The sequence below is a fragment of the Myxococcus dinghuensis genome (assembly GCF_024198235.1).
In the GTDB taxonomy this organism is placed as follows: Bacteria; Myxococcota; Myxococcia; order Myxococcales; family Myxococcaceae; genus Myxococcus; species Myxococcus dinghuensis.
Genome location: NZ_JAKCFB010000005.1, coordinates 169792 through 281920 on the forward strand (window position 1 = coordinate 169792; position 112129 = coordinate 281920).

Sequence of the window (112129 nt, forward strand, 5' to 3'; positions counted from 1 at the left end):
CTGCAGCGCATGCTCAACGCGCGCCCGGACAAGATCGTCTTCTTCGACGCGGGCGACGACGTGCCCTACGGCGCCGCCATGGAAGTGCTGGACATCGCCCGAGGTGGAAACATCACCGTGGGCGTGCTGCCGGACAAGCTCGCGGACTGAAGCTGTCGACCGGCGGCGGGTCGTGACGCCGAGTTTTCGATCCGCCGCCTCAATCGTCACAAGCCATCCATTCCAATGCCATGTGTGTCGCGTTGTTTACGGCGCGACCCGACGGCAAGGAGAGACGTGTTGTCTCGCTCAACCTTCCCGCGCGCCTTCGTGGCTGCGCTCTCACTCATCACCGCGCCCGTGGCACTCGCGACCGCCACGACCGCCGTCGTGTCTCCTCCCTCCGTCCGGCCGACGCAGTCCGTGGCCGCTTCGCCCCGCACGCAGCTCCTCGCCCAGGTCACTCCCGCGGCGCCCGGCGCCGCGCAGACGCAGCCCTCCCCGGGCGTCGCTCCCGCGAACGCCGCGCAGATGCAGGACGCCGCGCAGCCCGCGACGGGCGCCTCGCAGATGCAGGACGCCGCGCAGCCCGCGACGGGCACCGCGCAGACGCAGGACGCCGCGCAGCCCGCGACGGGCGCCGCGCAGACGCAGGACGCCGCGCAGCCCGCGACGGGCGCCGCGCAGATGCAGGACGCCGCGCAGCCCGCGACGGGCACCGCGCAGACGCAGGACGCGCAGCCGGGCGCCGCGCAGCCCTCCGACGCGCAGCCGACCGCCGACGAGGCCGTGGCGGGTGACGCGGCGGCGGACGACGAGGCGCTGATGGCCGAGTCCGCCGCGCCGCCCCCGGGCTTCACCGGCATCTTCGGCAAGGTCGTCGACGAGACGAGCAAGGAAGGCCTCATCGAGGCCACCGTGAAGGTCGTCACCGGCGCGGACAAGCAGGTGCTCACCGACCTGGACGGCCACTACAAGGTCGCGCTGCCGCCCGGGAAGTACGACCTGCGCGTCTTCTACGACGTCTACCAGGGCCGCCGCATCACCGGCGTCGTCGTCACCCAGGGCAAGGCCACCCAGCTCGACGTCGCGCTCAGCGCGGACGTGGGCGCCGTGCAGGAGGTCGTCGTCGAGGCCCGCGCGGACCGCCGCGCCGAGGGCGCCCTCCTCCAGGAGCGCAAGAAGGCCGCCGCCGTCTCCGACGCCATCAGCGCGCAGGAGATCTCCCGCACCCCGGACTCCAGCGCCTCCGACGCCGTCAAGCGCGTGGTCAGCGCCACCGTCGTCGACGGCCGCTACGTCCTCCTGCGCGGCCTGGGCGGCCGCTACAGCACCACGCTCCTCAACGGCGCGCTGCTGCCCAGCCCGGAGCCCGACGAGCCCAGCGTCCCGCTCGACCTGTTCCCCACCTCGCTGCTCGCCAACCTCAACGTGGTGAAGAGCTACACCGCCGACCTCCCCGGCTCCTTCGGCGGCGGCACGCTCCTCATCGAGACCAACACCTACCCGAGCCAGTTCGAGTTCAAGCCGCGCATCACCTTCGGCGGCGACACGCAGACCACCGGCCAGGAGCGCAACGCGCAGCGCGGCGGCGGCGCCCTCGAGTTCCTCGGCTTCCCGGGCGGCAGCCGCAAGCTGCCGGACGCCATCCCCACCGACCACGCGCTCGGCAACGGCAGCGAGTCCCCCGCCGAGCTGGAGTCGCAGTGGGAGAGCTTCCCCAACGTGTGGAAGGCGCGGCAGAAGACGGCGCTGCCCAACATGGGCCTGAGCGCGTCGCTCGGTGACACGCTGCGCTTCGGCAACCAGCGCCTGGGCTACCTGGCCACCGTCAACTACGGCCACAAGGAGTCCGTGCAGGACACGCGCTACACCAAGGCCGCGTTCGACCTGGACGGCACCTTCACCACGTACGACGACGCCCGCGCGAAGCTGGGCGTGGAGACGGCCAACCTCAGCGGCCTGGCCAGCGTGGGCTACCAGCTGGACCGAGACAACGAGCTGACCGTCTTCAGCCTCTTCACGCGCGGCACCGACACGCGCACCACCACCAGCAGCGGCACGGACATGCTGCGCGGCGACCTCTACGAGGGCAGCCGCCTCCAGTTCATCGTCCGCCAGCTCTCCTTCAACCAGGTGCGCGGCTTCCACCGTCTGGGGCTGCTCGGCGACGCGGAGGTGGACTGGCAGGCCAACCTCTCCCGCGTGGACCGCGACGAGCCGGACACGCGCGACACCCTCTACAGCGACAGCCTGGGCTCCCCCGCCGGCGCCGTCTCCTTCCCCAACCAGGCCAACAGCGGCGAGCGCTTCTTCGCCGAGCTGGGTGAGACGTCCACGGGCGGCAGCGTCAACGTCACCGTCCCCTTCACCGACGTGCGCCTCAAGCTGGGCGGCCTGACGCAGTTCTCCTTCCGCGACTTCCGCGCCCGCCGCTTCCGCTTCGGCATCCAGCCGGGCCGCGAGGTGGACCGCTTCCTGCCCCCCGAGCAGCTGTTCAGCGCGGACCTGCTCGGCAACGGCATGCGCGTCACGGAGAGCACCCGCCCGGACTCGGACGCGTACGACGCGTCGCTCAGCGTGTACGCGGGCTACGCGACGGCGGACGTCACGCCCACCGAGCAGCTTCGCCTGGTGGGTGGCATCCGCCTGGAAGGCTCCACCCAGGACCTGACCGCCATCAACCAGTTCACCGGCACCGAGCAGGCCCGCAACAAGGTGGACTACCTGGACTGGCTGCCCACCTTCAACGCCATCTACGCGCTCACGCCGACCGTCAACCTGCGCGCGGGCTACAGCTACACGCTGGCGCGGCCCACCTTCCGCGAGCTGGCGCCCTTCACCTTCTACGACTTCGTGCGCCGCCGGAACATCTCCGGCAACCCGGACCTGAAGCAGACGCGCATCCACAACGCGGACGCCCGCGTGGAGTGGTTCGTGGGCGACAACGAGGTGCTCGCCGCCAGCGCCTTCTACAAGCGCTTCGAGAACCCCATCGAGCGCGTCATCAACTCCGCGGGCGCCGGCGACATGAACTTCGAGAACACGCCCGCCGCGAACACCTACGGCGTGGAGCTGGAGGCGCGCACGTCGCTGGGCCGCATCACCCCCGCGCTCCAGCCGGTGCGCTTGGGCGCCAACCTCACCCTCATCGAGTCCAGCATCGACCTGGGCAACGTGCAGGGCCTGCAGACCAACGCCAGCCGCCCGCTCCAGGGCCAGTCGCCCTACGTGGTCAACGTCAACGTCGGCTACGAGCGCCCGCAGAGCGGCACCGAGGTCGCGCTGCTCTACAACGTGTACGGCCGGCGCATCAGCGAGGTGGGCACCGACAACCTGCCCGACGTCTACGAGCAGCCGTTCCACCGCGTGGACATCGCCGTCACCCAGCAACTGGGCCGCGCCACGCAGCTCAAGCTCACCGCCTCCAACATCCTCGATTCGAAGGTCACCCTCCAGCAGGGCGACGTCACGCTCCTCCAGTACCGGCCGGGTATCGCGTTCTCCGCGGCGCTCGGCCTCTCCCTGTAGTCGTCAGTGCCTCTCTCGAAAGGAAGTCTCTCCATGAAGCGCCTGCTTGCCTCCCTCCTGACCCTGTCCGCCCTCTCCCTGGGGTTCGGCTGCGGCGACGATGATGACAAGCCGACCCCGGTCGATCCCGGCCCCACCGACCCGGAGGGCGAGAAGATCACCGTCAGCGAGAACATCACGGCCGACACCACCTGGAAGGCGGGGAACACGTACACGCTGACGAAGTACATCTTCGTGGAGCGCGGCACGCTCACCATCGAGGCGGGCGCCACCGTCCTGGGTGACCAGGGCAGCGCGCTCATCATCACCCGCAACGCGAAGATCAACGCCGTGGGCACCGCGCAGAAGCCCATCGTCTTCACGTCGTCGCGCGCCGTGGGCTCCCGCGAGTCCGGCAACTGGGGCGGCGTGGTGCTGCTCGGCCGGGCCCGCATCAACGTCTCCGGCGGCGAGACGACCATCGAGGGCTTCTTCGCCTCGAGCGGCAACGACCTGACCAAGTACGGCGGCAGCGACGACACCCACAACTGCGGCACGCTGAAGTACGCGCGCATCGAGTTCGCGGGCTACGAGCTGGCCCCGAACAACGAGCTGAACGGCCTGACCACGGGCGCGTGCGGCAGCACCACGAACATCGACTACGTGCAGGTGCACAAGGGCCTGGACGACGGCATCGAGATGTTCGGCGGCACCGCGCCGCTCACGCACATCCTCATCACCCAGGCGGACGACGACGGCCTGGACTACGACCAGGGCTACAGCGGCAAGGTGCAGTTCCTCATCGTGCAGCAGAGCGCGGCCGTGGGTGACCGTGGCATCGAGGCGTCCAGCCACAAGACGACCGCCACGCAGGAGCCCATCAGCATCCCTGAGATCTGGAACGCGACGTTCATCGGCTCCAACGCGAACCCGGGCGGCAACCCCTCGCAGGAGGGCCTGGTGTTCAACACGGGCGCCGGCGGCAAGCTGCGCAACATCATCGTCGCCTACTTCAAGGACCAGGCGGTGGACGTGGACGGCACCGCCTCCGCGGCGCTCTTCAACGAGCCGGGTGACTCGCGCCTGGCCATCCGCAACACCTTCTTCTGGGACAACGCGAACCTGACGGACACCATCCCCTTCGCGCCGAACCCGAAGGTGGAGAACGGCGTCACCACCGACCCGGACGTCAGCAAGTTCAACGAGGCGGAGAAGATCATCGTCGCCGCCAACGGCGTGAAGGTCGTGGACCCGCAGCTGACGGACGCGCTGAACCTGCTCGCGCCCAACTTCATGCCGAAGACGGGCTCCCCGGCGCTGAACCCGGACAACGCGGCCACGCCTCCGGCGGGCTTCGACACCACCGCCCGCTTCGTGGGCGCGGTGGGCACCACCAACTGGCTGGCCGGCTGGACGGCCTTCCCGGAGAACTAGTCCGACACGGACGTGGATGAAGAACCGGTGCTCCGCGAAGCTGCCCACGCGGAGCACCGGCACCGTGGGCCCGGTCGCGGGCCTCTTCCGGAGGGGGGCTCCGGGGAGGCCCCGCGTCCGGGCCGCGGTTTTTCCGGGGGGCCCTACCCGGACCGGGCCTCTTCGCGTGTCGTCTCGAGGCCTTGTCGCTCGAACAGGGCGAGGTAGGGCTCATGGCGATACAGGCGATTGCGCTTCTGCCCCGTGGTCTCCCGCAGCAGGCCCGCGTCGACCAGTTGCTCGATGACCGAGCTGGCCGTCACGTAGGAGCACCCGAGGAACTCCTCCGTGGCGCGGACCGAGGTCACGGGCCGCGCGAAGAGGAAGTCCAGCAGACGCACCGCCTGCGCGCCCTGCGCGAGCGCATGACGCGACTGCTCGCGCAACTTGAGGATGGCGCGCGGTCGCCGTCGCGTCATGCGCCCCCTCGAGCTTCACGGGCGGAGCGGGTGGCAGGGCGGCGGGGATGAACGCCCGGTCCCCCGAGTGCTGCTGGACATACGTGCCTGCCCGCATCGCCCGCCCCCCAGTCATGGACCACGGAAATAGGCCTCAACGTTACCGGGCACTATTTCGGGCGGAGTCTTGAAATACCGAACCGAAGCGGCGCCAGGTATTTCAGAACCCTTCAATGCCCGACACGGAGGGGTTTCACTGGGAGACAGAGTCCCCTCTCCCAGCGCCCCTCCTCACGCTACGCCGTGGGCAGCACGCCGTTGCCCTCGTGGGCGACGGCCAGGGCCTCGGGGCTGGGGCCCTCGGAGAACAGCGTCGCGCCCGGCGCCGGACGCACCTTCGGCGGACGGCCGCGGCGCTTGGGGGCGTTGTCCTCGTTGCCGTTCGCCGCGACGGGCTCCGACGACACCGCCGCCTCCACCTTCCCGCTCTTGCGCACCGCGCGCGACAGGTGGATGGCGTCCAGCTTCGCGCTCAGCTCCGGGTTCTCCTCGGAGAACACCCGCGCGTACGCCAGCGCCCGCTGGCCCTTCTGCGCCAGCGCGTCCTGGCTCTCCTGCAGCGCCTGACGCGCGGCCTCCAACGCCCCCTGCGCCTTCGCCACCGCCTCCGCCTTCGCCCGCACCTGCGCCGCCGCCTCGTCCAGCACGTCCCCGTTCATGTCCGGGAAGCGCACCTCCGCGAGGTCCGTGGTGAACAGCTCGAGCAGCGCGCGCAGCGCCGGGGAAATGGGGTCGTTCTCGTTCGAGTCGAACATGGCGGGCCTCCTGGCTCCTCGCTTGGTGCCCACCATCTGCTCACGTGTTCAGTGTCAGATCAAGAGGGTACGCTGCCAGGCCGGAAAGTCGGCCTCGCGCGCGTTTCGTGCCCCACACGGCCAGCGGCGCGCCTGTTCAGTGCCGCCCATTCCGGCCGCCGGTCAGTCCACGCGGATCAATGACACCTCGCGCAGCCCCTCGTCCGCGCTCACATCCACCGCCAGGTAGTGGCGCCCCACCCCGTCGAAGGTCTCCGGAATCGCGCCGCCCCCACCGGAGATGAAGGCGGGGATGCCCGCGTTGGTGAACGAGTAGTACGAGTGGATGTGCCCGTAGAGCGTGAGGTCCACGCCCGCGCGCGCCAGCTTCCCCACCAGCGCCGCGGACTCGCCCCGGTTCGCGAAGCCACCGCCGCGCAGGCCCACCGGGTCCTGCGGCGGGACGTGCATGGCCACCACGTGCGTGCCCTGACGCGAGGCCTCGAGCCAACCCTCGAGCTGCTCCTCCACGATGGGGTCCAGCGTGCCGTTGCTCGAGTCCACCACCGTGAAGCGCACGCCCTGGAAGACGAAGCTCTGGCTGCCCCGGCCCACCAGCGACGTGTACTCGCGCGCGTCCCCCGTGAAGGTCTCGTGGTTGCCCAGCGTGGCGTACAGCGGGATGCGCGAGCCGGCCTCCAGCCGCTCCTGGAACTCCATCAACTGCTCCCGCGTCCCGTTCTCCGTCAGGTCTCCCGCGAAGAGGATGAAGCGCAGGGAGTCGTCGCGCGTCAGGCGCGCGTAGATGTCCCCCACGCGCGGCAGCGCCTCCTGCACGTCCGCCAGCGCCGCGAAGCGGAACGGCGCCGAGGAGTCCCACCCCGGAGGCGCCACGCGCAACCGCGCCACCGCGCCCGCGCGCAGCGCCACGCGCCACATCTTCACCGTGGGCACCACCTGCGCCACCGGCTCCACCGCGAGCACCTCGCCGCCGTCCTCCAGCTCCGCCACGAGCTGCGCATCCGGCATCGCGTTGCGCACCGTCACCAGCCAGTCCGGCCGCGCGTCCGCGTCCAACGTGGCCCGCGCGGTGAACACCGGCGCGTTGCCCCACAACACCACCTCACCCGGCGCGACGCCGCGCACGGAGGCCAGCCCGCCCTCGACGACGAGCGACAACCCGCCGCCCTCGCCCAGCCCCACCTTCGCGTCGCGCACCGCGCGCTCCTCCGCCGGACGCAGACACGCCCCCAGCATCAGCCCCGCCACCAGCCCGACCACCAGGCCCACGCGCTTCATGCGTCACCATCCAGCGCGTAGATGAGCGACAGGCGCCCCACCAACGCGCCACCCGCCTGCATCTCCGCCGCCACACCCCAGCGTTCATCGAGCAGCACGCGGCCGCGCAGACCGAAGTTGCCCACCACGCCGCCGCCGAACGTGCGCAGCCCTCCGGCGAAGCCGTCCTTACGGTGGTCGTAGTAGAGCATCGCCTCGCCTCGCAGCGGCCCGCCGCGCCCCAGCCACACGCCGTAGCCGAACGTGAACAGCAACTGCTCGTGCAGGTTCCCGTCGTCCACGGGCCCCATGTAGCTGTAGCCCTGCAGCGCCATGCCGATGCTCGCCTCCGCGAACGAGCCCGCCAGCGCGGGGCTCACGCGCGCCATGGCGTAGCGGCCCCGCAGCCCCACCTCGCCACCGCCCACCGTGAAGCCCTCCGTGGGGAAGCGGTGGAACAGGCCGAACAGCTCCGCGTCCAGCGACGAGCCATCCGACCCACCGAGCCGACGCGCCGGCGCCCCGAGCAGCCGGTACGCGCCGCCCAGCCGCACCTGCGTGTTGCCCTCGTCCGGCGCGAAGCGCGCGGTCGCCTCCAGCGTCATCGTGTCGAGCCGCGCCCGCCCGCCCAGCGTCACGAAGTGGTCGTAGTCGAAGGACGTGTCGCTCACGTACTGGTAGCCCATCTCCAGCTCCAGCGGCGGCAGCGACGCGGCCGGCACGCCCGGGTCGAACGTGGGCGACACCACCGAGTAGAGGCTGGCCAGCGCGGAGACCCCGAACACGCTGAAGCCCGCGAGCGTCACCGCGTACAGCGGCGCGATGGTGCGCCGCGACGCCCCGGTGAGCACGATGGGCACGCCGCCCAGCGCGATGAGCCCCAGCCCCGTGCCCTCCATCGCGAACAGCCGCCCCGCCGTAGGCCCATCCCCCGCGACGAGCGGCGCCAGCCCGTGGAACAGCAGCCCCGGCACCACCGACACCGCCGCCGGCAGCACCCGGAACTCCTCGCGCCGCGCCAGGGGCGACAGCGGCTCCGACGACGGCCCGGGCACGGCGGGGGGCGGCACCGGCAACGACAGGGGCACGTCCGCCCCCGCCGCGGCCCCCGCCTCCCAGCCCGTCACGCGCTTCGCGGGGCCCACCGTCACCCGACCCGGCAGGTCTCTCGGGAGGTCCGTCCCGCCCAGCTCCGGCCCCCGCGACAGCAGGTCGAACGCCGACGGGCGGGTGGACTCCACCTCCTGGGCCCAGGCCCGGGGCGCCAGGGAGATCCACGCGCCCAGCAACATCCCCGAGACCACCTTCGCGCGCGGAGCCAGCCCGGACAGCATCGCCATCGCCTCGTTTCCTCCGGAATGGGCGCGATCACCCTTCCCGCCGCCGGCCTTCATAACCGGCAATCCGCGCCGCGCCGCACGAACCCCCGTGAAGAAATGTGAAGTGACCCGACAGAAGTTCCGTTCCGGGAGGGTCACACACCCGCAACCCATTGGAATCCCGAGTCGAAACGGGCGACATCCCCCGGACCCCGGACTATCCATCTCCCCTGACGAATCATTCTGAGAACCAACAGCCTTCAGTCCGAGAGGCGCTGTCCCCTGAGGTCATCCACACCCCAGTGGCTGGGATTGCGCCCTGGGGGATGGGCGGGCGCGGCGCGGGAAGGTGACCCACCACCTCCAGCGAAAACTTCGCGTGCGACGCGAGCCGGTTCCGGGACTTTCACCGGAAGAGGAGTATGCTCACTGTTTCACAACGACCTGACCTGGCCTTGTAACCGTGGCGGAATCCCCCCAGCCCCAGCAATTCGGTAAGTACGTCCTTCTTTCGAAGATTGCCGCGGGCGGCATGGCCGTTACCTACCGCGCCCGGATGACCGGAGCGGCGGGCGTCACCAAGCCGTGCGTCATCAAGCAGATCCTGCCGCACTACGTCGACGACCCGGACTTCGTCGAGATGTTCGTGGGCGAGGCGCGGCTGGTGGCCAGCATGAGCCACAGCAACATCGCCCAGGTCTTCGACTTCGGCGAGGTGGACGGCCAGTACTTCATCGCGATGGAGCTGGTGCAGGGCCAGCCGTTGTCGAAGCTGCTGCGGCGCGCGCAGAAGGCGGGCATGGGGTTGTTCCCCGAGGCGCTCGCGCTGCACATCGCCAGCAAGCTGTGTGACGGCCTGGACTACGCGCACCGCCACGTGGGCGAGGACGGCCAGGAGATGGGGCTCGTCCACCGCGACGTGTCGCCGGACAACGTCCTCATCTCCTACGAGGGCGAGGTCAAGGTCATCGACTTCGGCATCGCCAAGGCGACGAGCGCGGTGGAGGCGAAGACGTCGCCCGGCACGCTCAAGGGCAAGTACCCGTACTTCTCCCCGGAGCAGGCGCAGGGCCGGCAGGACCTGGACTCGCGCACGGACGTGTACGCGGCCGGCGTGGTCCTCTACGAGATGGTGTGCGGCAAGCGCCCGTACGAGGGCGAGTTCGTCACCGTCCTGCCGCGCATCCTCACCGGCGACTGCCTGCCGCCCTCGGCGCTCAACTCGTCGGTGACGCCGGACGTGGAGACGGTCATCTCCCACGCCATGGCGCTGGACCGCGAGGTCCGGTACCAGACGGCGAAGGAGCTGAGCGAGTCGCTGGTGGAGCTGCTCTACCGCGACAACCCGCGCTTCACGCCCGCGCTGCTGTCGCAGTTGATGGCCTACCTCTTCTCCGAGGAGCTGGCGGCCGAGGGCCGCAAGGTGGAGGTGACGCCCGCCTTCAAGGAGCAGGTGGCCCTGTGGCAGAGCAGCGCCGTGGAGTCCTCCGCCGGACGCGCGCGCCCCGTCTCCTCCGGCTCCGGGAGCATCCGCCCCTCCAGCTCCGGCCTGCGCTCGCGGCCGGGCAGTGACGGGGGCATGCCCGCCAGCGAGGGTGGCACGCGCCGGCCCGTCACGGGCAGCGCTCCGGGTGGCCGCAAGGTCACGAGCGCGGGGAGCATGCGTCGGGTGACGAACCCGAACATGGCCCGCGCGGACACCGGGTCGATGCGCCGCCCCGTCACCAGCGAACGCCCGGGCCCGCCCGTGCCGAACCTGCCGGACGAACCGGACACCGACGCGGCCCACCTCATCCAGACGATGGTCCCCACCGTCGTCCCCGCCGCCGTGGCGACGCTGGCCGCGCCGCACGACACGCCCATCGAGACCCCCGCGACCGCCGCGGCCGCCGCGGCCCAGGGTGGCGCGCCCGTCGTGGCGCGCACGTACACCGGCGCGGGCTACCGCACGACGGTGGACGAGGCGCGCGAGAAGCTGAAGCAGGAAGAAGAAGAGGCGCGCGCCAAGCAGCAGAAGGCCGTGAAGACGATGAGCCTCTACGTGTTCGGCTCGGCCATCGTCCTGCTGTTCATCGCGCTCTTCTACCACTTCGTCATCAAGTCGGACGCGCCCGGCGCGGGCGCCCACCCCACGGGCACCCTGTGGTTGACCTCCGTCCCCGCGGGCGCCGCGGTGAAGCTCAACGGCCGGGACGTCACGGGCAAGACGCCGCTGATGGTGGAGGGTGTCCTCATCGGCGAGGCCAACACGCTCGTCCTCACGCTGCCGGGCCACCTGGCGTGGACGCGCCGCTTCACGCCCGCCTCGGCGATGATGGAGCCGATGAACGCGGAGCTGCAGAAGCTCGCCACGCCTGCGGCGGAGGCCCCCCCGCCGCCCGTGCTGAAGACCGCCACGGACACGCCGCCGGCGGGCGAAGCCGTGGCCGCGGCCCCCGTCGCCGCGGACGCGGGCAGCGTGCCCCCGGACGCCGACGGCGGCGTCGCGGAGAAGGTGGCGCAGGGCGAGGCGAAGCCCCCGGAGAACGCGGAGCCGAAGTCGGACGCCTTCCGGGAGATGAACGAGGTGGACTACCCCACCCGCCTGCTGGTGCTGCGGCCCATGTTCAACGCCGCGCCCATCCCCGAGTACCCCGCGGCCACCATCGACCTGAACCCGACCGTCTCCTACTCCATCTGGACGCAGGGCAGCGCGTCGCTCGCCGAGGGCCGCAACACCGCCTCCGGCACGCTCGTGTACTTCGCGGAGGGCGACGGCCCGGTCGACGACAGCTTCGGCCTCTTGAGCAACTCGACGCGCACCGTGAAGGGCGCGCGCAAGCTGCATGTCTTCGCCATCGACGACAACGGCCCCGAGGACAACGAGGGCACCATCCAGGTCGTCGTCCGCCAGTCCGCCTACGTCCCGCCGCGCTCGCTCACCTTCGACGCGAAGGCGAACGCGTTCCAGCTCAAGCCCGAGCACAAGGTGCTGCTGCGCGGCCTCAACCCGCGCGCCACGTACCTGTTCACCGTGCGCGACGACTTCGCGGAGCTGCGCCCGGGCGCCAACGGCCGCGTCCAGCAGGTGCTGTGCGTGGAGCGCGGCACCTCGCCCGTGTCGGCGCGCGTGTCGCACCGGCTCCTCGAGACGGGCAAGCGCTACCAGGTCACCGGCGCCGAGGACGTGAGCTGCTTCTTCCCGGACACCCGCCGGGGCGACAACCAGGGCGCGCTCGAGGTGGACGTGGTGGACGTCACCACGCTGTCCCGCAAGGAGCGCACCCAGGCCCTGCGTGGCTCGCGCCGCGCGGAGCGCTGAGCCCCCCACGCACCCAGCAGCCGGGCGGACGGGCCCCACCCGCTCCGCCCGGTGTGCGGGCCTGCGTCGGAGCCTCGCGCCGGGAGCCCGGCCCCGCGCATTCCCCCACCGGGTCGCGGTGTCCAACCTTCCCGGAGCCGCGCTCCTCGCGGCGCCCCCTCCCGGGGACGTCTCCACGAGGGCGGCCAAGCTTTCCGGACGGGTTCCTCCGTAAGGGCCAGCGAGGGCCGAGGCAGGACGGTCGGCCCGGCTCGACAAGACGGGAAAGGCACGTGGGCGCGGAGCCGAAGGAGGGCACCGGGCCCACGAGTCTATCCAGGCCCCGTCACCGCTCGCGCGAGCGCATCAACCCCGCCAGCGCCAGGTCGTCCGGGCGCTGGCCACGCTCCAGGCCGTCGATGACGCCGCGCCGGTCCGCCTCCGACTTGTTCTGGCTGAGCTTGAACTTGCCCTCCAGCCGCGACACGCGCAGGTCGAACGCGACGATGCCGCCCATCAACCGCCGCACATACTCCTCCGCCTGGGCCGGCGCCCACGGCGGCGCGTTGCCCGCCTCGTAGCGCGCGGCGGTGTCGCGCAGGATGCGCAGCACCGCGTCCGGCGCGTCGAGGACCTGGACGCGGCCATAGGCATGCACGGTGGCGTAGTTCCACGTGGGCACCTGGGGCGCACTCGCATACCAGGTGGGCGACACGTAGCCGTGCGGGCCCTGGAAGATGGCGAGCACGTCGCGCTCGGCGCGGAAGCTCCGCCACTGGGGGTTCGGCAACGCCATGTGGGAGAGCAGGTGGACCTCCCCCGCCGCGTCGCGCTCCACCAGGAAGGGCAGGTGCGTGGCGAAGGGCGCGCCGTCCTCCCCCACCGGCACCAGCGTGGCGAACGCATGGGCGCGCATGAGGGGCAGGAGCTGCTCCAGGTCCTGCTCCTGGAAGTGGCGTGGGATGTACATGCCGCCATGCGTCCCCCAGGACCACACGCCGCGTCAATCCCGACCGGCCTCGCGGCGCGGACCGCTTAAGGAAGTCGCAAGGTTCGCCTCCTACCTTGGGCATGGGCGCGGGGCCGGCCATGCGCCTTTCGAAGTCCATGCATCCGGAGTCACCCATGAGACTCAAGGCAGGTTTGTCGGCCGCCGCGCTGCTCGTCGCGGGTTGTTCCCAGCAGTCGCCGGAGTCGTCCAACACCCCCGAGTCCTCCGCCACCGTCGCGGTGGCCGCGGCGATTGGCGAGGCCCAGTCCGCGGACGTCCCGCTCGGCGCCCGCTTCCTGGGTGGCTTCCCCCTGGAGGTCCGTCGCTGGGAGCACGAGGGCCAGCAGTGTGACGACGCGCCGGAGACGGCCACCGTGGAGGTGTGCGGTCAGGCGTATCCGTCCGAGCTGCACCTGTCCTGGAGCGACTGCCAGGCCCGCGTCCGAGGGCGGGGCGGCTGTGGCTGGAACCGGGGCGGCCCCGGGGCTCCGCCCCCTCCCGCGGCCGACGACGCCGGCACCCCCACGGAGGACGGCGGCATGGTGTCCGCCGGCACGGTGGACGTGGTGACGGCCATCACCCCCGAGGAGGCGTGCGGAGAGCACGCGCCGCTGCGCTTCGAGCAGCAGTCCACCCACGACATCACCCACACCGCGACGGACGGGCAGCGCGCGCGGATGACGGGCAACGTGAGCTCCACCACGGTGCGCATCCCAGGCGCGGAGACGCTCAGCCGCGCCGCGACCTTCGACACCACGCGCACGCACCTGGACGCGGAGGGCGCCGTCCTCGACAGCCTCCACCTGGCGGGCAACCTGTCCGAGGTCTTCGACCCGACGGCCACCACGCCCACGCGCACCAGCAACGGCACCCTCACCGCCACGCTCGCGGACGGCAGCGCGTCCACCGTGACGCTGACCGACATCGTCCGCGTGCCGCCGTCCACCTGCGCGTGGCCGGTGTCCGGGACGGAAGCACGCACCCTGGCGGACGGCACCGTGCACACGCTCGTCTTCGGCCCCGAGTGCGGCCAGGCCACGCTCGACGACGAGGCCATCACCCTGCCCTCGCGCCCCATGGGCCCCCGTGACGGCGGCTTCGGCGGCAGGCCCCCGGGCGGCGGTGGCCAGGGCGGCGGCGGGCCCCGTCCCGGCCACCCCTGAGCGCGGCGACGGCCCGAAACGACACGGGGCGCGGTGCCTGTGCGGCGCCGCGCCCCGTTGCTCGTCACGGGCCGCCCGAGCGGCCCGACACGCTCAGATGTCGAGGTTCTGCACGTCGAGCGCGTTGCGCTCGATGAACTCGCGGCGGGGCTCCACCGCCTCGCCCATCAGCAGCGAGAAGATTTCGTCGCTCTCCACCGCGTCCTCCACCCGCACCTGGAGGAGCGTGCGCGTGGCCGGGTTCATGGTCGTCTCCCAGAGCTGCTCCGGGTTCATCTCGCCCAGCCCCTTGTAGCGCTGCATGCCCAGGCCCTTCTGCGCGTCCTTGCGCAGGGCGGCGTGGACCTCCTGCACGGAGAACGCCGTCACGCTGCCGCCGTCCACCTTCACCACGTAGGGCGCCTTGCCCAGCGAGTCGAAGGAGGCGCGCAGCGACAGCAGGTCCTGGTACTCGGGCGACGACAGGAACGCGTGGTCGAACACCGTGTCGCGCATGGCGCCGTTCACGTCCGAGCGGAAGACCAGCTTCTTGCCCTGGTGCTCGGAGTCCACCACCGCCTCGTGCTCCACGCGGCCCAGCACGTCCGGCATGCGGCGCTTGAACTCGGCGTAGGCGCCCTGCACCGCCGCCTCCAGCGCCGCCTCGTCGTTCAGCATGTCCGCCGTGAGGCGGCCACCCTGGACCACCGCGTCCACCACGCGCGCGTCGCGGCGCTTGGCCTGCTTCTCCAGGCGCTGCTCGTAGGTGATGACCTTCTCCAGGAGCGCCTTCAGGTCGGCGCCGCCCAGCTCACCCGCGGGCGTCAGCACCCGGCCGTGCTCGGTGGCGATGCCCAGCAGGTACTCGTCCAGCGCGCGCTGGTCCTTGACGTACTTGTCCTTCTTGTTGCGCGTGACTTTGTAGAGCGGCGGCTGCGCGATGTAGAGGTAGCCCTTCTGCAGCAGCTCCGGCATCTGGCGGAAGAAGAAGGTGAGCAGCAGCGTGCGGATGTGGCTGCCGTCCACGTCCGCGTCCGTCATCAGGATGATGCGGTGGTAGCGCGCCTTCTCCGGGTCGTAGTCCTCCGCGCCGATGCCCGTGCCCAGCGCGGTGATGAGCGTGACGATTTCGGCGCTCGTCAGCATCTTCTCGAAGCGCGCCTTCTCCACGTTCAGGATCTTCCCGCGCAGCGGGAGGATGGCCTGGTTGCGCCGGTCGCGGCCCTGCTTCGCGGAGCCACCTGCGGAGTCACCCTCGACGATGTACAGCTCGCTCTCGTTGGGGTCGCGGCTCTGGCAGTCCGCGAGCTTGCCGGGGAGGCCGCCGCCGTCCAGCACGCCCTTGCGGCGCACCGTCTCGCGCGCCTTGCGCGCGGCGATGCGGGCGCGACAGGCGTCGCCGATCTTCACCACGACCTTCTTGGCGACCAGCGGCGTCTCTTCCAGGAAGGAGCCGAGCTGGTCGTTCACCATCTGCTCGACCAGGCCCTTCACCTCGCTGTTGCCCAGCTTGGTCTTCGTCTGGCCCTCGAACTGGGGGTTGGGCAGCTTCACGGAGATGACGGCGGAGAGGCCCTCGCGCGCGTCCTCGCCCGTGGGCGCCTCCTTCAGGTCCTTCCAGAGGCCGCCCTTCTCCGCGTAGCTGTTGAGCGTGCGCGTCAGCGCCGCCTTGAAGCCGGACAGGTGGCTGCCACCCTCGTGGGTGTTGATGTTGTTGGCGAAGGTGTAGATGCGCTCGTCGTAGCCGTCGTTCCACTGCATGGCCAGCTCGAGCGACACGCCGTCCTTCTCCACCTTGAAGGAGATGGGCTTGTCGTGGAGGACGGTCTTCGACTTGTTGAGGTACTCCACGAACGAGGAGATGCCTCCGTCGAACTTGAAGTCGTGCTCCTTGTTCGTGCGCTCGTCGCGGATGGAGATGTGCAGCCCCGCGTTGAGGAACGCCAGCTCGCGCAGGCGCTGGCTGAGCGTCTCGAAGTTGAAGTCCACCACCTCCATCACGGTGTTGTCCGGCTTGAACGCCACCGTGGTGCCGCGCTTGTCGGTGGTGCCCACCTCCTGCGGCGCGCTCAGCGCAACGCCGCGGGCATACGACTGCTCGTACACCTTGCCGGAGCGCTGGACGCGGACCTTGAACCACTCCGAGAGGAAGTTGACGCAGGTGACGCCGACGCCGTGCAGACCGCCGGAGACCTTGTACGCGCCGTTGCCGAACTTGCTGCCGGCGTGCAGCTCCGTGAGGACGACCTCCAGGGTGTCCTTGCCCTTGAACTTGGGGTCCGGGTGCGGCCCCACGGGGATGCCGCGGCCGTTGTCATACACGCTCAAGGAACCATCCACGTGGATGGTGACCTCGATGTCCGTGCAGAAGCCCGCGAGCGCCTCGTCCACCGCGTTGTCGACGACCTCGTAGACGAGCTTGTGGAGCCCGTAGGTCATCGTGTCGCCGATGTACATGCCGGGACGCTTGCGGACGGCCTCGAGGCCCTCCAGCTTGGTGATGCTGTCGGTCCCATAGTCCACGGGCGGCGGAGCAGCCGCGGCGCCGGTAGCGGGGGTCTTTTCCATGTGAAGCTGTCCTTGGGAAAAGGAGCCTTGCAACAAGCCTGTGCCTACCATCTCGGGGCACACTGAACAAGATTATCGAGGCCACGCAAGGCTGCGTAAATATTCGTGAAAATCGTTGCGCCGCCCCCTCGGCGGGCGCTGCCCGGAAACCGGGCGTCAGGCGTCGAATCGCGACGGCGGAAGGCGGTCCTCCAGCGCCGCGATCAGCTCTTCGAAAACAGCCTTGCGGGCGAAGAGATGCCGGGTGACGAGCACGCGGCCCTCTTCCTTCAGGAACAGACCGAGCACGTCTCCCCTCCGGCCGAGCCGGCGCACGGAATCAATCTGGCCCCAGTGCAGGTCCAGCTCGCGGGCGCTGAAGGGACGGGCCACGCGCACGCCGCGCGTGTCGAGCGTCACGCCCCACCCCGAGCGGGGCCGCAGCCGGTGGAAGGCGAGCAGGAAGGCCAGCATCAACCCCAACGAGACGCCGGCGCGGGCCATGGCGAGGGTGCCGCCGCCGGAGCGCGCGTCCGCGAGGGCCCAGGCCGTCAGGACCGCCAGGACGCACGCGCCCAGGAACAGGCCGATGCGGGTGGCACGGGGGTCGAAGGCGTAGAAGCGGGGGCTGCTCATGTGTGCGGACGCACCCTAGCCGTCCTGGAGGACGAGCGCGCGGTTTTGCTCGGGGGCTGTTCGAAGCCCGGCGCGCCCGCCCTACGCTGGGCGCGCCCCATGACCGATGCCGAACTGAACCAGCGCCTGCTCACCAACGTCATCGCCTTCAAGCACCTGCAGCGGGAGCGGGGGCTGCTGACGCACTGGGGGCGTCCGGGACTGGACGCCTTCGCCCTGCCCGGCCACCCCGCCGAGGCGCACTTCCAGCAGGCCTACTTCGCGGACGCGGGCGCGCTGGAGGCGGGCCTGCCCGCGCTGGCGGACTTCTACCAAAGCCAGGGCGTCACCGCCTGGCGCGTCGCGGTGACGCCGGGCCAGGAGGCCGGGGCCCCGGTGCTGGAGGCCGCGGGCTACCGCCCCGACAACCGTCTCCCCGGCATGGGGCTGGCCCTGGCGGACGTGCCCGACGCCCCGCCCCGCCTCGCGCTGGACACGCCGGACACCCAGGACGTGCTGGTGGACCTGAACATCCGCGTGTGGGGGAAGTGGGACGACATCCTCACCGTGTGGAAGCGCCCGCCTCGCCTGCCCGTGCACACGTTGGTGGCGCGCGAGCAGGGGGTCCCCCTCGCCTGCGGCTTCTCGCTCGACGTGGACGACACCGCGGGCGTGTACATGGTCGTCACCGCGCCGGAGGGGCGGGGACGGGGGCTCGCCTCGGAGGTGATGAAGGGGCTGCTCTGCGGCGCCCGCGCGCGGGGCATGGCGGCGTCCGTCCTCCAGGCCACCGAGGAGGGCCGCGGCGTGTACCGGCGCCTGGGCTACCGCGAGCTGGGCGACCTGGAGAACTGGGTGTTCCGCGTGCCGTGAGGGGGCCGGCCGCGGGCCCGGTCGTCAGCGCAGGGCCTCCAGCTCCTCGAGGAGGGCCAGCACCTGGGAGGGCTGCCGCGCGTCGGCGAGCCGCTCCGACAGGCCTCGCGACGCGAGCCGGGCCACGTGCGCCATGCGCACCAGCCGGGCGCGGCCACGCTCGCCGTCCACCGCCGCCACGACGAGGCGCAGGGGCTGGTCGTCCGGCGTCTCCACCTTCAGCCCTCGCGCCAGCGTCACCAGCGCCGCCACGGGCTCCGTGCCCGGCAGCGAGGCGTGGAGCACCGCCACCCCGCCCCCCACGGTGCACGAGGACTCGTCGGCGCACTGGCGCAGGGCCTTCGCCAGGGCCTTCGCGTCGGCCCCCGGCACGGCCTCCGCCAGCCTGCCCGCCACGACGTCCAGCAGGTCCGCCCGGTCCTCGTGGGAGAGCTGGAGCACGATGCGCTCCGGGGACAGGAGCGGCGCCAGCGCCGGCACCGCCGCGTCGACCGGCTCCCCGCGCGTGGGGAACTCCGCGTCGAGGAAGTCCCGCACCCGGGCCAGTTGCACACCGGAGAGCCTGCGACGCGCCATCTCCAGGAGCAGCGTGCTCGCGCCCGGTACGGCCTCCACGTAGTCCGCCACGTAGGGGTTCACCCGGTTGGCCACGTCCATCAACAGCGCGGGGGGGACGTCCAGCTCGCGGGCGATGGCCGCCAGCCGCTCCGCCGTGGGGGGCGCGTCCACGCCGTGCTCCACGCGGCTCAGGTACGCGCTCGACACGCCGATGCGCCGGGCCATGTCCCTCAGGGACACGCCCGCGTCCACCCGCAGCAACCTCAGGGTCGCGCCCAGGTGCATGACGTTCAGCTCCTCGAGGAGGCCGCCACCGGGGCCACCGGCTCCGCCTCCACCACGGCCTCCACCACCGGCTCGGGCTCGCGGACCACCAGGAGCGAGCCCGGCGCGTCCCGGACGATGCGCTCGCGCTGGATGCCGAAGAGCCGGTCCTCCAGGCCCCACTCGACGCCCACGCCCACCACCACCAGGTCGTAGCCGCCCTCGCGCGCCTCCTGCAGCGCGGCGTCCTCGGGCGACTCGTGGCGCACCACCTTCAGGCGCACGCCCACGCCCTCGGTGGCGGGGAACAGCTCCTCCACCTGCGCGCGCGCGCCCTGGCTGTCGCGCGAGGTGACGTGCAGCACGGTGACCTCCGCGCCCGAGTGCTTCTTCAGCCGCCGCGCCAGCTTGAGCGCCGCCCGGTCGTGCCGGCTGCCGATGAAGGGCACCAGCACCCGCCTCACGTCCGACAGGCCGCGGTCCACCAGCACCGCCACCGTCGAGGACGCCGCCTCCATCACCTCGTGCACCGTGCCGCCCAGCACCGTCTGGCTGAACAGCGGCTTGTGCCAGCCCAGCAGCACCAGGTCCGCGTGCTTGGCCTGCGCCGTGCGGCAGATGTCCTGCGCGGGCTCACCCGACACGAAGGACAGCGGACGCACCGCCAGGCCCAGGTTCTTCGCCCGGCCCAGCAGCGGCGCCAGGGCGCTCTCGCCGACGTCGCGCTCGCCCTCCAGCAGCGCGTCCTGGGAGGGCTCCGGCTCGCGGCGCAGCGACACCCGCTCCGGGGACACCAGGTGCAGCGCGTGGAGCTGGGCGTCCTCTCCCTCCGACAGCGCCTTGGCCAGGTGGGCCATGCCGGGGCCCGCCTGCTGGTGCGACACGCACATCAGCACCGTGTAGGGCGCCGCGCCTCCCGCGACCGGCGCGGGGGCGTCCAGCGGCACCAGCCGGTCCTTGGCGATCTCCTCCGTGGGGTAGATGAGGCGCAGCAGCGGCGTGGTCATGAACGTCGTCACCAGCGCCATCAACACCATCATCGTGAACAGCGTGGGCGAGATGACGCCCAGGTCCAGGCCCAGGTTGAGGACGATGAGCTCCATCAGCCCGCGCGTGTTCATCAGCACGCCGATGGCGCCCGCCTCGCGCCAGCGCAGGCCCGTCATCCGCGCCGCCACCGCGCTGCCGCCGAACTTGCCCACGCAGGCCAGCAGGATGATGACCCCACACGTCACCCACGACTCGGGCGTGTTGAGCAGGCCCACCTGCGTGCGCAGGCCGCTGAAGGCGAAGAAGATGGGCAGCAGCAACACCACCGCCACGTCCTCCAGCTTCTCCACCAGCGCCGCCGCCAGCCCGCCCTCCTTGGGGATGACCGCGCCGAAGAGGAACGCGCCGAACAGCGCGTGGATGCCGATGAGCTCCGTCGCCCAGGCGGACGCCATCAGGAGCAGCAGCGTGCCGGCCACCACGTTCTGGGTGAGGCCCTCGCGGCTGGCCACCCGGGCGCCCAGGCGCGCCAGGAACGGGCGCACCGCCAGGAGCATGAAGGCGATGTAGCCCATGGCGAACACCGTGGTGAGCGCCGCGTGCGCCAGGTCCGACGCGCGCACGATGGACACCACGAAGGCCAGCAGGCACCACGCCGTGACGTCATCCACCGCCGCGCAGGTGATGGCGATGGCCCCCAGGCGCGACTGCAACAGCCCCCGCTCCGTGAGGATGCGCGCCAGCACCGGGAAGGCGGTGATGCTCATCGACACGCCCATGAAGAGCACGAACGACGAGAACGGCACCGTCGGGCTCGACAGGCTCTTGTAGAGCCACAGCGCGCCCGCGACGGCGCCCAGCGCGAAGGGGACGACGATGCTCGTGTGGCTGATGGCCACCGACGCGTGCCCGCGACCCTTGAGCATCTTCGGGTCCAGCTCCAGGCCGATCAGGAACATGAACAGCACCAGGCCCACCTGGCTGAGCATCTTCAGCACGGGCAGCGAGCTGCTGGGGAACAGCGCGTTCATCACGTCCGGGGCCAGCCAGCCGAGCAGCGAGGGCCCCAGGACGATGCCCGCGACCACCTCCGCGATGACCAGCGGCTGCCCCAGCCAACGCGTACCGCGCCCTATGAGCCGGGACACGCCGATGATGACCATGAGCTGCATGAGCAGCAGCGTGAGCTCGTTGGCGTGCATCCATCCCTCCGTCGAAGACGTGCGTGTTAAGTGGGCACTTACCAGCACCTCTCGCGGAGCGTCAAACCTCGATTGCGCCCGCCTGCTTCCGCGCGCGCGGGCATGTCGGAGAGCAGGCAGACACCGTGAACGCTCAGGCCGCGCGGTGGCGGTTCACGGCGTCCAGCAGCGTGTCCACGTCGACGGGCTTGCGCAGGTGTCCACACGCGCCGATTTCATCCGCCACCTGGCGCGCGTTGGCGGACGCGGAGAAGACGAGCACGGGGATGTCGCGCCACGCGGGCACCTGGCGCATGGCGCGCGCGAAGCCCGCGCCGTCGAGCACGGGCATCATCATGTCCAACAGGACGAGGGTGGGCCGCGTCGCCGCGCCACCGAGGACCTCCAGCGCGTGGCTGCCGTTGTGGGCCCCCATCACCTCGTAGCCCGCGTCCCGCAGCACTTCCTCCAGCGCCTCGCGCAGGTCCGCGTCGTCGTCCACCACCAGCAACGGCCCACTCACTCACTCGCCTCCTTCGTCTCGCCGCCACCCCGTGCGCGCGGCCCGCGTGGGCGCGCGCCCGTGTCGGGAAGAGCCTAGCGCGTGGACCCGACGGATGGGGCGTCCCACGCGAGCAGAAGGGGGCTGTCCCCGCTCCGTCCGGCCCCACCGGAATCCAGGTGTTGAGCATCCGCCAATATCCAGCGCGGGCGCCGGTTGCATCCTCGGATTCCATGAAACGGGTTCCATGGAACAGCCCGGGCAGGCACGGGGCCGGGCGCTCCGACTCCCGACCGGGCGCGCGCCGACACGCCCTCGTGACACGCGGACGGCGACGGGGCCGCTCCCATGGACTGGAATCCGTGCCAGTCCCTTGGAGGCGTCGTCACGCGGACGGCCTCCGACCCCGGAGACCTAAGGGTCCCGGGCACCGCGCGCCGCGACTGTCCTCGGGACGAAGCGCGCCCTCGGGTCGCACGGCGCCGTCACCCGGCTTCACGTACAGCGTGCGGTGCCGGCGAGTCATCCATGGGGGACGCCGGCGCCTCTCCATCCGCCCCTCGGACGACGCACCATGACCGACGATTCCTCTCGCCGCGACGCGCTCCGGAGCCTCTCCGCCGCCGCGGGCCTCGTGCTCCCGACCGGGCGCCTGTCGCCCAAGCTCCCGCGCGGCGCCCCCGACGACCGCGCGGTGCTGCGCGCGCTGCTCACCACCGAGCGCGACACCCTCAAGACGTACGACGTCGTCCTCGCCGCCATCGACGCGGTCTCCAGCACCGACCCCCTCTTCCTCTTCCAGGGCGTGCTCAAGGCCACGGCCCTCCACTTCCGCGACCACCACCGCGAGCACGCCACCCTGGTGGTCCGCTACCTCACCCAGCAGGGCGGCACCGACGACGTGGGCGAGGGACAGGCCCACATCCCCGCGGGCTTCGTCCCCTCGCTCCAGAACGTCATCGACCTGGCGACCAACGCGGAGAAGGACGCCGCGCTCGCCCATGGCGAGGCCCAGAAGACGCTGACCGAGGGAGGCAACGCGGGGCTCGCCTCCGCCATCAGCGCCACCGAGTCCCAGCACTTCGTCCTGCTCGACCTGGTCGCCCGGGGCTTCGTGCTCCCTCCCGCCGCCACCGCCCACCAGCCCGCGGACGCGCTCGCCGCCTCCACCGCCCGGCTCGTGCCCCGCGCCTTCGTCGTCACCCAGGGCGACTCGCCCGGCCTCGAGGACGAGCGCGACCTGCCCTTCCACGACGTGAGCCGGTGAGGGGGATTCCACCATGAAGACACCGAACCGCCGTCAGCTCCTGCTGGGCCTGTCCACCCTGGCCGCCTCGTCCGCGCTCACCGCGTGCGGCGACGGCTCGCTCCGAGACCCCGACCGCCCCTTCAACAACGCCCTCGACCTCGCGCGCGAGGCCAGCATCCTCAACACGCTGCTCGCGCTCGCGCTGGAGGCCGTCGACGGCTACACCCAGGGCCTCGAGTCCCTGGCCCGCCTGCGCGACGACCCCACCCGCGCGAGCGAGGAGCGGGACGCCGCCGGCCTCGCGCACGACGTGGCCACCGCGTTCCAGCGGCACCACGCCGACCACGCCGAGCTGCTGACGAAGGTGGTGCGGGCGCTGGGCAGCACGCCCCTGCGCGCGGAGGACGCGCGCTTCAAGTCCCCCTCCGGGTTCTCCCCCTCCGTCGGAAACCTCCTGAAGCTGGGCGCCAACGAGGAGCGCCGCGCCGCCATCGGCTTCAACGTCGTGGTCCAGGGGCTGGCGCGCGCGGAGCACCGCTTCATCGCCGCCTCCATCGAAGGCAACCTGGCCCAGCACTACGTGGTGCTCGAGGCCCTCGTCGGGGCGCTCGTCGCCCCCACGCCCGGGTTCGACCCCGCGACGGCCGTCACCCAGGCCTACGTGGCCTCCACCGCCGACGTCGGCGGCGGCCCGGGGCTCCAGGAGCTGCCCGACCTGGCCGTCGACGACTGACCGCCCGCGCGGGACACGGGCCTTGCGCCCTACGCGAGCGCCTGCTGCGTCCAGGTCACGTCGAACTCGCTGTCCAGCATGGCCACCTGGCGCCCCCGCACGCGCACGTCGCGCGCGCCCACGGACTCCAGCGCGCACGCCAGCACACCCTCGTGGTACGCCACCGGCATGAAGTCGCGGCGCATGACGAAGCGCGCGCTCGACTCCGCCGTCCACAGCGGGTAGCGCTCGCCGTAGCTCACCGCCACCCGGTACGCCTCGCCCAGCGACTCCAGCAGCCGGCGCGGACTGCCCGCCGCGTCCCGCACCAGCTCCTGGCCGAACTGCGACCCCATGAAGTCCTCGGAGGCCTGCTCGCCCATGCGCCGCAGCACCCGGTCGAAGCCGTTGAGCTGCGGGCTGAGCAGCCGCGCCGCCGTGGACATCATCCGCAGGTAGCGCGCCACCGGGTACATGTGGAACGGGTGGATCTCCCACATCCCCGCCACGCCCTGGCACCGCGCCACGGAGCCCTGGCCACCCAGGCTCGACACCACGCTCAGCGCGCCCTGGAAGAACATGCCCCGGGCCTGGTCGTCGTTCGTCGCGGCGAGCCGACGCTGCTCCAGCTCCCACGCCGCGCCGCCGCAGCTCGATTCCGTGCCCATGTGCATGACCATCTCCCGGGGAGGCTTCAACGCTCGCTCACACGGGGGGACATGCCCGGCATTCGGAACTCAGTTACAGGAATCGCCGGAATCCCCCCACTTCCTGGATAGCAACCCTCTCATATTTTTTCACTCCTGTCGAATGATTCCTGGCGACCCTGGGGTTCCAAGAGGTTTCGTGCAGCACACGAACCCCTTGGATTCCGGGCGGAAATGGGTGCCGATCGACACTACCGGGCGACGAGGGCGGACTCGGCGGCGGCGACGCCCGCACCGGGCTCCACGCGGTGGCCGGCGGCGACGAGGGCCCGCTCCACGGCGCCCACGGCGGCCAGCAGGTCCGCCGGGCCCACGCGGTTCATGTGGCCCACGCGGAAGTAGCGGGACTTGAGGTCGGGGTGCAGGCCCCCGGCGACGACCACGCCCTGGGCCTTCACCTGGCCCACGAAGGCCGCGTCCACGCCGTCCGGGTAGTACAGGGCGCTCAAGAGGTGGGCGGCCACGGCGTCCGAGGTGGGCAGCATGCGCAGGCCCAGGCCCTTCCACGCGGCGCGGAAGGCGAGCGCCATGCGGCGGTGGCGGGCGAAGCGGGCCTCCAGTCCCTCCGCGAGAATCTGCCCCAGGCTCACGTCCAGCGCGTAGACGAGGTTGACGGGGGGCGTGGCGAAGTATGCGGGCTTGCCCGCCTCGTAGGCCTCCATGATGGGCAGCCACTCGGCCCAGTCCGCGTACACGCTGGCCACCGGCGCCTTGCGCTTCCGCCACGCCTCCAGCGCGCGCGGCCCCGCCGTCAGCAGCGCCAGCCCCGGCGGCACGCCCACCGCCTTCTGGCTGGCGGTGAGGTACACGTCCGCGCCCCAGTCGTCCTGGTGGAAGGCCTCGCCGCCGGTGGCGCACACGCCGTCCACCACGCTCAGCACGCCGTGCTTGCGCGCGGCCCGCACCAGCCCCTCCACGGGCGCCAGCACGCCGGTGGACGTGTCCACGTGGGTGACGGTCATCAGCTTGAAGCCGCCCGCCACCAGCGCCGTCTCCACCTCGTCCACGCTCGGCGCGTCCCCGGGCGCCGCGCGCACCTGCGTCACCTTCGCGCCGTGCCGCTCGAGGATCTTCACCATCCGGTCGCTGAAATAGCCCGTGTTCACCACCAGCGCGGTGTCGCCGGGCTCGACCAGGTTGGCCACCGCCAGCTCCATGGCCAGCGTGCCGGAGCCCGACACGACGAAGGGCTGGGCGGAGGGCGCCAGGCACACCTCGCGCAGGCGCTTCAGCGCGCGGCCGAAGATGGCGATGAAGGCCGGGTCCGTATGGCCGAGCGTGGGCAGGGCCAGCGCCTGGAGCACCTCCGGCTCGAACTCCACGGGCCCCGGAATCATCAGCAGGTCTCTCACGGTGTCACCACTCCTCGAGGGTGCCCGGACGCCCACGGGGGCCCGGGCCGTTCACGGCAGTCACACTACATAGGGAGTCCCGGCCCCGGGCGGAACCACACTTCGGGGCCGGTTGCGCTCACAGTCGCACCAACAGCTCCCGCAGGATGGCGAAGCCCTGGCGGAAGTCCTCCAGCCGGGCCTGCTCGTTGGGCGCGTGGTAGTACTTCATCTCCCCGAAGCCCGTTATCTGCACGTCACACCCCTGGCGCTGCAGGTCCCTCACCAGGGGCAGCGAGCCGGTGAGCGAGAACGGCTGCGCGTCCACCCCGCGCACCGCCTTCATCGCGTCCTTCAACGCCCGCAGGCCCGGCGAGTCCAGCTTGCAGGCGATGCCCTCCGTGCCGTTGCCCTGGAAGCGCAGGGACAGCGTGCCGCGCCGGCCGTCCTCGGTGCGCGTCCGGGGGAAGCCCGGCGGCGCGTCGCCCCGCTCCAGCCGCGCGTCCAGCTCCTGGATGAAGGCCTCCGCCGCCCGGCGCACCTCCGCCAGGTCGTGGAAGGGCGTCAGGCGGATGTCGCCGCGCACGGTGACGTCCGCGGGAATCTTCGTCTCCTTGGTGTTGGGCGCCTCCACCACCGTGGCCTTCAGGCTGGAGGAGGCCAGGAAGCCCCAGCGCTGCTCGTCGTCGGAGGCCGGGTAGCGCGCGTGGAACCAGCGCGCCAGCTCCAGCGACGCGGCCATGCCCAGCTCCAGCGCGTTGACGCAGTTCTGCGGCATGCCCGAGTGCCCGCCCACGCCCGTCACCTTCAGCGCCCACAGGTGGATGCCGCCGGTGCCCACGGTGGGGCCGAAGTTGGCGCTGTCGAGCCAGAACACCGGGTGGCCCACCAGGTCCTTCAGCCGCCCGGCCTCCGCGACGTAGCCCAGCCCCAGGCCCGGCAGGTCCGTGGACTCCTCGTTGGCGATGAGCACCACCTTCAGCGTGCGGCGCGGGCGCACGCCCTGCTCCGCCAGCTGCGCGAGCAGGTCCGTGGCCACCGCGACGTGGCCCAGGCAGTCCGTGACGCCGCGGCCGTAGAGGGTGCCGTCCGGGCCCTCCCACAGCGTGAAGGGGTCGCGCTCCCAGCCTTCCGCCTCGCGGTCCGCGGGCACCACGTCGAAGTGCGCGCCCACGAAGCCCACCGCGCCCTCGCCCGTGCCCTTCACGGTGAGCACCAGGCTGGGCCGCGACTCGCACCCCGGCGCGGCGAGCGCCTCCGCGTGGATGAAGCCGCTGGCGATGTGCGGCGCCAGCGTGTCGAGCACCACCTGCGCGGCCAACCGCTCCTCCGGCACCAGGCCACCGCCCGGGTTGTTCTGCAGCCGCGGCGTCAGCGCGATGAGGCGCCGCAGCACCTCCAGGAAACGGTCCTCACGAAGCGTCAATGCTTGCATGGCGCGGATTGGAGCCCAGGCCGCGCGCGGAAGTCACTGAAAACGACGACGCCGGAGCGTGAGGAGGCGCTCCGGCGTCGAGGGACTGCCCACGGCTGACAGCGTGCGTCAGCGGTACGTCAGCGCCTGCGAGTCCATGCGCGCCGTCTGGCCGGCGGTGAACGTGTTCATGCAGGAGTCGTCCGTGTAGTCCATGAAGTTGGTGATGGGGTCGTTGCCCGCGGAGGAGCAGGTGTTGCGGCCCGTGGGGCAGCCGTACGCGGGGGACGCCTCCGCCGGGGTGTCGCTGACGGAGTCCCCCGAGCCGGAGCAGCCGCCCTGGAACGTGTGGTACAGGCCCAGCCAGTGGCCGATTTCGTGCGTGCCGGTGTCGCCCAGGTTGTACGGGGACGCGGTGCCGCCCGGCACGCTGCTGAAGAGGATGACCACGCCGTCCTGCGTGGGGTTGCTGGCGTAGCTGGAGGGGAAGGTCGCCCAGCCCAGCAGGCCGCCGCTCAGGTTCGCGGAGTAGATGTTGAGCGCGTTCTTGCCGCCCTTGCGCAGGGTGGTCTTCATGTTGCGCTCGTTGGTGCTGCCCGACGCCAGGTTGTACCAGGACGCGTTGGTGGTGCGGTCCGTCGCCGTCAGCACGAACTTGAACGGCGTGTTCGCGTAGGCGGCGTTCAGCACGTTCATCTGCGCGGTGATCTGCGAGTCGGGGATGTCGCCGTTCGCGATGCCCGTGCCCTTGTTGATGACGTGGAAGTAGACGGGGATGGAGACCGACCCGTTGGCCCGCACCATGGCGCTCACCACGCGCTCCTGCGCGTAGCGCTCCTCCATCCGCGCCCGCTCCGCCTCGGACGGGTTCACGCCGCAGCCGCGGCCAACCGCCTGCTGCGTGGGCTGCCCCTCCTCCGCCGGCGGCGTGGTGGGCTCCGGCTGCGACGACGGAGCGTTGGAACAGCCGGACAGCGCGACGAGGCCACCCACCAGGACCGCGAAACCACCGGTGCGACGAACGAGACGAGACATTCCAGACTCCTCTGGAAAATCGGGGGAGTCGGAATTCTCATGATTGAAACCCCATACGTCAAACGGGTCCCAGAGACCCCGTCCGGGGGTCGGTGGGCGCGGCGCCTCCCGGGCCGGGCCCGTGCGGGCTCACTCGCGGGGCGTCGAGGGGGAGGCGCCGCCCACGCCCGCGGCGTCCGGGGGGACCTCCGAGGCGGGGGGCTTCTGGACGGGGGCCTTGGGCTCCACGTGCTCCACCTTGCCCATCTGTTCCAGGTCCTGGCGGTTGTCGAGGGAGAAGCGGACCAGGGCGCGGAGGATGCGGTTGCGCTTCACGTTGCCCAGCACCTCCCGCAGGTCGTCGTACACGGTGGGGTCGCTGATGAGGCCACCCACGGTGCCCTCGCCGCTGGCGATGGTGGAGGTGATCTTCTTCAGGTCCGCCGCCGCGCTGCCCAGGTCCGCGAACATGCCGCGCGCGTCGCCATACACCAGCTGGTGCACGGCGCCGTTGGGGCTCTTCTTCGCGTCCTCGATGAGGCCCGCGAGCTGCTCCGCGGCGTCGCCCAGCTCGCGCAGGGCCTTGGTGCCCTCGTCGCCGTAGATGAGCGCGTGGGCGGTGCCGTCGCCGGTGCGCACCTCGCGCAGCAGCGCCTCCACGTGCCCCACGGCGCCGTCGATGCGCTCGGCCGCGCGCGACGCGTTGGTCATCATCCCGCGCACCTCGCGGCCCGCGGACTTGTCGTAGATGAGCGCGTGCAGCACGCCGTCGCCCTTCTCCACCTCCTCCAGGATGTCGGACAGCGAGCCCAGGCCCCGGCGCAGGTCCGCCACCAGCCGGGGGTCGCCGTACGACTCCACCGTCTTGCGCAGCGAGTGGGTGATGGCCACCGAGTTCTCCATCACCTCGCTGGCGCCATCCAGCAGCGCGGACAGGTCCCCGCCCGTGGAGGACTTGAGCTCCGAGCCCGGCTCCAGCGGCGGCGCGGTGGGGCTGCCCAGGGAGATGTCCACCGCCTTGTCGCCCAGCACGCCCATGCTGCTCAGCTGCGCCACCGAGTCCTGTCGCACGCGGTCCGCGTAGCGCTCCGACACCTGGAGCTGGACCTCCAGCCGCTGGTCCGTGGGGTCCTTGGAGAAGAAGATGCCCGTCACCCGCCCCACCTTCAGGCCGCCCAGCCACACCGGGGACTTGTCGTTGAGGCCCTGCACGTTGGCGAAGTAGGCGCGGAAGTACACCTGCTGCTGGAACAGGCGCGACTCCTGGCCGATGAAGAACACCACCATCCCGGCCACCGCCATGCCCAGCGCCACGAACAGGCCGGTGCGCAGCGCCAGCCGCCGCTCGCCAGCCGCGGAGGAGAACAGGCTCATCGCGTGCCTCCGTCCGCCACCAGCTCCGCGCGGCGCGCGTCCAGGAAGGCGCGCACCTCCGGCACCGTGGAGCGGCGGAACGCGTCCGGCGTGCCCACCTGGACGATGCGACGGTCGGCGAGCATCGCCATGCGGTCCCCCACCTCGAACGCGCTCACCAGGTCGTGCGTCACGACGATGGAGGTGCAGCCGAGCTTGGTCTTCATCGAGTTGATCATCGCGTTGATGGACTGGGTCGTGACGGGGTCCAGCCCCGTGGTGGGCTCGTCCCAGAGGATGACCTCCGGGTCCGTGGCGATGGCGCGGGCCAGCCCCACGCGCTTCTTCATGCCGCCGGACAGGTCCGCGGGCATCAGGTGTTCGGTGCCCGGCAGGCTCACCAGCTCCAGCTTCTGCGCCACCCGCTGGCGCACCTCGTCCGGCGGCATGTCCGGGAAGTGCTCGAGCAGCGGGTAGGCCACGTTCTCCCCCACGCTCAGCGAGTCGAAGAGCGCCGCGCCCTGGAACACCATGGCCACGTGGCGGCGCACCTCCATGAACTGCTCCTCCGTGAAGGCCGTCACGTCCGCCCCCTGGAAGAGCACGCGCCCCGCGTCCGGCCGCTGCAACCCGATGAGGCAGCGCAGGAGCACGCTCTTGCCCGTGCCGGAGCCGCCCAGCACCACCAGCGTCTCCCCGGCGCGCACGTCCAGCTCCAGGTCGTCGTAGACGCGCTTGGCGCCGAACGCCTTGCGCAGGTGCTCGAAGTGGATGAGCTGCTCACCCGGGTAGGGTCGGTGGAACTCGAAGCCGGGCGCTCGCTTCTCGTGGTGGCGGACGAAGGACATGGCGCGTCACAGGTACAGCGTCACCTTGGTGATGAAGAAGTCCGCCAGGCACACGGCCACGGAGGTGATGGCCACCGTCTGCGTGGTGGCGCGGCCCACGCCCTCCGTGCCCCCCTCCACCGTCAGGCCCTTGTAGCAACCCACCAGTCCGATGAGCAGCCCGAACACCCCGCCCTTGAAGACGCCGGACACGAAGTCGCCCATCAGCACCGAGTCGAGCGCGCCCTGGAAGAACTGGTCGAACGAGATGGCGTATTGCACCTTCACCACCACCGCGCCGGACACCAGGCCCACCACGTCCGCGAACACCGTGAGCACCGGCATCACCACCAGGGACGCGAGCACGCGCGGCACCACCAGCTTGCGCAGCGGGTCCGCCCCCAGCGCGCGGATGGCGTCCACCTGCTCCGTCACCGTCATGGCGCCCAGCTCCGCCGCCATGCCGCTGCCCAGGCGCGCGCCCACCGTCAGCGCCGTGAGCACCGGCGACAGCTCGCGGAACAGCGTGAGGACGACCACGCGCCCCACGGTGTACTGCACGCCGAAGCGCGCCAGGAAGTAGCCGAACTGCAGCGAGATGACGAGCCCCGCGAACATCGCCGTCAGCAGGGTGATGGGCATGGAGCGCACGCCCAGCGATTCGATGTGGTAGACGAGCGCGCTGCCGTTGAAGGGCGGCCGCACCGCGCGGGAGAACACCTGCCCGGTCATCCGCGCCATCTCCCCCAGCGACGTCAGGCGCGCCTTCGCGCGGGTCACCACCCCCGGCTGCGCGTCTCCCGCCAGCGTGGTGGCGCCCGCCTCCACCTGAGGACTCATCCCCTGCGCTCCGCGTGGAAGCCCGCCAGCAGCGCGTCGAAGTCCGGCATGCGCTCGGCGGCGGTGCCCGGCGGCGCCACGTACGAGAAGTCGAACACGCAGTTGTCCTTCTTCAACACCACCAGCTCCAGCTCCACCGGCACGCCGTCCATCTTCACCCGGTAGCGGCTGCGCAGCGCCTCGCGCCCGTCCATGGCGATGAGCCACTGGCCCAGGTCCTCGCGCTCGGTGAAGCCCGTGAGCAGGTGCCGGGTGAGCACCTGGAGCGACGGGTCGTCGTGGCCCTTGCACGTGGCGTTGACGGAGAGCGCGCGGCCGGTGCCCTCCTCGGAGAACGCCAGGTCGTTGCCGTCCAACCACACGCGGCGCCAGGACCGGGGCAGCTCGCCCACGCGGTAGCGCACGTCATGCTTGGAGAGCACGGAGTCCTCGAAGCTCACGCGGCGGCAGCCCCCGAGGGATGCGAGCAGCACGAGCAGCATCATCATCCGCCGCATGGCACCGTTCTTCGTATCGTTCTCCGGCCCTGCGCGAGTGTCATGCGTCAGCGGCGGCCCTACCGCAAGCAATTCCGTCTGGAATAGTGCCCGGAAGTACGATGGCGCGCCACCTGATATGACGGGTGGATGACACTGGACCTTCCAGGTCGTGTCTCCCTCCGGAACGTTCCAGTCCCGTTGCATTCCCGTGAAGTCCGACGGCGTGGATGTCCGCTCCGCCCCCGGTCGTTCGCGCCAGCCTTCCGCCGACGGAGGAGTCCCGGGCGGCTGGGAGGATTCGCATGTTTGGTTCGGCACCGGTCCCGGTGCACCCATCCCCACCTCCCTCATTCGGGGGGCGACCAGACGAGAGGAGGACCCCATGGATGGAGGACTCGCGGTTCTCGGCTTCTGCCTCTTCCTGTTCTCGATAGCCAACCTCTACGCGCGCACCGCCTATGGGCTGGCGTTCACGCTCGTCGTGGTCGCCGTGGTGTCCATGGGCATGGCGTTCAGCGAATCACGCAAGCTGCGCGAGCTGTCGCTGGGGTTGAGCGGGGTGCTGCTGGTGGCGGCGGTGGTGTCGCTCGCCGTGGGCTCGCGGTGGTGGCTGGTGCTGGGCGCGTTCTTGTTCTCGGTGGCGTACGCCACGCTCTGGGCGGAGTTCCGCTTCCCCTACTTCGGCCACGTGCGGCAGGAGGACCTGCCGCCGCCGCACGCGCAGCACGCGCGGAGGATGAACGTGCACTGGCCCTGGCACCGCCGCCGCACGGTGTGAGCGCCGCTCACGCCTCGGGGGCCGCGTCCGGGGTGCGCGACACGACCTGTCCGGAGGACACGGCCAGCCACAGCGTGTCGTCCGCCGCCGCGCCCCTCACCAGCGAGCCATCCGTGGTGGAGAGGAACACCTGCGCGCCGCTGCGCGCCAGGTAGTCCATCAGGTAGGCGTTGCGCTCGGGGTCCAGCTCGCTCGACACGTCGTCGAGGAGCAGCAGGGGCAGGAAGCCCAGGCACGACGCGAGGTTCTCGATTTCGGCGATCTTCCAGCCGAGCACCAGCGCGCGCTGCTGGCCCTGGCTCGCGTAGGCGCGCGCGCTGCGCCCCCCCAGCGTCACCGTCACGTCGTCCGCGTGGGGCCCCACGGAGGTGAAGCCCCGGTCCAGGTCGCGGCGCATGCGCGCGGTGAGCGACTCGCGCAGCGCCTGGGCCAGCGCGGGCTCGTCCGCCGTGGCGAAGTCCCCGCCCAGGTGCGCGGGGTGGTAGCCATACGTCGCCGGGTCCGCCGTGCGGCCGATGGCTCCGAAGGTCGCCTGCGCGCGCGGCGAAAGCTCCGCCATGAGCGCGCGGCGCCGGGCGTAGATGCGCGCGCCCGCCCGGGCCAGCGTCTCGTCGTAGGCCTCCAGGTAGGCGGGGTCCACGGCGTGCCCCTCGCGCAGCAGGCGGTTGCGGTTCTTCAGGGCGCGCGCGTACTCGCGGCTCTCCCGGAGGTAGGCCGGGAAGCGGTTGAACACCGCGCGGTCCAGGAAGGCGCGCCTCGAATCCGGACCGCCCTTCACCACCTCCAGGTCGTCCGGGGTGAAGGCGACGACGGAGACGCCGCCGAAGTACTCCTCCAGGCTCGCCGCCTTCTTGCCGTCCACGAAGGACTGCCGGGTGCCTCCGCCCACCTCGACGGAGATTTCGCGCTCCGCGCCCTTGAGCAGGAAGCGGCCCGACACGCGCGCGGACGGGGTGCCCCAGCGCACCAGCTCCGACAGCCGCCCGGCCCGCAGGGGCTTGAGCGTGGAGAGGAAGTAGAGCGCCTCCAGCAGGTTCGTCTTGCCCTGTCCGTTCTGCCCCACCGCGATGGTGGCGTGGGCACTGGGCGCGAGCGACACCTGCGCGAGGTTGCGGAAGTCCTGGACGTGGAGTGCGAGAAGGCGCACGGCGCCCCTCGTATACCCTGGCCGCGCCTCCGAGCGGGGAGCATCTTCACGCCCCCGTGAGCCCCGGGCCGTGGCCTGCCTGCCCTGGGCCCGGCCGCGACGCCGGGCGGGCGCGCGCCGTCACCCATCATGGGTGCGGGGACCGGGCCCCCGGGCTTGGTGGGCCCGGGGAGGCGCCCTCACCGGGAGAGGCCCCCAGGGGGTGTGCCGGAGAGGCTGGACCGCCGCAGCGGCAGCACGTCGAAGGGGATGGAGATGCGCGTGGCGATGCCCTGGACCGCCTCCGGCACCGTGGCGAGCAGTTGCTGGAGGCTGACGCCCCGGCGGGCGACGACGAGGACCACCGGACGCGCGTCCTTGTCCTCGCCCAGCGCCACGCGCCCGATGCCGTCCTTGCCCGACAACAGCCGCTGGGCCTCGCCCACCGCGGCGCGCAGTTGCACGTGGAGGTCCGAGTCCGTCAGCGACGCGAGCGCCAGCTCCCGCACGAAGCTACCCACCGCCTTGCCGGTGGCGAGCAGCCCGTGTGCGTTGAGCGGCGCGGAGGGCCGCGCGGTCGGGACGGGCGTCGACGGCGCGCTGGCGGCACCCAGGCCGCTGGCCGGGGCCGCGCCCGAGGCGGCCTTCGCACCTCCGGTGGCGGCCACTCCCGCGCCCACGGCGCCCACGCCACCACTGGGCGTCATCCCGCCAGGGGCACTGGCCGCGCCCTTCGCGCCCACGCCACCGCTCGGAGTCATCCCGGAGCCAGGACCACCGACCGCGCCCACGCCACCGCTCGGGGTCATCCCGGCGCCAGGGCCACCGACGGCGCCCACGCCACCGCTGGGAGTCATCCCACCCGGCGACGTGGAGACGCGCGAGAGCGACTCGGAGCTCTGGGTCCGCGCCCCGAAGATGCTGCGCGAGCCCTGCCCTTGCGCCTGCTTCTGGACCTCGGCGGTGAGGTGCTGCGCGGAGATGCCCTCGCGGGCGTCGCGCTGTTCGCGGGCCTGGGCCTGACCGGAGTCGGTGTTGCCCCGCCGGCGGAACTCCTCCATGCGCTGCCACGCCTGCTCCTGCGTGTCCGGCCGCTCGCCATGGTGGTCCGAGGAGCCGACCTCCTTCTGCTCGTCGATTCCGAGCTCGTCCTCGTCCAGCTCGTCGATCTGCGACGGGGCCGTCCCCTGCGCCGCCTGACCTCGGGAGGCGCGGCGGCGCTCCGTGGGGCGCTGCTGCGCTCGCACCGAACCGGGTGACCTGGGGGGAGGTTGGGATATCTTGGTCATGGGCGCTCTATCCTGGCGGACTCCATGGGAACCAACGAAGGTGGCGTGGTGTACGACTATGGTCGCTGTCCCTGCACGGGGGCCTACGAGGGACGCTTCATCGAAGTGGAGATGGAGGTCTCCGGACGCCAGGTCGTCGTCACGAGCATTCCCCAGGGAGAATGCCCGGGCTGTGGCTCCCAGGTCTACAAGCTCCAGATCATCGAGCGGATGGAGACGCTGATGAGGCCCGAGAAGGGCTGAGGCGACGACAGGCGGCATTGTCGGATTCCTGACGTCCGCTTGCCCACATCCCTCCCACGTGGAGCGGACCCCGGGCCTCCTTGACCGTCCCGGCACGCGCCGCCAGGGTTCCACCTCCAATCACAGACATCGCCGGCCCTGGAGCGTTTCGCCAGGCCCGCTCACGACGCGAGGCCCGTGGAGGCCGCCGGGGACTCCTCCCCGGCCCGCGTCTCCACGGGCGTCAGCGGCAACTCCACGGTGAAGGTGGCGCCCGCGCCGGGCCGGCTCTCCACGTGGATGACGCCGCCCATCGCCTCCACCAGCGTGCGCGACACGTACAGCCCCAACCCGAGCCCTCCGTAGTTGCGCTCGGACACGGCGCGCTCGAACTTGTGGAAGATGCGCGCCTGGGCCTCCGGGCTGATGCCGATGCCCTCGTCGCGCACCGACAGGCGCGCCCGCTCCGCCTCCCGCCACACCTCCAGGCGCACGGGCTGGCCCGCGCCGTACTTCAGCGCGTTGGACACCAGGTTGGTGACGACCTGCTCCACGCGCATCCGGTCCCACGTCCCCACCGTGAGGACCCGGGTCTGGACCTCGAGCGTGCAACCCGCGCGCTCGGCCTCCAGTTGGTGACGCGTGGCCACGTCCTGGACCAGCTCCCCCAGGTCGACCTGCTCGTACTCCAGCTTGAGCCGGCCGGTGCCGATGCGCGACACGTCCAGGAGCCCGTTCACCAGCCCCGCCAGCCGCATCACCTGGCGCAGCATGCCCTGCACCTCGCGGCCGTGGCGCGCCATCCACGCCCCCTCCGGGTCCGCCTGCGCGGCGCGCACGAAGGCCTGCAACCGCAACCCCAGCACCGTCAACGGCGTCTTCAGCTCGTGGCTCGCGACGGAGAGGAACTCGTCGCGCACGCGCACCGCCTCCTGCAGATGGCGCTCCACCGTCTTCAGCCGGGTGATGTCCAGGAAGGGCAGCACCGTCACCGCGGGGTGGCCGTGCATCGCGGGCAACATCTCCGACGAGATGCTCACCACGTACTCGCCCGTGTGCGTCTTCCAGACGACCTCCACCCCCTCCAGCTTCTCGCCGCGCGCCGCGCGGGTGGAGGGAATCTCGTCCGCGCCCAGGCGGCGGCCCTCCATGTCCTCGAGCCGGAAGAGTCCGCCGTAGTCCGCGGCGGGCACGTGCGTGGGCAGGGGCGCGCCGTACAGCTTGTCCGCGGCGGCGTTGGAGAAGACGAGGCCATGCGTCTTCGGGTCCGCCATCACCACCGGCATGGGCATCAGGTCGAGCACCACCTCCAGCCAGCGCTGCTGGTTCTCCACCGCCTGCCGGGCGTGCACCTGCTCCGTCACCTCGAAGGCGAACGTGACCAGCCCCTCCACCTTCCCACGCTCGTCGTGCAGCGGTTCGTAGAGGAGGTTCCAGTAGCGCGTCTCGACCTCTCCCTGCCCCGCGTAGTCGAGCGTCACCGGGTACTCGTTGGCGCTCACCCGCTCACCCGTCTCCAGCACCCCCCGGTACAGGTCCACCTGCGCGGAGGACAGGTCCGGAATCGCCTCCAGCAGGGCGCGCCCCACCAGCTCGCGTCCGCCCATCAGCGTCTGGAACAGGGGGTTGGCGAACTCGAAGCGCAGCTCCGGGCCGCGCAGGACGTTGATGGCCACGGGGGCCTGGGTGAACAGCTGGAACAGGCGCCGGCGCTCCACCTGCTCCGCCTCGCGCGCCGTCAGCTCCGCCGTGACGTCCTTGTACGCGAGCGCGACGTGGCCCACCTCGCCCCCAGGCGACGCGAGCGGGAAGCAGGTGCAGGCGATGGCGATGCGGTGGGCGTCCGCCACGGAGATGTGCCGCAGCTCCTTCACGTCGTACCAGATGACCGGCGTCTGGACCGTCTCCCCCTCGAACGCGCGGCGGATGAGCGCGGCGAGCCCCAGGCGCTCCACCAGCTCGTCCTGGAAGAGGTTGTACTCGGGCGGCGGAGGCACGCCGAACATCGCCTCGTACGCCGGGTTCATGAGCCGGATGTACCCGTCCGCGCCGAAGATGGCGTACGGCACGGGCGAGTGAAGGAACAGCCCCTCCAGGAGCGCCAGCGGGTCGGACATCTCCGCGAGCCGCTCGCGCAACGGCCGTGACGCGGTGGACACGCGCGCCGTCCGGCGAGCGTCCGCGCGACGCGGCGGCGTCACCGGCGCGTTCGACTGCTTCCCACCCCGAGTTCCCTGGCCCTTGCGAGTCGCCACGGTTCGAGGACCTAGCAGAGGACTTCATGGCCACGCATCGCGGAAAGGCACGACACGTCCAGAGGTCCACGGCCCGCCGCCAGGGCATGCGAGGATGCCGCCACGATGGCGGACTCCCTCAAGACCTTCTTCGATGCCCCGCTCGTGCGCGAGCTGGGGTCGCAGCTCCACCGCGCCCTCCCCTCCTTCCCCCGCGACACGTTCGTCCGCGAGGCCATCCAGGACCTGGAGCGTCACGAGCTCATCGACCGCGCGCGCCACATCATGGGGGCGATGCGCCGCGCGCTCCCGTCCGACTACCCCCGCGCGCTGAAGGTGATGCTGCGCTCGCTCGGCCCGGCGCGGCAGGACACCGAACGCAAGGCCATGGACGTGTTCTTCTACCTGCCCCACACGCTGTTCGTGTCCGAGCACGGACTGGAGCACTTCGAGGAGTCCATGCTCGCGCTGCACACGCTCACCCAGCGCTTCACGGGTGAGTGGGCCATCCGCCCCTTCCTGGAGCGCCATCCGGAGAAGACGCTGGCGCGCCTGCGCGAATGGGCCACGGACGAGAACGTCCACGTGCGCCGCCTCGTCTCCGAGGGCACGCGCCCACGCCTGCCCTGGGGCTCGCGGCTGCGCGCGTTCCAGAAGGACCCGCGTCCGGTGCTCGCGCTGCTGGAGCTGCTGAAGGACGACCCGGAGCTGTACGTCCGCCGCTCGGTGGCCAACAACCTCAACGACATCGGCAAGGACCATCCGGAGGTGCTCGTCCAGGTGGCGAAGGCCTGGCAGCAGGGCGCCACGCCGGAGCGCCAGTGGCTCATCCGCCACGCCCTGCGCTTCGCCATCAAGCGCGGCGACGCGAGCGCGCTGGAGGCGCTGGGTGCGGGCAAGCCCACGGGCATCGAGGTCCGGGCCACGTCGCTGCCCGCGCGCGCCCGGGTGGGCGGCGCCATGGACATCCGCTTCGAGGTGGCCAACCGCTCGCGCCGCGCGCAGTCGCTCGTGGTGGACCTGGCGATCTACTTCGTCAAGGCGCGGGGAGACGCGCCCCAGCCCAAGGTCTTCAAGGTGCGCGAGCTGACGCTCGGCCCCGGAGCGACGGAAGAGGTGGGCAAGCGCGTCTCGCTCGCGCAGCTCTCCACGCGGCGCCACTACCCCGGCAGCCACCGCATCGAGGCGCGCATCAACGGGCTCGACCTGCCGCTGGGCGCGGTGGAAGTCGAAACGTGAGGCCTCCCGCTCAGCGGGGCCCGAGCATCTTCACCAGCTTGTTGTAGACGCCCATCACCAGCAGGGGGGACACCCACGAGCCGATGAAGCGCGCGGGCCGCTCGCGGCCCATCAGCTCCAGGCCGAGCGAGACGCCCATCGAGCACAGGCTGCTGAAGAGGAACACGTGCGAGGGAATCTTGGCCGCCTGCTGTTCGATCAGGCGGGTGAACGACCCCTCGGCGTGCTCCGCGCGGCGCACGGGGGGCGCCTCGTACTCCTTCTCCGAGGCCACGCTGGCCGGGTTGACGTCGATGCTCATGCTCCCTCCCCGGGCGGCCGTGCGTCGGGCGCCACCTCCCCGCCGCGAGGGCCCAGGCCCCATGCCTCCCACCGTCGCGGTCCCCATCATGTTGGGACCGGCGAGGGGAAACGGCGAGATGGCGCACGGACCCAGGCATCCAGCGGAACACGTGGCGGAGGGGCTGCTGCTCCCGGACATGGGCGCGGGGCCACTGCTGCAACGTGATTACTGGGGCGTCATCCGGCGGTGCCGCTACGCGCCCGCGGACATCATGGACTGGGTGGGCCGCCACTTCCCGGAGTTCGCGCCGGAGGAGTTGTGCGTCTTCGCGCGGGAGGACGCGTCGCGCGAGGACCAACCCCTGGAGGAGGGCGAGACGCTGCGGGTGCACATCCACGGCGCGGGCACGTTCGGGGTGCGGGTCATCCACAAGAACGCGCGCAGCCTCACGCTCGCCACCCTGCCCGGCCACCCGGAGGCCGGCCGCATCACCTTCGGCGCCTACCGGAACGTCCACCGCGACGTCATCTTCCACATCCGCAGCCGCGCGCGCTCCGGCTCGCCGGTGCACTACTGGGGGTTCGTCACCGCGGGCGAGGCCATGCAGACCAACACCTGGACGGAGTTCGTGACGCGCGTCGCGGTCTCCGCGGGGGACGGCGTCCTGGGCGTCATCCACGCGGACACCTCGCACCTGGACGCGGAGCCACGGGGAGGCGACGTGGAGGCGGGGCCGACGTTCCTCGCGCTCGGGAGTGGTGGCGATGATTAGGTGGCGCATCGGCAAGGGCTGGTCCGAGGAGTCGCTGTCCCTCCTGCTGCGGGAGGCGGAGGGGCTGCCCCGCAACTTCACCGCCGCCTCCGGGGAGATGACGTTGGAGCGCGGGTGGAACCAGGTCCACTCGGAGGCGTCGCTGGGCCACGAGCCTCCGGGCCCTCCTTGCGCGGATGGACTCTTCGCGCGGGCGCGGCGCGTGCTGGAGACGTTCGACTTCTCGGACCCGCGCATCGTGCGCTGGCACTTCCTGGCCGATGCGCCGCTGGCCGGGCGCACGGTGCTGCTGGAGCTGAAGTCCGTGCGGCAGTGGGTGCGGCACCTCGTCGGCGCGCGCGTGGGGGACGTGCGCGAGGAGCAGGGCGAGGAGTTCAGCGTGTTCGGCTTCAGCTTCGAGACGCTGGAGGGCCACATCGAGGAAGGCCGCGAGTGGTTCCTGCTCCAGAAGCGCCACGCGGATGGCGAGGTGCGCTTCCGCATCGAGGCGGCCTGGAGGCCGGGGCGCTTCCCCACTGCGTGGAGCCGGCTGGGGTTCGCGGTGGTGGGCCGGTACTACCAGCGCGCGTGGCACGAACAGACGCAGGTGCGGTTGCGGGAGCTGACGTGGCACCACCCGGAGCTCGTGGGCAGCTCGGTGCACCACGGGAAGGTGGACCACTCCACGGACCGGCTGCGGCCGAGCCACGTGCACTTCTTCTCGCGCCGCGCGCCGGGACGACTGACGACCCTGATGGAAGAGGAGGTGGAGACCGTGGAACGAGAAGACTGGTTGGCGCCGGTGGGGCTCGGAGTGCTCGCGGGGATGCGGAGCCTGAGCGCGCCCGCGTTGATGAGCCAACGACTGTCCGAGTCACCTCGCGAGGCGGAGGACCCGCTGTCCAGGGCGCTGACGAGGCCGTGGGTTCCGCAGGTGTTGAGGGTGCTCGCCGTGGGAGAGCTGGTGGCGGACAAGCTGCCGAGGACACCGGCGCGGGTGAAGTTCGTGCCGCTCACGGGGCGCATCCTGATGGGCACGGTGGCGGCGGCCTCGTCCGTCGGGGAGCAACCCCGGCACCGCGTCGCGCTCGCGGCCGCGCTGGGCGCCACGGCGGCGGTGGCGTCGAGCTGGGCGTTCTACTCGCTGCGGCGCCTGGCCACGACCCGGCTTCGCATCCCCAGCGTGGCGGCGGCGCTCGCCGAGGACGCGCTCGTCGCGGCACTCGCCACGCGCGTGCTCACGCGCCTGCGCGCCAACGCCGCTTGAGTGGCATACACGCGCGCGGTGGCCCTCACGCGCGCCGACGCCGCTTGAGTGGCATACGCGCGCGCGGTGGCCCCAACGAGGGCTCGCCACGCGCACACGCGCCGACGCCACGTGAGTGAGCGGAATACGCGCGCATGGTGCGCCCTCACGGGGGCTCGCCACGCGCACACGCGCCGACGCCACGTGAGTGAGCGGCATACGCGCGCATGGTGGCCCTCACGGGGGCTCGCCACACGTTGAGTGAGCGGCATACGCGCGCATGGTGGCCCTCACCGGGGCTCGCCACACGCGCCGACGCCACGTGAGCGGCATACGCACGCGTGGCGACACTCACGGGGAAGGAAAGGGGCGCCAGGCGTGTGCCCACGCGCCTGCGCGCCAACACCGCACGACAAGCACACGCGCGCGTAGCGGCACTCACGGAAGGAAACGGGCGACACCGCGCTCCCGCTCACCCCTCGCGGGACACGGCGTCGCGCGCGGCCTGCACGAGCGCGGCGAGGTCCCTCACCTGGGGCCCCACCTCCACCCCGCGCGGCGGAGCACTCGCCGGAGAGAACAGCCGCACCGGCGTCTGCGCCTTGCCCCGCAGCAGGACGAACAGCCTCAGCGCATCCCGCAGCCGCTCGACGTCCGCGCCCTCCTCCCCCTGGGCCCGCCGCGCCGCGCTCCAGAGCCGCGTCCACGCGGCCTCCTCGTCCCACGCCCCCACGGGGCGCTCACGCGACAGGTCCGCCACCTCCGCCGCCAGCTCGAACAACCCCGCGCGCCCCTCACCGAAGGCCTCGCCCGCCACCAGCCGCGTCTCGCGCGCCCCAGCCACCTCGCGCGCCGCGAGCCACGGCAACAAGTCCGGCACCTCCACCTCGACGGGAGACACCGGCGCCAGGCGCGACTCCATCACCCCCCGCAGCCGCGCTCGCGCCACGCCGTGCCAGAACAGCGCGTGCAGCAGCAGCTCCGGCCCGCTCCGGGGCACGTTCAGCGGCGCGCGCGACGCCCGCCGCTTCAGGAACTCCACCACCTTCCCGCTCGTGTCGAAGTGCTCCAGCCGTCGCCACACCACCGCCTGCGCGGACTCCGCCAACGGGAGCGCCCGACGAAGCGCGTCCGCCTCCGCCACGTCGAAGGGCAACGCCGCCCCCGCCATGGGGCGCTTGAAGACCCGCTCGAACACCTCCGAAGCCGCGCACACCGCGCGCAGCTCCGGCAGGTTGCGCGGCAACAGCTCCACCGCGCGCGTCCACGTGCGCCGCCCGAGCAACGGCCCCGCCTCCAGCACCACCTCCTCGAGCGTCAGCAACACCTCGCCCAGCGTCGGCGGCGGCTCGCGCCCGGAGAGCCGGTGCAGCGCGCTCGCCTGGACCGCGTCGCGCAGCCGCTCCACCTCCGTCATCAGTTGCACGGGAGCGGACCGCGCGGGCCAGCCCTCCGCCGCGGCCCGGCGCTTCAGCGAAGCCAGCGTCGCGTCCACCTCCGGCTGCGCCTGCGCCACCTCCCGCAGCAGCTCGAAGTGCGCGCGCACCCGGTCCTTCCAGAAGAACGCCTCCAACATCCGGCGCAGCGCCACGTAGCGCAGCCGCGTCGCCTCCAGGAGGTCGGCGCGGTCCTCCAGCCTCGCGCGCAGGTTGTCCGGATGCGTGGCCACCGCCCCACTATAGGGAGGCTCCCGCCTTCCAGCAGGCCCCCGGCGCTCGCGGCCAGGGCCTCGTCCAGAATGCGGCACGCCCCGGGGCGGTCTCCACGGACCTCTCCCGGGACGACGGGGCCGGACACGGCCCCGGGACGACTCAGACGCGCATCGGCATCACGACCGCGGTGAAGGTGCGGTCCCCCGGCGCGTGCAGCACGCCCGGGCTGTGCTCGTCACCCAGCTCGAAGCTCACCTCGTCCGTGTCCGTCACCGCGAGCACGTCCGTGAGGTAGCGCGCGTTGAAGCCCACGGTGATGTCGTTGCCCCGGTAGGCCAGCTCCACCACGTCGCGCGCCTCGCCCAGGTCCGGGTTGCTCGCGGTGATGACCAGCTTGTTCTCCTCCAGGCCGATGCGGACCGCGTTGCTCTTGTCCGCCGACAGCAGCGCGATGCGCTTGAGGCCCTCCAGGAAGCGCACCTTCGGCACCAGGACGACCTTCTCGCCCTCCTTGGGGATGACGCGCTGGTACTCCGGGAACTGCCCGTCGATGAGCCGCATCACCATGGTGAGGCCCGGCTTCTTGAAGAGCGCGGAGTTCTCCGCGAAGCCCAGGTGGCACTCCGCGTCCGGCGCCTCGTCCAACAGGCGCTTGAGCTCCATCAGGCCCTTGCGCGGGATGATGACGCCGCTCTTGAGCTTGAAGTCCCCCGGCAGCTCGCGCTCCACCAGCGACAGGCGGTGGCCATCCGTGGCCACCATCCGGACCTTGCCCGTGGATTGCGGCTCGAAGAAGACGCCGTTGAGGATGTAGCGGGTCTCGTCGCTGGAGATGGCGAACTGGGTCTTCTTGATCATCTCCAGCAGCGTGTTGCCCCCCACCTGCACCAACGGAGCGTTCTCCTCCTTGGGCAGCTTGGGGTACTCCTCCGCCGCCATGCCGACGATCTTGAAGTGCGCCGAGCCGCTGGCGATGTCCACGTAGTTGTTCGCCAGCTTCTTCAGCGTCACCTGCGCGTCCGGCAGGTTCTGCACGATGTCGAAGACGTACTTGGCGCTCAGCGTGACGGCGCCCGTCTTGATGACCTCGGCGGGGTGCTCGGACACGATGCCGATGTCCAGGTCGAACGCGGTGACCGTGATGCCGCTCTTGGTCGCGTTGACGAGCACGTTCGCGAGGATGGGCATCGTCGTCTTGCGCTCCACGATGCCCTGGGCGCGGTAGAGGGCCTTCTTCAGCTCGTCGGCGGCGATGCGGAATTCCATCGAGGGCGTCCTTAAAGGGTCCGGCCCCGAGAGGCCGATCAGGGGGCCGATGTAGCCCGTGACATGGGGAGCGTCAACGACGCCAGAACGCCGTCTTCAGGCCCACTTCATGAACCAACACCGAGGATTCCCACTCCCCGTGTACCTGTCTGGGCGTTCAGGTGCGCTTCCATGGATGACCGCCGGTCAGGGAGGCGAGTCGGACTGGCCCTTGGCCTCCGGGCGATGGACACTGAGGGCCTCCCCGACTTTCCGGAGCCTTCCATGAACGTCCGTCCGCTGCTGCTCGCCGCGCTCGCGCTCGGCTTCGCCGCTGGGTGCAGCAAGCCCTCCGCGTCCTCGTCCTCGCTGCCCTCGTCGGAGCCAGGCACCGCCAACCAGGCGGAGCAGCCTCCGTCCGCCGAGGTGGGCGCCCCGAGCCAGGACCAGAGCGGCACGCCGTCCCAGCCCGTCACGCCGCCGTCCAACGCGGGCGAGCCCAAGGCGGGCGAGAGCGCCGTCTACATCGTGCGCGACAGCGGCGTGCGCTGCTTCGCGCCGCCCTGCCCCACCTACAACGCGGTCCTGGCGGACAAGCCGGAGATGGACGCCATCCCCATCCACGAGCTGGACCTGCAGGCGGTGACGAAGGGCTCGGACTCCGCGCTGGAGTCGCTCATGCAGCGCACGCGCGGCGGCGGGCTGAAGGTGCGGGGCACCCTGGAGACGCGCCCCAAGGCCGGCCCCGCGGGCGACGCCACGGTGCTGCGCGCCACCGCGGTGGACTGACGCCTCAGAAGTGCAGGCCGACCTGGAGGCCGGGCCAGTGCTGCAGGCGCTGGTCCGCCTTGGGGCGGCTCTCGCTGACGGACATGCGCGTCACCGTCGCGAAGTCCGGCTGGCCCCACACGAACCACAGGTTGTAGGTGGGCCCCGCGAACACGGCCAGCCGGGGGAGGATCTGGAACCCCACCATCACCCGGGCCTGGCCGAGCACGTTGCCGCCGTCGCCCTCCAGCGGCTTCTGCACCGGCTGCACCGCGCCGCCGGTGACGTCCAGGTCCACCCAGAAGCGGTGCGACACGACGATGTGCCCGCCCAGCCCCAGGCCGAAGCTGAAGCGCGCGTCGTCGTGGCCGCCGGGCTCCAGCCCCGCGAGCAGCGTCAGGTAGAAGGGCCCGCCGCCCACCTTGACCGCGAGGTTGGCCAGCTGGATGTCGCTCGCCCACATCTCCATGTGGACGTTGCCCTTGCGCAGCCCGTACTGCTCGGGCGGCGGGTCCGTCTCACCCGCCTGTTGCGCGAGGGCGACAGTGCCCTCCTCCAGCGGCGCGAGGGGGCGCACCGCCCGGACTCCGGCGGTCGCCGCCCCGGCCCACAACGACAGTGCGAGAAGGGCGCAGGGTTTCATCACCTCTGCTTTTCCAGCGTGAAGGACACCTGCGTCAAGTCCTCGGCCAACGAGAGGGACCCGGTGTGCGCGTCCGCCGACGCCGCCAGCGTCCGCGCCGCCGCCAGGACCGGCTCCAGGGCGAAGGGGTGTTCGGCCGTGACGAGGAAGAAGCGCTCGAAGCGCGGTGCGTCGTCCAGCTCGTAGGAGCCCCCCACGCGCTGTGTGCCCGAGGGCGACAGCGCCGCCGCCTGCGTCATGCCCTCCTCCGGGACGTGGAGGGTGACGGCGCCCCGGCCGTCCACCGACACGATGACGCCGTGGGTGCGTCCGGCCGCGATGTAGGAGAGCTGGACCCGGTCACCGGCGGCGACCGGGCTGCCGTCGGCGAGCGCCTCGCCGCCCTGGCCCCGCTGCCGGTGGACCTCCAGCCGGGGCAGGAGGCCCTTGGAGCGGGTGGGCTCGAAGTCCCCCGCCACCGGGCCACCCACGCCCTCGCCGGTCGTCGTCTCCGCCGGGGGGCGCGCCAGCACGAACAGGGCGACGGTGGCGAGCACGGGCACCAGCCCCCAGGCGGGCCTCACCCAGGCGGGGCGCGCGGGGGCCCGGGCGGGGGGGCGGCGAAACCGGGCCTCCACCTCGCGGGCCACGCGCTCCGGGGGCAGCCGCTCCAGCGTGGCGCGGCCGTCCGCCTCCAGCGCGGCGAGCCGCTCCGGGCCTCCGGGCTCCTGCGCCAGGCGCTCGCGCGCGGCGGCGAGCTCCTCCGGGGGCAGCTCTCCCAGGGCGATGCGCTCCAGCATCCAGTCGGGCGTGCGGCGGGGGGATTGGGAATTCATGCGGCCTCCAGCTCCAGCTCCTGCAGCGCCGAGGTGAGCGCCCGCAGGCGCTTGCGCACACCGGACACGGACAGCCCCACCTCACGGGCCGTCTCCTCCAGCGTCATCCCGTCCACCAGGTGGAGCACGGCGATGTCGCGGCTGGACGCGGGCACCCGGCCGAACAACCGGTCCAGGAGGCCCCGCGCCGCGGTGCGCGACTCGGTGTCGTCCGCGGCGGCGATCTGGAGCACCATCTCGTCCTCCCGGTCCTCCGGCCGGCGCCGGGCGCCGCGCAGCCGGTTGAGACACACCGTGGTCGCGATGCGGTGCAGCAGGCTCGAGGGGGCGGAGTCCTTCAGCGCCCCCTGGTAGCGCAGCAACTGCACGAACACGTCGTGCATGGCATCCACGGCCTTCTCCTCGTCGCGCAGCAGGAAGCGGCAGCGCCGGAGCACCTGGGGGCCGTAGCGGCGGTAGTAGGCCTCCACATCGATAGACACCGGCGTCACGCCTCCCTCGTTCCGGCGAAGGGAACACCGGCGCGCGGAAAATCTGTCACCGCCGGCCTTCGCCCGTCGTGCCTACCCCGTTTCCCGCCCTCCGCGAAACCCCGGGCCCCCATGTCCGCTCCCTCGCCCGTCGTTGAGTCCGGGGGCGCCATTCCCTACTGTGCACGGCCTCATGAGAGCCCTGATGTGTTGCCTGGTGTGTGTCGTCGTCGCGTGCTCCAAGCCCTCGGAACCCGCCCGGCCCCCCGCCGCGGACAAGCCGGCCGAGCCCGCCAACATCTGCGGCACCATCGCGGAGCGCTACGGCGAGTTCCGCAGCGCGGTGAAGACCACCTGCGAGAAGGACGCGGACTGCGGCTGTCACCTGGTGCTCACGCTCGAGAAGACGCTGGCGGTGGCGGACCGCGCGTCGGCCGCGAAGCTGCAGGCCATGAGCATGGCGTACCGCAAGGCGCACTGCCCCACCACGCCCCCGGCATCCACCCAGCCCGAGTGCGTGGCGCGCTGTGAAGCGGGCCAGTGCCGCTGACGGCCGCGCGCTGCAATTTCTACAGGGCAGCCGACGCCACGACCGCTCGCAATCCCGAGCGGGGAGTGTCAGGTTGCAGATGAAAACAGCCAGGCTCGGCTGTAACGGTGGAGGACCCCGTCACTACTTTCCGGTACTCGACGTCCCCCTCCGAGCCCGTGATTCCCGAGACCGAAAACACCCTGCCCCACCTCCGGGCCCGGTACCTCGCCGCGCAACTCGCCGGCAACCGGACGGAAGCCCTCCGCCTGCTGGTGGATGACGGCCTGCTCAGCGGCGTCCCGCTCCAGGTGTTGCACCTGGAGGTCATCCAACCGGCCCAATACGAGATTGGCCGGCTGTGGCAGGAGAACATCATCTCCGTGGCGCAGGAGCACCAGGCCACCGCCATCGCCCAGCTCGCGCTGGCGCACCTGTACCGCCACCTGCCGCGCGACCCGCCCAACGGCAAGGTCGTCCTGGTGTCGTGCGTGGAGGGCGAGCTGCACGAGGTGGGCGCCCGCATGGCGAGCGACTTCCTGGAGATGGCGGGCTTCGACGTGCGCTTCCTGGGCGCCAACGTCCCGCACGAGCACCTGGGGCGGATGCTCCGCGACGTGCGCCCGGACCTGCTGGCCCTGTCCGTGACGATGTCGTACCACCTGCCCGCGCTGCGCCGCGCCGTGGAGCACGCCCGCGCGGTGGCGCCCGGGCTGCCCATCGCCGTGGGTGGGCTGGCCTTCCGCTGGGCGCCGGGACTGGAGGACTCGCTGGACGTGAGCTTCCACGGCAAGGACGCCCGAGAGCTGGTCGCGGCCGCGTGCCGCACCCTGGGAGTTTGAGGACGCACATGGAGACACCCGCCCACCAGGTGGACGCCCGCGCCGACGCGCTCGCCCGGGCCTCGATGGAGGCGATGTATCAGGACCCCTTCTGGGAGGCCCGCTACGGCGCCGAGCGTGCCCGCCGCTTCGGTGACGAGGACGCGCGCTTCCATGTGCGCTACCTCGTCCAGTCGCTGGAGGAGCACCAGCCGTCCGTGATGGAGGGATATGCGCGATGGCTGCGCACCTTGCTCGTCTCGCGGGGCATGTGCACCCTCCACCTCGACACGAACTTCGCCGGGCTGGCCTCCGCGCTGGAGGCCGAGGGGTGGGGGCCCGACACCGAACCACAGGCCCACGTGCGCGCCGCCCGGGAAGCCTTGCGCTACCCGGAGGGGCCCGCCCGACGCCTGCAGGACGCGGCGCGCGCGCTGGCCCAGGCCACCACCGCGCGGCTGGCGCTCTACCTCACGCCGGAGGACAAGCCCCGCCTGGAGGACGAATTGCGATTGCAGCTCTCATACCTCGCCGACGCGCTCGCCGAGCAGAAGCCGGAGCTCATGGCGGACCACGTGCGCTGGTACGTGGGCTTCTGGCCGCGCCGGGGCTTCGGGCTGCTCGCGTTCCCGTCCGTCCTCGGAATGTTGAAGGTGTCGCTCGGCGTTGGCCACCCGGAGGCGCGCGCCCTGCTCGCCACGGCCGGGGTCTCCTGGGAGGAGACGCGTTCATGAGCCCGCCTTCGTCCGTGGACCCGCGGCTGTTCGACGACCTGAGCCGCGAGGTGTCGCTCCTCTGCGACGCGGCCGGGGTGCTCACGTGGATGGACGCGCGCGCCCGCGCCCTCCTCGGGGAGAAGGTGGGCAGCCCCCTGCGCGCGCTGGCCGCGCTGGGCACCGAGGAGAAGGTGGACCGGCTCCTGGTGCAGGCCCGCGACGAGCGGGTCCGGGGCTGGGAGCTCATCCTGTGCCGCGGCGAGGTCCCCACCACCTTCGCCTTCCACGCGCGGCCCGCGGAGGGCCACGGCGTGCTGCTGGTGGGCAGCCTGGTGCCGGAGGACTACGGCGCCGCGCTCACGCAGGTGACGAGCACGCTGAGCGAGCTGGCCACGCTGCACCGCGAGGCGGAGGGGCAGCGGCGCGAGCTCAAGCGCCGCGCGGACGAGCTCACGCGGCTCAACCACGAGCTGGAGGAGTCCAACCGCGGCATGCGCAGCCTGCACGCCGCCCTGGACGAGAAGGCGGAGGGGCTGCACCGCGCAGCCGAAATCAAGAGCCGCGTGGTGGCCAACGTCAGCCACGAGTTCCGCACCCCGCTGCACTCCATCCTCGGCCTGTCCAAGGTGCTGCTCAACCCCATCAACGGGCCGCTGCAGCCGGAGCAGGAGAAGCAGGTCCAGTTCATCCGCAACTCCGCTGAGGCGCTCTTCGAGCTGGTGAACGACCTGCTGGATTTGTCCAAGGTGGAGTCGGGCAAGGCCACGCTGCGCCACAGCCGCTTCGTGGCGCACGACCTGCTCAGCGCGCTGCGCGGCATGATGCGCCCGTTGATGCCGCCGGAGCGGTCGGTGGAGCTGCGCGTCGTCGAGCCCCCGGAGCCGCTGGAGCTGGAGACGGACGAGACGCGGCTGAGCCAGGTGCTGCGCAACCTGGTCTCCAACGGCATGAAGTTCACGGAGTCCGGCAGCGTCACGGTGGGCGTGGCGCCGGGCCCGCGCGACACGGTGGTGTTCACCGTGAAGGACACGGGCATCGGCATCGCGCCGGAGGACCACGAGCGCGTGTTCGAGGAGTTCACCCAGCTGGACGGCCCGCTGCAGCGCAAGGTGAAGGGCACGGGCCTGGGCCTGCCGCTGGCGCGCCGGCTGACGGAGCTGCTCGGCGGCACGCTGACGCTCCAGAGCGCGCGCGGCGAGGGCGCCACCTTCACCGTCACCCTCCCCCGCGTCCACGCGGAGGTGTCGGAGATGACGGGCATGACGGAGCGCAGCCAGCACCTGGACCCGGGGCGCGCGCCGGTGCTGGTGCTGGAGGACGACCGGCAGACGCTCTTCCTCTACGAGAAGTACCTGGCCCGCTCGGGCTTCCAGGTGCTGCCGGTGCGCAGCACGGACGAGGCGCGCCGCGTGCTCCAGCGCGTGCGCCCCGCGGCCATGGTGCTGGACGTCATGCTGGAGGGTGAGACGAGCTGGAGCTTCCTGGCGGAGATGAAGAACGGGGAGTCCACGCGGGACATCCCCATCCTCGTCGTCACGGTGACGGACCGCGAGCAGAAGGCGCGCGCGCTCGGGGCGGACGAGTTCTGGCTCAAGCCGGTGGACGAGTCGCGGCTGCTCAAGAAGCTCCAGGAGCTGGCGCGCAGCGGTCCGGTGGAGCGCATCCTCATCATCGACGACGACGACGTGCACCGCTACCTGCTCAAGCAGCTGCTCAAGGACCTGCCCTACGCGCTGCTGGAGGCGGCGGGGGGCCTCGAGGGCCTCGCCCTGGCGCGCGAGCAGTCACCGCAGCTCATCTTCCTGGACTTCGTGCTCCCGGACATCACCGCGTTCGACGTGCTGGACGACCTCAAGGGCGACCCGCGCACGCGCGACATCCCGGTCATCCTCCACACCTCCCACGAGCTGGCGGAGGACGAGCGGGCGCGGCTCGCCAACGAGACGGCCTCCATCCTCTCCAAGCACACGCTGAGCCGCGAGGTGGCCATCAGCCGCATCCGCGACGCCCTGGCCAAGGCGGGCCTGGGCGCCTACCCATCCCAGGAGGCTCGCCGTGGGTGAACCCCGTCTGGCCACCGTCCTCAACGTCAACGACGACGACGCCAACCGCTACCTGGTCAACCGCATCCTGGAGATGGCGGGCTACCACGTGCTGGAGGCCGCCACCGGCATGTCCGCGCTGCTGCTGGCCGAGCAGCACCGCCCGGACGTCATCGTCCTCGACGTGAAGCTGCCGGACATCAGCGGCTACGAGGTCTGCGCCCGGCTGCGCGCCAACCCGGACACGGCCGCCATCGCGGTGATGCACACCTCCGCGACGTTCGTCACCTCCGACAAGAAGGCGCGCGGCCTGGACGCGGGCGCGGACGCGTACCTCACCCAGCCCTTCGAGGCGTCCGAGCTGGTCGCCACCGTGCGCTCGCTCCAGCGCCTGCGCCAGGCGGAGCAGGCCGCGCGCCGCCGCGCCGAGGAGCTGGTGGAGATGGACCGCCGCAAGGACGAGTTCCTCGCCATGCTGGCGCACGAGCTGCGCAATCCCCTGGCCGCCATCATGACGGCCATCGGCATCCTGGAGCGCAGGCCCACGGACGACTCCAAGGAAGCGCGCATGCGCGCCATCATCCACCGCCAGACGAACCACCTGGCGCGGCTGGTGGACGACCTGCTCGACGTCAGCCGCATCACCCGCGGCAAGGTGGAGCTGCGGCAGGGGCGGCTCGACCTGCGCGCGGTGCTCGTCCAGGTGCTCCAGGTCATCCGGCCCATCGCGGAGGCGCGGGGGCTGGGGCTGGAGGTGTCCCTGCCCTCCGGGCCGCTGTGGCTCAGCGGCGACGCCACGCGGCTGGAGCAGGTGTTCACCAACCTGCTCGACAACGCGGCCAAGTACACGGACAGCGGCACCCTCTCCCTGCGCGTGGAGCGCGAGGGCGTGGACGGCACGGCGCAGGCGGTGGTGCGCGTGCGCGACACCGGCATCGGCATCTCGCCGCAGGTGCTGCCCTACATCTTCGAGCTGTTCGCGCAGGCGGACACGTCGCTGGAGCGCACGCGCGGGGGGCTGGGCATCGGCCTCACCCTGGTGCGCCAGTTGGTGCAGATGCACGGCGGACACGTCTGCGCGCACAGCGACGGGCCGGGCCGGGGCAGCGAGTTCGTGGTGAAGCTGCCGCTCGCCCACGCGGTGGAGGCGCCCCTGGAGCCGGGCGCCCTGCTGGACACGCGCAGGGCGCGCCGCATCCTGCTGGTGGAGGACAACCCGGACGCGCGCCAGGCCATGCGCGAGCTTTTGGAGCTGTGGGGCCACCAGGTGGAGGTCGCGCCGGACGGGCTCCAGGGCGTGGAGCTGGCCTTGCGCAAGCCGCCGGAGCTGGCGCTGGTGGACATCGGGTTGCCGGGGCTGGACGGCTATCGCGTGGCGGCCGAGCTGCGCTCGCGCGTGGGCAACAACATCCGTCTGGTGGCGATCACGGGCTACGGAGGGCCGGAGGGTCAGGACCGCGCGCTTCGTGCGGGCTTCGACCTGCATCTGGTCAAGCCGGTGAAGCCAGACGACTTGGATCGACTCCTCTCCAACCTGTGAGGCAATGCCTGTCGGGGCGCGGGCCGGCGCCCGGGGCGTTGGGCGACGCGCGTCAGCGCCGGCCCAGGGCGTTGGCCACCAGCCCCAGCAACTTCACGTGCGAGCCTTCCAACTGGCGCACGGTGCGCAACAGACGCCGGACCTCCGGCCGCTCCGCGGGCGCCACGGGCGCGTCGCTCGCGCGCGTGGGCGCCGGTCCCTGCGCCGCGAGCCCCAGCAGCTCGTCCGCCGAGACGTGGAGCTCGTGACACAGCTTCAGCAGCGTCTGCACGCTGGGAAGCATGCCCCCGCGCTCGAGCCGCCCGTAGACTTCGGTGGCCACGTCGATGCGCTCGGCCACGTCCGCCTGGGTGAGCTCCAGCCGGCTGCGCGCGGCTCTCGCCGCTGCTCCGATGGTGGTTGCCAGTTTCTTGTCCATGCCTTACCGACCCGAAACGTTTGGCCCACGGCATAGGACGTATAGAGGCAGACAGACAGAACTTGTCGGGTCAGCCTCCAGTTGTTCACCCATAGGGTTACCGTCATAGAGGGAGACTTTCGGGGTTCGGAGGCCACCGGGAGGCGGTGGTTTTTCTCGACGGAAGACCCGTCTTCCCGGGTCACCCGGGCCCCCCGAAACGGGGGGGAATCGCCCCGGAGTCGGACGACCCATGGCGTCGGGCGGCGGCGTTCCTACGGTGCCGGAGAGTCCTGCGACCGGGGCCACCCCCAAGGGTTGTCTCGTCCCCCGGGCGCGGCGGCGCGGACCGGCGCCGCCCCCCTTCCCGGAGGCCCGGATGCGTCCTCCGGACGGGGTCCGGGAGGGCCCGAAGCGCACTCGGCGTCCTCGGTCCGCCGCCGCATCGAGGACCCGGGGTGAGAGGTGGGGTCCGGGCGACCAGGCGAGCCTACGCGGGGCGTCAAAGCCGACTAGGCTGTGCGGCCGATGGCGGCCGGACAGCGCAACCTGCTGGTGAAGCTCTGCGTGGCGATGGGCGTGGTGGCCCTGCCGCTGCTCGTCGCCATCCTCGCCGTGGTGCTGCCGGAGCTGAGGGCCCAGCTGCACGAGGATCGCATCCGCGGGCTCCGGCAGGCGGTGGAGACGGCGTACGGCGTCCTCCAGGCCTACGAGGCCCGGGAGCGCGCCGGGGAGCTGACGCGCGGCCAGGCGCAGGCGCAGGCCGCCGCGCTGCTCCAGACGCTGCGCTACGCGGAGGTGGAGTACTTCTGGGTCAACGACCTGGAGACGCGGCTGGTGATGCACCCGCACCTGCCGGCCATGGTGGGCAAGGACATGACGGGCTACCGCGACCTGCGCGGCAAGCCGGTGTTCGTGGACATCGTCACGCTGGCGCGCGCGCAGGGCCAGGGCGCGGTGGCGTACGAGGCGACGCGGCCGGGCTCGCCGGACCCCATCCCCAAGGAGAGCTACGTGAAGCTCTTCCAGCCGTGGGGCTGGGTGCTGGGCACGGGCGTGTACGTGGAGGACATCGACCGGGAGGTGGCGTCCGTGGCCCGGCGCATCCTCGTCGCGGTGGGCGGCGCGCTGGTGCTGGCGGCGCTGGCGGGGGTGTACGTGTCGCGGCAGGTGGTGCGGCCGGTGCGCTCGCTGGCGGACGCGGCGCGGCGCGTGGCGCGCGGCGACCTGTCCGTGCGGGTGGAGACGACCTCCGAGGACGAGGTGGGCCAGCTCTCCGAGGCCTTCAACGCCATGGTGGCGGAGCTGCGGGACGTGGTGGGCGCGCTGGTGGAGGCGGCGGGCGCCACGGCCGCGGACGCCGAGCGCATCCGCGCCTCCGCGGACACCCTGGCGCGCGGCACGCGCGAGCAGGCGGACGCGCTCCAGCACGCGGCGGAGGCGGTGCAGGACATGAGCGCGCGCGTGTCCCAGGGCGCGGTGGCGGCGCGGGCCGCCGTGGACGCCGCCCTCGAGCAGGGCCAGGTGGCGGACACGGGCGGGCGCGCGGTGGACGAGGCGTCGCGGAAGATGGGCGACATCGTGGAGGTGGTGGAGCGCTCGGCGGAGACGGTGACGCGGCTGCAGGAGTCCGGCCGGGTGACGGGGGAGATGCTCAAGCTCATCCAGCAGGTCGCGGACGAGACGCAGATGCTGGCGCTGAACACGGCCATCGAGGCGGTGCGCGCGGGGCAGCACGGCAAGGGCTTCTCCGTGGTGGCGGGCGAGGTGCGCAAGCTGGCGGAGCGCACGCGCGAGGCCGCCGCCCAGGTGCAGGCGCTCCAGGACCGCAGCGACGCGGACACGACGCTGGCGGCCACGCTGATGCGGCAGGGCACGGTCCAGGTCCACGAGGGGCTGACGCTGTCCTCGACGGCCGGCGAGGCGCTGGCGCGGCTGCTCGCCGGCACGAAGACGATGGGCGAGCGCGTGGGGACGCTGGCGGAGGAGAACACCCGCCAGTCCGCCTCCGGCGAGAACATCGCCGGGCGCATCCAGGTGCTGTCGCTGCGCTCGACGGAGGCGGTGGCCGGGGTGGAGCAGATCGCCCGCTCGGTGGAGGACCTGCGCGCCCGGGCCTCGCGGCTGCGCGAGCTGGCCGCCCGCTTCACCACGCCCGCCCGGGGCGGTTAACGCTTCTTCATACACGCGCAACGCCAGGGACAGGTGGAGCCGGCAGTCTCGCCATCCTCACTGGAGCGCGAAGGCGCTCCCGACCGAAGGAGCGATTCCATGGCACTGGCAACCCTGCGGGTCCCCGACCGCGAGCCCCTGGTGTTCGGCTACGCGCTGGACACCCTGCTGGCGACGGCATCGCCGCTGCCGCCCCTCACCCTCAAGGCCCTGGAGCGGCAGGGCGTCTTCGCCGGCCGCCCCCTGCACACGGCCTACCCGTGCGCGGTGTGGCCGGCCGCCATCCACCTGCTGGCGAGCGCCGCGCTGCCCCACCTGGGGCGCGACCAGGCGGAGGACGCCCTGGGCCGCGCGTTCGCGGAGCGCTTCATCCAGGCGCGCATGGGCACGGTGCTCCAGGGCTTCGCCCAGGTGGTGGGCACCGAGCAGATGCTGCTGCGGCTGTCGCGCGCGCTGCGCTCCACCAACAACTTCCTCGACGTCTCGCTCGAGCCCCACGGCGACGAGGGCGGCTGGGAGCTGCGGCTGCACCCGGTGCGCGAGTTCGAGCACCACCCGCGCCGGCTGGCGGACCCGCCCCACTTCGCGCGGGGCCTGCTCACCTACGCCTTCCAGCACGGCGGCGCGCCCACCGCGAGGCTGACCCTCGTCGACCACGACGAGGGCCGCGCGCTCACCACCTTCCACGTGGGCCTGTAGGCCCACGCGCCGCCATCCCTACTGGCAGAACTGCGGCTGCCGGACGCAGTCGCGGCACAGGCCGTCCACGCACACCGTCGTGCCGGGGCACGAGTTGTCCGGGGAGCGACACGCAATCCCCTGCTCCGTCTGGCCCAGCGACGCGTCCTCCGTCGCCTCCGGGGCGCCGCCACAGCCCGCCAGCGTCAGCACCGTCATCAAGCCCAGCAGCCCCTTGTGGATTCCTCGCATGAAAAGCTCCTCGTCCGGGTAGGTACGGCCCCCGGAGAATAGCTCAATTGCATAAATGACTGGGTTGCATCTGTGCTCGCGGGGTCGCGCGGGGCGGGCACATCGGCGCCTCGCGCCTACATCCCCGCGCGACGGTCCTCACGGCCCCACGGGAACGGGCCTGCAGAGGCCGTTCCTGCAGACGGAGCCCTCCGGGCACCAGTTGTCCGGCTGGACACACGCGAGGCCCTGCTCGGCCTCGCCCAGCGGCCCCGTGGCCGCGTCCTGGACGTCGGCCGGCCCTCCACAGGCCGCGAGCGACGAGACGACCAGCAACCCCAGGACCCACTTCACGCGGAGGCTTCCCATGGCGACGCTCCCTTCGAGTCGGGCACGGCGCCGCCATCATCATCGGGATTCATCTGCCATCCCGATACATCAACCCGGAGCGCGGGACCCGCGGGGGCGCCGTCCGGTATCGGGCGGGGACCTGCCCCGCGGGGCGAGGCCTCACGCCACCTGGGGCTGGGCCCCCAGCGCGCGGGCGAGGCTGGCGCGGGAGGTGGCCAGGTCGTAGGTGGCCTGGACGCGCTGGGCGGCGGCGCTGGTGTAGGCCACCTGCGCATCCCCCAGCTCGATGATGTTGCCCACGCCCGCGGCGTAGCGGCCCTCGGCCAGGCGCAGCCGCTCGCGCGCGTTCACCAGCGCCTCCTCGGCGGCGGACAGCGCCTCGCGCGAGGCCACCACGGCCAGCCGCGCCTGCTCCACCTCCAGGCGCACCTGCTGACGGAGCGTGTCCTGCTGGGCCCGGGCGTCGCGCACCAGGGCCTCGCGCTCCCGCACCTCCGCGCGCGTGCGCCCGCTGTCGAACAGGTTCCAGCTCAGGCTCAGCCCGCCGCTCACGCCCAGGTCGGAGTCCGCCGGGCTGCGCCCCGCGTCCTGCAGGCCCGCGGTGGCGCTGAGGCTCGGCCAGTAGCCACCCCGGGACACGCCCACCTGCGTCTCCTGCGAGCGCACCTGGAGCTCGCTGGCGACCACGTCCTGCCGCGCGGCCAGGGCGCGCTCCACCAGCACCTCCGTGCCCGCGTCCTCGCCGTCCAGGGGCGTCACCGCCACGTCCCGGACGGCGTAGTCCGTGGAGCCCTCCAGCCCCATGGCCTGGTTGAGGCGCGCCTTCGCGGTGGCGTAGGCGTTGCGCGCGCGGATGAGCGACAGCTGCGCGTTGGCCCGCGCGGTGCGCTGCTGGAGCAGGTCGATCTCCGGCCGCGAGCCCACCTCCACGGCGGCCTGCACCTGCGTCAGCCGGCGCGCCTCCGTGTCGAGCGTCTCCTGGGCCACGCCCAGCAGCGCCGCCTGCGTCAGCGTGTCGAAGTACGCGGTGCGCACGTCGAGCAGCACGTCCTCCAGCGTCTGCGCCTGGGAGGACTCCTGGGCCTGGGCGGACTGGCGCGCGGCCTTGTAGCGCCCGGACGTGCGGCCGAAGTCGTAGAGGAGCTGGCTGGCGGTGAGGCCCGCGCTGAAGCGCTTCGTCAGGTCGCCGCTCCCCGGCACCTCCGACGACGACGACAGGTTCTTGCCCACGTCGTAGCCGGCGTTGCCGTTGACCTGGGGCAGGAGGCCCGCGCGGGACTGGTCCGCGCGCGCGCGCGCCGCGTCCGTGCCGGCCTGCGCGGACTGCAACTGCGGCTGCCGCTCGCGGGCGATGGACTCCGCCTCCTCCAGCGTGAGGACGCGCGCCGGCGCCCCCACTGGCTCCGCCGCGGAGACGGAGCACAGGCCCAACATCATCACGCAGGACAACGCGCGCATCACTCGTACCTCAACGCATCGATGGGGTCCAACCGGCTCGCCTTGCGCGCCGGGTACAGCCCGAAGCCCACGCCCACCGCCGCGCTGAAGCCCAGCGCGAGCAGGACGACGTCGGGGCGCACCAGCATGGGCCACTGGAACTGCGCGGCGAGCAGCTGCGCCACGCCCGCGCCCAGCGCCGCGCCCAGCAGTCCCCCGAGCATGGACAGCGTGAGCGCCTCCACCAGGAACTGCAGCAGGATGTCGCGGGGGCGCGCGCCAATGGCCACGCGCACGCCAATCTCGCGGGTGCGCTCGGTGACGCTCACCAGCATGATGTTCATGATGCCGATGCCACCCACCACCAGGGACACCGCCGCGATGGCCGCCAGCAGCAGGCTCAGCGTGCGCGTGCTCTCCTGCTGACCGCTGGCCAGCTCCGCCAGGTTGCGCACGTCGAAGTCGTCCGCCTCGCCCTCGTCCAGCCGGTGTCGCTCGCGCAAGAGCTGGGTGATGTCCTGCTGCGCCTGCGCCGTCTGCCCGGCGGAGGCCGCCTGCACGTAGACGACGCCGGTGATGTACGCGCCCAGGCTCTGCGACTGCACGCTGCGCCGGAAGCTGGTCGTCGGGATGAACGCCGTGTTGTCGAAGTCCTGGCCCACCGGGGACTGCCCCTTGCGCGCGGCCACGGCGACGACGGTGAAGGGCGTGGACTTGATGCGCACCACCTGCCCCACCGGGTCCACGCCCTTGCCGTACAGGTTGTCCACCACCGTCTGCCCGAGGATGACCACCTTGGAGCCCAGCTCCGCGTCGGACTCGGAGAAGCGCGCGCCCAGCGCCATGGGCCAGTTGCGCACCTCGAAGAAGTCCGGCGTCGTGCCCACCACGCTGGTGGCCCAGTTCGTCTCGCCGGAGGACAACTGCGCGCTGGAGCGCAGCTCCGGGGCCGCCGCGCGCACCGACGGCAACTGCGTGCGGATGGCCTCCAGGTCGTCCCACGTCAGCGACGGCTGGCTGCCGAAGCCGCCGCGCGCGCCGCCGGAGTTGGACGAGCCGGGCAGCACGATGAGCATGTTGGTGCCCATGGAGTCGAACACGCGCTGCACGCTGGCGCGCGCCCCGTCGCCGATGGCCACCATGGCGATGACCGCGCCCACGCCGATGATGATGCCCAGCGCCGTGAGCACCGACCGCGTCTTGCTGCGCAGCAGCGCGCGGATGGCCAGGCGGATGGTCTCCAGGAGGTTCATGGCACGGCCTCCTCTTCCTCCGGCAGCGGCACCGCCGGCTGGGCCGGCTGTCGCTTGTCGGAGACGATGCGGCCGTCGCGCACCACCACCACCCGGCCCGTGTACGCGGCGATGTCCGGCTCGTGGGTGACGATGATGAGGGTGAGCCCCTCGCGCTGGAGCTGCTGGAACAACGCCATCACCTCCACGCTGGTGCGGGAGTCCAGGTTGCCCGTGGGCTCGTCCGCGAGGATGAGCCGGGGGCGCCCCACCAGCGCGCGGGCGATGGCCACGCGCTGCTGCTGTCCCCCCGAGAGCTGCTTGGGGTGGTGCTCCAACCGGTCGCCCAGGCCCACGCGCTGGAGCGCGTCCTTCGCGCGGGCGTGGCGCTCCTTCGTCTTCACGCCCGCGTAGAGCAGCGGCAGCTCCACGTTCTCCAGCGCGGTGGTGCGCGCCAGCAGGTTGAAGCTCTGGAAGACGAAGCCCAGGGTGCGGTTGCGCACGCGGGCCAGCGCGTCCCGGTCCAGCCGCGACACGTCCTTGCCGTCCAGCAGGTACTGCCCCTGCGTGGGCTTGTCCAGGCAGCCCAGGATGTTCATCAGCGTGGACTTGCCGGAGCCGCTGGTCCCCATGATGGAGACCAGCTCGCCGGGCTGCACGGCCAGGTCCACGCCGCGCAGGGCCCGCACCTCCACGTCTCCCGTCCGGTACACCTTGCTCACCGCGCGCAACGCCACGAGCGGCTGCGCGCCATCGACTGCCTCCATGACCACCTGCCTCCTTCGCCGCCCTAGAAAGGCCCCGGGCCGCGCCGCATGGGCATCCGGCCGCCCGCTCCCGGAGGCGCGTTGCCCGCGCCGCCCGCCGCCGCGGCGCTCGCCGCCTGGCCGGTGACGACGGTGTCGCCCTCGCTCACCTCGCCGGTCACCTCCGTGTAGCTGCCGTCCGTCAGCCCGGTGTGGACCCGCGCGGGCACGGGCCCCGGGTGCTCCTGGCGCAGCACGTACAGCGTCCGGCTCCCGTCCTCGACGGGGGGCGCGGGCCTCGCGCCCGGCGCCCCACCCGGGGGCGGCGCGCCCTCCGGCACCGCGGGCTTGAAGCGCAGCGCCGCGTTGGGCACCGCCAGCACGTCGTCCTTCTGCGCGGTGACGATGGTGACGTTGGCCGTCATGCCCGGCTTGAGCTTCAGGTCCGGGTTCGCCACGTCGATGATGGCGTCGTAGGTGACGACGTTCTGCACCGTGGTGGCCGCGTTGCGGATCTGCCGGATGGTGCCGTGGAAGCGCTCACCCGGCCACGCGTCCACGGTGAAGGTGGCGCGCATGCCGTCCTGCAGGCGGCCCACGTCGGCCTCGGCCACGCTGGTGTTCACCTGCATCTTGCGCAGGTCCTCCGCGATGGTGAACAGCGTGGGCGCCTGGAGGGACGCGGCCACCGTCTGGCCCACGTCCACGCTGCGCGAAATCACGATGCCGTCGGTGGGCGAGACGATGGTGGTGTAGCGCAGGTTCACGTCGGCCTCGGACACCGCGGCCTGGGCCTGGGCCAACTGCCCCTCCGCCGCGGACACCTGGGCGCGCGCGGACTCGGCCGTGGCCTCCGCGGTGTCCAGGTCCGCCTGCGCGATGAACTGCTTGTCGCGCAGCGCCCGCGAGCGCTCCGCCTGCTTGCGCGCGTTCTCCGCCTCCACTCGGGCCTTCGTCACGTTGGCGCGCGCGGCGACGAGGTTCGCGCGGGCGCGCTCCACCGCCGCCTGGAACAACTGCGGGTCGATGCGCGCGATGACCTGCCCCTTCTTCACCGGCGAGTTGAAGTCGACGTTCAGCTCGAGGATGCGGCCGGAGACCTGGCTGCCCACCTGCACCGTCACCAGGGCGGACAGGGTGCCGGTGGCCGTCACCTTCGACGTGATTCGCCGGGGCTCCACCCGCGCCGTCTGGAACGCGGCGGCGGGGTCCTCCGGCCGACTCCGGGCGCGCACCGCCCAGACGCCCGCCACCACCACCAGCGCCAGGAGTGCCCAGCCCCACCACGGCATGCGGCGCCCTCGCCCCTCCACCTCTGGCTCCCCGGGGGGCACCACCGACAGCTCCCCCGGTGCTTCGCTCGCGACCTTCATGGGGTCAACGTCTACGCGGGCACGCATTTCAATGGATGACGTCGGGATTACGAGGCGTGTCCCACGCGTCGCGCGCGGCGGCCGGGCCGCGGCGCGAGCGACGTGGCTAGCCCTCGGCCCGGAGGTCCGGCGGCGACGCGGGCAGGACGATGCGCACGGACGTGCCCACTCCCGGCTGGCTGTCGAGCGCCAGCGTTCCCCCGTGCGCGTCCACGATGCGGCGGGCGAGCGCCAGCCCCAGGCCCACGCCGCCCGAGCTGCGCGCGCGGCTGCGGTCGGTGCGGAAGAACGGCGTGCCCACGCGCGACAGGTCCTCCGCGTCGATGCCGATGCCCTGGTCCGACACCTCGAACTCCAACCCCGAGGGCGGATGCACCCGCGCGCGCAGCCGCACCGGCGTGCGGGCCTCCGAGTACTTCGCCGCGTTGTCGAGCAGGTTGTCGAGCACGCGCCGCACCATGACGGGGTCCACGTCCAGCGCGGGCAGCCCCGGGTCCACGTCCAGCTCCAACGTGCGCCCCGGCCGGGCGGTGCGGAAGCGCGCGGCGGCCTTGTCCACGAGGGCGACCGCGCCCACCCGCTCCACGCGCAGCGGCGGGACACCGGCGCCCGTGCCCTCCGTCGCCAGGTCGAGCTTCGCGGTGGTGAGCACGTCCTCCACCAGGCGCTCCAGCTCCGACAGGTCGCCGGTGATGTCGCCCAGCATCTCCCGCGCGGTGGCCGCGTCGCCCTCCTCCGCCAGGTCCAGCGCCACGCGGATGCGCGCCAGCGGCGTGCGCAGCTCGTGCGACACGTTGGCCAGCAGCTCCTTCTGCGAGCGCAGCAGGTGGGTGATGCGGCCCGCCATCTCGTCGAAGGCCTCGGCCACCTGGCCCAGCTCGTCGCGGCGGCGGATGCCCGTGCGCGCGTCCAGCTTGCCGGAGCCCAGCTCTCGCGCCACCTCGGCCAGCCGCTGGAGCGGACTGCCCAGCGTGCGCGCGAACGCCAGCGAGGTGATGGCGGTGCACACCAGCACCGCGACGACCACGAGCGTGGTGTTCTCCGGCGGCGGCCCCGGAGGCCGCATGACGATGGTGGCGTAGGCCTCCACCGGGCCGTGCTCCGGCATGGGCAACGACAGCGAATGCGGCGGCGGCCCGGCGAAGCGCTGCCGCGCCTCGTTCAGGTGCGCCACTTCCTCCTCGCTCAGCGGCGGCGCGGGCGTGGCGGAGTTGGTGGCGATGAGCCGCCCGGACACGTCCCGCAGCGTCACGCGCGCGTCCAGCAGGCGCGCGGCGCGGTCCAGCGACGCCTGGAGCGCCACCGGGTCGTCCTTCAGCTCGTACCACTCCCGCACGTTGTAGACGGCGTTGCGCGCGAAGCCGTGGCGCAGCGGCTTCTCCACGATGAACGAGCGCGCCAGGAAGAGGGTGACGCTGACCAGCACCAGCTGGGCGATGCCCACCAGGTAGATGCGCAGCAGCAGCCGGCCAGGAGTCTGGGAACGCCGGCTCACACGTCCTCACCGGTGGCGAGCATGTAGCCCGCGCCGCGGACCGTCTTGAGCAACACGGGGTTGCGCGGGTCCACCTCGAGCTTCTGTCGCAGCCGGAAGATGTGCACGTCGACGGAGCGGTCGAACACCTCGTCCGCGCTGCCCTTCACCAGGTCCAGGAGCTGCTCGCGGCTGAGCACGCGGCCGGCGCGCTCGGCCAGCGCGCGCAGCAGGCTGAACTCGTACGTGGTGAGGTGCAGCACGCGCCCGTCCAGGGTGGCGCGCAGGCTGCGCGGGTCGAGCATGATGCGCCCGGCGAGCACGGGCTGGGAGACGGGCCCCACCTTGCCGCGCGCGCGGCGCACCTGGGCGCGGATGCGCGCGAGCAGCTCCCGGGACGAGTAGGGCTTGGGCAGGTAGTCGTCCGCGCCCGTCTCCAGGCCGAGCACCCGGTCGGCCTCCTCGCCGCGCGCGGTGACCATGATGATGGGGACGTCCGTGCGGCCTCGCAGGTCGCGGCACACCTCCAGGCCGTCGCGCCCCGGGAGCATCAGGTCCAGGAGGATGACGTCGAAGGAGTGGCGGGTGGCCTCGGTGAGCGCGTCGGTGCCGGTGTGGCTCAGCGTGACGATGACGCCGTGCTCCTGGAGGTAGCGAGCGGTGAGCCGGGCCAGCCGCTCGTCATCCTCGACGAGCAGGACCTGGATGGTGCTTTCTTCCTGCGTGGGGCGGTTGAGCTGTTCCATGGTCCCGGCGTCTCCTGTCCGCGGCCTTCCAGGACAGAAGGTAACAGCGGAGCCGTGGCCCGGGAGCAGGGGAAGGGGGTCTGGCGCCTCGCCGGACTCCGGCCGGGTCCACCGAGGAGGGGCTCCCGGGCCACGAAGTCACCGTGGCACCAGGAGATGTCCCGGATGATTCGCCGGGATGACGAATTGTTACCGCACCAGGAGGCGGGCCCGCCCGCACTCCCGGCGGGCGGGCGGGACGAGCCCCGGAGGGCCCGCCCCCCCTCTCGACCCGACCTTCGTCAGCGGACGCTCCACTTCTGGTTGGCGGTGCCGGCGCATTCCCAGATCTGCAGCCGGGTGCCGTTGTTGCTGTTGAAGTCCTGCACGTCCACGCACTTGTTGGCCTGCGGGTTGACCAGGTCCCCCGCGCCGCTGAGCACGAACTGCTGGGCCGGGTTGCCGGTGCAGTCGTGGAGCTGGATGAGGGCGCCGTTCGCCGTGGAGCCCCAGGTGACGTCCATGCACTTGCCGAAGGCGCGCAGGGTGCCGTCGCCGTGGAAGGTCCACTTCTGCGCGTCGGTGCCGTTGCAGTCCCAGAGCTGGATGGGCGTGCCGTTCGCCGTGTTGGAGTGGTCCACGTCGATGCACTTGCCGGCGAGGCCGACGAGGGGGCGCCCGCCGTTGGTGGTGGTGAGGGAGAGGCCGTAGACGGAGAGGATGGGGTTCACCGGCTGGAAGAAGGTGTTGCCGCCGGTGGAGCAGTTGCCGGAGCCACCGGACGTCACGCCCTGGGCCTGGTTGCCGGACATCCACGAGCCGCCCGAGTCGCCGCCCTCCGCGCAGGCGTTGGTCTGGGTGAGGCCGTAGACGGGGCCGACGGAGTAGTTGACCGTGACGTTCTTCGCCTGGATGACGCCGCAGCGCCAGCCGGTGGTGGAGCCCGACCGACAGACGGAGGCGTTGACGCCGGCCTCCGCGGAGCCGAAGACGAGGACGTTGGCGCCGGCGTAGTTGTAGACCCACGGTTGCGAGACCCAGGAGCCGTTCGTCTGGACCCAGCCGTAGTCGTTGGTCGGGAAGGACGAACCGCGCACGGTGCCCTGCGCCGCGCCGTTGTGTCCCTGGGTGGTGGAGCCCACGCCGCCACAGTGGCCGGCGGTGACGAAGCCTCCGGCCACGGGCAGGCCGATGGAGCAGCGGGTGTTGCCGTTGATGTAGTACGCGTCACCGCCGCGCGTGTCGTAGAGCGGGCGCGGCTCCTCGTTGGAGACGAGGACGCGCACGGCGCTGTCCGCCGCGCCGCTGTCCGCGACGAAGCGCTCCGCGTTCTGCACCGCGGAGTCCTTGGCGAGCACGACCACGGTGTTGGTCATGACGTCCACGTACCAGCCATGGATGTCCTTGCCAGCGAGCGCGGCGCCCCGGTCGAGCGAGGACTTGAGCGCGTCGAGCTGCCGCTCCGTGCGCAGGACCCAGCGGGGCTCCGCGCCGGCCCGACGCGCGGCCGCGGCGCCCGCGGCGTCCGTGACACCGACGATGAGCCGGTCACCCTCGTCGCTCATCCACGCGCCGCCGAAGGACGCGCCCAGGTCCTGGCGCAGCGTCTGCTCGGTGCGCACGGCGACGGCCTCCGCCGCGAGCCGACGGCGTGCCTGCGACTCCGTGAGCCCCAGGTCGCGCTGCATCGCCCCGAGCACCTCCGGGGAGACCTCCCCCACGGAGGCCGCGTCATCGGACGGCGCGGCGAACACAACAGCGGGAGCGAGCTGCACGGAGACCACGCCAGCCAACAGCGCCGTCGCGGTGGAGAACAGCGGGAGCTTGCGAGCCATGGGACTTCCTTTCATGAAACGAGGAAGTCCCCACGGAAGCGATGCCATGGGCTCAAGTCAAGCAATTCAAGTTTTGACAGAAAATCACAGAACTTCTATCGGACACTGGAGAAACTTCACCTCCCTGGAATGCGGAGCGCGACCTCCAGGGCCTCGGGTTCGGCGGTCAGCGCGGAGGTGTCCACGTCCAGGTCACAGGTCCAGGCCTCGGGCACGAGCGCCGATGCGTGTTCGTAGGCGCGGCACGAACCGCACCACTCCCAGCTCGCACCCCGTGAACGGTAGCGGACGCCATCGAGGGTCCGGTCGATGGGCCGCCCCTCCAGGAAGTAGCGACGCAGGGCCCTCTCGCCACAGACGGGACAGGCCTCGGACAGCCGCAGCGTGGGCGCTGCGCGGGAGAACACCTCGTTCCAGCGGGCGATGTGTTCGGGAGGAACCCCCTGCCAGTCACGGGGCATCCCCCGCCTCCTGATTCCTTCAACCGACGGAGTGTGCCGCCGCGAGCGCGCGGCGGTCCACCTTACCCGCGGAGGTACGAGGGAGCGCGTCGACGAAGCGCACGGACCTGGGCGTCTTGTAGCGGGCCAGTCGTCCGTCGCAGTAGCCGAGCAACGCGGCCTCGGTGAGCGAGCCCCCCGCGCGAGGGACGACGACGGCGCGCGGCGTCTCGCCCCACTTCGCGTCGGGCACGCCGATGACCGCGACCTCCGCGACGTCCGGGTGGCCGGCGAGGATGCTCTCCACCTCGGCCGGGTAGATGTTCTCACCGCCGGAGATGATGAGGTCCTTGCTGCGCCCGACGATGCGGAAGCACCCGTCCTCGTCTCGCGAAGCCAGGTCGCCGGTGTGCAGCCATCCATCCACGAGGGTCCGGGCCGTGTCCTCCGGCCGGCGCCAGTAGCCCGCGCACACGTGCGGCCCGCGCAGCAGCAGCTCGCCCACGTCTCCCGGGCGCTGCTCACCGTCGATGCGCGCCTCCACATGGAACAGCGGCACGCCCACCGCCCCCGGCTTGCGCTTCACGTCCCCAGGCGGGAGCCAGAAGTTGTTCGGCCCCGCCTCCGTGAGGCCATAGCCCGTCTTGAAGGCCACGCCCCGGGCGAAGAAGCGCTCGAACACCGGCGCGGGACAGGGCGCGCCGCCGCTGACGAGCAGCTTCAACCGGGAGAAGTCCACCGCCTCGAAGCGCGCGTGGCGCTGCATCTCGATGAACATGGTGGGCACGCCGAACACCAACGACACGGCGCCGTGGTGGATCTTGTCGAACACCTGCTCCACGTCGAACGCGCGGCACACCACGGACGCGCCGCCGATGTAGACCAGCGGCAGGGTGAAGACGTTGAGCCCGCCCGTGTGGAACAGCGGCGCGTTGAGCAGGGACACGTCGTCGGGCGTGAGGCCCCAGCTCACCACGGTGTTCGCCGCGTTGGCGGTGATGGAGCCATGGGTGAGCACGGCGGCCTTGGGCACGCCCGTGCTGCCGCCCGTGTAGCAGAGCACCCAAGGGGCGTCCGGCTCCAACTCCACGCGAGGCAGCGGCGTGGACGGCGCGGCGTCCCGTTCGGAGAAGGCGCGCTCGCCGGGCCCGGGCTCGTCGAACGACAGCCAGTGCTTCACGAAGGGGGCGCGCTCGCGGACGGCGACGACCTGGGAGCGCAGCTCCGGACCGGACACGAGCACGACGGGCTCCGCGTCCGCGAGGATGCCCGCGAGCTCGGTGGCGCTCAGCCGCCAGTTGAGCGGCTGGAGGATGGCGCCCAGCTTCGCGCAGGCGAACAGCACGTCCAGGAACTCCACGCGGTTGTGCGCGAGCACGGCGACCCGGTCGCCTCGCTGGACGCCGAGCACGTGGTGCAGGAACGAGGCGGCGCGCGTCGCCGCGGCATCCCACTCGCGAAAGGTGATGCGCCGCTCGCCCCGGCTCGTGTCGACGAGGGCGAGGTGGTCGGGGTCCAGCGCCGCGCGCCGGGCCAGCCAGTCATGGACGATGGGCATGCCCGAAGGCTACCCGAGCCGTCCCGGGCAGCGGCAACCCCTCCTCCCCACGAAACAGAGAAGGAGCGGTCGTACCGCTCGCGGAGACTCCGCGAGAGCATCAGGGACGCCTTTGTTCCCAAGGTTCGCGCTCTTGACGGATATCGACCTATGCACTCCGGTGACGCTGCACTATTTAGTGATGTCCGCGCACTATTTAGTGCAGGCACCGCCCGCCCCCCGCCTTGAACGGAGAAGTCTCGATGTCATCCTCGGAGAGCTCCCGACAGACTTCCTTCCACCTCCCAGGAGCCCACACCCCCTTCTTGACCAGGGTGCGGCTGCGCAACTACCGAAGCATCGAAGGATGCGACGTCGAGCTAGGAGCCCTAACGTTCCTCGTCGGACCCAATGGCTCCGGCAAGAGCAACTTCCTCGATGCGCTGAGGCTCATCACCGAAGCCTTGCGGACATCTCTGGATCATGCGCTTCGAGAGAGAGGCGGAGTCCACGAGGTCAGGCGACGCTCAAGTGGGCATCCCACCAATTTCGGCATTCGGGTCGACTTCCAGCTCCCCATGGGAGCCCACGGACACTTCTCCTTTGGAGTGGGAGCACGGTCCCATGGCGACTATGTCGTCCAGAATGAGGAATGCAGCATCGATGGCGCGTTCTATCGCGTACGGGAAGGCATGGTTGTCGTGAAGCCCGCCCAGGTCGCACCGCCTGCATCGAGCGACCGCCTCTATCTGGTCAACGCAGCAGGTCTACCCGAGTTTCGCCCAGTCTTCGATCTGCTTTCGAACATGGGTTTCTACAACCTGAATCCCGACAAGATTCGAGCGCTGCAGCCCCCAGACAAAGGCGAGCTGCTTGTTCGGGATGGAGGAAATCTCTCCAGTGTTCTCGAACGCATGGAGAAGCTCGATGATGGCGTCACGAAGCACCGCATCGAGGAGTATCTGAGCAGGATCGTCCCCTCCATCCTCGGAGCGGATCCCAAGCGTGTCGGCCACATGGAAACCTTGGAGTTCCGCCAGAATGTAGAAGGAGCCAAGGATCCGTGGAGATTCCCTGCCATCAACATGTCCGACGGCACGCTGCGGGCGCTAGGCGTCCTTGTCGCCCTCTTTCAAGCCAAGGTTGAACGTCGAGTCCCTGTCGTGGGTATTGAGGAACCAGAAATCGCCCTGCATCCTGCCGCAGCAGGCATCCTCCGCGACGCCCTACGTGATGGCTCCCAACATGCGCAGGTCATCGTGACCAGTCATAGCCCCGAGCTCCTGGACGATCCCAGCATCCGTGCAGAAGAGGTCGTATCGGTCGCAGCAACTCAGGGGAAGACACAGATCGCGCGTGTTGACGATGCTACCCGCTCGGTTCTTAAGGACAGGCTCTATACGGCGGGCGAACTGCTCAAGGCGAACCAGTTGGTACCCGACCTGGAAGCCATTCCTGAGCCCAAGCAGATGCAGCTCTGGGAGCGGGACGCTTGATGAAGCTCGGGCTCATCGTCGAAGGGCATGGAGAGGTTCATGCACTTCCCATTCTAATTCGACGCATTCTCCAAGAGCTGTCCTCCGACGGGCCTCCTCAGATCTTGCCACCCTACCGGGTCCCTCGAGGGCAGTTGGTCAAAGAGGCTGAGCTGCATCGGGCCATTGAGTTCATGGCAAGGCGAGTGGGTGACGAGGGTCGCATCCTTGTGCTCCTCGATTCGGATGATGACTTGCCTTGTGTGTTGGGTCCGAAGCTTCTGGGCTGGGCCAGCGTGAAACGGCCGAATCGCCGAATCGCCGTTGTGGTAGCGCATCGTGAGTATGAAGCGTGGTTCCTCGCCTCCGCAGATTCACTGAAGGGGAAGCGCGGTCTTCCACTAGATCTCACCGCCCCTCTTGAGCCAGAGAGTATCCGGGACAGCAAGGGATGGCTGAGCAAGAAGATGCCCGGAGGCTACAGCGAGGCGCTCGACCAGCCAGCATTCACCAGTGCATTCGACTTGCGTGCTGCACGCCGTGCCAATTCTTTCGACAAGCTCTTCCGTGACGTAGGGCGTCTGTTCGACCTTGACGTGCCGCCTCGACCCGAACACGGAGGCGGGCCGTAAACGCCCGTGCGTCAGGGGGAGTGCCATCGCGATGCCTGGTCCGTTCAAACACGCGCGGCATCCGGAGCAGTGAAGCAGTCAGTAGAGGTCCTCCTTGGCAATGGAGAGCCCGGCATGCTCCACCAGGCAGAGGCACACCTCGCGGAGATGTGCCGCCTCGCCTGTCTCCTGAAGATCGAAAACAATGTAGACGCGATAACAGCGACCATCCGTGCCTTCCAGCGTCGAACCACACCGTATTGACCGGGCTCGGGGAGCGATACCATCCACTCTCCCAGAAGCGGAAGGCGGACAGCCTGCGTCGCAGCTCGAGCCACTCACCGTCCGACAGCAATCGAGAACGCCGAGACGCACGCCAAGAGCTGTCGGCCTCGTTCCCGTCCTTCTCCTGTTGACTGACATAGAGTTGGTACACCGCCCCACGACGCTCGACCCGGATGCTCAGGGAGTTGTTGAGGGAGCGCGCCCACAAGAACCGGTAGACCTCCGTGTCCGGTGCGGCCGGCCAGAGGGACCCTTCTTTCAAGAGGTGTAGGGCCCTGGACGCGAGGCAACGTCTGCGTCCTCGCCCCCAGGAATCGGCCTGAGTTCCTCGTCGAAGTGCATGGCGGGCGTGGCCGGTGGGACGAGCACGGGAAACTCCATCGAATCCCACCCACAGGTCCCCCAGGTGCTTTCTCGTGCCAGTCCACGCCCTCCATGGGCACATCCCCCGAGCCCCAATCCCAACCCCCAGAGAACAAACCAGCGAGGCACCGACGTTCCGCCACGACTTCGCACATCACGGCACCAGCACCAGCTTCCCCACGGTGGTCCCCGACTCCAGCGCCCGGTGCGCGTCCGCCACCTGGTCGAGCGGGAAGCGCGTCACCTGCGGCGACACCACCTTCCCCTCCTCCACCCAACCCAGCAGCATCGCCATGCCCTCCGTGAGCACCTCGCGCCGCTCGAACAGATAGGACAGGTTGAACGCCATCACGCTCGCGTTGTCGTTCGTCAGCGCCAGCGGGTTGAAGCGCGGCGTGCGCAGCCAATCCCACGCCAGCCTCGCGTAGCTCGGCCGCCCACCCTTGCGCGGCAGCATCGAGTGGAACCCGTAGACCACCAGCTTCCCCGGCGACGCCAGGTGCCGGTAGCTGTCGCGCAGCGTGGCCACGCCGTTCGCGTCCAGCACCACGTCGTAGCCTCCGGGCGCCGCCTCCCGCGCCGCCGCCCACAGGTCCTCGCGGCTCTTGTCGATGACCACGTCCGCGCCCAGCGCCCGCGCCGCCTCCACCTTGTGCGTCCCACCCACCACGCCCACCATCCGGCACCCCGCCAACCGCCCCAACTGCAACAGCGCGCTCCCCACCCCGCCCGCCGCCGAGTGCACCAGCACGTTCGCCCCCGGCCGCGGATGCGCCAGCTCGAACAGCGCGAAGTACGCCGTCAGGAACACCGCCGGGAACCCGGCCGCCTGCTCCATGCTCAGCTTCGCCGGCAGCACGTACAACTGATGCCGCGGCACCACCACGTGGGTCGCGTAGCCGCCGAACCGCGTCACGCCGAACACCCGCGCTCCCGGTGACAGGTCCTCCACCCCCGGACCCACCGCCTGCACCGTCCCCGCGAACTCGAAGCCAGGGGTAATCGGCCACCCCACATACTCCTGGGCGGAGGCGTACAGCCCCATGCGGATGACGCAGTCCGCATAGTTCACCCCGATGGCCTCCGTCGCCACCGCCACCTCCCCCGGCCCGGGTGAAACCTGATTCAGGTTTTCGATGCGGAGCTGCCCATAACCACCGGCCTTCGCGATGACCACTTTGCGTGCGCGCATGCCCCATGCGTATCACGCGACGCAGCGCGACAACGTCCTCACGCGGCCACACGACGCACGACGCGCGCACGAGATGTCTCTACACTGTGTCTCGCGCTCGATGACTCATCCGAGTCCGGGCGCGAATCCCCCACAACCGAAGGAGAACACCATGCGACTGCGGCAATCGCTCTTCCTCATGGGCCCGTTGCTGTTCGGCACCCTCACCGGCTGCGGAGAGGGGCTCGACACGACGCCCACCTCCGACGTGCCCTCCATCGAGGCGCCGGCCGCCGACCAGCTCGGCACCGCCGAGTCGGCCGCGGTCTCCACGTCCGGCCTGACGACGCACTTCCGCTCGTGGCTCTCCGCCAACGGCTACAGCAGCTACGACTTCGCGCGCACGGACCTCACCGGCGGCAGCTTCGGCGGCAAGGCCAGCGCCAGCGACACCGTGGTGAACGTGCCCGTCATCTTCATCCACGGCAACTCGGACAAGGCCGTGGGCACCGGCACCGCGGGCCAGTCCGGCTGGAACAACTCCATCGAGTACTTCCTCGCCAACGGCTACAAGTCGAGCGAGCTGTACGCGACGACCTGGGGCCCCGCGGACGTCCTGCAGAGCGCCAACCAGTACCACTCGAAGACGAACATCCTGCGCGTCCGCAAGTTCATCGAGGCGGTGAAGGCGTACACCGGCGCGACCAAGGTGAACGTCATCGCCCACTCCATGGGCGTGACGCTGGCGCGCAAGGCCATCCTCGGCGGCAGCGCGAACGACTCGCTCAACGGCGGCTCGTACGACGTGGGCGCGGCGCTGACCAGCTCCGTGGACACCTTCGTCGGCATCGCCGGCGCCAACCTGGGCCTGACCTCCTGCTACATGACGGGCCCGTCGACGCCCACCTGCGGCGCCACCAACGGCCTGTACCCGGGCTACCTCTACCTGGGCATCGTCGTGGGCCGCTCCTCGTTCCTCGACAACCTGCGCAGCAAGAGCGGCTACGAGGGCGCCTACCGCTACTCCATCTACTCCACGGCGGATGAAATCATCGGCTACGGGGGCGTGGTGTACGGCGACTACACGTCGCGCATCCCCAGCCAGACGGGCGAGAAGGTCTACAGCGCCTACCCGTACGGCCACTACAACTCGAAGGACCTGACGGCGGCGGTGCAGCTCAACATGGTGAAGTACCACAGCATCCCGTAGTCGGCCACACGGCGCGGCGTGCCCTCACGAGACGCCGCGCCGGTCCACCACACCCCGGGACTCTCTTGCGCCGCGGCCCACGAAGCAGGCCGCGGCGACCTTCGCGCGCGCCGCCTCATCCACACCGTGGGGGAGTGGATGGGGCGGCCCGCCGCGCTCAGGGGCTCGGGTTCTTCGACGGCGCGGGCGCGTCGTCCTGCGCGGGCGTGGGCGACGGCTGCGTCCCCGGCGCGCCCGGCACCGGCGCGGGCTCCCCCGGCTTCGGCGCCTTCGGCTCCGGCGCCACCTTCGCGGAGAAGGGGCGCGCGGCGGCCGGGTCCTTCAGGAAGCCGAGCACCGCCTCGTTGAACGGCTCCGGGCAGTCCAGCTGCACCGTGTGCCCGCAGCCCTTCATCGCCACCAGCGCCGCGCCGGGGATGCGCGAGGCGCCGTGCTCCATGAGGTCGCGCGCCTCGCCGCCGTGGAGGAACGGGTTGGGGATGAGCCGGTCGTCCGTGCCGTAGACGATGAGCGTGGGCGCGGTGATGCGCTCCAGGCTCTCCCGCACGAAGTCGTTGTGCGCCAGCCCCTGCACCGTGCGCACGTTGGCGTAGGCGTACGCGTCGAACTCCGGCGACTTCGCCAGCCGCACGCGCTCCTCGATGAGCCAGTCCAGCTCCGGCCGCCAGTGCATGAAGTTGCCCTGGCGCACGCTGCCCCAGATGCTGGCCTCCGGCGCGTACTTGATGAAGTCCACGCTCATCACCCGCGAGAACCAGGCCTTCTCCTTCCAGGTGAAGGTCTCGAAGCCGGCGGGCGACACCAGCACCAGCGCCTCCAGCGCGTCCGGGTAGCGGATGGCGTAGGAGAGCGACGTCTGCCCGCCCATGGAGTGGCCCACGAGGATGGGCTTGTCCACGCCGAGCTGGCGCGTGAGCGCGAGCACCACGTCCGCCATGGCCTCCATGGTGTACGGGAACGTGGCCGGCTTGTCGGACTTGCCGTAGCCCGGCAGGTCCACCGCCACCACGCGGTAGCCCTGGGCGTGGAAGGCGTCCAGCTGCGCCCGCCAGAACTTCAGGTAGGAGCCCAGGCCGTGCACGAAGACCACCGTCTTCGCGTCCGGCGACGCGCCGGGCATGTCCACGTAGGCCACGTGCGGCACGGTGGCCAGGTGGTACTGCGCGGCGATCTCCGGCAGCGCGACGCGGTGCACGGGCCAGGCCTGGTTCGCGCCGGCCGTGGAGTAATCGAGGTCCTGGAAGGACAGCGCGGGCTCGCGCGCGTAGGAGCGCACGCAGCCGGCGGAGGAAAGCCCCGCCGCGAGGAGCAGGGCGGAAAAGGCGCGGGAGGTGCTCATGGTCAGAACGCGTACCAGGTGAAGGTGGTGAAGGCCGCCCACGGGTCGCTCTTCACCGTGGTGGCGCCGTCGTAGAAGCTGCCGCGGAAGAGGTAGCCGCCGTGGAGGCCCACGGTCATCAGGTAGCGGATGTGGTAGCGCAGCTCCGCGTTGACCTCCGCGCCGATGAAGCGCCCGCGCCGCACGGCCGGGTCCCACCGGGGCGGCGTGGCGCCCGCGTTGGCCAGGCCCGCGCCCAGCTTCAGGTTCAGCTTGTTGGGGATGACGTCCCACGCCGCCGTGGCGATGCCCGTGCGCAGACCGAAGCCCTGGTTGGAGATGTCCGTCACCGCGCCCGTGTAGTTGTTCACCGTGCTGGTGAACGGGAACAGGATGAGCATCTTGTGGTTGAACCACACCGCGCCCGGCAGGCCGTACTCGTTGAGCGTGAAGGCGCCCGTGTACCGGTCGTCGTTCACGTTGTCGTCGCCGGTGGTGAACATGCCCTCCAGCGTGAGCACGTCACCGGGGCCGCGGCCCCACTGGTACATGAACTCCAGGTTGGCGGAGAGGCCGGAGATGCTCAGCTCGTCGATGGGCGAGTTGTCCGGGTCGTCGCTCGTGTACTTGCCGCCGTTGTACATGACGAAGCCGGAGGCCCCGAGCCGGCCCAGCTTGAAGTCGATGTTGTGGTTGAAGTGCGCGCCCACCCAGAAGACGTTGCCCTTGGGGCGGGTGATGTCGAAGCGCGCCGTGCCGGTGAAGCCGGGCAGGCCCGAGGACGACGGGCCGCTCTTCACCAGTCCCTCGAAGGCGTACGCGTCACCCTTGGTGTTGTCATTGAGGTACCACACGGACACGCCGACGTTGGTGGCGGGGCGGACCGGGTAGACGTAGTCCGCCATGGCCAGCCAGATGTACTTCAGGCGCGGGTCGTTGCGCGTGGCGCGGTCCGACTGCGCGCTGCCCAGCGGCATCAGGCTCAGGCGCGCGTGGCCCTTGTAGCTGCTGAAGATGGAGAGGCCCGTCGCGTCGCTGCCGAGGAAGGCCAGCTTGTAGCCGGTGCGCGTCAGCTCCGACAGCGGCGTGCGCGTGGGGTCGTAGACGCTGTCGTAGACGGGCTGCGTGCCCACCAGCAGCGTCAGCTGGCTGGGGTTGCGCGTGGGGTAGATGGCGACGTTGACGTTCTTCGTCTGGATGTTCACCTGGTCGGCGTTGAAGCCGCCGCCCTCGTTCTGGCCAATGGTGTTGGCCGAGCGACCCCAGAGGAAGTCCACCTCGAACTGCGCGCGGAACGACGCCAGCCCGTCGACGAAGAAGGGGCTGTACTCGATGACGGGAATCCAGCGCTGCTCGACGAAGTACGCCGAGCGCCCGCCCTCCACGCTCACCGCGCTGCCCACCGGCGACCCGATGGGGCCCAGGGCCACGCCGCGCAGGCCGGCCGGGTCTCCCACCTGGTTCGTCACCGAGACGCGGGTGAAGAAGTAGTTGATGAGCGAGAACTCGCGGGGCTGCGCGTCCTCCTCGCGGTCCTTCGCCTCCGTCCACTCGGCATACACGCCGGGCACCGGCGTGCTCTGCGCGGCGGCGGGGGTCGCCACGGCCCAGAGCCCCAGCGCGGCGAACGCCATCGCGCCACGGCGCAGGGACACCCCTGCGTCAAACCCACTTCCCGTCATATCCACCTCGACCCCGCGCGCGGGGCAGGCCCGGCGCACCGGGCTCGGCTGTCACAACCTGGCTGTCGCGTGCCCGGACGCTCCCGCGTCCAACCCACTCGGGCCTCGGGGGCTCCCACCACACCGCGGGCGCCCGGGTCGCGCACGACGTCCCGGGCGCATGTGGCCGGAAGGAGGGAGGAGCACGCCCTCCCCCGGCCCGCGGTTCCCGCGGGACTACTTGATGGCGTACGTCTGGACCGCGTTGCCCGTGAAGGGGCTGGCGTTCAGCGTCACCGTGCCCGCCGCGCCCACGGCGCCGGCCGCGCAGCGGCTGCCCGTCGACTGGTTCTTGAAGAACAGCTCCAGCTTGAGGGTCTTCTGGTCGGTGGCGAAGCCGCCGCGGCCCTCCTGCACCAGGCCACCCGGGAAGGTGAACGTCACGTCGAAGCAGCTACCGTCCGTCGCCACGTTCTCGATGAGGACGGTGGTGGAGGTGAAGGAGAGCGGGTTCTTCGCCAGCTCGTGGTTGCAGGCGCCCTCCTGGATGGTGCCCGGGATGCTGTCGACCTTGAAGTTGCCGCCCGCCACCGACATGGTGACCTTCTGGTAACACTGCGACGACGCGCCGTAGTCGGTGTCCTCGCTGAAGCCGTTGGGGTGCGAGGGAATGTTGGCGCCCTCCATGGTGAGGGTCTTGCCCTCGAGGAAGGCCAGGATGTTCGCGGAGCTGTCCAGCTTGGGCTTCTCCACCACGGGGTCGTTGTCGTCCCCGCAGCCCACCAGGCTCAGCGCGCACAGCATCACCGCGGACATAAGCTTCTTCTTCATGTGAGTGCTCCTCTTCCCTCCGGCGTCACCGCCGGGATGACACGACAGCCGACACGCATCCAGGTCGTCTTGTCAAAGACAGACCCGCTTCAACGGAATCACAGACGCGACGCAACGCGGCGTGAGCCGTGAAAATCAACGTCCTTCTGTATCAGCGGCGATGGCCGCCTCGCGCAGCTCGCGCTTGAGAATCTTCCCCGCCGCGGACACCGGCAGGCGCTCCACCAGCACCACCCGCTTGGGCACCTTGAAGCGCGCCAGCCGGCCGCGCAGGTGCTCCAGCAGCACGTCCTCGGACGCGGCCTCGCCGGGCTTGAGCACCACGAAGGCCCGCCCCACCTCGCCCCACTTCGCGTCGGGCACGCCCACCACGGAGCACTGCTGCACCGCGGCGTGCTCGTAGAGGACCGTCTCCAGCTCCAGCGGGTACACGTTCTCCCCGCCGGAGATGAACATGTCCTTCTTGCGACCGGCGATGGTGAAGAAGCCGTCCGCGTCCTGACGCGCCAGGTCACCGGTGTGGAACCAGCCGTCCGGGTCGATGGCCTCGCGCGTGGCGGCCTCGTCCTCGAAGTACCCGGAGCACATGGAGGGGCCCTTGAGGACCAGCTCTCCCACGTCGCCCACCGGCACCTCGCGGCCGTCGTCGTCCACCAGCTTCGCGGCGATGAAGTAGTTGGGGCGGCCGATGGAGCCCGCCTTGGACACCGCGAACTCCGGCCCCATGCTGAAGATTCCCGGGCCGAACTCCGTCATGCCGAAGCCCTGCTTGAAGGGCACCGCGTGCACCGCCTGCCACGCCTGGATGAGCGGCACCGGCAGCGCCGCGCCGCCGCTCGTCATGAAGCGCACGGAGGAGAAGTCCGTGGTCGCGAAGCGCGGCGAGTCCAGCAGCTGCTGGTACTGCGTGGGCACCGCGAAGAACAGCGACACCTTCTCCCGCGGCACGAGCGACAGCAGCTCCTCCGGGTCCCACCGCCGCATCACCACCACGGTGCCGCCCACGGTGAGCAGGGGCAGCGTGTACACGAGCAGCCCGCCCGTGTGGAACATGGGCGTGTGCGTCACCGTGACGTCGCCCGCGCGCACCTCGTGCACCAGCGTGTTGAGCGTGTTCCACGCCACCATGCGGTAGCTGACGCACGCGCCCTTGGAGCGCCCGGTGGTGCCGCCGGTGAACAGCAGGCAGAGGGTGTCCTCCTCGGACACCGCGTCGTTGCGCACGGGCGCCGCGGGCCGGTGCGCCAGCACGTCCGCGTAGGCGTCCGCGCCGGGCAGGCCCCGGGGCTCCAGGCAGACCAGCCGCAGGGACGGCCCCACCTGCTCGCGCACCTGGGCCACCGCGTCGCGGAAGTCGTCGCCGAACAGCAGCACGCGCGGGCGGATGGCGCGCACCAGGTCCGTCAGCTCCGAGGCGTGCAGGCGCCAGTTGTAGGGGACGAAGACGGCGCCCAGCTTGCCGCAGGCGAAGAGGACGTCCAGGTACTCCACGCCGTTGTGGGCGACCAGGGCCACGCGGTCGCCCTTCTTCACGCCGGCCACGTCGCGCAGCCAGCCCCCGAGCGCCTCGGCGCGCGCGTTCATCGCGCGGTAGGTGAACCGGCCGGCGTCGCCGCGGGCCGTGTCCACCACCGCCACCTGCTCCGGCCAGTACAGGGCGCCCCGCCCCATCCAGTCGCCGATGAACATGCGCGCCTCCATGACTCAGGCCGTCCAGCGGTAGAGGGCGGAGGCCATGGCCAGGCCGCCGCCGCTGGCGCAGAACGCCACCAGGTCACCGCGCTTCACCTTGCCCTGCACCACCGCGTCGTCGAGCGTCATGGGGATGCAGGCGGACCCCGTGTAGCCCCACTTGTCCATCGTGTAGTGGGCCTTGGCCATGGGCTGGTTCAGCGCCTTCATGGTCGCTTCGATGGTGCGCAGGTTGAGCTGGGTGAAGACGAACAGCTTCACGTCGTCCAGCGTCTGGTCCTGCTTCTTGAGGAGCTGGTCCAGCAGCATGGGCCAGCGCTCGGTGTTGAAGGTCGCGGGGAACTTGCGCACGAACTGCACGGCGGGCTTGCCGCCCGTCAGGGCCAGCGTCTCCGCGGTGGCCGGGCGGTGCGTGCCGCCGGTGTAGATGCCGAGCGCGTCGTGGTACTCGCCGTTGGCCAGGAGCTTGGCGCCCATGAAGCCGGGCTTCTCGCCGGCGCCCAGCACCACCGCGCCCGCGCCGTCCGCGAACAGGGTGCAGGTCTTCTTGTCCTTCCAGTTCACGTAGCGGGTCATGCCGTACGCGCCCACCACGAGGATGCGCTGGTAGCTGTCGTCCGCGGCGAGGGTCTTCGAGCCCACGTCCAGCGCGGTCACCCAGCCGGCGCACGCGCAGTTGAGGTCGTAGGTGCCCGCCCTGGAGGCGCCCAGCTTGGCCTGGACGACGGAGGAGGTCGCGGGGCTGAGGTAGTCCGGCGTGTCGGTGGCGACGATGACCAGGTCCAGCTCCTCCGGCCTGGTGCCGGAGCGCTCCAGGGCCTGACGGGCGGCGGCGACGCACAGATCGCTGGTGGCCTCCGTGTCGGCCATCACGTGGCGCTCCTTGATGCCGACGTTCTGCTGGAGCCACTCGTCCACGGGCTCACCGAGAATCTTCTCGACGTCCGCGTTGGTGAGGAGCTTCTCGGGGACGTAACGGCCAGTGGAGAGGATCTGCGCGTATCGCATGGGTGTCGTTCAGCTCCGGGCGCCGCGCGCGGGTCGCCGCGCGGGACGCAGGGTGTTCTTCTTCTTGGCGGGGGCCGCGCGGGACGCGGCGGACTTGACGTTGTTGCGCGACGGGGACGCGGGGCGCGCGTCCAGGCCGTGGCGGATGAGGCTCATCGCGGTGTCGAGCACGCGCTCCAGCCCCGGGTCCTCCTCCCAGAGCACCCAGCGCATGCCGAGGAAGTCGCCGATGCCCATCAGGCAGTAGGCCAGCGCCTCCGGGTCCATGCGGCGCACCTCGCCGTCCTCCATGGCGCGCGACAGCCCGGTGACGTAGCCCTTGGCGAAGCGGTCGTAGTAGCGGCGGTAGCAGTCCGCGTCGACGAACTCCGCCTGGCGCACCACGCGGTAGAGGTTGGGGTGCTGGCGCACGAACTGGAAGAAGGTGCGCAGGCCCTCGCGCTCCACGTCCATCCGGCCGTCGCACGCGGCGGTGGACTCGCCGATGAGCCGGCGCAGGCGCGTGCCCAGGTCGTCCACCACCTCCACGAAGATGGACTGCTTGTCCGGGAAGTAGACGTAGAACGTGCCCAGCGCCACGCCGCCCTTGCGCGTGATGTCCGCGATGGAGGCGCGCTCGTAGCCCTTCTCTCCGAAGACGGATTCGGCGGCCTTCAGCAGCTTCGCACGCGTCCGCTGCCCTCGCGGCGTGACGGGTCCGGAGCGGTCTGGAGAAGTTGAAGGCCGATTCATGTTTCACCTAGCGGTAACACCCGCCCGACGGGGTTGTCAAAGCGCGGAGAATGGCTCCGCGCGTCATTGTCTGGGGGCGACGCAGGGCGTCACGACGATGACCGACGGGCCCCCAGTCCGGCGTGCCGACGCGCTCCGGATCATTCCAGGAGAACCCGACCTGCTGGCGGGCGCAGTATGGCACCGGGAGGGCGGGGCGTCCCTGCTGGCGAGCGGGCGGGGACGGGGCGCTTTGCCGCGGTGGGTCAGGGGTGGTTCGATGGTGGCTCACTCCGGGGGAAAGCCTGGTCATGAAGCGCCCGTCGTCCCTGCCGCTGTCGCTGCTCCTCGTTGCCCTCCTCGGCGCCGGCTGCGCCACCACGCCCGCCGCGCCGAGATACGTCCCGGTCGACACCGGCAAGGCCTTCCTCTGGGAGGTGAAGGGCGCCGGCGGCGGGGGCACCGCGTACCTGGTGGGCTCCATCCACATGGGCAAGGCGGGCGCGCTGGCGCTGCCGCCGTCCATGGAGGCGGCCTTCGCCCGCGCGGACGTGCTGGCGGTGGAGGTGGACACCACCCGGACGGACGAAGCGCAGATGAAGAAGCTGGTGCAGGAGCTGGGCATGTACCCGGACGGCCAGGGCCTGTCGAAGCGGCTGGACGCGGGGACGCTGCTGCTGTTGAACCGGAAGGCGACCGGGCTGGGCGTGCAGCAGGCGGCGCTCGACCGGCTCAAGCCGTGGCTGGTGGGGATGGTGCTCACCAACCTGGAGTTCCAGGCGGCGGGCTACGAGCAGGGCCACGGCGTGGACCGGGCCTTCCTGGACCGGGCGCACGCGGACCACAAGCGCGTGGTGGAGCTGGAGTCCGCGGACAGCCAGCTGCGCATGCTGGCGGGGACGCCGGACGACCTGCAGGACCTGATGCTGCGCGACCAGCTGCGCCGGGAGCGGGCGCCGGCGGACATCCTGGAGACGCTCACCTCCGCGTGGAAGGCGGGGGACGCGGAGGGGATGAAGGCGCTGCTGCTGGAGGGGGCGGAGGACCCGACGTACCGCCCGGTGTACGAGCGCGTCTTCTTCCAGCGCAACGCGCAGATGGCCGCGCGGCTGGAGGGCATGCTGTCCGAGCCGGGCACGCACCTGATGGTGGTGGGCGCCGGGCACGTGGTGGGCCCGGAGGGCATCGTGGCCCTCCTCCAGAAGAAGGGGCACGTGGTGCGGCAGTTGCCCCGCGACACTCCGGTGGAGTGAGCCCACTTCCAGACCAAGGCTCGCACCGGAGCCCCGCTGATACCTCGCGAGGCCGCCACGCACACTCCCGTCCCAGGATGGTCTTCCGCCATCCTGGAGGGAACACGTCATGGCGATTCGAAGGGGGGCCCTGCTGGGCCTGACCGCGACCCTGTTGTTCGGGACGGCGGCCTCTGGCGGGCTCAAGGTGCACTTTCCGGTCAAGGTCGACGTGGGGAACCGCTACGCGGCGGGGGCGCTGGCCTCCGCGCGGGGCAGCCTCGACGGGATGCAGTTCATCGGCTGTTCGGTCTTCTCGTTCGCCGTGGGCACGCCCATGGTGCACTGCATCGCGCGCGACGCCACCAACGCCCAGGCGTCCTGCACGTCGAGCAACCCCAAGCTCGTGGACGCGGCCCAGGGGCTCTACGGCGACACGCTCCTCCAGTTCTTCTGGGACGAGACGGGCGCGTGCACGCAGCTGATGATCACCAACTCGTCGGAATACTGGCCCAAGGCGCCATGAGGCCCGCACGCACGCAGGACGCCCCTCGCGCCGTTGCGGCGCGGGGGCGACGCGGATGGCCACGGGCATGAAGTGGCCGCTGCTCCCATTGCTCCTGCTGGGGCCCGCCCTGGGCTTCCTCGCGGGGCGGAGCACGGCGCCGGAGCCCGCCTCCCCCGTCGGGGTGCTGCGGGCGGAGCTCGAGCGCCAGCGCGACGTGCTCGAGGCCTTCGTCGCGCGGCACGACGCGCCGCCCCCGGCGCCCATCCTGCCCACGCCCGCGCCCGCGGTGGACCTGGGCTGGCTGCGCGCGGAGCTGGCCCGCGTCGTGCGCGAGGAGCTGGCCGCGGCGCAGCGCGCCCAGGCGCCCGACCCCCGGGGCCTCCCGCCCGCCCCGGAGCCGCAGCCCTACAACATCGCCGCGCACCAGGAGGGCCAGCGCATCCTCGACGACGCGACGTCCCAACGCCGCTGGACGGACGCGGACGCCCAGGCGATGCGCCGTGCGCTGGTGAACATGACGGACGCCCAGCGCGAGGACGTGCTGCGGCGGCTCGCCACCGCCATCAACACGCGGGCCGTGGAGCTCCAGACCTCCGGCGCGCCGCTCTGAGCCGGGCGCCTTCCGCCGGGCCGGGTAGCATGCGCCCGTATTCCGCGCATTCCGCGCGCTACGTGGAGGTCGACATGCGAGCAGTCCTGGCCCTGGCATTGACCCTCGGACTCACGGCCTGTGGTGGCGTCGAGCCGCTCGACGAGACACGGACCGGGGAGCCGCAGGACACCAGCGAGTCCCCCGCCGCCCTCGCCGGCGCGTGTGAGTCGCTCATCGGCACGTTCTGCCGCCCCGGCACCTTCGACATCTCGTGCACCTGGAACGACGGCGCCGAAGGCAACTGCTACTGCCAGTACCCGCCCTTCAACAAGTGGGTCTGCGACTACAACGGCTGAGCGCGAAGCGCGGCGCTCTCTACGAGGCACCCTCCGCCGAGGGTGCCCCCCTTCTGCGTCGCGGGAAGCGCCCCACCCACGGTGGCGCGCGCGCTTCCCACCCGGCCCTCTCCCGGCCCCGCCTGGAGCCCGGCACCACGCGTGCAATCGAGCCCGCGCAGCCCCGACCGCCCATGAGCGGACGGGCGGCCAGGCGGCGGCCCTCCGTCATTCGGACTTGCGATTTCGGCCCACTTGCTTATTTTGCACGCCAAATTTAATTTAGCTGTGGAAGCCAAGCTGCACCTATAAAAGTAAGGTCCTTCCCCTCGATGCCCATGGATGAGCTCGATTACCGCCTGCTGGACCTGCTGCAGCGCGACGGCCGCGCGACGCAGCTGGAGCTGTCGCGCGCGGTGGGGCTGTCGCAGCCCGCGGTGGCCGAGCGGATCCGCAAGCTGGAGGAGCGGGACGTCATCACCGGCTACGCGGCGCGCGTGGACGCGACGAAGCTGGGCAAGGACATCACCGCCTTCATCGGCGTGAACATCGAGCATCCGAAGTACTTCGAGGGCTTCGCCAAGAAGGTCCTCGCCCTGCCGGACGTGTTGGAGTGCCACCGCGTCGCCGGGCAGGACTCGTACATCCTCAAGGTCAAGACGGCCAACACGCGGACGCTCGATTCGCTCCTCGTGGAGACGCTGCGCACCATCGCCGGCGTCACCCGCACGCAGACCACGATTGTCCTGTCGTCCATCAAGGAGGACACGCACATCCGCGTGCCTCCCGAGCTCGCCAAAGGAGAGTGAAAGATGAGCGCTGACGCCATGAGCGCCCCGCTGCCCCCCCCGCCGGTCTGGCGACTCGCCCAACGCATGTCGCGCATCAAGACGTCCGCGGTGCGCGAAATCCTCAAGGTGGCCGAGCGGCCCGACATCCTCTCCTTCGCCGGCGGCCTGCCCGCGCCGGAGCTGTTCCCGCTGGAGGCCATCGCGGACGCGCACGCCCGGGTGCTCTCCGCGGACGGCCGCGCCGCGCTCCAGTACAGCACCACGGAGGGCTACGCCCCCCTGCGCGAGTGGATCGCCTCCCACCTGGGCAAGAAGGGCCGCGCCTGCAACGCGGACCAGGTGCTCATCACCAACGGGTCGCAGCAGGGCATCGACCTGGTCGCCAAGGTGCTGCTGGACCCGGGTGACCTGGTCGTCGTGGAGAGCCCCAGCTACCTGGCCGCGCTCCAGACGTTCGGCGGCTACGAGGCGCGCTTCGCCACGGTGGAGAGCGACGACGAGGGCATGCGCATCGACGACCTCGAGCGCGTGCTGGCCACGCACAAGCCGAAGCTGCTCTACGTCGTCGCCAACTTCCAGAACCCCAAGGGCACCACCCTGTCCCTGGAGCGCCGCAAGCAGATGGTGCGGCTGGCGCAGCAGCACCGCTTCCTCATCCTGGAGGACGACCCGTACGGCGAGCTGCGCTTCCGCGGCGAGCACCTGCCGTCGCTGGCCGCCTTCGAGGAGCAGGGCGTCGTCGTGTCGCTGGGCACCTTCTCCAAGACGCTGGCCCCGGGCCTGCGCATCGGCTGGGTGGCCGGGCCCAAGGACTTCGTGCGCAGCCTCACCATCGCCAAGCAGTCCACGGACCTGCACACGGCCACCGTCGCCCAGCGCGCCGTGGTGAAGCTGCTGGAGCGCTTCGACTACTACCAGCACCTGGCCGCCCTGACGCCCGTCTACGGCGAGCGCGCCAACGCCATGCTCGACGCGCTGAAGGCCCACATGCCCCAGGGCACGCGGTGGACCCACCCGGACGGCGGCATGTTCCTGTGGGCCCAGTTGCCGGCGGGGCTGAGCGGCGAGGCGCTGCTGCCCAAGGCCATCGAGCAGAAGGTCGCCTTCGTCCCGGGCAGCCCGTTCTTCGCCAGCAACCCGCGCCCGGAGTTCATCCGCCTCAACTACTCCAACCGCCCGCCCGAGCTCATCGACGAGGGCATGCGCCGGCTGGGGAGCGTCATCGCGGCGGCGCTGTAGGCCGCCGTCCCCAGGACAGCCCAGGGCCGTTGCCGCGCCGCGTCGAAGTCCTCGACGCGGCGCTTTTGCTTCCGCGAAGTTGAAGCCCGATTCATGTTTCAACTTCCGTGTCGCTGGCCACGAGGGGCCGGGTTGCGTAGCCTGCCGGCGCACGTTTCAGGGCGGCACGGGCCTTCGAGGGGCTCCGGGTCGCCCCAACCCGGAGAGACACACGACATGCAGCTCAAGGACCTGAAGGTGATTGTGACGGGCGGCGCGCAGGGCATGGGCGCCCACTTCGCGCAGCGCCTGCACGAGGCTGGCGCGCAGGTGGCGGTGGGCGACGTGGCCGAGGACAAGCTCGCCGCGCTGCCCGCGGGCATCCACCGCCGCAAGCTGGATGTGTCCTCCGAGGAGGACATCACGTCCTTCGTGAGCTGGGCGCACGGGGCCATGGGCGGCCTCAACGGCCTCATCAACAACGCGGGCATCCTGCGCGACGCGCTGCTGGTGAAGAAGGACCGGGCGACGGGCCAGGTGAAGAAGCTGTCCACCGCGGACTGGAACGCGGTCATCGGCGTGAACCTCACGGGCGCCACGCTGATGGTGCGCGAGGTGGTGGCCAGGTACGCGGAGTCGGGGCAGACCGGCGGCGGCGTCGTCGTCAACATGTCGTCCATCGCCCGGCACGGCAACCGCGGCCAGTCCAACTACGTGTCCGCGAAGGCGGCGCTGGCGGCGAACACGGTGACGTGGTCGCGCGAGTTCGCCCCGTTCGGCATCCGCGTGGGCGCGGTGGCCCCGGGCATGATCGAAACGCCGATGACGCAGGGCATGAACCAGAAGGCCCGCGACGCGCTGGTGTCCTCCATCCCGGTGGGCCGCATCGGCCTGCCGGAGGACATCTGGCTGGCGGTGAAGTTCATCCTCGAGTGCGACTACTTCAACGGCCGCACCATCGACGTGGACGGCGGCCTCAACTTCTAGGCCGTCCGCGCTCGGGCCCGCCGCGTCCCGGCCCGTATTCAGGAGGGACGCGCGCGCGGCGTGCGGGAGGTCAGCGTCCGCTGGCGTCCCCCGCCCGGGCGCCGTGCAGCAGCACGGGCTGCCCGGTGTAGAGCAGCTTGTAGGCGCCGTAGCTTCCGAGCACGTGCTTGACGTATTCGCGCGTCTCGTCGAAGGCGATGTGCTCCACCCACTCGTCCAGCTCCGCCTCCGGCAGCGCCTGACGCCAGCGGTCCACCGCGCCCGGCCCCGCGTTGTACGCGGCCACCGCGTACGCCTTGTTGCCGCCGAAGCGCGCGAGCAGCTGGCCCAGGTAGGCCGCGCCCAGGCGGACGTTCTGCGCGGGCTGGAGCAGGGAGGACTCGCTCACCTCGGAGAGCTTGAGCGCGCTGGCCACCTGCCGGGCCGTGGCGGGCATGAGCTGCGCGAGCCCCAGCGCGCCCGTGGCGGAGCGCGCCTCCGGACGGAAGCGGCTCTCCTCGCGGATGAGGCCCTGCATCAGGTCCGGGTCCACGCGGGAGACCCGGGCGTAGCGTTGGATGACCTTGCGGTAGGCCAGGGGCCAGGTGGCCTCCCAGACGGGGCGCGACGCCGCGTTGAGGGGCCCGTGGACCTCCTGGCGCAGCGACGTGCGCGCCACCTGCCGCGCCGCGCGCTGGCGGCCCGTGCGCAGCACCGTCTGGTACAGCAGGCGCGCGGGCGCCTCGGCCAGGCCGCGCGCGTCGACGGCGAGCAGCTCGTCCACGGCGCCGGGCAGGCCCAGGCGCATGAGCTCCACGCCCGCCGTGAACCTCGGGTCGTCGCGCAGCCGGCCCGGAGGCAGGGGCCAGACCTCCGCCGGGGGCGCGTCCTCCTCGCCCGGCTCCGGCGGGGGCTGGATGCGCGCCAGCCGCTCCGGCGCCAGCTCCGCGAGCCGGGAGCGCGCGAGCAGGCCGTACCAGGTGGCGGGGCGCTCCGTGGCGAGCTGCTCGTAGTCGTCCAGCGCGGAGGTGTCGGAGGGAGCCTGCGCGCCTCGCGGTCCGGCGCCCTCGCTCCACCCCCTCGACGGTTCTCTGGCGGGGGACGTCGAGGAGACGGGGCCCGAGCCCCCACGGTCCATCATGGCCAGGAGCGGGGTCGGGGCGGCGGCCATGGCGCCTCCGGGCGTCGCAATACCGAACGCCGCGCCCGGGCCGGTCCTCGGGGCCCCCGAGGGAGCGCCGGGGAGCGGCCGTCCCCCCTGGCCGTCCGTCATCACCGCGCCCGCCTTGCCGCCCTGGACCCGCGCAGGCGAAGCGCCCTCCAGCGCGGTCCACCCCACGAGGTTCGCCGGGGCGGGGCCCCCGGGCTCGGTGCCGCTGGTGCCGCTCCCTCCCGTGCCGGTCATCGGCACGAGCGCGGAGCCACGTCCCCCCTTCGGGCTCTCGGGCGTGGACGAGGACCGCACCGCCTGGAGGCCCGCCATCGCCACGGCCTCGGGCGTGGACGCCGGGAGCGCCGGCTCCTTCATGCGGGCGCGCCAGTACCGCGCGCGCCAGATGGCCTCGTCCGTCCGCGCCGCCGCGGGCAGCGCCTCCACCGCCTCCAGCGCGACCAGCGCCTCGACCGGCTCCGAGCGGCGGGTGTGCAACCAGAACGCCCGGAACAGCGCCTCCGAGGCGAAGTTCCCCGTGGGGTAGCGACGCGCCGTCTCCTCGTAGCGCGCGAGCGCCTCGTCCAGCCGCCCCCGGCGTTGCAGCAGCCACGCCTCGAAGAAGAGCGCGTCGTCCGCGTACCCGTGCGCGGGATAGTCCCGCGCGAGCGTCGCATAGGTCGTGATGGCCGAGTCCGGGTCCACCACCGACTGCGAGTACCCCAGCACGTACAGCGCCTGCGGGCGGTACTCCGGGGACTCGCATCGCTCGGCCACCGGCGTCAGCAGTTGGATGGCCCGGCGGTGCTGGCGCTCCTTGCGCAGCGCCCGTCCGTACGCGAGGTGCGCGCGACACGACAGCTCGTCCGGCAGGTCGACGTGCGGGAACACGCCCGCCAGCAGCTCCATGGCGGCCACGTTGCGGTGCAGCTCCACCAGCGCCTCCGCGCGGCGCACCTTCCACTTGAGCGGCAGCGACAGCCCCTGGAGGCGCTGCTTCGCCCGCTGCGCCTCGCGCGACAGCGGGCTGGTGGCCCACACCTCCAACAACGCCTTGTGCTCGATGTTGTAGAGCCCCTGCGTGCGCGCCAGGTCGCAGATGGCCAGGAGCGCCTTCATCCGCAGCGCGTCCGGCCCCCGCGCCTGGCGGCTGTCGATGAGCTCCTGCAGCGCCGCCAGCGCCCCGGGGATGTCCCGCTGCCGCTTGAGCACCCGCGCCAGGCTGAAGCGCGCGTCCGCGTACAGCGGCGAGCCCGCCCCCACGTCGCGATAGCGCGCCTCCGCCAGCTCCCACTGGCGCAGCGCTTCGTGGGCCTGCGCGGCCCGCAGGAGGCAGTGGTCCCGCAGCGCCGCGTAGTCGGGCGCCAGCGCGGTGAACTCCTCCGCCGCGGCGACGGAGTCGCGCCCCAGCAGCGCCGCGTACGCGCGCAGGAAACGGACGGGCGGCGTGGCCGGGGCCTCCGCCAGCAAGGCCCGCGCGCGCTTGTAGCGTCCCCGCGTGAACTCCGCCCGGGCCCGCGCCAGCGAGCCCTCCGCGAAGTACGGCGCCAGCTGCTCCGGCCCGAACGCCTCCGCCGCCAGCTCCGCCCCGGTGGGCTGCTCCGTCGGTGTGTCGAGGAGCTGCTCGAGCTGCTCCTCCGACAACACCTCACCGGGGTCCTCCTCCGCCTCGGGCGCCTGCGCCCAGGTGGCCGGTGCACCCAGCAGGCCCGCGCAGGCCACGCAGACCGCCATGGCACCAGCCCGAAGCCGACGTCGTCCATCCACGTCCATGCAGCCCTCGTTCACGGGAAGCGGGCTGCTATGGATTGTCCTCACCGCGCGAGGAGGCGACTGGCGACTCGCACGCCAGCCGGGCCCCCGTCGTCCAGGTGATATCCGCGCCCGGGCCTCCGAGCGTCACTGCACGAAAGCCGACGGAGCACGGCGCCGCGCCTGCGACACCCCGCGCCACCGTGCGCACGCGACCCCCCACCCGGTGCGTCGGCCCTCAGGCCCCCGCGCGCACCCGCTCCACCAGGGCCTGGTTCATCGCCTCATAGGCGGGCCGCAGCCCCACGAGCATCCGCTTCGCGCCCCACACCAGGACGCCGGTGAAGTCCTCGCCGTGCACCAGCCGCGTCCCCGCGCCCTCGGGCGCCAACGTCCAGTAGTGGCGCCCGTGCAGCAGCCCCCGCACGCCGCCCGTCCACGACACCTCCCGCGACGGCTCCAGGCGATCCACCCTGCCGGTGATGCCCACCACGCGCCCCTGCCCACCCGGCGCGCGGACCTTGATGGCCAGCCGCGCGCCCACGCGCAGCACCCCGGCCACCTCCGCCAGCAACGGGTTCCACACCGGATACGTCGCGAAGTCGGTCAGCACCCGCCACACCGCCTCCGGCGGCGCGTCGACCCAGGCCTCGGTCCTCAACGAATACATGGCGCCCTTCACTCTTCCCTGATGAGCCGCGAGAGACGCCCCATCCCTACATGCCCTTCGGGGCCATTGCGAGACGACGGGAGAATCACGACTTTCTAGGCTAATCAGGAAGAAGCCGTCAGGCCCGTGGTTGCCAGGAAGGGAACGGGCGCGGGCGACGGGGCTTCCGGGCGGCACCGGGGTGCCGCGCGCGGACGGTGGGACGAACCACCGCCCAGGGCTGCCCTCCGCGGTATCGGATGGGGGGCCCAGACCAGGGGTGCGCGGCGAGGGGCACCCAACGCTAGAAGAGGTCGACGGGCATCATCGCGCCCGCCTCGAACTCCGGCGCGCGCCGAAGCTGGTCCAGCACGCGGGGCGCGCAGCTCAGTTGGAGCATGGGTAACGCCCCCGGCTCACTCACCGAGCGTACGGAGCCCAGGAGGTGACGCGCCTCGAGCCAGCGCATGAGGCTCTCGTGGAAACGAGCGCTCTCATCGAGCCCGGCCCGTTGAACCTCCGCCCTGGACCTGGGTGGAGGACGGGGAGGTGTGTGTCCACGGGGCGCGCGGGGCGCCTCGCGAGGCATCACCGTCACGTCGATCCACTCCGTCAGGGGGGTGTCGCGCTCGGGGCGTGCGTCGGCGACGGCGCCACTGCCGGGCAGCGGGCGCACGTCAGCCGACACGTGGTGGGGCAGACCTCGGGCGAAGACGTCGCCAGGCTCGCCAATCTTCCTGCTCATGGCCTCTTCCTCCCCCGGGTCCGGCGCTCACCTGGCGCCGACCCCGGCTTCGACCACCACCGTCACCGGAATACAGCCAGTCCCTTGCCCGTCTTGTGACGCCCGGAGCGCGGAAGCTTGACCGCATTGGCCAAAATCAAATCCCTCACCTCGAGCGCAGTCAAGTCAGGCGCCCGGCACCGGTAGAGCGCGGCGATCCCCGCGACATAAGGCGCCGCCATGCTGGTGCCACTCATTCGTTCGTAGAACGCCTGGTTGTTACAACGCCGCTCTGTGCTCGAGTACACGTTCACCCCGTAACCCATCACGTCGGGTACGACGCGCTGCTCCACCACGCCGCTGGCGGAGAAATGAGCCACGTTGCGTTCGAAGTCGACTGCCCCGACAGCCAATGACTCCTCAAAGGCGGCTGGATAACCAACCGTGTCCGGGCCACTGTTTCCTGCCGCGACAACCGGCAGGACATTGCTGTCGAGCAGGCGACGAATCATCGTCTGGAGCGCGCGCTGGTTGAGCCGGTAGTCCGCCTCGGAGATGCCCGGGGGCGGCTTGAGCGGGAAGCCCAGCGACAGGTTCACCACCGCCGGACGGGTGGCGTTCTGCGGGCTGCTGAACTGGTGCAGCAGCCACTCCATGCCCGCGGCGACGCGGCCCAGGCTGGTGCGGATGGTCTCCGATTCGATGACGGACGCGACGTAGAGGTCCACCTCCGGCGCGACGCCGTGGTGCGTGCCCGCGGCGATGCCGCACACGTGCGTGCCGTGGCCGTCCGGGTCGAAGCCGCGGATGTCCCGCGCCGGGTTGTGCGGCGAGTTGGGGAACAGCGACACGTAGCGGAACTGGATGACCTTGGCCGCGTGCTCCGGGTGGTCCGCGTCCACACCCGTGTCGAGCACGCCGAGCAGCACGCCGGCGCCGCGGATGCCCTGGGCGTGGGCCAGGGGCACGCCGCTCTCGTCGGGCCACTCGCGCTGGGCCAGCGAGCTCATCCCGCGGTTGCGGGGTCCGGACTGTCCGGCGGACACCGGGCCGGGGAACGACAACGGCACCACGTCCGGGATGAACTCGAAGTCCGCGGCCAGCTCGCCGCGGGCCGCGCGCTCCGTCTCCTCCGAATAGAAGTGGGCCATGGTGGCGCCGATGAGCGGCATCGTCCGGAAGCTGCCCGCCTCGCTGCCCGTCTGCTCGGTCACCGGGGCGCCGGGCAGGGGTGGCGTGGAGGCATCCGCGCCGCGGGTGGTGGGGCGCGCGACCTTCGACCCCTTCTTCACCCGCCTGCGCGCTTCCTGGCCGCTGACGGCGGGACGCGGCCCCGGCAGGGTCGCCGAGCGCAGTCCCAGATGCGACAGCGTGTCCGGGACGCGGTTGGCCGTCGAGAAGCGAAGCGCCGTCGTGCGCTGCAAGACGCGCTCGCCCTGCTGCGTGCCGCGAGGCCCGACGTTGGCCTGCGTCTCGATGGACTCCTTGGGAACCAACAGGTAGGACTTCATGGGTTGTCTACTCCTTGAACGACCGTGCAACGCCGGCGGCGCGAACCGAGGGCCGCCAGCACCCAAGCTGCGTCCACCGCGCGCGGGGCCTCTCGCGGGCGGCGGATGGAGAAGGCGCGCGCGACGGACGGCGCGCCAGACCGCCGGGACACACTCCCCGGCACACGAAACCTCCTCGCTCCTCCAGGACACCCGTGGGCGCCCTGGGCTCCGGCCCTGTCCACCAGCAGCCCCACCGCCACCCGCGTCCGGCGCGCACACGTGCGCCCCGCGCCCTCGCGCGCGACCACGCCCCCATGCACCGCCGCTCCTCGCGTCATGACGATGTGCCGTCCTCCCGGAATCCCTGGACCCGAAGTGAGATTGGACAGGACGGGCCTGACAATTTAACCAGGGATTTCACGCTGTAGACGCACGAGCCCCCCAGATTCGGTCCTTCCCCTCCTGGCGGGAGCGTCGGGAAGTATGAAGGACGGGGTGGGAGTGCCCGGCACGTCACACGGGGGGTGTCGGGCAGCGGACCCGAAGCGTGGGTGGGTGGGGAAGTCCGGGGCCCCACAATTGTTCGCCCAGGTCCCCCGGGACGGATTAAGTGGGCCAGGAAGGTCCGCTGCTGGAGCCACCGACGTGATTCCCTACTGGCATGCCCCCACGCTTCACCTGGGGTCCGACTTCAAGATTGAGCCCTTCGGCATCTTCGTGGCCGCGGGCATCCTGCTGGCCGCACACCTGCTCGGTCGCCAGGCACAGCGCCAGGGGCTCGACCCGACGCCGCTGGCCGACTATGCACCCTGGGGCGTGGGCGTGGGCGTGGTGGTGGGACACCTGGTCCACCTGCTCTTCTACCACCCGGAGGAGCTGTCCAAGAGCCCGTTCCAGCTCGTGAAGGTCTGGGACGGCCTGTCGTCGTTCGGCGGGCTCGTGGGCGGCATCGTCGCGGCGATCTTCTTCTTCCGGCACCGCAAGCTGCGGTTCAGCGACTACGCGGACTCGTTCGCGCTGGGCGTGGCGCCGGGCTGGGCGGTGGCGCGGCTGGGGTGCTTCGCGGTGCACGACCACCCGGGCACGCACACGGACTTCTTCCTGGCGGTGGCCTTCCCGGGCGGCGCGCGGCACGACCTGGGCCTGTACGACGCGCTGGCGCTGTTCGCCATCAGCGGCATCCTCTACGCGCTGCGCGACTCGGCGAAGCTGAAGGGCCGGCTGCTGCCCCTGCTCTCGCTGCTCTACGCGGGCTGCCGCTTCTTCTTCGACACCCTGCGCGCCACGGACATGAGCTACGTGGACGCGCGCTACTTCGGGCTGACGCCCGCGCAGTACGGCTGCTTCGCGCTCGTGGCCTACGGCCTGTGGGGCCTGCTGCGCCGCATGCCGAGCACCTCCTCCTCCGCGCCGCCTCCGGGGGGCACCCCCGTCAGCGCCGCGAGGTAGCCACCGCGACGGCCCGCCTGGAGACGGGCGGGCCCGCGGCCGCGCTCACGCGGGGAGCGGCATCCGCACCTGCGCGAGCTTCCGCTCGGTGAGGACCGCGTGGATGTGCGCGATGCGACCGCCCTCGTCCAGGTCCACGCGCACCACCGCGCGCGTCGCGAGCAGCGGGTCCTCCGCGACGGGGTACACCAGCACCAGCGCCGGCAGCCCGTTGAGCATCCGCACCGCCAGCCCCGTCGGGGGCGGGCGCAGCTCCATCAGCCGGCGCAGGAAGAGCGCCACGCGCTGCGCGCCCACCAGCGGCACCTTCGCCGCGCGCACCTCGCCCCGACCATCCGACACCGCGCGCACGTCCCGCGCGAGCAGCGCCTCCGCCGTCGCGAGGTCTCCCTCCAAGAGCGCCCCCATCAACCGCTCCAGCGCCTCGCGCGTGCGCTGCTGGAGGTCCCGCGTGGGCAGGCAGCGCGACTGGTCGTACGCCGCCATCGCCGCGCGGGCGCGGTGGTGCACGACCTTCACGTTGACCTCGCTCATGCCCAGCGTGCGCGCCACCTCCCGCACGGAGGAGTCGAACACGTCGCGCAGGAGCAGCACCGCGCGCTGCTTGGGCGACAGCACCTCCAGCGCGAGCAGGAAGGCGAAGGAGACGCTCTCCAGCAGCTCGTAGCGCCCCTCCGTCGACCCTCCCCCGGGGAGCCGGGCCTCCACGGCGGGCGGCACCTCCTCCTCCCCCGTCTCCATGGGCGAGGGGAGCCAGGGCCCTTCATAGCCCTCGCGCCGGCGACGGCGCAGGTGGTCGCGCGCCAGGTTCACCGCCACCCGCGTCAACCACGGGCGCAGCGCGTCCAGCGAGTCCGGAGGCGACGCGAGCAGGCGCGCGTACGTCTCCTGCACCAGCTCGTCCGCGTCCGCCGCGACGCCGGTCATCCGGTAGCAGAGCCCCCAGAGGAAGCGCTCGTGCTCACGCGCCGCCTCCACCAGGGCACTCCGTGCTCGTGTATCCATGGCCCCTCAGGCTCCCACCGCTCGGCGGGGCATGTCCCGCTGTTCCGGCGCGAGCACGCGCGCCACCGCCTCCGCGCTCGCGAACGAGGCATCCGCCAGCAGGCCCTCGGGCCCCACCCAATCCCCCACGCGGAACAGGCCGCGCAGGTGCGGCACCTGGGACGGCGGGCGTCCGCCGTAACCTCCCGCATCCGCCCGGGGCAGCAGGTGGTTGACCACGAGGCCCGGGCGGTAGCGGCGGGCCACCAGGTGCTCGCGCCAGCCCGGCTGCAGGGTGTCCATCACCGCCTCCAGCTCCGCCTCGCTCACGTCCGGTTCGCGGGGGCCCAGGTACTTCATGACGTGCACCATGGCGCCCCCCTCCGGCCCCAGCCGCGCGGCGGCCGAGTGGACGGAGGCGTACCACGGGCGGTCCGAGCCCAGGGCGAAGACGGCGTCGGGCCTGGGAAGACGCGACAGTCCCAGCTCCAACGTCGCCGCCTTCACCGGCGTCGCCTCCGCCGCGTCACGCGCGAGGTGTCCATCCTCCGGCACCAGCGCCGCGACATCCGCCGGGCTCCCCGCGACGACGACGGCGTCCACGGCGTGCACGGCGTCCGCGACGCGCAGCCCCTCGACGACGCCGTCGCGCAGGACGAGCCCCTCCACCCGCGCGGAGGTCACCACGCGCGCGCCCGCGGCGCGGGCCGCGGCCTCCACCGCCTCCACCAACATGCGCCAGCCGCCGTCGAGATAGAGGACGTTGCCCTCCAGGGCCAACTGGAGCTGGGACACGGCCACCTGCGCGCTGAGCGCGTCCAGGTCCGCGCAGTAGGTGCCCACCCGCACCAGGGACCCGAAGACGTCGCGCGCGTCGTCGCGCGACAGCCGCGCGCCCAGCCAGTCGCGCGTGGAGGTCGTGGCCAGCGCGTCCGCGTCGAGCCGGCGCAGGCTCGCGAGCAGCTTCGCCAGCTCCAGCTTGCCGGGCAGGCCGACGACGTCCGTCGTCATCAGCGACACGGGCCCGCGCGGCAGCGTGTGCAACTGCCCCGCGCGCAGCGCATAGGAGTGGCCGCGCTGCCCCGGAATCCCGCCTCGCGGGCGGATGCCCAGGTGACCGAGCACGCGCGCGGCGGCCCCCGCGAGGTACAGCGCGTGCGGCCCCAGGTTGAAGCAGAACCCGTCCACGCCCGAGGTCCGCGCGCGGCCCCCGAGGTCTTTGGCGCGCTCGTACACCGTCACCTCGCAGCCGCCCCGCGCCAGCAGCGCCGCCGCCGTGAGTCCTCCGAGCCCACCCCCCACCACGGCCACCTTCATCGCCTGCATGTGCGACCTCCGTCCGGTCGGCCCGGCTGGAATACCGGGCCTCCGACGGCTCCACGACGCGGGCGCGAAAAAGGTTACAGCCGGCGGGAAGACGAGCCCGCACGGCGAGGAAGGAGGCGGGGCGCCGCGCGGCGCGCCTCCAGGACGATTCGCGCGCCGCGGCCCGGTCCGTTATCGTGGGCGCGCTTCATCACGGGGGAACCTGCCATGAGAATCCACGTCCTCACCGCCGCCGCGGGGCTGTTGCTCACGGGCTGTTGGAACCTTCCCTGGCGTTCGGAGAACGGGCCCCCCGTCTCGCGAATGCAGAGCTTCCCGAAGTGGCGCGACCCGAACCCCTCCGGGGAGACGGTCTACGGACCCGACGCGACCCCGGATTCATCCAAGCCCGACAAGGCCACCGAACCCGCGCGGGAGACGCCCCAGGCCGCGAACGACGACACGCGCTGAAACGCCCGGACCCCTCGCGCGTCCCAGGGGTGCCGCGCGGCCGTCGTCCTGGCCGCGCCCCTCCAGGACGTGCTCCATGCCGCAGGTCGCCACGCCGACCCAAACACTCCTCGCGCCCCAGTTGTCGCTGCTCGACTCCCTCACGGAGTCCGAGCGCCCGCTGCTGCGCCCCGGACGCCCCACCCTCCTCACCTTCCTGCGCGGCACCTGGTGCTCGTCGTGCCAGACGTTCGTCCAGCGCCTCGTCCCCCTCCACGAAACCCTCCAGGCGCGCGGCGTCGACCTCGTCGGCGTCGTCTGCCAGGGACGTCACTGGGTGCGAAGCTGGCTCAACCTCAACCCGCTCCCCTTCCCCCTCCTGGTCGACGAGCAGCGCGCCGCAGCGAAGGCCTTCGACGTCTACAAGGCGCTCGGCCTGGACGGCATCCACATCGCCCGGCCCGCCACCTTCCTCATCGACGGCGAGGGCCGCGTCCTCTGGCGCTACGTCGGTGACCACAAGGACGACCGCCCCGCCGACGAGGGCCTGCTCGCCGCGCTCGAACGTCTCCCTTGAGACCTGTTCGTCACATCGCGAACGCCCGCATGGAAACCTTCCGTTGCGGGTGACGAGGTGACCCGACCTTCCGGGTCGCGCGTGCCTCGGGCCTGAGTGGATACGACCCCGGAAGTCTGTTCGAGGCAGGGAATGTCAGAGGTAGTCGTAGGATGACGCGTGCGATGGCGGATTCCCCGCCTCGTCAGAACAAGGCACGCCCACGTATGCACAAACTCCTCGCCGCCCTGCTCGCGCTTCCCCTCTTCGCCGCCTGTGGCCCCGCGCTCGATGACGCGTCGTCCGGTGCCGCGCGGGAGCCCGGCGTCCTCGAGCCCGCGACGCAGGAAAGCGAGCTGTCCTCGTCCGCGCCGAGGGAGCGCTCCGTCCGGCTGCGCACCGGCGTCACGCTGCGCTACGTGGAGCAGGGCGAGCGGCGCGGGCCCACGGTCGTGTTCCTCCACGGCTACACGGATTCGCACCACACGTGGGACCTGAACCTCCCCAGCTTCCCGCGCGACTACCACGTGTACGCGCTCGACCAGCGCGGCCACGGTGACTCCACGCGCCCGGCGTGCTGCTACACGCAGCCCTTCTTCGCGGCGGACGTGGTGGCCTTCCTCGACGCCCTCGGCGAGCAGCGCGCCATCCTCGTGGGCCACTCCATGGGCAGCTTCATCGCGCAGCAGGTGGCGCTGCTGGCGCCCCGGCGCGTCCAGGCGCTGGTGCTCGTGGGCTCCGCGCCCACGGTGGCCGGCAACGAGGTGGCCCTGGGCCTCAAGGCCGTGGTGGACGAGCAGGTGGGCACCGTGGACCCCGCCTTCGTCCGCGAGTTCCAGACGAGCACCTTCGTCCGCCCCGTGCCGGCGTCGTACATCGACACGCTCGTTTCGGAGAGCCTCAAGGTCCCCGCGCGCGTCTGGCAGGACGCGCTCGACGGGCTCATCGCGGAGGACCACTCCGCGCGACTGCACACCCTGCGCGCCCCCGTGCTCGTGGTGGGCGGTGACCAGGACGGCTTCTTCCCCGTCGCGCAGCAGCAGGCGCTGGTGGACGCGCTGCCGAACGCGCGCTTCGTGCTCTACACGGGCACCGGCCACGCGCCCCACGCCGAGCAGCCGCAGCGCTTCAACAACGACGTGAAGCAGTTCCTGCGCGCCGTCACGCGGTAGTGCGCGGGCGCGGTGGAGCCGCTAGCCCGGCTCCGCCGCCCCCGGCCCGCCCGGAGGCGGCAGCTTCTCCCCGGGCGTGTCGGAGCGCGCCAGCAGCACGGCCGCGGTGAGGATGAGCGCGCCGCCCAGCACCTGCCGCAGGCTGAGCCGCTCGTCGAGGAAGAGCGCGCTGAGCACCACCGCCGTCAACGGCTCCATGTTGGACACCAGCGACGTGTTCACCGGGCCGATGCGCGCCATGCCCAGGAAGAAGAGGAACACCGCCGCCACGGTGGAGACGAGCGCCAGGCCCACCACCGCGCCCCAGCCCAGCGCCGTCGTGGGGAAGGACGGGCCGCGCGCCAGCATGGCCACGCCGAAGGTGAGGCCCGCGGACGTGAGGATGACGGTGCTGGAGACGAGCGGCCCCGCCCGCCCCGCGGCCCGCGCGCTGGTGACGACGTAGACCGCGTAGAGCAGCGCCGACACGAGCCCCAGGAAGACCCCCAGGGGGGTCACCTCGCCCTGGCGCAGGTCCGCCGTCAGCCCCGTGCCGCACAAGGCCAGCACGATGGCCACCCACTTGAGGCGGCCCAGCCGCTCGCGGAAGAAGACCACCTGGAGCAGCGCGACGAGGGCGGGGAAGGAGTAGAGCAGCAGCGCCACCAGCCCCGCGGGCGCGTGCCGGAGCGCGGCGAAGTAGACGCCGGCCTCGCTCACGTAGCCCACCGCGCCCAGCAGGATGAGCGCCACCAGCAGGCGCCCCCGGGGCAACGGCTGGCGCAGCACCGCCATGGCCACGCCCAGCACCGCGCCCGCCAGGGTGAAGCGCAGGAACAACAGCGTGGGCAGGTCCGCGCCCGCGGCATACGCGAGGCGCCCGAAGAGCCCGAGCGCGCCGAAGCACGCTCCGGACAGGGCCACGATGAGGAAGCCAGCGGTGCGGTTCATGGCGGGAGCGACGGCACCCTGCTCCATGCCACCGCCCGTGTCACGCGTCCCGCGTGCTCGCCATGGCTACCAGTTGTTCACGGAGCGGAGGTCGAAGACCTCCGTGAAGCCGTTTGCACGCAAAAGTTGTGCGGCCACGGCGCTGCGACCGCCGGCCGCGCAGTAGACGACGACGCGGGTGCCGGGCGGCCCCACCTCGCCCAGGCGCTGGGGGAGCTCCTGCACGGGGATGTTGCGCGCGGCGTCCGGGTGACCTTGCTGGAATTCCTGGGGGGTGCGCACGTCGAGCAGCACCGCGCCTTCGGCGACGAGCTGCCGGGCCTTCTGGGAGAGTTCCTGGGGCGTCATGGCGCGCAGCATGCCCCATCCCCGGGGAACTGAGTGGGCGCGCGTGGCGCCGCCTGTTCCCCTCGCGGCACTTCGGGGGCACGGGGCGCGGGCGCGCGCCGGGTCCGGGATACCGGGGCGCCTCGCGGGGACGCGGGTCGAAAACTGGAGGAGTCGCGGCAGGCCGCTACAGTCATGGGTCACCATGTCACTCGACAAGCAGGCACTCCTGGTCCAGCTCGCCGAGCGCCTCCAGCAGAGCGACCGGCTGGCCCATCGGGCCGAGGCCGAGGCTCGCGAGGCCGCGCGCAGCCTGGCCACCGAGTCCGAGAAGAAGGAAGACGGCCGCGCCGCGCTGGAGTTCGGCAGCCTGGCCACGGGACAGGCGAACCGCGCCCGCCGCGTCCAGGAGGAGCTGCTGGCGCTGACCACGTTCGGCAAGGGGCCCATGCCGCGCTTCTCGCGCCAGGGGCCCGTGGGCCTGGGCGCGCTGGTGGACGTGAGCACGGAGGACGAGGACGGCTTCGCCGAGCGCACCTTCTTCATGCTGCCGGTGGGCGCGGGCACGGAGCTGACGGGCCCGGGCGGCGACGGCTTCCTGTCCGTCATCACCCCCGCGTCCCCCGTGGGGCGGGCGTTGATGGGGCGCAAGGCGGGCGATACCGTCGAGGTCACCCTGGCGGGCGAGGTGCGCGAGTGGACGGTGCTCGAGGTGGCCTGAGCCGGGGTGTCCCACCGCGGTCTCCCCGGGTGTCAGGCCCCGGACGAAACGCCAGCGAGCACTAGAATCCATGGGCCCCGACACGCGTGAATCCGGGGAGACGATGTCCTCCCATCCCGCACCGCGTTCGCTCCAGGCGGCCCACCCCCACGCCCTGCTGCCGGTCACCTGGCCCGTCGCCTTCATCGGCCTGATGTTCGGCGTGCTGATGACGTACGTGCCATACGAGTTCCGGATGGCCGCGTTCCGGCCCGTGTACCCGTATGTCCGCCTGCTGGGGCTCACCTTCCTCACGGGCAGCATCGTGTTGATGGGCGCGCTGCTGTATCCGCGCGCGCCGCGCTGGCTGGACGTGGGCGGCCGGCTGCTGCTCGGCGCGGCCATGGCGCTGTACTGGTGGGTGCTCAACGTCCAGCCCGGCAGCCTCACGGGCATCGTCCTCTACCCGCTGCTCTTCATGGGGCTCTTGCTGGAGGCGTTCCCCGCCATGCGCCAGCGCCCCATGCTCAAGGGCATCGCGGCGCTGGTGGGCTCCGGCTTCGGCGTGGCCATGCTGTCCGTGCCGGAGCGCTTCCCGCTGTCCATCTACGCGCACCTGGCCCCGCTGCGTCCGCTGGTGGGCCTGCTGTTCACCGCGGGCGGCGTGGGGCTGCTGTTGCCCGCGCACTGGCTGCCGCCGCGCGTGACGCGGCTGTTGATGGGGCTGCTCTCCGTCCCCTTCGCGCTGCTCGCGTACGCGCTGGCGCGGGGCGCCTCGTGGCTGGGCGCCAGCGTGTACACGGTGCTCGCGCTGGCGTGTCTGGCGTTGGCGTTGGGCCTGCGTCCGCGCGCGCCGCGCACCGTGGGCTGGAAGCTGCTGCGGGGCCTGGCCTTCGCGGGGCTGGTGCCGCTGCTCGCGCTGGGCGGGCTGGCGGCCTTCCTCGCGCAGCTGGCCATCGAGCAGCAGGTGCTCGACGACACGCGCTACGCGGCCGCGGGCGAGGCGGACTTCCTGCGCCGCTACCTGGAGGACTCGCGCGAGTCGCTGCACCTGCTCCTGGAGTCGCCGGGCTTCCGCGCCATGTTCGCCGCGAAGGACCGGGAGCGGCTGGAGCCGTACCTCTCCAACCTCGCCTCGCGGCAGCACGCCTTCGACGCGGCGCTGGCCCTGGACGCGGACGGCGCGGTGCTGGCCACGTCCGAGGGCCTGGAGGGCTGGGGCTTCCCGGTGCGGACCCACTTCCCGGAGCCCCTGTCGCCGAGCGGCGTCGCCCTGTCGCCGCCCTTCTTCCGCCCGAGGAACCGGCCCCTGGTCGCCATGGCGCTGCCGCTGGAGTGGGACGGCGCGCGGCGGGGCATGCTGGTGGGCCTCTTGTCGCTGGAGCGGCTGAGCGACGCGGCCACGCCCGCGTCCGAGCGCTTCCGCGTGCAGGTGCTCGACCGGCGCGGGAGGGAGATCCTCCGGGACACGGCCGCCGGCGCGCAGCTGCTGGGCCGGGCGCACCTGCCGGACGCGCTGAGCGAGGAGCTGGACCGGCCCGGCGGCGGCGTGCTGGAGGCCTTCGACGCGGCGGACCGGCGCGTGCTCGCGGCCGAGGCGCCGGTGGCGGGCTCGGCGTGGAGCGTGGTGGTGACGCAGGAGCTGGGCGTGGCGTACGCGGCCATCACCCAGATGAGCGCGGCGGTGGTGGGCCTGGTGGTGCTGGGCGTGCTGCTGTCGCTCATGCTGTCGCAGGTGGTGGCCCGCGACGTCATCCGCCGCCTGGGCACGCTGCACGCGGCCACCGCGGCGCTGGCCGCCGGCGACCTGGAGCGGCGCGTGGAGGTGGAGGAGGACGACGAGCTGGGGGAGCTGGCGCGCGGCTTCAACGAGATGGCGGACCGCACCGGCGCGGCGCAGGCGGAGCTGAAGCAGGCCGTGCGCACGCGCGAGGAGTTCCTCAGCGTGGCGAGCCACGAGCTGCGCACGCCGCTCACCCCCTTGAGGGGCTTCGCCGCGCTCACCCTCCAGCGGCTGGAGAAGAGCGGCGACTTCCCGGAGCGCGAGCGGCTGCTCAAGGCGCTGCGCTCCATGGCCCGCCAGACGGAGCGGCTGACGCGGCTGGTGGACGACCTGCTCGACACCGCGCGCATCCAGGGCGGCCGCTTCGAGCTGGAGCGCCAGCGCGTGGACCTGGTGCCCGTGCTGGGCGAGGTGATGGAGCGCTTCGAGGTCCGCGCGGAGGGCGGCATCACCTTCGAGCTGGAGGTGCCCTCGCACGCGGTGGAGGGGGACTGGGACGCGCCGCGCCTGGACCAGGTGCTCACCAACCTCATCAGCAACGCCGTGCGCTACTCGCCCCAGGGCGGCGCGGTGCACATGACGCTGGAGGAGACGCCCACGGAGGTCCACGTCCACGTGCGGGACCAGGGCATCGGCATCCCGCCGGAGAGCCTGTCCACGCTCTTCCATCCCTTCGCCCGCGCGTCCAACGCCACCGCGCGCCACTTCGGGGGCCTGGGCCTGGGGCTCTTCATCTGCCGCGAAATCGTGGAGCGCCACGGGGGCACCATCTGGGCGGAGAGCCCCGGCCCCCAGCAGGGCAGCGTCTTCCACGTGCGGCTGCCGCGCTTCAACCCCTCGCAGCGGCAGGGCGCGACGCCGGACGACGCGCGACGCGACGCCGCGGCGTGAGCCCCGCGCTCAGGCCGGCACCTCCGGCGCGCCGGGCGGCGACAGGCACTCGTCCGGGATGTCGCCCCGCGGCAGCTCCAGCACGAAGGTGGACCCGCGCCCCAGCTCGCTGGAGGCGCGCACCGAGCCGCCGAACGCCTCGACGATCTGCCGGGTGATGTAGAGCCCCAGGCCCAGGCCGCCGTAGTGCCGGTCGCTCACCGCGCGCTCGAAGCGCTCGAAGATGCGCGGCAGGTCCACCGGGGCGATGCCGATGCCGCCGTCCTGCACGGTGAGCCGCGCGGTGCGCCCCTCCGCCTCCACGCTCAGCCGCACCGGCTGCCCCGCGCCGTACTTCAGCGCGTTGGACAAGAGGTTCGTCACCACCTGCTCCAGCCGCAGCCGGTCCCACCGCCCCAGCACCGGCACCGGCGCGTACATCTCCAGCGAGCAGCGCAGCTGCATGGCGGAGGGCGCGAAGCGGTAGACGATCTCCGCCGCCACGCTCGCCAGGTCCATCTCCTCCAGCTCCAGCTTCAGCCGGCCCGCGGTGATGCGCGACACGTCCAGCAGGTTGTCCACCAGGCTCGTCAGCTTGCGCACCTGGCGCTGCACCACGTCGAGCGTCTCGGACACGCGCTCGGCGTTGACGGGCTTGCCGTGCGCGGCCAGCAGGTCCACCTGCCGCTGGAGCAGCTGCACCTTGAGGTGCAGCGGCGTCAGGGGGGTCTTCAGCTCGTGGCTCGCGATGCCGAGGAACTCGTCGCGCAGCCGCACCGCCTCGCGCGCCTCGCGCAGCAGCCGCGCGTTGTCCAGCGACAGCGCCGTGCGCCGGGCCAGCTCCTCCGCCAGCCGCTCCTCCTCGTCGCTGAAGGCCCGCGCGCCCTCCGTGCGGAACAACATCAGCGCGCCGATGACGCGGCCCCGCGCCACCAGCGGCACCCCCAGGTAGCCGCGCAGCCCCAGCGACAGCAGCAGCCGCGCGTGCTCCGCGTCGCGCGTGGACGCCACCTGCTGCGCGTGCGTCAGGGCCTCCACCCGCTCCGTGCGCCCGGTGAGGAACAGCGACGGCAGGCCCCGCGGCTCCAGGCCATCCGGCGGGAAGCGACGCAGCATCTCCACCAGCAGCACGTGCCGCTCCGGCTCCGCGTGGAGCGCGGCCACCGGGCGCACCGGCTCGCCCGCGGGGCCGAGGAACAACACCCCCGCGTCCGCCAGCGTGGGCACCAGCAGCCGCAGGAGCGGCTCCATCCGCGCCTCCGTGTCCAGCTCCATGCCCAGCAGCGCGCCCGCCTCCGCCAGCAGCCGCGCGCCGCCCGCGACGTCCAGCCGCGACGTCCGCTCCTCGCGCGCGCGCAGCAACACCCCCGCCCCCTCCCCGTAGCTCCACGCGCTCCCGCGCAGCACCGCCACCGTCCCGTCCGGACGACGCACGCCCCAGCGCTCCTCGCGCACCACCTCGCCCGCGAGCGCACGCTCCAATGGCGAAAGTTCCAATGGGATGGAAGGTTCGTCCGCGCGAACCCAGGCGCAACCCGGCGGCGCGCCTCGCTCCAGCATGCGCGGCGAGGAGATGAGGAACTGACGCCCCGCCTCGGTGTTGAATGCGAGCACGTGTCCGCGCGCGTCCACGAGGATGAGTCCGTCGCCCGTCTGCTCAGCGAGCAGGTGCACCGCGGCTTCGTGTGGACGGAGCTCCGCTGTCCGTTCCCCGGAAAACGGGTGCGGCATCGGAAGCTGGGCACGACCAGAGGACATGGAAGGCTTCCCCGCTCGCTGCATGGTGGCATCCCCACCCTTCTGGAAGGAAGACAGCCCCCCGCCCTCTCACAACACGGGAGAGTGAGCGGTCCGAATCCCAACCTTCGCGGTGTCAGGCAAGCCCCCTTGCCTGGACTACTGGAAATCCTGAATCGTTGGATAGTTGTACATCGCCCGGACACCCCGTGCCCGGACGGCGTGCTCCTCCTCCTCGAGCCTCAACATGCAGACGCCGCCCACCAGGCCTGACTGGACTCCTCACGAGCGCCGCTACCGGCTCGTCATCGACAGCTTGAAGGAGGTGGTGTTCCAGACGGACGCGGAGGGGCTCTGGACGTTCCTCAACCCGGCGTGGACGGACATCACCGGCCACACGGTGGAGGAGTCCGTGGGCAAGCCGTTCCTGGGCTTCGTGCACCCGGAGGACCTGGAGCGCAGCGCGGAGGCCTTCCGCCAGTTGATGGAGAAGGAGGGCGAGACGACGCGCGGCGAGGTGCGCTACCTGTCGCGCCACAGCGGCTTCCGTTGGGTGGAGGTGTTCGCGCGGCGCATGGTGGGCGAGGACGGCGCGCTGCTCGGCGCGTCCGGCACGCTCAACGACATCACGGAGCGCAAGGCGTCCGACGGGGCGCTGGCGCGGCGCGAGCGCTACCTCACCGCGCTGGTGGAGATGCAGCAGCGGCTGCTGGCGGTGCGCGACGGCGCGGACCTGTACGGGCCGGTGCTGCCGTCGCTGGGCCAGGCGGCGGGGGCCAGCCGCGTCTACGTGTTCGAGCTGCACCGGGGCGCGGACGCGGAGCTCCTGTGCAGCCAGCGCGCGGAGTGGTGCGCGCCGGGGGTGAAGGCGGAGATCGACAACCCGGAGCTGCAGAACCTGCCCATGGAGCCGGTGCTGCGCCGGTGGAACGAGACGCTGTCGCGCGGGGACGTCATCGAGGGGCTGGTGGTGAGCTTCCCCCAGTCCGAGCGCGAGCTGCTGGAGCCGCAGGGCATCCTCTCCATCCTGGTGCTGCCGCTGCGCGTGCAGGGCGTGCTGGTGGGCTTCGTGGGCTTCGACAACTGCGCCGAGGAGCGGCGGTGGGACCGGCTGGAGGTGGACCTCCTGTCGGCCGCGGCGGGCGCGCTGTCGGTGGCGCTGGAGCGGCGCGAGTCGGAGCGCGCGCTGCGCGAGCGGGAGCGGCGCTTCCGTCAGTTGGCGGAGAACGCGTCGGACGTGCTGTACCTGTACCGGTGCGAGCAGCCCCGGGGCTTCGTGTACGTCAGCCGCGTGGCGCACGCGAAGCTGGGCTACGGGCCGGTGGCGCACTACGGCGACGCGGACCTGTGGTACCGGCGCATCCACCCGGAGGACCGGGCGGCGATGGAGCGGCTGCTGGAGACGCCGCGCGCGTCGGTGGGGGCGCCGGTGGTGGTGCGCTTCCTCCACCCGGACGGCCGCACGCTGTGGCTGGAGCACGTGGTGGCGCCGGTGATGGACGCGTCCGGGCGCGTGGTGGCGGTGGAGGGCCTGGCGCGCGACATCACCGAGCGGCGCCAGGCGGAGGAGGCCCTGCGGCTGTCGGAGGCGAGCTTCCGCGCGCTGCTGGAGGGCGTGCCGGACGCGGCGGCCATCGAGCGGGACGGGCACGTCGTCTACGCCAACGCGGCGCTGGTGAGCACGCTGGGCTTCGAGCGCGCGGAGCAGCTGGTGGGCCGCAAGCTGTCGGACTTCATGAAGGACATGCGCAGCCCGGAGGCCGCGAAGGCGGGCGCGCTCACCGGCGAGCGCCGGCTGGTGCGGCGCGACGGGCGCACGCGCGTGGCGGAGGTGGTGTCGCTGCCCCTGCGGTTCGACGGTCAGCCGGCGGTGGTGTCCATCGCCCGCGACGTGACGGAGCAGCGGCAGTTGCAGGCGCGCCTGACGCTGGCGGACCGGCTGGCGTCGGTGGGCACGCTGGCGGCGGGCATCGCGCACGAAATCAACAACCCGCTGGCCTTCGTGCTCTCCAACCTGAGCTTCCTCGCGGAGGAGTTCCACCACAGCCTGCCGCCCGGGGAAGGGGCGCAGGCGCTCCAGGCGCGCCTGCGGGGCGCGCCCGACCTGGCCGAGTGGGCCGAGGTGCTGACGGAGGCCTGCGAGGGCGCGGAGCGGGTGCGGCAGATCGTCCGCCAGCTCAAGACGTTCTCCCGGCCGGACGAGGAGTACGCCTCGCCGCTGGACGTGCACGCGGTGCTGGAGTCGGTGGCGATGATGGCGGCGAACGAGATCCGCCACCGCGCGCAGCTGCGGCGCGAGTACGGGAACATCCCGCTCGTCATGGCGAACGAGGGGAAGCTGAGCCAGGTGTTCCTCAACCTGGTGGTCAACGCGGCGCAGGCGATTCCGGAGGGCATGGCGCACCGGAACGAGATCCGCCTGGTGACGCGCAGGGACGGCGCGGGCCGGGTGGTGGTGGAGGTCCAGGACACCGGCGTGGGGATTCCGCGCGAGGTCATCGACCGCATCTTCGACCCGTTCTTCACCACGAAGCCGGTGGGCGTGGGCACGGGGCTGGGGCTCTCCATCTGTCACAGCATCGTCCACGGGCTGGGCGGGGAAATCAGCGTGGAGAGCGAGCCGGGCAAGGGCTCCAGCTTCCGCGTGGTGCTGCCCACGTCGGAGTCGGAGTCCGAGACGGCGCGCGCGGCGGCGGCCCAGAACGGACAGCGTCAACCGCCGGGCATGCCTCGCGGCCGCGTGCTGGTGGTGGACGACGAGCCGGCGGTGGGCCGCGTGCTGCAGCGCATCCTGCGCGGCCACGAGGTGGCCGTGGCCAGCAGCGGGCGCCAGGCGCTGGAGCTGCTGGAGCAGGGGCCGGAGCCGGACGCGGTGCTGTGCGACGTGATGATGCCGGACCTGACGGGCCGCGACGTGTACGAGTCCGTGCGGCGCTCCCGCTCCGGCCTGGAGGGCCGCTTCGTGTTCGTCTCCGGGGGCGCGTTCACCACCGGCGCGCGCGAGTTCCTCGCCAGCATCCCCAACCTGCTGCTGGAGAAGCCCTTCGACGAGGGCCGCGTGCGCCGCGTCGTGGAGGAGCTGGTGCTCAAGCGCGCGACGCAGCGCCAGGGCGCGAAGGCGTAGGGCCCTTCCGCGCGGGGCGAGTGAAGACGGACCTCCATCGGTCATCCGGCGGACCCTCCGTCGCCTGACCGATGCGGCCCACCGGGAACTCGCGCGAGGGTGGCGACATCCCAGCATCCCCACACCCCACCGAGGCCACCCCATGAACCGCACGCTGTTGCTGCTGTCCGCCGCCGGGCTGCTCGCCCTGGGCGCGCTCGTCCTGGGCAAGCCCAGGCCCGTCACACCCCACGTCACGGACACCAGCCACACCGTGGCGCGCCCGGACGACATGCCCGCCACGGCCGTGCTGCCGCTCGTGGTCTCCCAGCCCGCGGGCGGCGCCGTCGTCCTCTCCGGCAAGCTGTCCGGCGCGTACGTCCCCACCGGCGCCAGCGAGGTCTTCGCGTGGATGGAGCTCAAGGCGCGCCCGGCCGTCGCGGGTCGGCGCGTGCCCGTCAACCTGGCGCTCGTGGTGGACCGCTCCGGCTCCATGTCCGGCCAGAAGCTGCGCGACGCCAAGCGCGCCGCCGCGGAGCTGGTCCGGCGCCTCACCCCCGAGGACCGGCTCGCGCTCATCCACTACGGGACGGAGGTCACCACCCTGCCCAGCCGCCCGGTGACGGACGCCACCCGCAAGGAGCTGCTGGCCGCCATCGACGCCATCCAGGACGACGGCGCCACCAACATCAGCGGCGCGCTGACCGAGGCGGGCGACGCCCTGCGCTTCTTCCTCCCGCAGTACCGCGTCAGCCGCGTCATCCTCCTGAGCGACGGCCAGCCCACCGCGGGCCTCCTCCAAGAGCCGGAGCTGCTGACGCTCACGCGCCGCCTGCGCAACGAGGGCATCACCGTCAGCGCGCTCGGCGTGGGCGAGGACTTCCACACCACCCTGATGCGCGGCATGGCCGAGCAGGGCGGTGGCTTCTCCGGCTTCATCGACGATTCGGCGCAGCTGGCCGAGGTCTTCTCCCGCGAGCTGGACCAGGCCACCAGCACCGTCGCCCGGCGCGTCGAGCTGCGCCTGCGGCTGCCGCCCGAGGTGCGCGGCGTGGAGGTCATGGGCGTGCCGTCCACCCGCGAGGGCGACCTCGTCACCGTTCCGCTGTACGACCTGGCCGGAGAGCAGACCGTGCGGGTCGTCGCCAAGCTGACGCTGGAGACCCAGGCGAGCGCGGCGGCGCGTCCGGTGCTCGACGTCGGCGCCCACTACCTCGACGTGGCGCGCGACGCGCCCGCCCAGACGGCGCTCTCCTTGTCCGCCAGCGTCACCGACGACGCGGCCCTGGTGCGCGCCCACCTGGACCGGGACGTGCGCGTCCATGCCACCCGAGCGTTGGGAACCCAGCAGATGGTCGCCGCCGCAGAGGAGATGAAGCGCGGCAACCGCAAGGCCGCCCTGGGGTTCTTGAGCAGCGCTCGCAGGGTGTTCGGCGCGTCCGGGGACGCGCTCCAGGGGGAGCTTGCGGACCTGGACCAGACGGAGGCAGCCTATGGGAGCGCGGCGAGCGACGGCGACATCCAGCGCGAGACGCGCAAGCTCTACAAGAAGACCATGAAGAACTTCGGCCAGAACAACGCCTACTAGCCCCGACGGTCCCGACCATGGCCCTGTCCCTGCAGTTCCTCCACCGCGAGGAGTTCGAATCACGCACCCTGCGCGCGCTGATGGGGGGAGCTGGCATGGGCGTGCTCGCCGCCCTCCTGGGGCGCGTCTGGGACCCCCTCTTCCTCGCCCCGCGGGCGCACCTGTCGCTGGAGCCGGGCTACTTCGCCGTGGTGGCGGCCGCCCTGGTCGGTGCGCGCGCCGTCCCCGGGTACAACCTGGGCCTGCGCGCGGCGCTCGCGGTGCTGCCCGCCTTCCCCTTCTTCTTCGGCGCGCCGGAGCCGCTCCCCCAGAGCGTGGCCGCCTGCATCGCCGCCGCGCTGGTGGCGTGGCTGGGCCATGGGGGCCAGACGGCCAACCGCCCCGCCGCCGTCGCCGCGAGCGCCGCGGCCGCGGGCGTGCTCACCCCGCTGGGCCTGTACGTGCAGCAGGTGCTGGACGCCCACTTCCTCGGGGGCACCGGCCTCCTGTCGGGGCTCGTGGGCTATCTCTGCGTGGCGCTGTTCTGGGCCATCGGCACGCTGCCCGCGAACGTCACGCTGCACACCGACACGGTGGAGGCGCGGGGCCTGCAGTTGGGAGACGCCATCAAGGAGGGCGAGGCCCACGAGCTCACCCAGCGCGCGCTCGGGCTGTATCGGCATTGCAAGACGGCGGTGTTGCGCATGCCGTCCAGCCCTGGCCGCTCGGAGCTGTTGGGCGTGCTGGAGAAGATGGCCTCGGAGAGCTTCTCGCTGGCGGAGGCCCACGCGGCGCTGACCGCGCAGCTCGACTCCGTGGTGGCCAACGACGTGGATGCCCAGGTGAAGGAGCTGCGCGCGCGCGCCGCCGCCACCCAGGACACGGTGGCCCGGCGCCAGCTGGAGCTGGCCGCGTCGTCGCTCGGTGAGGAGCTCAATCACCTGGACGCCCTGACGCGCAAGCGCGAGCGGCTGCTCGCGCAGCTCCACGCCCAGGTGGCCATGCTGGAGCGCGCCCGCGTCTCCTTCATCGGCGCGCAAGGCCACGAGCTGGGCTCCAAGGGAGAGCAGGCCGCGCACCTGGCGCGCCGGCTCAAGAGCCTGGGCGAGGAGCCCGGGAGCATCGCCCCGGCCCCGCTCGCCGACGACCCGGCCACGGCCACGCCCCCTCACGGACAACAGCGCATCCCCCACTGAGTCGGCGACGGGAGCGCGCCCTCGCGCGCCTCACCGGGCCGTCTTCTTCACGCGGGCCCGCCGCTGGGGTGGCTGGGTCGCGCCGTGCCGCGTCGCCTGTTTGCGCTGCGCCTGCTGACGCGCGCGGTGGCTGCCGGGCGGCGCGTGGAGCTGGTCCGCGATGCGCCGCTCGATGTCCTCGCGCGTGCTCCGGGCCACGCTCAGCGCCGCTTCGATCTCCTCGCGCACCCGGTCCGCCTGCTCCTGGGCCGCCGCCCGGTACTCCGAAGTGGTGCGACGTAGGGCAAGAGCCCCCCGCTCTCCGGAGGCCCCGGCCTCGCGAGCCATGTCGGGCGCGGTGTGTCGTCCCCCCCGACGCCTGCTCTCCCGCGTCTGCGGTTGGTGTTCCCTGTCCGCCATGGGAGCCTCCTCCAAGTCCATCCCACTCCCCCGAAGGTGCGATGACCCCCTCCCCCAGGGAAGTCCCGCCCGGTGCGTGCTCCCCCTGGGACCTGGCTGCCGACCGACAGCCGGGCCAGCAGCGGTCCTTCACTCAGGCGAAAGAACATCGTAGAAGCGCGCCAGATGATTGTGGCGCGAAGGCGCCCGGCCCCTGCTAGTCACTCAGCGGCGTCGTACGCCCCGCGGCCGGCGGGCGCGGCGCGCGGGGCCCATCTGCTGTAACTGCCCTCATGGGCAACAGCCTCTTGCGAGGGATACCGTGGCGGTCAGCGCACCCTTTTCGTTCCTGAAGAACCGGAAGCACAACCTCGACCGGATGACGCTCGGGGACCTGGTGTACTCGTTCTTCACGTACTACGCCGTCCTCGCCTACATCACCGTGGGCATCGTCGCCTTCGTCTACGCGGTGAAGTGGTTCGAGAACCCGCTGCGCATGCTGCTGTGCGTGGTCGCCGCCAGCGTGGCGTTCCCGCTCGGCTGGTACCTGGTGCACAAGCACATCCTGCACAGCCGCTTCCTCTACAAGTCGCCGCTCACCGCCGCGACGTGGAAGCGCATCCACTTCGACCACCACCAGGACCCCAATGACTTGCGCGTGCTCTTCGGCGCGCTGGTCAACGTGCTCCCCACGGTGGGCGGGGTCATGGTGCCGGTGGGCTACCTCATCAACGGCAAGGCCGGAGCGGCGATGGCGCTGGGCTGGGGCATGGCCATCACGTGCTTCTACGAGTTCTGCCACTGCATCCAGCACCTGAACTACACGCCGAAGCTGGGCTTCCTGAAGGAAATCAAGCGCCTGCACCTGTCGCACCACTACCACAACGAGCAGGGCAACTACGGCATCACCAACTACCTCTGGGACCGCCTCTTCGGCACCTACTACTCGAAGGCCGGAGACCTGCCCAAGAGCCCCACCGTGTTCAACCTGGGCTACACGGCCGAGGAGGCCCAGCGCTACCCCTGGGTGGACAAGCTGTCCGGCGGCACGCGCGGTGACGACCACCCGCGCCGCTTCTGGCAGGGCAAGGAAGGCCAGGGCACGCAGCCGGACGCCGCGAACGCCAACGAGTCCTGACGTCGGCGTGAAACGCGGGCGTGGGGGCGGACGACACCACCCCCACGCCGGAGCCCGCCGGGACTAGAACTTCACCGACCCGGTGGGCAGCAGCAGGGACGAGGACTCACGGGGCACCAGCGAGTGCTCCATGTCCAGCTCCAGCACCGCGCGGCCATGCACGGCCAGGTCGCGCACCGCCATGTCGAAGGACAGCGGGGCCACGTGCGCGTCGAGCGACGTCTCCATCGCGGCGCCGTCCTTGCTGAAGGCGCCCATCTCGTTGAACGAGACGGAGACGTGGACGTGCTCGATGCCCGCGTTCTTCGGCACCTCGAAGCGCGCCACCAGCGGCGCGTGCTCCGGGTTGGCCGCCAGGTCCACCAGGGTGGACACCATGCGGACCTCGAGCGGTTTGCCGTCCACGGTGACGTCCACCGCGGTCACCGGCACGCGCAGGGTGGTGAACCCCGACAGCTTCGAGCCCTTCATGCGCAGCTCGAACGTCTGCACAGAGGGACCGGGGTCGCCACCGCCGCCGGGCGACGGGTTCTCGCCGCCGGGCTGCTCGCCACCGGCGCCGGGGCCGGGCTGCTCGCCACCGGCGCCAGGGCCGGGCTGCTCACCACCGGGGCCGGGGTTTTCGCCACCGGGGGCCTCGGTGATGGGAGGCTCTCCCTCCGGGCTGTTGCGGGAATCGTCGCCGCCGCAGGCGGAGACAGCGAAGGCAAGGGCCGAGGCCCCGAGAGCGGACAACAACAGCTTCTTCATGGCGTTACTCCTTCAAGGTTCGTCGTGAATTCCGTTCGTCAGCGTGGCGATGCAGGCTCACTGCGGATCCGTGCAGGTACCGAGTGACGGGAGGGAGGGGTCGATGCCCAGCGCGCGAGCGGCGAGCGGCGTGGCGGGACCGGTGATGTAGAGGGGAGGGAACGGACCGCGGGAGCAGGACGCGTTGAACGTCCGCAGCGTGCCGGTCATCGAGTCCATGCTGCCGCACGTGGTGCCCTCGAGGAACGAGAGCGCCTGCGCGAGGACGCCGCCACCGGGCGACGCGCCGAACAGGCGCTGGTTGCACGTGGCCACCAGCAGCTGCTGCGCGAGCAGGAAGCGCGCGCGGTCCAGGTCGTTGCGCGCGGTGCCGCTGAGGAACTGGTCCGGGTCGCCCCAGAGGATGCCCTCCAGGCCCACGTCCGTGAGCACCGAGGCCACCGGGCCCAGGTTGATGGGACCGCCCAGCAGGCACGCCGTCAGCGGCACCAGGTGCGACTGGTAGTAGCCCAGCGTGCGCGTGGCCGAGCCGCACGTCAGGTCCGGCGAGGGCTGGCCGCAGGTGACACGCGCGGTGCTCACCGACAGGCCCAGGTCGAACGTGGCGGTGAAGACGTTGTCGATGTTCGCGTCCAGCGTGCCGTCGAGCAGCGCGAGCGTGTCGCAGTCGTCGTAGCTGTCGAACACCACCGACAGCGCGTGGCTCACCGTCTGCCCCACCGGAATCTCCACCGGCAACGAGGGGAACTCGAAGCCCTTCAGCACCATGAGCGGATCCACCGCCGTCAGGAGGATCGACGGCAGCGTCGGATGCGTATTGGTGACGTCGAACGTGTAGTTCGCCGTGAAGGGATACGTCGTCGCCTCCACGGAGGCCTCGCCGTTCACCCGCTTCAGGCACTGCAGGTCATGCGCCGCCGCGTTCCCCGCCAGCCCCAGCACCGCGGCACAAGCCGCGCCCTTCCAAGTCCTGCTCCACGACGTCATCGCTTGCCTCGCCTTGCTTCCTGTAGTGGGCCGTCATGGCCCGTCTGGCGTGGCCCTTTTTCACCCGCTGTGCCAGGAAACCGCGTCTGCGAGTCGCCGGAACGCGGACGCGCGCCCTCCCCCGGGGAGGAGCCGAGCAGGACCGGGGGACGACTTGATGGGCAGTCCGGTGCCCTCCGGGTGGAACGGGCGTGCCCCGTCGCGGTGAAGGCGCGTTCCCATCCAGGGCACCCGCGAGGAGCGGGCAGGCCCCCGAACACCCCCGCAAGGCCCTCGGCCCCGCTCACGCGGGCCAATCCCCACACCCGCCGCGGGAATCCCACTTCACCCAGGGCATCTACGAA

At 71.7% G+C, this 112129-nt stretch carries 99 protein-coding genes (1 of these 99 cut by a window edge); 41 read left to right on the plus strand and 58 right to left on the minus strand.

What is annotated here, in order from left to right; all coding sequences use genetic code 11:
- The 3 genes from LZ198_RS09675 to LZ198_RS09685 all read left to right on the plus strand — a co-directional run.
- On the plus strand, positions 1 to 150 hold the 3' end of the coding sequence (locus LZ198_RS09675; protein ID WP_253971613.1) for an ExbD/TolR family protein. The gene continues 279 nt to the left of window position 1, outside the view; 150 of the gene's 429 nt are visible here — the last part of the coding sequence; the start codon falls outside the window, past its left edge; it ends in the stop codon at positions 148 to 150.
- A gap of 75 nt (positions 151 to 225) precedes the next feature.
- Positions 226 to 3510 carry a TonB-dependent receptor domain-containing protein gene (locus tag LZ198_RS09680; RefSeq protein WP_253971614.1) on the plus strand — a complete coding sequence of 1095 codons (3285 nt, stop codon included), beginning with the start codon at positions 226 to 228 and terminating at the stop codon, positions 3508 to 3510.
- A 33-nt stretch (positions 3511 to 3543) separates the two neighbouring features.
- On the plus strand, positions 3544 to 4923 hold the full coding sequence (locus LZ198_RS09685; protein WP_253971615.1) for a hypothetical protein: 1380 nt from the start codon (positions 3544 to 3546) through the stop codon (positions 4921 to 4923).
- A 143-nt stretch (positions 4924 to 5066) separates the two neighbouring features.
- Here LZ198_RS09685 and LZ198_RS09690 read toward each other — a convergent pair whose 3' ends face one another.
- From LZ198_RS09690 to LZ198_RS09705, 4 genes are all read right to left on the minus strand, one after another.
- Positions 5067 to 5381, minus strand: coding sequence for a Fic family protein (locus LZ198_RS09690; protein ID WP_253971616.1), 315 nt, complete (start codon positions 5379 to 5381; stop codon positions 5067 to 5069).
- Between the two features lie 275 nt (positions 5382 to 5656).
- Positions 5657 to 6175 carry a hypothetical protein gene (locus LZ198_RS09695; protein WP_253971617.1) on the minus strand — a complete coding sequence of 173 codons (519 nt, stop codon included), beginning with the start codon at positions 6173 to 6175 and terminating at the stop codon, positions 5657 to 5659.
- A 162-nt stretch (positions 6176 to 6337) separates the two neighbouring features.
- Positions 6338 to 7453 (minus strand): metallophosphoesterase family protein, encoded by a 1116-nt coding sequence (locus LZ198_RS09700; RefSeq protein WP_253971618.1) that lies wholly within the window; start codon positions 7451 to 7453, stop codon positions 6338 to 6340.
- A complete protein-coding gene (locus LZ198_RS09705) occupies positions 7450 to 8772 on the minus strand; it encodes a hypothetical protein (protein WP_407667395.1) in 1323 nt (440 codons plus the stop codon). Before LZ198_RS09705 ends, LZ198_RS09700 begins: the two co-directional genes overlap by 4 nt.
- A gap of 511 nt (positions 8773 to 9283) precedes the next feature.
- On the opposite strand from LZ198_RS09705, the gene LZ198_RS09710 reads away from it, so the two are divergent.
- Positions 9284 to 12052, plus strand: a complete 2769-nt coding sequence (locus tag LZ198_RS09710) for a serine/threonine-protein kinase (protein WP_256559396.1) — start codon at positions 9284 to 9286, stop codon at positions 12050 to 12052.
- A 325-nt stretch (positions 12053 to 12377) separates the two neighbouring features.
- On the opposite strand, the gene LZ198_RS09715 is transcribed toward LZ198_RS09710, so the two are convergent.
- Positions 12378 to 13001, minus strand: coding sequence for an FMN-binding negative transcriptional regulator (locus tag LZ198_RS09715; RefSeq protein WP_253971620.1), 624 nt, complete (start codon positions 12999 to 13001; stop codon positions 12378 to 12380).
- A gap of 155 nt (positions 13002 to 13156) precedes the next feature.
- Here LZ198_RS09715 and LZ198_RS09720 point away from each other — a divergent pair, with 155 nt between their 5' ends.
- Positions 13157 to 14185, plus strand: coding sequence for a hypothetical protein (locus tag LZ198_RS09720; protein ID WP_253971621.1), 1029 nt, complete (start codon positions 13157 to 13159; stop codon positions 14183 to 14185).
- A gap of 93 nt (positions 14186 to 14278) precedes the next feature.
- On the opposite strand, the gene gyrB is transcribed toward LZ198_RS09720, so the two are convergent.
- Both gyrB and LZ198_RS09730 read right to left on the minus strand, forming a co-directional pair.
- On the minus strand, positions 14279 to 16732 hold the full coding sequence (gyrB, locus tag LZ198_RS09725; RefSeq protein WP_253971622.1) for a DNA topoisomerase (ATP-hydrolyzing) subunit B: 2454 nt from the start codon (positions 16730 to 16732) through the stop codon (positions 14279 to 14281).
- 156 nt (positions 16733 to 16888) lie between these two features.
- Positions 16889 to 17347, minus strand: a complete 459-nt coding sequence (locus LZ198_RS09730; RefSeq protein ID WP_253971623.1) for a hypothetical protein — start codon at positions 17345 to 17347, stop codon at positions 16889 to 16891.
- Positions 17348 to 17446: 99 nt separating this feature from the next.
- Here LZ198_RS09730 and LZ198_RS09735 point away from each other — a divergent pair, with 99 nt between their 5' ends.
- A complete protein-coding gene (locus LZ198_RS09735; protein ID WP_253971624.1) occupies positions 17447 to 18199 on the plus strand; it encodes a GNAT family N-acetyltransferase in 753 nt (250 codons plus the stop codon).
- Between the two features lie 24 nt (positions 18200 to 18223).
- Here LZ198_RS09735 and LZ198_RS09740 read toward each other — a convergent pair whose 3' ends face one another.
- The 3 genes from LZ198_RS09740 to LZ198_RS09750 all read right to left on the minus strand — a co-directional run bounded on the left by LZ198_RS09740 (position 18224) and on the right by LZ198_RS09750 (position 21715).
- The gene (locus LZ198_RS09740) at positions 18224 to 19042 is read right to left on the minus strand and encodes a helix-turn-helix domain-containing protein (protein WP_253971625.1); all 819 of its coding nucleotides are present in this window, start codon (positions 19040 to 19042) and stop codon (positions 18224 to 18226) included.
- A gap of 5 nt (positions 19043 to 19047) precedes the next feature.
- A complete protein-coding gene (locus tag LZ198_RS09745; protein WP_253971626.1) occupies positions 19048 to 21213 on the minus strand; it encodes a cation:proton antiporter domain-containing protein in 2166 nt (721 codons plus the stop codon).
- Positions 21214 to 21346: 133 nt separating this feature from the next.
- Positions 21347 to 21715: a response regulator gene (locus tag LZ198_RS09750; RefSeq protein ID WP_253971627.1), complete on the minus strand. Its 369-nt coding sequence runs from the start codon at positions 21713 to 21715 to the stop codon at positions 21347 to 21349.
- 553 nt (positions 21716 to 22268) lie between these two features.
- Between LZ198_RS09750 and LZ198_RS09755 the strand changes: the two genes are divergently transcribed.
- Entirely contained in the window at positions 22269 to 22961 is a 693-nt protein-coding gene (locus tag LZ198_RS09755) for a ferritin-like domain-containing protein (protein WP_253971628.1), read from the plus strand.
- Between the two features lie 13 nt (positions 22962 to 22974).
- A complete protein-coding gene (locus tag LZ198_RS09760) occupies positions 22975 to 23676 on the plus strand; it encodes a ferritin-like domain-containing protein (RefSeq protein WP_253971629.1) in 702 nt (233 codons plus the stop codon).
- 29 nt (positions 23677 to 23705) lie between these two features.
- Here LZ198_RS09760 and LZ198_RS09765 read toward each other — a convergent pair whose 3' ends face one another.
- The 8 genes from LZ198_RS09765 to LZ198_RS09800 all read right to left on the minus strand — a co-directional run bounded on the left by LZ198_RS09765 (position 23706) and on the right by LZ198_RS09800 (position 31638).
- Entirely contained in the window at positions 23706 to 24329 is a 624-nt protein-coding gene (locus LZ198_RS09765) for a TIGR02265 family protein (RefSeq protein ID WP_253971630.1), read from the minus strand.
- A gap of 224 nt (positions 24330 to 24553) precedes the next feature.
- The gene (locus LZ198_RS09770) at positions 24554 to 25714 is read right to left on the minus strand and encodes a pyridoxal-phosphate-dependent aminotransferase family protein (protein WP_253971631.1); all 1161 of its coding nucleotides are present in this window, start codon (positions 25712 to 25714) and stop codon (positions 24554 to 24556) included.
- A 118-nt stretch (positions 25715 to 25832) separates the two neighbouring features.
- A complete protein-coding gene (locus LZ198_RS09775) occupies positions 25833 to 27128 on the minus strand; it encodes a M20/M25/M40 family metallo-hydrolase (RefSeq protein WP_253971632.1) in 1296 nt (431 codons plus the stop codon).
- Between the two features lie 108 nt (positions 27129 to 27236).
- A complete protein-coding gene (locus LZ198_RS09780) occupies positions 27237 to 28142 on the minus strand; it encodes a zinc metalloprotease (RefSeq protein WP_253971633.1) in 906 nt (301 codons plus the stop codon).
- Between the two features lie 129 nt (positions 28143 to 28271).
- Positions 28272 to 29495 (minus strand): MlaD family protein, encoded by a 1224-nt coding sequence (locus LZ198_RS09785; RefSeq protein ID WP_253971634.1) that lies wholly within the window; start codon positions 29493 to 29495, stop codon positions 28272 to 28274.
- Complete coding sequence (locus LZ198_RS09790) at positions 29492 to 30322, minus strand: ABC transporter ATP-binding protein (protein WP_253971635.1); 831 nt, start codon at positions 30320 to 30322, stop codon at positions 29492 to 29494. The genes LZ198_RS09785 and LZ198_RS09790 overlap by 4 nt, the downstream gene beginning before the upstream one ends.
- Before the next feature lie 6 nt (positions 30323 to 30328).
- The gene (locus LZ198_RS09795; RefSeq protein WP_253971636.1) at positions 30329 to 31141 is read right to left on the minus strand and encodes an MlaE family ABC transporter permease; all 813 of its coding nucleotides are present in this window, start codon (positions 31139 to 31141) and stop codon (positions 30329 to 30331) included.
- A complete protein-coding gene (locus tag LZ198_RS09800) occupies positions 31138 to 31638 on the minus strand; it encodes a hypothetical protein (RefSeq protein ID WP_253971637.1) in 501 nt (166 codons plus the stop codon). Before LZ198_RS09800 ends, LZ198_RS09795 begins: the two co-directional genes overlap by 4 nt.
- A 364-nt stretch (positions 31639 to 32002) precedes the next feature.
- Between LZ198_RS09800 and LZ198_RS09805 the strand changes: the two genes are divergently transcribed.
- Positions 32003 to 32398: a hypothetical protein gene (locus LZ198_RS09805; RefSeq protein WP_253971638.1), complete on the plus strand. Its 396-nt coding sequence runs from the start codon at positions 32003 to 32005 to the stop codon at positions 32396 to 32398.
- Positions 32399 to 32405: 7 nt separating this feature from the next.
- Here LZ198_RS09805 and recF read toward each other — a convergent pair whose 3' ends face one another.
- Together recF and LZ198_RS09815 are read right to left on the minus strand one after the other, a co-directional pair.
- Entirely contained in the window at positions 32406 to 33545 is a 1140-nt protein-coding gene (gene recF, locus LZ198_RS09810) for a DNA replication/repair protein RecF (protein WP_253971639.1), read from the minus strand.
- A gap of 179 nt (positions 33546 to 33724) precedes the next feature.
- A complete protein-coding gene (locus tag LZ198_RS09815) occupies positions 33725 to 34813 on the minus strand; it encodes a hypothetical protein (protein WP_253971640.1) in 1089 nt (362 codons plus the stop codon).
- A gap of 24 nt (positions 34814 to 34837) precedes the next feature.
- Between LZ198_RS09815 and LZ198_RS09820 the strand changes: the two genes are divergently transcribed.
- Entirely contained in the window at positions 34838 to 35056 is a 219-nt protein-coding gene (locus tag LZ198_RS09820; protein ID WP_253971641.1) for a hypothetical protein, read from the plus strand.
- A gap of 161 nt (positions 35057 to 35217) precedes the next feature.
- Here the strand turns inward: LZ198_RS09820 and LZ198_RS09825 are convergent, their stop codons facing one another.
- Positions 35218 to 37194, minus strand: a complete 1977-nt coding sequence (locus LZ198_RS09825) for a PAS domain-containing sensor histidine kinase (protein ID WP_407667396.1) — start codon at positions 37192 to 37194, stop codon at positions 35218 to 35220.
- Positions 37195 to 37395: 201 nt separating this feature from the next.
- On the opposite strand from LZ198_RS09825, the gene LZ198_RS09830 reads away from it, so the two are divergent.
- Positions 37396 to 38508 carry a DNA alkylation repair protein gene (locus LZ198_RS09830; protein ID WP_253971642.1) on the plus strand — a complete coding sequence of 371 codons (1113 nt, stop codon included), beginning with the start codon at positions 37396 to 37398 and terminating at the stop codon, positions 38506 to 38508.
- A gap of 10 nt (positions 38509 to 38518) precedes the next feature.
- Here the strand turns inward: LZ198_RS09830 and LZ198_RS09835 are convergent, their stop codons facing one another.
- The gene (locus LZ198_RS09835) at positions 38519 to 38809 is read right to left on the minus strand and encodes a hypothetical protein (RefSeq protein ID WP_253971643.1); all 291 of its coding nucleotides are present in this window, start codon (positions 38807 to 38809) and stop codon (positions 38519 to 38521) included.
- A gap of 118 nt (positions 38810 to 38927) precedes the next feature.
- On the opposite strand from LZ198_RS09835, the gene LZ198_RS09840 reads away from it, so the two are divergent.
- Together LZ198_RS09840 and LZ198_RS09845 are read left to right on the plus strand one after the other, a co-directional pair.
- On the plus strand, positions 38928 to 39563 hold the full coding sequence (locus LZ198_RS09840; RefSeq protein ID WP_253971644.1) for a DUF1990 family protein: 636 nt from the start codon (positions 38928 to 38930) through the stop codon (positions 39561 to 39563).
- Entirely contained in the window at positions 39556 to 40809 is a 1254-nt protein-coding gene (locus tag LZ198_RS09845) for a DUF1990 family protein (RefSeq protein WP_253971645.1), read from the plus strand. Before LZ198_RS09840 ends, LZ198_RS09845 begins: the two co-directional genes overlap by 8 nt.
- 451 nt (positions 40810 to 41260) lie before the next feature.
- On the opposite strand, the gene LZ198_RS09850 is transcribed toward LZ198_RS09845, so the two are convergent.
- Both LZ198_RS09850 and dnaN read right to left on the minus strand, forming a co-directional pair.
- A complete protein-coding gene (locus LZ198_RS09850) occupies positions 41261 to 42457 on the minus strand; it encodes a hypothetical protein (protein WP_253971646.1) in 1197 nt (398 codons plus the stop codon).
- 142 nt (positions 42458 to 42599) lie between these two features.
- On the minus strand, positions 42600 to 43706 hold the full coding sequence (gene dnaN, locus LZ198_RS09855; protein WP_253971647.1) for a DNA polymerase III subunit beta: 1107 nt from the start codon (positions 43704 to 43706) through the stop codon (positions 42600 to 42602).
- Positions 43707 to 43970: 264 nt separating this feature from the next.
- Between dnaN and LZ198_RS09860 the strand changes: the two genes are divergently transcribed.
- Positions 43971 to 44474: a DUF6748 domain-containing protein gene (locus LZ198_RS09860; protein ID WP_253971648.1), complete on the plus strand. Its 504-nt coding sequence runs from the start codon at positions 43971 to 43973 to the stop codon at positions 44472 to 44474.
- Positions 44475 to 44478: 4 nt separating this feature from the next.
- Here LZ198_RS09860 and LZ198_RS09865 read toward each other — a convergent pair whose 3' ends face one another.
- The 3 genes from LZ198_RS09865 to LZ198_RS09875 form a co-directional block, all read right to left on the minus strand.
- Complete coding sequence (locus LZ198_RS09865) at positions 44479 to 45030, minus strand: peptidase (protein WP_253971649.1); 552 nt, start codon at positions 45028 to 45030, stop codon at positions 44479 to 44481.
- Positions 45031 to 45095: 65 nt separating this feature from the next.
- Positions 45096 to 45911 (minus strand): ActD-like protein, encoded by an 816-nt coding sequence (locus LZ198_RS09870; RefSeq protein ID WP_253971650.1) that lies wholly within the window; start codon positions 45909 to 45911, stop codon positions 45096 to 45098.
- Positions 45908 to 46393 (minus strand): RNA polymerase sigma factor, encoded by a 486-nt coding sequence (locus LZ198_RS09875; protein ID WP_253971798.1) that lies wholly within the window; start codon positions 46391 to 46393, stop codon positions 45908 to 45910. The genes LZ198_RS09870 and LZ198_RS09875 overlap by 4 nt, the downstream gene beginning before the upstream one ends.
- 181 nt (positions 46394 to 46574) lie before the next feature.
- On the opposite strand from LZ198_RS09875, the gene LZ198_RS09880 reads away from it, so the two are divergent.
- The 5 genes from LZ198_RS09880 to LZ198_RS09900 all read left to right on the plus strand — a co-directional run bounded on the left by LZ198_RS09880 (position 46575) and on the right by LZ198_RS09900 (position 52029).
- On the plus strand, positions 46575 to 46931 hold the full coding sequence (locus tag LZ198_RS09880) for a hypothetical protein (protein WP_253971651.1): 357 nt from the start codon (positions 46575 to 46577) through the stop codon (positions 46929 to 46931).
- Positions 46932 to 47089: 158 nt separating this feature from the next.
- A complete protein-coding gene (locus LZ198_RS09885) occupies positions 47090 to 47752 on the plus strand; it encodes a cobalamin B12-binding domain-containing protein (protein WP_253971652.1) in 663 nt (220 codons plus the stop codon).
- 8 nt (positions 47753 to 47760) lie between these two features.
- Positions 47761 to 48465 carry a hypothetical protein gene (locus tag LZ198_RS09890; protein ID WP_253971653.1) on the plus strand — a complete coding sequence of 235 codons (705 nt, stop codon included), beginning with the start codon at positions 47761 to 47763 and terminating at the stop codon, positions 48463 to 48465.
- Positions 48462 to 50510 carry a hybrid sensor histidine kinase/response regulator gene (locus tag LZ198_RS09895; RefSeq protein ID WP_253971654.1) on the plus strand — a complete coding sequence of 683 codons (2049 nt, stop codon included), beginning with the start codon at positions 48462 to 48464 and terminating at the stop codon, positions 50508 to 50510. The genes LZ198_RS09890 and LZ198_RS09895 overlap by 4 nt, the downstream gene beginning before the upstream one ends.
- Positions 50503 to 52029: a response regulator gene (locus LZ198_RS09900; RefSeq protein WP_253971655.1), complete on the plus strand. Its 1527-nt coding sequence runs from the start codon at positions 50503 to 50505 to the stop codon at positions 52027 to 52029. The genes LZ198_RS09895 and LZ198_RS09900 overlap by 8 nt, the downstream gene beginning before the upstream one ends.
- A 52-nt stretch (positions 52030 to 52081) precedes the next feature.
- On the opposite strand, the gene LZ198_RS09905 is transcribed toward LZ198_RS09900, so the two are convergent.
- Positions 52082 to 52447: a helix-turn-helix transcriptional regulator gene (locus LZ198_RS09905; RefSeq protein WP_253971656.1), complete on the minus strand. Its 366-nt coding sequence runs from the start codon at positions 52445 to 52447 to the stop codon at positions 52082 to 52084.
- Positions 52448 to 52954: 507 nt separating this feature from the next.
- Between LZ198_RS09905 and LZ198_RS09910 the strand changes: the two genes are divergently transcribed.
- Both LZ198_RS09910 and LZ198_RS09915 read left to right on the plus strand, forming a co-directional pair.
- A complete protein-coding gene (locus LZ198_RS09910) occupies positions 52955 to 54598 on the plus strand; it encodes a methyl-accepting chemotaxis protein (protein WP_253971657.1) in 1644 nt (547 codons plus the stop codon).
- 99 nt (positions 54599 to 54697) lie between these two features.
- Positions 54698 to 55297: a DUF2378 family protein gene (locus LZ198_RS09915; RefSeq protein ID WP_253971658.1), complete on the plus strand. Its 600-nt coding sequence runs from the start codon at positions 54698 to 54700 to the stop codon at positions 55295 to 55297.
- Between the two features lie 18 nt (positions 55298 to 55315).
- Here LZ198_RS09915 and LZ198_RS09920 read toward each other — a convergent pair whose 3' ends face one another.
- From LZ198_RS09920 to LZ198_RS09970, 11 genes are all read right to left on the minus strand, one after another.
- On the minus strand, positions 55316 to 55528 hold the full coding sequence (locus LZ198_RS09920; protein WP_253971659.1) for a hypothetical protein: 213 nt from the start codon (positions 55526 to 55528) through the stop codon (positions 55316 to 55318).
- Positions 55529 to 55666: 138 nt separating this feature from the next.
- Positions 55667 to 55876 (minus strand): hypothetical protein, encoded by a 210-nt coding sequence (locus tag LZ198_RS09925; protein ID WP_253971660.1) that lies wholly within the window; start codon positions 55874 to 55876, stop codon positions 55667 to 55669.
- A gap of 141 nt (positions 55877 to 56017) precedes the next feature.
- Entirely contained in the window at positions 56018 to 57316 is a 1299-nt protein-coding gene (locus LZ198_RS09930; RefSeq protein ID WP_253971661.1) for a TolC family protein, read from the minus strand.
- Entirely contained in the window at positions 57316 to 58548 is a 1233-nt protein-coding gene (locus tag LZ198_RS09935) for an ABC transporter permease (RefSeq protein ID WP_253971662.1), read from the minus strand. Before LZ198_RS09935 ends, LZ198_RS09930 begins: the two co-directional genes overlap by 1 nt.
- Positions 58545 to 59294 (minus strand): ABC transporter ATP-binding protein, encoded by a 750-nt coding sequence (locus LZ198_RS09940; protein WP_253971663.1) that lies wholly within the window; start codon positions 59292 to 59294, stop codon positions 58545 to 58547. Before LZ198_RS09940 ends, LZ198_RS09935 begins: the two co-directional genes overlap by 4 nt.
- Positions 59295 to 59317: 23 nt before the next feature.
- On the minus strand, positions 59318 to 60646 hold the full coding sequence (locus tag LZ198_RS09945) for an efflux RND transporter periplasmic adaptor subunit (RefSeq protein ID WP_253971664.1): 1329 nt from the start codon (positions 60644 to 60646) through the stop codon (positions 59318 to 59320).
- A gap of 106 nt (positions 60647 to 60752) precedes the next feature.
- On the minus strand, positions 60753 to 62141 hold the full coding sequence (locus LZ198_RS09950; protein ID WP_253971665.1) for a sensor histidine kinase: 1389 nt from the start codon (positions 62139 to 62141) through the stop codon (positions 60753 to 60755).
- A complete protein-coding gene (locus tag LZ198_RS09955; RefSeq protein WP_253971666.1) occupies positions 62138 to 62866 on the minus strand; it encodes a response regulator transcription factor in 729 nt (242 codons plus the stop codon). The genes LZ198_RS09950 and LZ198_RS09955 overlap by 4 nt, the downstream gene beginning before the upstream one ends.
- Before the next feature lie 281 nt (positions 62867 to 63147).
- Complete coding sequence (locus LZ198_RS09960) at positions 63148 to 64680, minus strand: ricin-type beta-trefoil lectin domain protein (RefSeq protein ID WP_253971667.1); 1533 nt, start codon at positions 64678 to 64680, stop codon at positions 63148 to 63150.
- Between the two features lie 116 nt (positions 64681 to 64796).
- On the minus strand, positions 64797 to 65141 hold the full coding sequence (locus LZ198_RS09965) for a hypothetical protein (protein WP_253971668.1): 345 nt from the start codon (positions 65139 to 65141) through the stop codon (positions 64797 to 64799).
- Between the two features lie 19 nt (positions 65142 to 65160).
- Entirely contained in the window at positions 65161 to 66678 is a 1518-nt protein-coding gene (locus LZ198_RS09970) for an acyl-CoA synthetase (RefSeq protein WP_253971669.1), read from the minus strand.
- 314 nt (positions 66679 to 66992) lie between these two features.
- Between LZ198_RS09970 and LZ198_RS09975 the strand changes: the two genes are divergently transcribed.
- Positions 66993 to 68153, plus strand: a complete 1161-nt coding sequence (locus tag LZ198_RS09975; protein WP_253971799.1) for an AAA family ATPase — start codon at positions 66993 to 66995, stop codon at positions 68151 to 68153.
- Positions 68153 to 68764 (plus strand): DUF4276 family protein, encoded by a 612-nt coding sequence (locus tag LZ198_RS09980; protein WP_253971670.1) that lies wholly within the window; start codon positions 68153 to 68155, stop codon positions 68762 to 68764. Before LZ198_RS09975 ends, LZ198_RS09980 begins: the two co-directional genes overlap by 1 nt.
- Positions 68765 to 69545: 781 nt before the next feature.
- Here the strand turns inward: LZ198_RS09980 and LZ198_RS09985 are convergent.
- Entirely contained in the window at positions 69546 to 70583 is a 1038-nt protein-coding gene (locus tag LZ198_RS09985) for a synaptic vesicle VAT-1 family membrane protein (RefSeq protein WP_253971671.1), read from the minus strand.
- A gap of 151 nt (positions 70584 to 70734) precedes the next feature.
- On the opposite strand from LZ198_RS09985, the gene LZ198_RS09990 reads away from it, so the two are divergent.
- Positions 70735 to 71772, plus strand: coding sequence for a lipase family protein (locus tag LZ198_RS09990; RefSeq protein ID WP_253971672.1), 1038 nt, complete (start codon positions 70735 to 70737; stop codon positions 71770 to 71772).
- Between the two features lie 157 nt (positions 71773 to 71929).
- On the opposite strand, the gene LZ198_RS09995 is transcribed toward LZ198_RS09990, so the two are convergent.
- The 6 genes from LZ198_RS09995 to LZ198_RS10020 form a co-directional block, all read right to left on the minus strand.
- Positions 71930 to 73111: an alpha/beta fold hydrolase gene (locus LZ198_RS09995; protein ID WP_253971673.1), complete on the minus strand. Its 1182-nt coding sequence runs from the start codon at positions 73109 to 73111 to the stop codon at positions 71930 to 71932.
- 2 nt (positions 73112 to 73113) lie between these two features.
- Entirely contained in the window at positions 73114 to 74724 is a 1611-nt protein-coding gene (locus LZ198_RS10000; RefSeq protein WP_407667398.1) for a hypothetical protein, read from the minus strand.
- Between the two features lie 264 nt (positions 74725 to 74988).
- Complete coding sequence (locus LZ198_RS10005) at positions 74989 to 75582, minus strand: hypothetical protein (protein ID WP_253971675.1); 594 nt, start codon at positions 75580 to 75582, stop codon at positions 74989 to 74991.
- Between the two features lie 135 nt (positions 75583 to 75717).
- On the minus strand, positions 75718 to 77271 hold the full coding sequence (locus LZ198_RS10010) for an acyl-CoA synthetase (protein WP_253971676.1): 1554 nt from the start codon (positions 77269 to 77271) through the stop codon (positions 75718 to 75720).
- Between the two features lie 15 nt (positions 77272 to 77286).
- Entirely contained in the window at positions 77287 to 78282 is a 996-nt protein-coding gene (locus LZ198_RS10015; protein ID WP_253971677.1) for a 3-oxoacyl-ACP synthase III family protein, read from the minus strand.
- A gap of 9 nt (positions 78283 to 78291) precedes the next feature.
- Entirely contained in the window at positions 78292 to 79014 is a 723-nt protein-coding gene (locus LZ198_RS10020) for a TetR/AcrR family transcriptional regulator (RefSeq protein WP_253971678.1), read from the minus strand.
- A 290-nt stretch (positions 79015 to 79304) separates the two neighbouring features.
- On the opposite strand from LZ198_RS10020, the gene LZ198_RS10025 reads away from it, so the two are divergent.
- The 7 genes from LZ198_RS10025 to LZ198_RS10055 all read left to right on the plus strand — a co-directional run bounded on the left by LZ198_RS10025 (position 79305) and on the right by LZ198_RS10055 (position 84656).
- The gene (locus LZ198_RS10025) at positions 79305 to 80246 is read left to right on the plus strand and encodes a TraB/GumN family protein (protein ID WP_253971679.1); all 942 of its coding nucleotides are present in this window, start codon (positions 79305 to 79307) and stop codon (positions 80244 to 80246) included.
- Positions 80247 to 80355: 109 nt separating this feature from the next.
- Positions 80356 to 80751 (plus strand): hypothetical protein, encoded by a 396-nt coding sequence (locus LZ198_RS10030; RefSeq protein ID WP_253971680.1) that lies wholly within the window; start codon positions 80356 to 80358, stop codon positions 80749 to 80751.
- Positions 80752 to 80818: 67 nt separating this feature from the next.
- Positions 80819 to 81343, plus strand: coding sequence for a hypothetical protein (locus LZ198_RS10035; RefSeq protein WP_253971681.1), 525 nt, complete (start codon positions 80819 to 80821; stop codon positions 81341 to 81343).
- A 74-nt stretch (positions 81344 to 81417) separates the two neighbouring features.
- Positions 81418 to 81681 carry a hypothetical protein gene (locus tag LZ198_RS10040; RefSeq protein WP_253971682.1) on the plus strand — a complete coding sequence of 88 codons (264 nt, stop codon included), beginning with the start codon at positions 81418 to 81420 and terminating at the stop codon, positions 81679 to 81681.
- Positions 81682 to 81992: 311 nt separating this feature from the next.
- Complete coding sequence (locus LZ198_RS10045) at positions 81993 to 82469, plus strand: Lrp/AsnC family transcriptional regulator (protein WP_234065677.1); 477 nt, start codon at positions 81993 to 81995, stop codon at positions 82467 to 82469.
- A gap of 3 nt (positions 82470 to 82472) precedes the next feature.
- The gene (locus LZ198_RS10050) at positions 82473 to 83690 is read left to right on the plus strand and encodes an aminotransferase-like domain-containing protein (RefSeq protein WP_253971683.1); all 1218 of its coding nucleotides are present in this window, start codon (positions 82473 to 82475) and stop codon (positions 83688 to 83690) included.
- A 216-nt stretch (positions 83691 to 83906) separates the two neighbouring features.
- Positions 83907 to 84656 (plus strand): SDR family oxidoreductase, encoded by a 750-nt coding sequence (locus LZ198_RS10055; RefSeq protein ID WP_253971684.1) that lies wholly within the window; start codon positions 83907 to 83909, stop codon positions 84654 to 84656.
- Between the two features lie 70 nt (positions 84657 to 84726).
- Here LZ198_RS10055 and LZ198_RS10060 read toward each other — a convergent pair whose 3' ends face one another.
- From LZ198_RS10060 to popC, 4 genes are all read right to left on the minus strand, one after another.
- A complete protein-coding gene (locus LZ198_RS10060) occupies positions 84727 to 87519 on the minus strand; it encodes a transglycosylase SLT domain-containing protein (RefSeq protein ID WP_253971685.1) in 2793 nt (930 codons plus the stop codon).
- 256 nt (positions 87520 to 87775) lie between these two features.
- The gene (locus LZ198_RS10065) at positions 87776 to 88207 is read right to left on the minus strand and encodes an SRPBCC domain-containing protein (protein ID WP_253971686.1); all 432 of its coding nucleotides are present in this window, start codon (positions 88205 to 88207) and stop codon (positions 87776 to 87778) included.
- A gap of 283 nt (positions 88208 to 88490) precedes the next feature.
- A complete protein-coding gene (popD, locus tag LZ198_RS10070) occupies positions 88491 to 88931 on the minus strand; it encodes a PopC secretion inhibitor PopD (RefSeq protein ID WP_253971687.1) in 441 nt (146 codons plus the stop codon).
- A gap of 62 nt (positions 88932 to 88993) precedes the next feature.
- Complete coding sequence (popC, locus tag LZ198_RS10075; protein ID WP_253971688.1) at positions 88994 to 90421, minus strand: subtilisin-like protease PopC; 1428 nt, start codon at positions 90419 to 90421, stop codon at positions 88994 to 88996.
- A 627-nt stretch (positions 90422 to 91048) separates the two neighbouring features.
- Between popC and LZ198_RS10080 the strand changes: the two genes are divergently transcribed.
- Entirely contained in the window at positions 91049 to 91852 is an 804-nt protein-coding gene (locus LZ198_RS10080; protein WP_253971689.1) for a prolipoprotein diacylglyceryl transferase, read from the plus strand.
- 45 nt (positions 91853 to 91897) lie between these two features.
- Here the strand turns inward: LZ198_RS10080 and LZ198_RS10085 are convergent, their stop codons facing one another.
- Together LZ198_RS10085 and LZ198_RS10090 are read right to left on the minus strand one after the other, a co-directional pair.
- Positions 91898 to 92857 (minus strand): sigma-70 family RNA polymerase sigma factor, encoded by a 960-nt coding sequence (locus tag LZ198_RS10085; protein ID WP_253971690.1) that lies wholly within the window; start codon positions 92855 to 92857, stop codon positions 91898 to 91900.
- A gap of 6 nt (positions 92858 to 92863) precedes the next feature.
- A complete protein-coding gene (locus tag LZ198_RS10090) occupies positions 92864 to 94162 on the minus strand; it encodes an FAD-dependent oxidoreductase (RefSeq protein WP_253971691.1) in 1299 nt (432 codons plus the stop codon).
- Positions 94163 to 94369: 207 nt separating this feature from the next.
- Between LZ198_RS10090 and LZ198_RS10095 the strand changes: the two genes are divergently transcribed.
- From LZ198_RS10095 to LZ198_RS10105, 3 genes are all read left to right on the plus strand, one after another.
- Complete coding sequence (locus LZ198_RS10095) at positions 94370 to 94612, plus strand: hypothetical protein (RefSeq protein WP_253971692.1); 243 nt, start codon at positions 94370 to 94372, stop codon at positions 94610 to 94612.
- A 76-nt stretch (positions 94613 to 94688) separates the two neighbouring features.
- On the plus strand, positions 94689 to 95168 hold the full coding sequence (locus LZ198_RS10100; RefSeq protein WP_253971693.1) for a peroxiredoxin family protein: 480 nt from the start codon (positions 94689 to 94691) through the stop codon (positions 95166 to 95168).
- 206 nt (positions 95169 to 95374) lie between these two features.
- Positions 95375 to 96319 (plus strand): alpha/beta fold hydrolase, encoded by a 945-nt coding sequence (locus LZ198_RS10105; RefSeq protein WP_253971694.1) that lies wholly within the window; start codon positions 95375 to 95377, stop codon positions 96317 to 96319.
- Positions 96320 to 96340: 21 nt separating this feature from the next.
- On the opposite strand, the gene LZ198_RS10110 is transcribed toward LZ198_RS10105, so the two are convergent.
- Complete coding sequence (locus tag LZ198_RS10110; protein ID WP_253971695.1) at positions 96341 to 97249, minus strand: DMT family transporter; 909 nt, start codon at positions 97247 to 97249, stop codon at positions 96341 to 96343.
- Positions 97250 to 97315: 66 nt separating this feature from the next.
- The gene (locus LZ198_RS10115) at positions 97316 to 97597 is read right to left on the minus strand and encodes a rhodanese-like domain-containing protein (RefSeq protein WP_253971800.1); all 282 of its coding nucleotides are present in this window, start codon (positions 97595 to 97597) and stop codon (positions 97316 to 97318) included.
- A 184-nt stretch (positions 97598 to 97781) separates the two neighbouring features.
- Between LZ198_RS10115 and LZ198_RS10120 the strand changes: the two genes are divergently transcribed.
- Together LZ198_RS10120 and LZ198_RS10125 are read left to right on the plus strand one after the other, a co-directional pair.
- Positions 97782 to 98297, plus strand: coding sequence for a GreA/GreB family elongation factor (locus tag LZ198_RS10120; RefSeq protein ID WP_253971696.1), 516 nt, complete (start codon positions 97782 to 97784; stop codon positions 98295 to 98297).
- Positions 98298 to 98400: 103 nt separating this feature from the next.
- The gene (locus tag LZ198_RS10125; protein ID WP_253971697.1) at positions 98401 to 100950 is read left to right on the plus strand and encodes a sensor histidine kinase; all 2550 of its coding nucleotides are present in this window, start codon (positions 98401 to 98403) and stop codon (positions 100948 to 100950) included.
- Between the two features lie 9 nt (positions 100951 to 100959).
- On the opposite strand, the gene LZ198_RS10130 is transcribed toward LZ198_RS10125, so the two are convergent.
- Positions 100960 to 102603 carry a PAS domain-containing sensor histidine kinase gene (locus LZ198_RS10130; RefSeq protein ID WP_323382303.1) on the minus strand — a complete coding sequence of 548 codons (1644 nt, stop codon included), beginning with the start codon at positions 102601 to 102603 and terminating at the stop codon, positions 100960 to 100962.
- Positions 102604 to 102913: 310 nt separating this feature from the next.
- Here LZ198_RS10130 and LZ198_RS10135 point away from each other — a divergent pair, with 310 nt between their 5' ends.
- The 3 genes from LZ198_RS10135 to LZ198_RS10145 all read left to right on the plus strand — a co-directional run bounded on the left by LZ198_RS10135 (position 102914) and on the right by LZ198_RS10145 (position 108532).
- Positions 102914 to 105790 (plus strand): PAS domain S-box protein, encoded by a 2877-nt coding sequence (locus LZ198_RS10135; RefSeq protein WP_253971698.1) that lies wholly within the window; start codon positions 102914 to 102916, stop codon positions 105788 to 105790.
- A 142-nt stretch (positions 105791 to 105932) separates the two neighbouring features.
- Positions 105933 to 107357, plus strand: coding sequence for a vWA domain-containing protein (locus tag LZ198_RS10140; RefSeq protein WP_253971699.1), 1425 nt, complete (start codon positions 105933 to 105935; stop codon positions 107355 to 107357).
- Positions 107358 to 107374: 17 nt separating this feature from the next.
- The gene (locus LZ198_RS10145; protein WP_253971700.1) at positions 107375 to 108532 is read left to right on the plus strand and encodes a coiled-coil domain-containing protein; all 1158 of its coding nucleotides are present in this window, start codon (positions 107375 to 107377) and stop codon (positions 108530 to 108532) included.
- Between the two features lie 30 nt (positions 108533 to 108562).
- Here LZ198_RS10145 and LZ198_RS10150 read toward each other — a convergent pair whose 3' ends face one another.
- The gene (locus tag LZ198_RS10150) at positions 108563 to 108931 is read right to left on the minus strand and encodes a hypothetical protein (RefSeq protein WP_253971701.1); all 369 of its coding nucleotides are present in this window, start codon (positions 108929 to 108931) and stop codon (positions 108563 to 108565) included.
- A gap of 301 nt (positions 108932 to 109232) precedes the next feature.
- Between LZ198_RS10150 and LZ198_RS10155 the strand changes: the two genes are divergently transcribed.
- Entirely contained in the window at positions 109233 to 110048 is an 816-nt protein-coding gene (locus LZ198_RS10155; RefSeq protein ID WP_253971702.1) for a sterol desaturase family protein, read from the plus strand.
- Between the two features lie 63 nt (positions 110049 to 110111).
- Here the strand turns inward: LZ198_RS10155 and LZ198_RS10160 are convergent, their stop codons facing one another.
- A complete protein-coding gene (locus tag LZ198_RS10160) occupies positions 110112 to 110798 on the minus strand; it encodes a hypothetical protein (protein WP_253971703.1) in 687 nt (228 codons plus the stop codon).
- Positions 110799 to 110855: 57 nt separating this feature from the next.
- Entirely contained in the window at positions 110856 to 111785 is a 930-nt protein-coding gene (locus LZ198_RS10165; RefSeq protein ID WP_253971704.1) for a hypothetical protein, read from the minus strand.
- Positions 111786 to 112129: the final 344 nt, after the last annotated feature.

What these genes read in the sequence shown, in the direction of transcription:
- LZ198_RS09680 (WP_253971614.1), top strand. Translation starts at nt 226, where the DNA reads ATGCCATGTGTGTCGCGTTGTTTACGGCGCGACCCGACGGCAAGGAGA.
- LZ198_RS09685 (WP_253971615.1), top strand. Translation starts at nt 3,544, where the DNA reads ATGAAGCGCCTGCTTGCCTCCCTCCTGACCCTGTCCGCCCTCTCCCTG.
- LZ198_RS09690 (WP_253971616.1), bottom strand. Translation starts at nt 5,381, where the DNA reads ATGACGCGACGGCGACCGCGCGCCATCCTCAAGTTGCGCGAGCAGTCG.
- LZ198_RS09695 (WP_253971617.1), bottom strand. Translation starts at nt 6,175, where the DNA reads ATGTTCGACTCGAACGAGAACGACCCCATTTCCCCGGCGCTGCGCGCG.
- LZ198_RS09700 (WP_253971618.1), bottom strand. Translation starts at nt 7,453, where the DNA reads ATGAAGCGCGTGGGCCTGGTGGTCGGGCTGGTGGCGGGGCTGATGCTG.
- LZ198_RS09705 (WP_407667395.1), bottom strand. Translation starts at nt 8,772, where the DNA reads ATGGCGATGCTGTCCGGGCTGGCTCCGCGCGCGAAGGTGGTCTCGGGG.
- LZ198_RS09710 (WP_256559396.1), top strand. Translation starts at nt 9,284, where the DNA reads ATGGCCGTTACCTACCGCGCCCGGATGACCGGAGCGGCGGGCGTCACC.
- LZ198_RS09715 (WP_253971620.1), bottom strand. Translation starts at nt 13,001, where the DNA reads ATGTACATCCCACGCCACTTCCAGGAGCAGGACCTGGAGCAGCTCCTG.
- LZ198_RS09720 (WP_253971621.1), top strand. Translation starts at nt 13,157, where the DNA reads ATGAGACTCAAGGCAGGTTTGTCGGCCGCCGCGCTGCTCGTCGCGGGT.
- gyrB (WP_253971622.1), bottom strand. Translation starts at nt 16,732, where the DNA reads ATGGAAAAGACCCCCGCTACCGGCGCCGCGGCTGCTCCGCCGCCCGTG.
- LZ198_RS09730 (WP_253971623.1), bottom strand. Translation starts at nt 17,347, where the DNA reads ATGAGCAGCCCCCGCTTCTACGCCTTCGACCCCCGTGCCACCCGCATC.
- LZ198_RS09735 (WP_253971624.1), top strand. Translation starts at nt 17,447, where the DNA reads ATGACCGATGCCGAACTGAACCAGCGCCTGCTCACCAACGTCATCGCC.
- LZ198_RS09740 (WP_253971625.1), bottom strand. Translation starts at nt 19,042, where the DNA reads ATGCACCTGGGCGCGACCCTGAGGTTGCTGCGGGTGGACGCGGGCGTG.
- LZ198_RS09745 (WP_253971626.1), bottom strand. Translation starts at nt 21,213, where the DNA reads ATGCACGCCAACGAGCTCACGCTGCTGCTCATGCAGCTCATGGTCATC.
- LZ198_RS09755 (WP_253971628.1), top strand. Translation starts at nt 22,269, where the DNA reads ATGACCGACGATTCCTCTCGCCGCGACGCGCTCCGGAGCCTCTCCGCC.
- LZ198_RS09760 (WP_253971629.1), top strand. Translation starts at nt 22,975, where the DNA reads ATGAAGACACCGAACCGCCGTCAGCTCCTGCTGGGCCTGTCCACCCTG.
- LZ198_RS09765 (WP_253971630.1), bottom strand. Translation starts at nt 24,329, where the DNA reads ATGCACATGGGCACGGAATCGAGCTGCGGCGGCGCGGCGTGGGAGCTG.
- LZ198_RS09775 (WP_253971632.1), bottom strand. Translation starts at nt 27,128, where the DNA reads ATGCAAGCATTGACGCTTCGTGAGGACCGTTTCCTGGAGGTGCTGCGG.
- LZ198_RS09780 (WP_253971633.1), bottom strand. Translation starts at nt 28,142, where the DNA reads ATGTCTCGTCTCGTTCGTCGCACCGGTGGTTTCGCGGTCCTGGTGGGT.
- LZ198_RS09785 (WP_253971634.1), bottom strand. Translation starts at nt 29,495, where the DNA reads ATGAGCCTGTTCTCCTCCGCGGCTGGCGAGCGGCGGCTGGCGCTGCGC.
- LZ198_RS09790 (WP_253971635.1), bottom strand. Translation starts at nt 30,322, where the DNA reads ATGTCCTTCGTCCGCCACCACGAGAAGCGAGCGCCCGGCTTCGAGTTC.
- LZ198_RS09795 (WP_253971636.1), bottom strand. Translation starts at nt 31,141, where the DNA reads ATGAGTCCTCAGGTGGAGGCGGGCGCCACCACGCTGGCGGGAGACGCG.
- LZ198_RS09800 (WP_253971637.1), bottom strand. Translation starts at nt 31,638, where the DNA reads ATGCGGCGGATGATGATGCTGCTCGTGCTGCTCGCATCCCTCGGGGGC.
- LZ198_RS09805 (WP_253971638.1), top strand. Translation starts at nt 32,003, where the DNA reads ATGGATGGAGGACTCGCGGTTCTCGGCTTCTGCCTCTTCCTGTTCTCG.
- LZ198_RS09815 (WP_253971640.1), bottom strand. Translation starts at nt 34,813, where the DNA reads ATGACCAAGATATCCCAACCTCCCCCCAGGTCACCCGGTTCGGTGCGA.
- LZ198_RS09820 (WP_253971641.1), top strand. Translation starts at nt 34,838, where the DNA reads ATGGGAACCAACGAAGGTGGCGTGGTGTACGACTATGGTCGCTGTCCC.
- LZ198_RS09830 (WP_253971642.1), top strand. Translation starts at nt 37,396, where the DNA reads ATGGCGGACTCCCTCAAGACCTTCTTCGATGCCCCGCTCGTGCGCGAG.
- LZ198_RS09835 (WP_253971643.1), bottom strand. Translation starts at nt 38,809, where the DNA reads ATGAGCATCGACGTCAACCCGGCCAGCGTGGCCTCGGAGAAGGAGTAC.
- LZ198_RS09840 (WP_253971644.1), top strand. Translation starts at nt 38,928, where the DNA reads ATGGCGCACGGACCCAGGCATCCAGCGGAACACGTGGCGGAGGGGCTG.
- LZ198_RS09845 (WP_253971645.1), top strand. Translation starts at nt 39,556, where the DNA reads ATGATTAGGTGGCGCATCGGCAAGGGCTGGTCCGAGGAGTCGCTGTCC.
- dnaN (WP_253971647.1), bottom strand. Translation starts at nt 43,706, where the DNA reads ATGGAATTCCGCATCGCCGCCGACGAGCTGAAGAAGGCCCTCTACCGC.
- LZ198_RS09860 (WP_253971648.1), top strand. Translation starts at nt 43,971, where the DNA reads ATGAACGTCCGTCCGCTGCTGCTCGCCGCGCTCGCGCTCGGCTTCGCC.
- LZ198_RS09870 (WP_253971650.1), bottom strand. Translation starts at nt 45,911, where the DNA reads ATGAATTCCCAATCCCCCCGCCGCACGCCCGACTGGATGCTGGAGCGC.
- LZ198_RS09880 (WP_253971651.1), top strand. Translation starts at nt 46,575, where the DNA reads ATGAGAGCCCTGATGTGTTGCCTGGTGTGTGTCGTCGTCGCGTGCTCC.
- LZ198_RS09890 (WP_253971653.1), top strand. Translation starts at nt 47,761, where the DNA reads ATGGAGACACCCGCCCACCAGGTGGACGCCCGCGCCGACGCGCTCGCC.
- LZ198_RS09895 (WP_253971654.1), top strand. Translation starts at nt 48,462, where the DNA reads ATGAGCCCGCCTTCGTCCGTGGACCCGCGGCTGTTCGACGACCTGAGC.
- LZ198_RS09905 (WP_253971656.1), bottom strand. Translation starts at nt 52,447, where the DNA reads ATGGACAAGAAACTGGCAACCACCATCGGAGCAGCGGCGAGAGCCGCG.
- LZ198_RS09910 (WP_253971657.1), top strand. Translation starts at nt 52,955, where the DNA reads ATGGCGGCCGGACAGCGCAACCTGCTGGTGAAGCTCTGCGTGGCGATG.
- LZ198_RS09915 (WP_253971658.1), top strand. Translation starts at nt 54,698, where the DNA reads ATGGCACTGGCAACCCTGCGGGTCCCCGACCGCGAGCCCCTGGTGTTC.
- LZ198_RS09920 (WP_253971659.1), bottom strand. Translation starts at nt 55,528, where the DNA reads ATGCGAGGAATCCACAAGGGGCTGCTGGGCTTGATGACGGTGCTGACG.
- LZ198_RS09925 (WP_253971660.1), bottom strand. Translation starts at nt 55,876, where the DNA reads ATGGGAAGCCTCCGCGTGAAGTGGGTCCTGGGGTTGCTGGTCGTCTCG.
- LZ198_RS09930 (WP_253971661.1), bottom strand. Translation starts at nt 57,316, where the DNA reads ATGCGCGCGTTGTCCTGCGTGATGATGTTGGGCCTGTGCTCCGTCTCC.
- LZ198_RS09935 (WP_253971662.1), bottom strand. Translation starts at nt 58,548, where the DNA reads ATGAACCTCCTGGAGACCATCCGCCTGGCCATCCGCGCGCTGCTGCGC.
- LZ198_RS09940 (WP_253971663.1), bottom strand. Translation starts at nt 59,294, where the DNA reads ATGGAGGCAGTCGATGGCGCGCAGCCGCTCGTGGCGTTGCGCGCGGTG.
- LZ198_RS09945 (WP_253971664.1), bottom strand. Translation starts at nt 60,646, where the DNA reads ATGAAGGTCGCGAGCGAAGCACCGGGGGAGCTGTCGGTGGTGCCCCCC.
- LZ198_RS09955 (WP_253971666.1), bottom strand. Translation starts at nt 62,866, where the DNA reads ATGGAACAGCTCAACCGCCCCACGCAGGAAGAAAGCACCATCCAGGTC.
- LZ198_RS09960 (WP_253971667.1), bottom strand. Translation starts at nt 64,680, where the DNA reads ATGGCTCGCAAGCTCCCGCTGTTCTCCACCGCGACGGCGCTGTTGGCT.
- LZ198_RS09965 (WP_253971668.1), bottom strand. Translation starts at nt 65,141, where the DNA reads ATGCCCCGTGACTGGCAGGGGGTTCCTCCCGAACACATCGCCCGCTGG.
- LZ198_RS09970 (WP_253971669.1), bottom strand. Translation starts at nt 66,678, where the DNA reads ATGCCCATCGTCCATGACTGGCTGGCCCGGCGCGCGGCGCTGGACCCC.
- LZ198_RS09980 (WP_253971670.1), top strand. Translation starts at nt 68,153, where the DNA reads ATGAAGCTCGGGCTCATCGTCGAAGGGCATGGAGAGGTTCATGCACTT.
- LZ198_RS09985 (WP_253971671.1), bottom strand. Translation starts at nt 70,583, where the DNA reads ATGCGCGCACGCAAAGTGGTCATCGCGAAGGCCGGTGGTTATGGGCAG.
- LZ198_RS09990 (WP_253971672.1), top strand. Translation starts at nt 70,735, where the DNA reads ATGCGACTGCGGCAATCGCTCTTCCTCATGGGCCCGTTGCTGTTCGGC.
- LZ198_RS09995 (WP_253971673.1), bottom strand. Translation starts at nt 73,111, where the DNA reads ATGAGCACCTCCCGCGCCTTTTCCGCCCTGCTCCTCGCGGCGGGGCTT.
- LZ198_RS10000 (WP_407667398.1), bottom strand. Translation starts at nt 74,724, where the DNA reads ATGGCGTTCGCCGCGCTGGGGCTCTGGGCCGTGGCGACCCCCGCCGCC.
- LZ198_RS10005 (WP_253971675.1), bottom strand. Translation starts at nt 75,582, where the DNA reads ATGAAGAAGAAGCTTATGTCCGCGGTGATGCTGTGCGCGCTGAGCCTG.
- LZ198_RS10010 (WP_253971676.1), bottom strand. Translation starts at nt 77,271, where the DNA reads ATGTTCATCGGCGACTGGATGGGGCGGGGCGCCCTGTACTGGCCGGAG.
- LZ198_RS10015 (WP_253971677.1), bottom strand. Translation starts at nt 78,282, where the DNA reads ATGCGATACGCGCAGATCCTCTCCACTGGCCGTTACGTCCCCGAGAAG.
- LZ198_RS10020 (WP_253971678.1), bottom strand. Translation starts at nt 79,014, where the DNA reads ATGAATCGGCCTTCAACTTCTCCAGACCGCTCCGGACCCGTCACGCCG.
- LZ198_RS10025 (WP_253971679.1), top strand. Translation starts at nt 79,305, where the DNA reads ATGAAGCGCCCGTCGTCCCTGCCGCTGTCGCTGCTCCTCGTTGCCCTC.
- LZ198_RS10030 (WP_253971680.1), top strand. Translation starts at nt 80,356, where the DNA reads ATGGCGATTCGAAGGGGGGCCCTGCTGGGCCTGACCGCGACCCTGTTG.
- LZ198_RS10035 (WP_253971681.1), top strand. Translation starts at nt 80,819, where the DNA reads ATGAAGTGGCCGCTGCTCCCATTGCTCCTGCTGGGGCCCGCCCTGGGC.
- LZ198_RS10040 (WP_253971682.1), top strand. Translation starts at nt 81,418, where the DNA reads ATGCGAGCAGTCCTGGCCCTGGCATTGACCCTCGGACTCACGGCCTGT.
- LZ198_RS10045 (WP_234065677.1), top strand. Translation starts at nt 81,993, where the DNA reads ATGCCCATGGATGAGCTCGATTACCGCCTGCTGGACCTGCTGCAGCGC.
- LZ198_RS10050 (WP_253971683.1), top strand. Translation starts at nt 82,473, where the DNA reads ATGAGCGCTGACGCCATGAGCGCCCCGCTGCCCCCCCCGCCGGTCTGG.
- LZ198_RS10055 (WP_253971684.1), top strand. Translation starts at nt 83,907, where the DNA reads ATGCAGCTCAAGGACCTGAAGGTGATTGTGACGGGCGGCGCGCAGGGC.
- LZ198_RS10060 (WP_253971685.1), bottom strand. Translation starts at nt 87,519, where the DNA reads ATGGCGGTCTGCGTGGCCTGCGCGGGCCTGCTGGGTGCACCGGCCACC.
- LZ198_RS10065 (WP_253971686.1), bottom strand. Translation starts at nt 88,207, where the DNA reads ATGTATTCGTTGAGGACCGAGGCCTGGGTCGACGCGCCGCCGGAGGCG.
- popD (WP_253971687.1), bottom strand. Translation starts at nt 88,931, where the DNA reads ATGAGCAGGAAGATTGGCGAGCCTGGCGACGTCTTCGCCCGAGGTCTG.
- popC (WP_253971688.1), bottom strand. Translation starts at nt 90,421, where the DNA reads ATGAAGTCCTACCTGTTGGTTCCCAAGGAGTCCATCGAGACGCAGGCC.
- LZ198_RS10085 (WP_253971690.1), bottom strand. Translation starts at nt 92,857, where the DNA reads ATGGATACACGAGCACGGAGTGCCCTGGTGGAGGCGGCGCGTGAGCAC.
- LZ198_RS10090 (WP_253971691.1), bottom strand. Translation starts at nt 94,162, where the DNA reads ATGCAGGCGATGAAGGTGGCCGTGGTGGGGGGTGGGCTCGGAGGACTC.
- LZ198_RS10095 (WP_253971692.1), top strand. Translation starts at nt 94,370, where the DNA reads ATGAGAATCCACGTCCTCACCGCCGCCGCGGGGCTGTTGCTCACGGGC.
- LZ198_RS10100 (WP_253971693.1), top strand. Translation starts at nt 94,689, where the DNA reads ATGCCGCAGGTCGCCACGCCGACCCAAACACTCCTCGCGCCCCAGTTG.
- LZ198_RS10105 (WP_253971694.1), top strand. Translation starts at nt 95,375, where the DNA reads ATGCACAAACTCCTCGCCGCCCTGCTCGCGCTTCCCCTCTTCGCCGCC.
- LZ198_RS10110 (WP_253971695.1), bottom strand. Translation starts at nt 97,249, where the DNA reads ATGAACCGCACCGCTGGCTTCCTCATCGTGGCCCTGTCCGGAGCGTGC.
- LZ198_RS10115 (WP_253971800.1), bottom strand. Translation starts at nt 97,597, where the DNA reads ATGACGCCCCAGGAACTCTCCCAGAAGGCCCGGCAGCTCGTCGCCGAA.
- LZ198_RS10120 (WP_253971696.1), top strand. Translation starts at nt 97,782, where the DNA reads ATGTCACTCGACAAGCAGGCACTCCTGGTCCAGCTCGCCGAGCGCCTC.
- LZ198_RS10125 (WP_253971697.1), top strand. Translation starts at nt 98,401, where the DNA reads ATGTCCTCCCATCCCGCACCGCGTTCGCTCCAGGCGGCCCACCCCCAC.
- LZ198_RS10135 (WP_253971698.1), top strand. Translation starts at nt 102,914, where the DNA reads ATGCAGACGCCGCCCACCAGGCCTGACTGGACTCCTCACGAGCGCCGC.
- LZ198_RS10140 (WP_253971699.1), top strand. Translation starts at nt 105,933, where the DNA reads ATGAACCGCACGCTGTTGCTGCTGTCCGCCGCCGGGCTGCTCGCCCTG.
- LZ198_RS10145 (WP_253971700.1), top strand. Translation starts at nt 107,375, where the DNA reads ATGGCCCTGTCCCTGCAGTTCCTCCACCGCGAGGAGTTCGAATCACGC.
- LZ198_RS10150 (WP_253971701.1), bottom strand. Translation starts at nt 108,931, where the DNA reads ATGGCGGACAGGGAACACCAACCGCAGACGCGGGAGAGCAGGCGTCGG.
- LZ198_RS10160 (WP_253971703.1), bottom strand. Translation starts at nt 110,798, where the DNA reads ATGAAGAAGCTGTTGTTGTCCGCTCTCGGGGCCTCGGCCCTTGCCTTC.
- LZ198_RS10165 (WP_253971704.1), bottom strand. Translation starts at nt 111,785, where the DNA reads ATGACGTCGTGGAGCAGGACTTGGAAGGGCGCGGCTTGTGCCGCGGTG.